Raw genomic sequence first — 106,566 nt, 5'->3', positions numbered from 1 at the left:
GTGTGGACGTCTCGGTGTCGATCCGCAGGTCCATGGTCGGGCCGAGACCGTTCGTCCCGGGCCCGAACACATACACGAGATACGTGCACTGCTCAACGCTGACCAGGGTGGCGCGGATGGAGTGCGCGGCGCCGACGGAGCTGTAGTAGCTGCCCGCCGGGCAGAACGCCGCCCAGCAGTACAGGAGGCGCAGGCCGTAGATGTCGGTGTGCTCGGGGACGACGATGGCGTAGGTGTAGCCGCCGCCGCAGGTCACGTTTTCGACGAGCGTGAGGTCGTTGTTGCCGTTGGCGGGCAGGAGGCAGCCGATCGACAGGCCGGTGGCGAAGACGCCCGGGGAGACGTAGGACCCGCCCGGGACGGTGCCGGTCGTGCTGTAGGCGACGTCCTGGAGGCGCGCGTTGGCGACGCCGGACAGGTCGATCGCGGTGTACGTGAGCCCGAATTTCGAGTGGGCGGTCAGGATCGACAGGTTGCCGATGTCGACGTACAGGTTGGAGAACACCCCGGGCGCGACGCCATAGCCGCCAGGCTGTGCCGGGCCGCCGAGCACGGCCGGGTTGCCGCCGGCGTTGATGCTGGCGGTCTGCGCTCCGGCTGACGCAAAGATCCCGAACGACAGCAGCGTCGCCCCGGTCGTATTGGGGACGGTCTGTTGCCAGTGCTGGACGCCAGCGCCGCTGGATGTGCCGCGGATCGACAGGGTGATCTTCCGGCCGGTCGTCGCGTACACGGGCAGGGTCAGCTGGGCGTTGCCGAGCGTCGAACCGCCCGTCTTGAGTGCGCCCGCGATGCCGTAGAACTGGCCTGCGGCGGGCGGTATCCGCACGGTCGCGGAGCCGGAGTGGGCGACGGCGTAGGCGGCTGCAGCGTCGATGGCAGCTTGGATGGCCACGGTGTCGTCTGACGCCCACATCGCGCAGGCGCCGGAGACGGTGCTGCCTGCGGTCGCGGACAGTGTGACCTGGGTGCTGCTCGTATACGCGCTGATGGTGCCGACTAGGGTCTCGCCGGAGGCTCCCGCCCCGAGGACCATGACCGCCTTGCCGGCGTCCCCGGCGGTGAAGCTGGCCGTGGCGCTGGTAAGGACCGCGCTGCTCGCTGTCATGGCGGCATCGGCAACCACCTTGCCGTTGCCGACCGCTCCGTAGGCGGCGACGTCGAAGACCCAGGCATCGGGCGCGGTGAAGCGGGAGTCGTCTCCGGCCGCAACCGTGCCAGCGGCAGTGCCGACGCTGCGGGTTGCCGAGTTGCCGAGCCCGAGGTTCGTGCGTGCCGTCGCCGGGTTGGGAAGGTCGGACAGGTTCTGGGCCTTCTGGGCGGCGCCACTTATGCGGCTGTCATCGCCCGCGGCCACCGCCGAAGCACTGGTGCCGACGTTGAGGACTGCGGCCCCGCCGAGCCCTAGGTTGCTGCGGGCGGCCGAAGCTGAGTTCAGGTCGGAGAGGTTGTTCGTCCGCAGCAGCGCGCCGCCCGCTCCGAGGGCCTGGCCAGTACCCCACGCCCCGGCCGCCTTCGGGCCGTAGATGACGAGTGCGGACGGGGTGGCGTTGTCGATGTACCAGTCGCCGTCGATCCCCGTGCCCGAGGAGGGGGCGCCGGATCCGTTGAGGACGCTGTTGCCGCGGGGCCCGGACGTTCCGGCGGAGGCCACGATGACGCTGGTCACGACGATGCACCCCCTACGCTGCGGAGACGAGACGGGAGTAGAACGGCCCCTCGACGAGGCATGTCGCGTCGGGCTGGCCGGGGTCCATCCACAGGGCGAACGGCCGGCAGCCGGTCCCGAGGAGGGCCGTTGCGGCCGGGGCGAGCACGACCTGGATCGTCGCGGTCTGCGTGTCGACGGTCAGGTAGCCCTGGGTGGTAGCCGTCGCAGTGACTGCGATAAGCGGCGGCACGGTCGCATCGGCCGCGTTGGGCCGGATCACGAACTCGAAGCTCTTGCCGCTGATGTCCATGTGGGTGCCGTCATCGTCCAGCAGCGTGAACGTGGCAGCCCACTGGGCGCCAGCGACGACGGCTGTCCGCCATCTCAGGGGCAGATCAGGCATCGTGCACCCCCGATCAGCTGTACGAGGTTAGGCGGCCTGCAGGGTGTAGACGCGGCGGGCCCGTTCCCGGGTGGCCTTCTCGGCTCGGATCACGTCGATGGCCCGGAAGAACGGACGGCCCCGACGCCGCTCTGCTGCCGTCAGGCGCCCGCGGTAGCACCAGTTACGGATCACGACCTCGGTCACGCCGGCGGCTTCGGCTGCTTCGGCGACGGACCAGAGGGTCGTATGCAGATCCACGTCCAGGTCGACCATCGGATCTCCTTCCGGCCGGAGCCCGGAACGCAAAAGGCCCTCGCCAGGTGAACTGTGAGGGCCTTGAGCACGTTTGGGCATGCTGCGTGTACCAGCATCGTCATGCATGACGCGGTAGAAATCAAGCCGCCGCGGAAATGCCAGTGGCAAGAGCCTTCACGTAGGCGTCGTACTCGGCGCCGGTAAGGATGCGCTGGCAGTCGGGGTCGCGGCATTCGATGTACGGCCGGTCGCCGACGAGACGGAGGTCGCGGGACTCGGCCAGATACGGACCCTGACAGCGCGGGCATGGGGCGAGCTTGCGGACATCGTGCTGCGGGTGCGCCTTGATGAAGCGCTGCGCGGCGGAATGCCAGCCGCGGATCTGGCCGCCGGGGTTGGCGTTGCCGCGGTCGTGCGGCTCACTGGCGGCGGGGTGGTGCTGCATCATCCAGTCGAGGTGCGCCTCGAGGATGCGGGCGACGTCGGTGATGCGGCGGCCTTCGGTGATGCCGTCGCGCGCTGGCTCATGGTCGGCAGCCCATATCCCGCGCCGGTACAGGACGTCGGACTGCAGCTCCTCCATTTCGCCGAGTATCGCCTCGAGGAAGAGGCGTGCGGCCTGTCCCGGCCAGGCCGGTGCGTCGCTGGAGCCGCGTGATCCGATGGTGGCAGTGCTCGGGGAGCGGGTTGCGTGCAGGGCTTCGAGCTGGACTGCGGTGAGGAGTTCGGGGAGTTCGGTGAGCTGCTGGCGGGCGCGTTCAGTGCATCCGTCGCATTGGACGGGGCGGCCCCAGGTGGGGGTGAGGGTGTGTTCGGTGCTGGCTTCTTCGCGGACGGTTTCCGCGCGGCGCCACGCAGAGTTGCAACTTCCCGGGCAGGGCGTCTGGTGCACGTGTAGCTCCTCGACAGCAGTGCGGAGGTGCAGCGATACACGAACAAGGTATCGGGCCGACCAGACAAGAACGCGGCACGCCAGACAGGCGGAAGGCCCGCCCCCGTTGGGGATGGCGGGCCATAGAGCTACTTACTGTCGTCGGCTGGTAGGTCCTTGGTGTGGACGGTCTCGTAGTGCCACCACCGCCCGTCCGACCACTGGAGGACCTGCGCGGTGACAGCCGGCCCGCCACTCCTCAGAGCGGCCCTGACGAAGGCGTAGGCAGCGGACTCGCTGGTGTGATCGGACTCGGCGTGGACGTCGGTGCCGGTGACGGCGACACGCCAGGGCTTGCGGGGGCGGGCGGTCATAGTCGGGCCTCCAAGGCTCGGATGGCCTGCGATGACCACCAGGTCTCGCGGTCCACGGGGTTGTCGGGTCCGGGGCGGCGGGAGAAGTCGCGAGCGGCGAGAACTCGGTACTCCCAGGTGCCGTCGTGGTACGGGCCGCGCGCTTCGAGGATCTCGGCGGTACCGTCAGGGGCGGTCCTGCTGCTTGCCCACTGCTGGTTGATGTGGGTCACGCGGGCGCCGACCGGCAACGGGTGAGGCCCGGCCGCCGCCACTAGCAGAACTCCAGGGCGCAGAAGTCGACGTCCTCAGAATCGATGTGGTAGCCGGGCCGCTCGTAACCGCGGCGGCTGCGCGCCTTGCGAGGCCACCCATTGCCGCACGTGCGCTCCCGCACGGTTGCTTCCATCTCCTCGACCGCCATCTGCACGCCATGCTCGGCGCGGATCACAACCTCCGGCCTACGCAGGAAGCCAATCCAGGCGGCAAGCGTCGTTAGCCCGACCTCAGGGTGGGCCCGCATGAGGAAACGCCACCCCTGGGCGTACTGGCCGATGTGCAGCCCTTCGCCGGTCGCGTCGCCACCAGGGAAAGGGGCGAAGGCGTAGTAGTTCACAGACATGAGGGCTCCCTATTCGCTCTATTAGTCGTCGGAATCAGTGTCGTACTCGTGGTTGTTCGTGGGCCGATCAGGCGGCGAGGACGGTGGCGCGGATGGCGACGAACCGGGCTGCGCGGGGGTTGTACGCGGTGATCAGGGTGAGGAACTGCCGGTCGGTGTAGCGGGTGCAGGGCTTCTTGGGGGCCCGCTTGGGGAGCTTTCCGGCGGAGGTCTTGCAGATGAGGGCGCGGCGGCCAGTGATGCCCAGGGCCTTCGCCTTGCCGCGGAGGGCGCCGGCGACGCAGGACGCGTCCGAGGGGTTGGCGCCGCGGGTGAGGAGGTGGCTGGCGAGGGTGTGGGGGCGGCGGGCGTCCCGGTTGGCGCGGGTCCGGTCGCGGAGGATGCGGCGGGCGGTGCGGGCCTTGGCGTTCATCGGGTCCCCCTTGTTCCTGGTGTAGCTACACCGTAGACTCTAGTGTAGCTACACCGCAAGCGATTGGCCCGAGAATCTGTAGCTACACCGAAGGAGTGGCAGATGACGCAGGTAGTTACACCCGCATACGCTGGGCGGATGCCGAACGCGCCCAAGACCCCCGCCCGCCAGATCCGCATCGGCGACCGCTGGTACGACTTCGACGCCGGCGCCAAGTCCATGGACACGGAGCGCGCGGCCGTGATCCGCGAGCTGATCGACTGGTACATCGGCGAGCCCGGCGCGAAGCTCCCGAAGCGCCCTGACCGGGACGTCATCCTCAAGGCCCGAGCCGACAGGGCCGAGGCCGATCAGTGACCCCTCACGAGAGCTGCTACCACTCGGGCTACTCACTGAGCTGCGCTGAGTACGACGATCTGCGCCGTCTCGCCCGTGGCTGCTGCAAGATCTGCAAGGAGCCGACGAGCACCCTGTCGATCGACCACGACCACGCCGTCGGATCATGGGCGGTTCGGGGGCTGCTCTGCCAGAAGTGCAACCAACACCTGAAGCTGGCCGAGGCGGGGCGCAGGCCGAAGACGGCCGCCATGTCCCGCTACCTCGCCAACGCTTGGCATAAGCGGCAGGCGAACAGCCAGGCCAAGGCGGCCCGCGTTAGGCCGCAGCAGGCTTGCCCCGGTTGCGGTCGACTCACGTCCGTTTATGCGAACGGCTCACTGCATCAACACTGGTCCTGGGCCACGCCTGCTCGCGACAAGATCTGCACCACACGGCCAGAGGTGAAGCAGCCGTGACCGCCCGGGATGAGCTGCTGCGGGAGATGACCCACAACCTCCTGTACATGACCGACGAGCGGGCCGAGGAACTTGTCGACGCCGCGATCACCGAGGCGCTGACTGACCCGCACCGTCATGAGCAGGTCGCCCGGATTCTGCGTCGTGAGGCCCGCGTCAATCCGGGCTGGCTGCAGGCCTTCGTCCGCAAGGAGGAGCGCGTCCAGGGACGCCCCCTCGACTGGGTGTAACCCGCCCGACCTTGCACGCAGAGACCCCCAGGCCCGGCATGATGCGGGCATGGGGGTCTCTTTTGGTGTCGCGGGCGACACGGCGCAGGAGTGCGCGGACGGCCTTGCCCTGCTCGGGCTGCTGCGACAGCTCGGCGTGGAGGTGACGGTGACGCTCGACCCGGCGCAGGTCGGCGGCCACCGTTGGATCGCCCGCGCGGTCCCCATGACGAAGGCCCCCGCGGTCGGCGAGGGCCTGTCGGTGGAGCGGTAGTTACTGCTTGTTGATCGTCTTGGCAATCAGGCCGCGGGTCTGGGTACTGACGGTGTGATGCTCCTGGTGGACGGGCCCGGCGTAGTGGTGATGGTGCTCCGCCCCGATGCTCTGCATGCCGCGACTGGCGGCCTTGATCAGGGATCCGAGGGCGAGGATCAGTGCGACGGGGGCTGCTCCTCCGATGGCGAGGGCTGTGGGGCTGACGTGGCCGAGCGTGTACAGGACCAGGGACAGGGACCCTCCGATCGGGACTGAGACGATGCCCGCAGCCAGCATGAGGCCGCTGGCGTCGGTCGCCTTCTGGCTCATGGGGGGCCGTCCGGGCTGGGGCACGGGTTCGGCGGCTCCGATGGTGGGGTTCGGGGTGGGGTCGCGGTAGGCGGTGGGGGTCATGGCTTCGTTGACGGCATCGATGAGGCTTTTGGCCCTGTCGCGGTCGGCGTCGGTGGTCATGGTCGGTCTCCTTACGCGGCGAGGGCGGTCGCGATGTGGTCGGTGTGGGTCCATGCGCCGTGGCCCAGGTTGACGATCGGCGCGGCAGGGTCGTCCTTCATGCGCTTGAGGGCGGTACGGACCTGGGGGCCAGTCAGGCCGAGGGACTTGGCGATGATCGCGGGGGCCACGGGCTTTCCGTGCTGGAGCAGGAACGCAACGATCTTGCGGGATGTCGCGGACGGTGCGGCCGCCTCCCGCTCGACCGCGGCGGGTACGTGCTCGACGGGCTGGGCGGGGGTGCGGGGCTTCCTGGCTGGGGCGCGGGTTTCGTCGCGGAAGCGGCCGGGGTCGTAGGTGTACTGCTGGCCGGCATTGCGCAGGCGGATCATGAGGGCGTGCTCTTCGAGGACATGCCGGACGATCGGCAGGGCGTCGATGCTGGCCTGCTCAATGCCGGTGGTGAAGCCTTCGTGGGCGAGTCCGTAGGGGTCTTCGACGTAGGGGGCGCGCCACATTGCGGCCCGGTTGTCGGGGCCGGCGAGGTAGCCGAGGCCGCCGGTGCTGGTGCCGTCGTTGAATTCCTTGGGGATGGCGCCGGGGTCGATGTCGCCGAGGGCGGTGCCGGCGGCGCGCTTGCCGGCGGCGGATGATCCGGAGCGGAGGACGGCGTTGTTGCCGCCTTGGAGGATGTCGCGGATGAGGGTTTCGCCGCCGAGTTCGGAGGCGTTGGGGCTCTGGTTGGCGAGGCGGAGTTTGCCGCCGACCTTGCGGACTTCCTTGGCGCAGTCACCGATGATCTTTACGGCCTCCTCGCCGTACTTCTCGTCGGTGAGGAGGTCGTGGGCTTCGTCGAGGGTGAGGGAGAGTAGCGGGTCGGGGTCGCCGGGGACGAAGAAGGCGCGGCCGACGCGGGTGCGGCCCTTCTCGTCGGTCCACTTCATGCGGTTGTACCGCTTGGCCCGCTCTTTCATGATCGCGTGAAAGGCGCGCAGTACGACGATCCCGAAGTCGTTGCCAGGGGCGAACACGGCGACGCCGTCGGGCCAGTCCGGCAGGGACAGACCGGCCTGCGGGTCAATGACAAGCGAGCAGACCAGCGGGCTGCGTCGCTCAATTCCGAGGAGGGCGTCCAGGAGACGGGACTTGCCGGAGCCGGATGTACCGGTGACGAAGGAATGCACGGCGCCGGATCCCGGCAGGAAGAACCGGTAGTTGGCCTGGTCTCCGTCGTAGTAGGTGCCGATCGGGGCAAGCCCGGTGTCCGGGTCCAGAACATGCTGAGCGCCGAACAAGCTGCCCTTCTTCAGCGGGTTCTCTGTGAACACCGTGATCTTGCCCTTGCGGGGGGCGATCTTCTCCAGGGCGACCAGGTCGGCGTCGTCGACGCCGATCGAGGACAGCACGTCATCCATCGCCTGGATGCGGAAGCTCTTGCCCCGAGGTACGTGAATCTCAGCGCTCCAGCCGCCCTTGGGGCTGGCGATCGGCGAGACCAGCGTGCTCTTCGGGTACGGCCCGTCCGCGGCGGCCGCGTAGGTCATCCAGTCGAGCATCTGCTGGGTCAGCGCTGGAGCCTTGTTCTCGGGCTGGCGGCCCCATCGGCACCAGGCCCACGTGCCGTAGGCCGCGGACCAGGCCAGGGAGAAACCCCACCAGGGATTGTCGCCCCATTCGGGTCCGCCGACGGCGGCCATGGTCGTAAGGAGGGCGGCGCCGGTGGCCGGCATGGACAGGGCAGCGCGGCGGTCGTTGAGGCTGGGGAGGGTGCGGGCAGGCTTCCATTCGCCCTTCCACTTGAACAGGCCGGGCATCCAGCCCCACGCCCCTGCGGCTGCGGCGCCCGCCGCGCCCAGGGTGAGGGCGGTCTTCCATCCGTCGCCGGTCGCCGACAGGACATCGCCGGCCGGGCCGAGGCTGGCGGCGCCCGCCGCGATGGCGAGCCTGCCGCGGTTGGCGAATGCCCAGCTCTTGAGGGTGCGGGGCTTCTTCCCTGTGGATGCGCGGGCGGTCGCCGTGTTGGCCTGTGCGGCTCCGAACGCGGCGTAGTCGGCGTACTGGGGGGTCGGGGTCTTCGGGGCGCGCACGACGGGGTCCCTTCGGTCAGGGTTTGCGGGTTGGGGGCCGGGGCCCGGTGCTCCCCACCGCCCCCGGACCGCGGGGGCCGGGGGCGTCTGGGCATCGGCTATTCGGCGCTGTAGAAGGTGTTCCTTGCCATCGGGACCGGGCTGTCGTCGACTGCGTCCTGGATGCGGCCGTGGTTGCGGTGCGCGGTACGCGCAGCTGTCCCGGCCTGGGTGACGGAGGTGTCGGTGGCGTTCTTGTAGCGGGCCGCCGAGGCGGCCTGGCCTGAGATGACGTCACTGAGGGCGGCGATGTTGCCAACGGTGTAGACGTCGACCTGCAGGCTTTGCAGCTCCTCGGCGACGCCCTGCATCCGGTCGGCCATTTCGCTGGACCAGGCTGCGAGGTTGTCGACGTCTTCCTGCCGGGATTCGACCTCGGCGCGGATGGCATTGAGTGCGGCGAGCAGGGCACGGTGGTTGATGACGTCCGCGATCTTCGTGATGGCCACGGGTTCTCCTTCTCAGCGGTTGTAGTAGCCGGCCTGCGCGGCGACTTCGATGGGCGAGGACTGGACGGCTTCGGCGATCCCGCCGTGGTCCTTGTGGGCCGCGTCCGCGGTGGCGAGGGCAAGGTCGGCGGCATCCTTGGCAGCACCGCCGTACTGGGCTGCGGCCTGCGACTGGGCGTGGATGGATTCGCGGAGGCCGTCGACCTCGGCTCGGGTGCTGTCGTCGACTTCAAGGTCGGCCATCTCGGCTTCGATCTGGTCGAGGCGGTTGGACAGGGCCAGGTCGTCGGCGGCGATGGCCAGGGCTTCCTCGGACCGCATCTCGCACATGGCGCGGACCAGGGTCAGGGCGTTGAGCAGGCCGTCGAGGGTGCGGATTTCGGGGATGGCCCTGGAGGGTGCGGACATGGGGTCTCCGTTCTGTGCCGGGTTGGGGACGGCCGTCAGGTGCCGGGGGGCAGTGGTGGCGGGCTGGGTGGGGATCTTGGCTGTTCCGTCGCCCGGCCAGCCCATGACCTCGCCCGGATTGGTGTGTCCATGGCTGGGGCGGTCGGGGACGGCGCCGGGGGCGTCGGCGGGGATGGTGGTGGCGGGCTCGGCCTGCGGGGCAGGGGCGGGCGGCTGGGTTGGCATCGGCGGGAAGAGCGGCGGAGGCCCGGCCTTGGCGGCGGCCGCGTCTGCTTTCCTCTGCGCCTCGGCCGCGGTCTTCTCGGCATCGCGCTTGGCTGCCCGCTCTGCCATCTGCTTGCGGCGCTCAGCGCGGATCTCGGGCCACCGCTCGCGGTAGCCCTCTCCAATCGCCTTCCACATCGTGGAGCTGGTCTCGGCGAGGACTGCGAGGGGGACGGCTGCCTTGCCGCCGAGCCTGGCGCTGCGGGGCGCCGCCGCGCTGAACGTCCCGCCAGGGTCGGTGGGGCCGGACGGCTTCGGTGTGGCGCTGTTCGCTGGGCTGCCGGCCGCGACCTTCTCGACGGTCTCGCGGGCGGCCGGGCTGTCGTGACGCTGGTCGTTGATGCCGGTCACCGACTCGACGCCGCGCGCTCCGGCGTAGGCGATGGCGATGAGAACTAGGAGCTCGATCACGGGTCAGCTCCTCACGCCAGGCCGAAGGCGCCAGCGATGAGCTTGCTGACGTTGGTGACGACCCAGCCCAGGACGGTCTGGACTCCTGCGCCGATCGGACCGGGGATCGTGGAAGCGAGGACGGGCAGGATCGCGGCGAGGATGCGGGTGCGGTGCTCGACCTTGCGGGTGACCAGGTCGTTGACGAAGACGGCAGCCACGAACAGGGCGGGGACTCCGGTGATGAGCAGGCCCGTCCAGGCACCGACGAGGCTGACGGCCCATTCGTCGATGGAGTTGACGGTCTCGTTCCACCAGGCACCTGCCGGGGTGGCCACGATGGCGGCCGACGCGGTGGCGATCAGGATGGCCTGGGCGCGGTCGGTGTGGAGCTTGTTGGTGATCTTCTGGAGGCCGGGGAGCTTCTCCGAGTAGTAGAGGAGGGCCGCGGAACCGGCGCAAGCGCCGCCCGCAGCGGAGCTGACAACAGCTTCGATCATGGAAGTTCAATCCTTCCGAGGTCTCTAGGGGCTTGACGGGTGATTACAGAGCGTCGTAACCTCGCGCGCGCACGGGCGCGCATGCGCGCCCGAGTACGGGCGGCGGTGAGATTCGGAGTCACAGGCCTTGTCACAGGCTCGGTCACAGTCGCCGTCACAGCTGGCGGTTACTGTGCGTGCGTCTCGCGGACGCGCTCGATGGCGTCTGCCAGGGCCTGGAACGCCCTCTCGCGCTGGCCTGCTGGCAGGTGATCGAATGCGCCTCGAGCCCTGTCGAAGATCACTGACGCGACCGCCTCAGGCCCGAACTCGCGGGCCTCCTGCAGCCGGCGGCCCCAGTGCTCGGCACGCCGGGCCAGACGCTCGGCCTTGCGCTGCGCGAGCTTCTTCGGACGCTCGGGCGGCTGCTTCCAGGGGCTGGGGCGGTCCGCCATCTCGAGTTCTCCCGGTTCGGGCAGGTGACACCGGGTCTGCTTGCCGGGTCTGCGATCGTTCCGCTCACCGGGTCACTCAACGGCTTGACCTGCGGGTTTGTGGTTCCGACTGCGTCCGGCAGTCTCGGCAAGGTCCAGCGGCTGGTGTCGCTGGGCCCTGCCGGCTGTGCCGGGTCGCGGGTTAGGCGGGTACGGCCTCGGCTTCGCGGGTCTCGATCTCGCCCCAGGTCCGGCGAACGCGGTTCTCGCGAGCCTGGAACTTGGCCTCCTTGAAAGCGGCATATGCCTGCCGGTAGGAGCGGGGCGGCTCCATTCCGTAGCGGAGCCACCGCACGACCACTTCGAGCTGCTCGTCGGTGAGGGTCACGCCCGGCTCGGGAACCTCTACGCCGGCGGCTGCAGCGAGTTCCTCAAGGGTCAGGGCGCCCTCGGCGGGGGTCTGCCCTACCCCAACTTCGCTATCCGTTTCGCCCACGGACACGGGCGGGGTGGCCACGGCTTCGATTTCCGGGATGGCCTGCGTGGCCACCGTGTGGCCACCCTGCTCAAGCCGGGTGTGGCCAGCGTCCGTGGCCACGGGGCGTGGCCCGACGGTCAGCAGCTCCCGGGACATGAACGCGGCGGCCTTCTTGCCGTGCTTCTTGTCGGCCGCGGCGAGGGTCTTCTCGGCCTTGGCGCGAGCCCTACTGATCTTCTTCTGTGCGACGGTCAGGACTTCAGCGCGGGCGGTTTGGCGGTGCAACTCGGCGAGGTGCCCAGCAGTCTCGTCGAGGACTTCGGTGCGGGCTTCCGATCGCAGGTGACGGGCGTCCGCCGCTGCGAGGGCGTGAGCGTTGCGGGCGGCAGCGGACTGGTCGGCGATCCGATCGGCCGTGGCGGAGTCCGCCAGCACGTTGCTGGAGAAGATCCGAAGGCCCATGAAGACCGCGGCGGCGGCCGGCACGCCGGCGAAGATCTGGGCGTGCCCGAGGACCAGCAGGGTCGCGGTGGATGCGCCGATGGCTGCGACGGTCAGGCCGAGCATGACGGCCATGCCGATCCTGGACCGCTGTCGGATCGCTACCTCGGACATGCGCAGTGCGCCGATCCACAGGGCGTCGTACACCAGCGCAATCGACCATGCGGCGACGGTGGCCAGGGTGCCGTGCAGGCCGAGCATGTGGCCCAGCTGCCCGCCGACCGTGATGGCGACGAGGATGAGGGCCGCGATTGTGAGGAGCTTCTCGACGATGGCGAATACGTCGAGCTTCTTGATCCATCCGGGGGGGCTCATGATCTTCCTTCCTAAGGGTCGCGGCGGATCTCAAGCAGCCCGGCTCACGTGGTCGTCGAGCTGGTCGGCGAGCTTGGTGACGCCGGGGTTGGCCATGTCGTAGGAGAGGACGTCCCAGCGGGCTGCGGCCCGAGCGGCCCTGGTGGTGGCCTGGTCGTAGGCGGCGATGAGCTGCTCGCGGAGGTCGCGCTCCGCCCAGGCCGCCTCGACGTCGGACGACTGCTCAATGGGGGCGGCGGTGATGGTGGCGTTCATGTCGGCGTTCCTCTCGGTCAGGCGTTGTGGACGATGGCGAATGCGAGGACTGCGAAGCCAGCGAAGATCGCGAAGGCGTAGAAGAGGCGCATGGCGGTTGGTCCTTCCGTTGGTCAGGCGGGCTGGTCGGTGTCGGGCTGCGGGTCGTCGAGGTCGCCGAAGACCCAAATGAACGAGCGGTCGTCGTCCTGCTCCGGGGTGGCGGGGGTTTCGGGCATGACGGTGCTCCTCGTTGGTCAGGCGGGTGGGGTCAGTCGCGGATGTTGAAGACGAGCCCGCCGCGGGTCTCGATGACGGTGCTGCAGCAGCCGCACGTCCAGGTGGCACCGGCGCTGTCCATGACGTCGCCGCAGCAGAGGACGGGGGTGCCGGCGGGGAGTTCGTCGCCGGGGCTGATGCTGTCGATGTCGGACACGGTCAGCCCTCCTTGCTGGCGAGGGGGACGGTGAGGTTGGCGTCGAGGAGCTCGGCGAGTTCGCTGCCGTCGGTGGTGCGGGTCTCGTACCGGGCGGTTACCTCGGCGACGATCCGGGACGCGGCGTCACCGTTCCCGGCATTCCTGGCGGCGATGTAGGCCTCAACGGACTCGTACTTGGGCATGACGGTGCCTCCGGTGGTCAGGCGGGGTGGGTTGGGGTTCAGCGGGCGGCGGGGTGCCAGGGGCTGACGAGCCAGGCTGCGGGTTGTCCGTCCGCACGGCGGCACAGGTCCCAGCCGCCGTCGGCCTCGCGGGTGAACACGGTGGGCACGATGGCCAGGGTCAGTTCGCTGGCTCGGATGCGGTCCCGGAGTTCGGCGGCGGGGTCGTAGCCAGGCCAGCTGCAGACGATGCGGGCGTAGGCGGTCATCGCGGCGAACGCCCGGCGCGGGGTGAGGTCGGGTCCGATGGCGATCAGTTCGCCGTCGCTGTCCTCGCCGTACAGGCTGGATACGAGGAGCCCGTACTGCTCGAACTGCATGTCGGCCCGGGTCGGGATGAACGTGGGGACGGTGCCGGGCAGGCTGCTCGCCCAGGGATCGCAGGCCATGACGGTGCTCCTCGTGGTCAGGCGGTCGGGCGGGGCATGGCCCGGCAGGTCTCGGCATGGGACTGGGCCCACTTCAGGGCGTCCGGCACCAGCAGGAACGGGGCCTTCCCGGTTTCGTCCGCGTCGGTCGCGAGGGGATGCTTGGCCGGGGACGTCACCGTGTGCTGGGGGTCGACGCATCCGAATCCGGCGCACTCGGCGACGACGGAGAACTGGACGACCTGCTCCTCACCGCCAGTGGGCAGGTAGCGCCAAGCGAACGTGGCGCGAATGTTCACTTCGATCTCGGCACCGGCGAGGGCGGTGAAGCCGCCGACAGGCTGGTCGACCTTGCCGTCGGACAGGAAATAGCGGCCACGCTGGTGCTGGCTGGCGATGTAGGACCGGCGGTCACGGATGGCCTCGGCGATGGAGTGGACGGAAGCGGGCGCGGTTTCGGGCATGGCTGTCCTCCGGTTGGTCGTGCCGGGGTGGGATGGTCTAGCGGTCGGTGACGACCCAGCCGCGGCCGGGCTGCTGGCGGATCATGCCGCCGGGGGTGTGAAGCTGACCGGACGCCTGGCCGAGGCCGAGGTCTTCGAGGTCGTCGAGGAGCATGGCGATCCGGCCGGCGATGCTGCGGGCCTGCGCTTCACGCTGCTTCAGCTCTTCAGGGGTTCCGGTGAACATCGGCTACTCGCCGTCCTGCGGGTCGATGGGGTCGTGGTCGCCCTGCCCGCACCAGTCGCATGCGGTGATCGCGGCGCTCATGACGTCATCGCCGGGCGGCGGACGTAGGAGGCCTTGGCGTGCGCGGCACGGTCGTTCAGCGTCATGGCCGTAATGGGGTCGAGCCAGTAGACCCCGGTGCCCAGCTCGAACCAGTCGCGGAAGCCGTCGTCGAACTGAACCTCGAGCGACATCAGACCGCCAGAGGACTCAGTGCCGTCGGACAGGAATCGGCCGCCCGAGATGACGGTGCCCGCTTCGGAGGGCCCGCCGGAGATGAGGCAGACACGGAGGCCGGGAAGCTCGTCGACCTCGGCAACATAGCTGACGGCCTGGTCCAGCATGGCCTGCGTGTCAGCGGCCATGAGGCCGGTGAGCATGTCGGTCTGGGTGCGCTCGCCGTTGACGGTGCGGAACGTTTCGACGCGGAACGGGAAGATCTGCGTGCGGTCCTCCGTCAGTTCGATCGTGGCGTCACCAGCCTGGCGCGTCTCAAGAACGAGACGCCGGGTCGGGGAGGGGTGGTTCTGAGTGGCCTTCTGCATCACGCCACCGCCTTGGAGTTTTCCAGGACCGGCCCACGGCGCAGCCGCTCGTCAATCACGTGCTCGGGGATGCGAATTTCTCCACCGCGCTTCTTGCTGCCCTCGGCGGGCTGCTTGCCGTAGCGGATCGATGCGAGCTCTCCCTCGTCGACCCAGCGGTAGATCGTCGAAGGGTGCACGTCAAGGGCGGTGGCCGCCTCCTTGACAGAGAGCGTCGGGAGCTTGAGGGGAAGCGCCATCGCGGGCGTCCTCCAATCCGTTTGTCGGGGGCTGGACGTTCTCGACTGTACTGCTTTTTCTAAAAAGCAACAAGCTTCTCGGGACGACTGGAAGCGCAACCTGGCCGCTTATCGTGATGAGCAGCTAGGTTGGATAGTCGGGAATGGCGGACGGAGAGGCATGTGACCAGCAGTAATGAGTGGGTGAGCACCTCGGCTCCCTACATCAAGCCGCGTCTGAAAATGGACGGTGATGCATGGGCCGCTGAAGCAGCGGCGCAGGGGTCCGTCGGCCGGCAGGTACTCAGAGCTGCTGGCCGGGAGGATGCGCCGTACCTGATCGCCGAGATCCTGGACATCACCCCAGGCGAAGCGGTGATCGCCCGGCATCGAACCATCTACGCCGACGACGTCCCGGTGGAACTCGCGACCACCTACTACCCCCTCGCCGTGGCGTCAGGAACGGCACTTGCCGAGCCTCGCAAGATCAAGGGCGGGGCCGTCACGCTCCTTGCGGAACTCGGATACGTGACCGCTCGGGTGCGGGAGGACATCACCGCCCGCATGCCAACCAGCGAAGAGCGGGCGGCCCTCAAGCTTCCCGCCGACGAGCCGGTGCTCATCCTCGCCAGGCTGTCCCTGGATGAGAGCGGTCGTCCACTGCAAGCGGACCTGATGATCTCCCCCGCCAAGTACCGGCGGTTCCAGTACGAGCTGAAGGTGGCCTGACCGTGCCCGCACCCAACAGAACCCCGAGAGACGCCGTCGACCCGCGGGCGCTCCACGAACGAATCGCGACCGACCTGCGGCGCGAAATCCTGACTGGAGAACGGGCGCCTGGCGACAAGCTCCCCAGCACCCAGGCGTTGAAGGAGCGTTTCGACGCGTCCAGCGCGACCATCCAGAAGGCCGTCTCGATGCTGAAGGCCGAGGGGTTGGCGTCCGGTAAGGCCGGCTCGGCAGTCACAGTGCTGGAGCATCGGCGCGAGGTGATGCATCCGGCGGCCTACTCAAAGCCAGCCGCGGCGGGGCGCCCCTATCGCTGGCTGGAGGAGGCTGAGAAGCGCGGCAAGGCCCCGACGATTGAGTTGCTGAACGTGGAAGAGGTGCGCCCTCCCGCCGACATTGCCGCAGCCCTCGATCTGGGGGCGGACGGCAAAGCGGTACTGCGTCAGCAACTGTTGAGCCTGGACGGCGAGCCCTGCGAGCTCGTGAAGTCCTACTATCCGCTGGAGATTGCCCGGGGAACCGGCCTGGCCGAGCGTCGCCGGATCAAGGGCGGGTCGCCCACACTGCTCGACAGGTTGGGCTATCCCCCTATGCGCACGATCGACCGCGTGACGGCGGAGGAGCCGACACAGGAGGAGTACGCGGCGCTGCAGCTGCCCAGCCCCATCTCGGTGCTTCGCACCTTCCGCGTTGTGCTGAGCAACGATGACCGGCCGATCGAGGCCACGACGATGGCAAAGGCTGGTCACCTGTACGGCTTGCAGTACGAGTTCTGACCAACACGACGGCGCTCCCTCCGGGTTGGAGGGGGCGCTTTCGCATCTGCTCCATGAACTCCACTTCCAACCATTCACAAAAAGCGATACGGTTCAGGCGTGGCGGTCGTCACACCCACCCAGGGGGATACCCATGCCTGAACAGCCCGCCGAGCGCACCGCGCTCTACCGCCTCTCCGACGCTGACGGCAACCTGCTCTATGTCGGCATCACCAACGACACGGACCGTCGCTTCGCCAATCATCGACGCACCAAGTCGTGGTGGGGTGAGGTCGCACACCGCGAGATCGCGTGGCTCTCCACCCTCGCTGAGGCAGAGAAGGCCGAGAAGGCGGCCATCGCGGCCGAGAAACCGCGCCACAACGTCAGCGCTAACGCCATGAAGGTCGCCAGGCTGGCTCCAACGGGCAAGCGGACCAGCTACAAGCAGATCGCCGATGACCTGCGCCGGGCCATTCTCGCAGGCCAGTACGCGCCGGGATCCCGATTGCCGGGGCTCAATCAGCTGATGCGGGAGTACGGCTCATCCGAAGCCACCGTTCGCCAAGCCTTCGCCGTCTTGCGGTCAGAGGAGCTCATCCGTTCCCGTCAAGGCTCCGGCATCTTCGTTCGGGATCTTGATGCCAACCGAACAGCGTCCATCGCCGTTGATCAACCCCATGAAGCGGCAGACCTTCTCGCGAAGTACATGTCCCCGAGCAACCTGGCTGCGCTCGTCGAGGCTCTCGCGACCAAGCTCTAAACGCAGAACGGCCGGGCGGTCATCACCCGCCCGGCCATGTTCAACCAGCGAGTTCGCACCTCGCTGATCAGGAGATCCACCTCGAAGAAGGAGTTCTCGATGTCCATCGTATCGCCTGAGCGCCCCATCGTCGCTGAGCCGGGCAAGGTTCGCACGTGGCTGCGTCGTATCTGGGGCGGCGGTCAGATCGTGGAGTCGTGCCCGTCGTGGTGTACGGATCACCATCGGAACGATGTGGAGGGGGCGTTGGTCGAGCTGTCGCACGGGCGACGCTTCGAGGGCGTTCCGGTGGAGGTGTTCGACGCGGAGCAGGGGGTGTTGGCGATGCCGCTGCTGGCGGTTCGTCTGAATGTGGATCCGTACTCGGACGACGCGAAGCGGCGTGTGCCGCATGTTGTGGTGGAGCCGTGGGAGGACGAGTACATGGAGTGCCTGGACCCGAACCAGTTCGCCGCGGTGATCGCGCAGGTTCGGGCGCACTGTGACCGGCTGGATCAGGTGCACGCTGTGCTGGTCGCGGCCCGTCGTGAGGCTCCGCAGCTGTAGCCTCGGACGCGCGTGAGCCCCCGACCTTGATGAGGTCGGGGGCTTCGCTGATCGCTCCGGCCGTCTTACGGGGCCGGCGTCTGCTGTTGTGCTGGCACCCTGCGGCGGCGGGATGCGGCAGGCGAGGAGGTGGGGGCGCTGGTGGCCGCCTCGTGCATCCGTTTCCCAGTGTCGAGTACGTCCTTGACGATCTGCGCGAGCAGTTCGTCCTTCCTTTCGCCGTCGATGCGTTCGACGATGCGTTCGGCTGAGAGGAAGTACTGGTTGAGAACGGGCTGGTTGAAGTACTGGTTGAGCTGCTGCAGCGAGCGGTCGTAGACGACCATGAACGTCTTACTGAGGTAGCCGACGAAGACGGTGGACAGAACTGCGAAGGACCCGATGAAGACCCTCTCGCCGAGTGCGTTGAGCTGCATCGAAGCGATGAAGGCTACGACCAGTACGACCAAGCCGACGATCATGGCGCTGACGCTGCTGTAGAAGGACTTGTTGGCCTGCTTCGTAGCGATGCCGTGGTACTGCTCCAGCAGGATCCGATTGAAGTTGACCAGGCTGGCGAGCTCCATCTTCTCGCGAAGATCGTTAGCTGCGTTGTCCAGGCGTCGGGTTTCGTCCTGTCGGATCGCTGCCTTGCGTCGGTCTCTTAGGACTGTCGTTGCGATGACCGCGCCCAGCAGGGTCAGGCCGCTGACGGTGATCACCTGCAGGGCCCAGTTGGGCAAGTCGCCCGGCCTGCTGCTTGAGGCCACGTAGGACGGGGCCATCGTCATCAGGACCGCGAGGATGATTGCACTGCTGAGGAGCTTGGTCTGTACGGCTCGCCGATGGTGCAGCTCGGCCAGTTCCCTGTCGATCTTTGCCTGATGCTCAGCCGCGAGGCGTGCTTGGAGGTCGTCTGTGTACCTGTGCGCCGACGGCTTGGCCTCTGCCATGTGCGTCCCCCTGTGGCTCGACGAAGGACGTCAGGCTAGCGAATCCGCGATCACAGCATGCTGCTTCTTGTGGGCCTGCAGGGCCGTGGGGCGCCTCCTCGGCCGCGACCGAGCTGGCGTGTAAATGGCGGCTTCCAGGTATTGAAGGCCCCGCCCACCAACGGTGGGCGGGGCCTTCGTCGCGTCATCCGAGGTAGTTGATCTGTAGGACGGTGATCGTTTTGAGGGCTTGCCCGATGAGGAGGACGGCAAAGGACTGCTCGGTGACGATCATCCGCATGACGCCGTCGTCTTCGCCGTATGGCTGGGTTGCGCCGATGGGGTCGTGGCAGGCGTCGGCTAATGCGAGCGTGAGGGTCTCGCTGGCTGCGGCTGGCATTGCTTCGTGTACGGCTTCTGCCGCCGGGTCGTACTTGAGTCGGTAGATCACTTCGCCTCGCAGCGGCTGGGCTCCAGGACAGGGGCACAAACCACTGGACGGCGGGCAGTGATTTTTGCACGACTTAGCGTAGCGATCCGCGTGCAGGGCGTGTGACCGCTTCGGGTTCTCAGGCGGCGCCGCGGGCTTTGAGGCGTTCGGCGTCGGCCTGGATGCGGCCAGTGGCGTCTGTCCACGATGCTGTCGGATCTTCGCCTCGAGCTTGGGCGGCAGCGATGTCCTGGCCTCGCTGAACGGCTGCTGTCGTGTCCTTGGCGACGCGTTCCCAGCGGGCAAAGACGGCGAGGAGTTCGTGCGCGGGCGCCCGGTTGATCTCGCTGAGGAAACGCTGGGTGAGCGTGGGGTGGCCGAGGGCATGGCAGATGCGCTCGATGGTCCACGGTTCCTGGTCCACGCCCGCCTCCACGGTGGAATCACGACTGCCGATTCCACCGTAGCGGGTTTTCGTTACTGGGCTAACGGTTCGGGCTACTGTCCGCCGCCATGCGCAAGGCTTTGTGCCGCCGCCTACTGTTCGCGGCTGCCCCAGCTAGTGGCGGGTGGTGCGGCCGGCTGCGGGGCGAGTAGGCCGATCAGGTGCGCGAGGAGCTGGTTCGTTCGCTGCTGTTCGGCGATCAGCGCCTCGAGGCGGTCGTTTGTCTCGCCTTGGGCCTTCTTGGCTTGCTGCAGTACGGCTTGGTCGAGCATTCCCATGGCGCGTACCTCCTGAGGGCGGCTTCCGAGGTGGGTGGGCACGCTACCGCGACTTACGGGAGCTTGGCGGCGGCCTTCCCGTAGTCGGCGGCCTGCGCAGGGGCGAGGAGTCGGCTGACGCGGATGAGGGTCGTGCCGTGGACGTAGTCGTATTCGGCGAGTGCGGGCATGGCCTTGGATGCTGCCTGGATGTAGTCGGCACGGGCCTGGGCTTCGGCGGCTGTCGGGAAGACTTCGATGCTGCCGCCGAGTTCGAGGTCGTCGACTTCCCGGCCTTCGGTTTGTTCGGCGGGGATCCGCGCGTCGGTGAACGTGATCTTTGACGTGTAGCCGTGAGGCCGGCCGAGCATGTGGTTCGGGTCGTTCTCGGCGGTGACGGTTGTGCCGAGCTTGGCGGAGGGTACGACGGCGGCGATGGCGGTGAAGGCGCCCGCCGCGTCGGCCGTGGCCTTGCTGGGCGCGGCCGCAGGTGCGGGTTGGCCGGCTTGCCCGCTCGAGGCGGCCTTGGGCGTGGTGCTGGTGACGCTGCTACAGCCGGCCAGCAGGACGGCGGTGGCGGCGGCTGCAGCGGCGGTGATGGCTCGGTTCATGGGATCCCCTGGGGTGCGTGAGGGCCCTATCTGACCGACTGCTGGGGGCGGCTGGGGTGGGTGTTGCTGTTTTGTGACGGGACGGCGCCACGCTCGGGCGTTCGACCGTCTGGCACAAGGGTGGGGGGTGCGCGCACGAGTGTCCGGGGTCGCCGAGCTGCGCGCCGCATCGTCTCCGCTGGCGTCGCCACCGTTCCGGTTCCAGCCTGGAGGTACGAGCCACCGATGAGGGTGGAGTGAACGATGCAAGCCGAAGAGATCCACTACGAGCTAGACGAAGTGCTCACTGATGAGCTGGCCGATCGTGACATTGTCGTCGGCTTGGACCGCACCGACGCCACGTCTGAGGAGCTGAGGCAGGCGGTCGTGAACCGAAGGGCTGACGTGGAAATGGCGGCATCGGCCGAGATCAACCGGTTCAAAGAAGCCGCTCGGCGATTCTCCGACGTGCGGATCCAAATGATCGATCAGGAACAAAGCGCTGGCAGAATGTTTCGGAACGTCGCGATCGCCATCGGTTCGACCGGCGTGATCGCCATTATCCTTTACTGGGTTCTCCTCGCCCGCGGCGGCCTGAGTGCCGTCCGAGTGGGCGCACTCATCGTTGGCTCCCTCCTCTTGGCCTTCCTAGTGTTGTACCTCAACAAGAGGCTGATGAGGCGGATTTCAACCCAGCTTCGCGCCAGCCCCGAATACACCCTCCTTGAGACCAGCGTGGACACGGCGAGGCAGGAGCAGAGCGGTGCGCTCCACAGGGCGGTGGCGGGGCTACTGAGGGAGGAGATCAACCGTCGGCAACCGTCGTATGCTCTGACACTTGACATCGCCGAGCCGAAGGGGCTGGCGGAACTGGCAGATCCCCAGTTTCTCATCGCTGTGCCCGTCGCCAGCCAGATCGATCGGCTCATAGCCGCGATGCCCGGTGGGAGCATAGGAATTGCTGGTCCACGAGGCATCGGCAAGACCACACTACTGCGCCGCTTCTGTTCGACGGAACATGCCCGGCCTGGCGACCATGAGCCTGGGACGCTTCCGCCCGTGCGTGTTCTCGTGGCCGCGCCGGTGAAGTACGAAGCGCGGGACTTCGTCCTGCTCCTGTTCTCCAGGATCTGCGCGGCCGTGGCCTCGCAGATATCGGGCCGTGCGGATGCGCGACAGGCATGGGAACGTCGCCAACGACACCGCACTCTCGACATGGTGGTTGTAGTGGTGGCAGCCTTCGTTCTGGGGTGGGGGATCTTCCTGCTCGTAAGTGCTCTCGGTGGCTGGAAACCCCCTGCAAGCCTGGCCCCCGCGATCACGCTAATCCTCTCCAGCCTGTTCGTAATCCCCGTCCGGTTTATCTACACAGGTGGCGGCTGGCGGGATCCGCAGGACGAGTTCGAAGACATCAAGCAGGAACACGGTGCGGTGGCTGCCGAGGCCTATGCGTTGCTTCGGGGGTTGGCGTATCAGCAGTCGGTCTCGCGTACCTGGTCGGCCGGCGTGAAGACAGCCGTCGGCCTGGAGGGGGGAGTCTCGTCAAACGTGACGATGACGGAGAAGCCGATGAGCTACCCGGAACTCGTCAGCCGATTGAACGAGTTTCTCCGGACCCTCGCTGAGAGTAGGAAGGTGTTCATCGGAATCGACGAGCTCGACAAGATCGATTCCGATGAACAGGTGTACCAATTCATCAACGACATCAAGGGCGTCTTCGGTCAGAGTAACTGCTTTTACCTGATCTCCATCTCGGACAACGCGCTGAGTTCCTTCGAGCGCCGGGGACTTCCGGTGCGCGACGCGTTCGATTCCGCCTTGGATACTGTGGTCTCCCTCCACCTGGCTGACCTGGACATGTCTAGAACATTGATGCGTCGACGGGTGATCGGAATGCCCGAGGCGTTCCTGTGCCTCTGTCATGTGATTGCCGGGGGCCTGCCGCGGGACCTCATCCGCGCGGCACGTGAACTGGTGTCCCTTTCACACCAACAGCAGGGCTCGGGCTGTGGACTAGAGAGCTTGTGCCGAGCGTTGGTGCGCGCGGACCTGGACCGGAAGCTTCAGGCAGCCGAAGTGGTGGCGCAGCGGATCGACCTCGGTCCGGACCCTGGGACGTTCATCTGCACCCTGCGCAGCGTGCGGACGGAAAACCGAGAACCGACCGCACAATCGTTGCTGGAGGGCGTGGAGCAGGTGACCAGGGGCATGAAGTCGACGATCACCGAGCCGGACTTCGCGCGCGCCGCATCCAGTTACCTGAACCGACTGCACATAGAGACCGCTGCCTACGTCTACTTCTGCACCACACTGCTCGAGATTTTCAACGACTCCCTGGTGAAGGCCGAAGTGCTACGACTCGAGGCTGAGTCCGGTGACGGTTCGCTTGCCCGGCTGGCCGAGGCCCGACTGAACTTCGCAGTCAATCCAAGGCTCGTGTGGGCGACCATCACGGCTTTCCGCAAGGCGCACGGACTCCAGCCAGCACCACCGTACCCGGCGTCGTCGACGGGTCAGCCTCCCCGGCGGAGGCCTAACTCGTCGCGGATGCGGGCCAACTCCTTGCGCTAGACCGTGTCCTACATGGTGAGGTTGCGGAAGTGTTAGTAGCAGCAGAGGGCGGTGGCGAGGCCGAAGACGTCGAAGTTCTCCATGAGCTGGCGGGCGCGGGGGCTGAGCTGGTCGAACGGGTCAGGCATTAGGGGTCTCCTTCGTCGGTTCGAGGGCGGCGAAGAGTTCCTTGCCGGCTTGGATGTGGACTGGGGTCGGGCCGCTGACGAACCACTGGTCGGCGAGGTTCCGGACTCGTCGGTCGGAGGCCTGCAGCCGGTCGATTTCCCGGGCTTGGTCGTCGATCTGCTGCTGGAGGATCCGTTCGGATTCGCGGCTGGCTGCGAAGTCCTTGCGGGCCCGGTCGCGTGTCTCGTCGAGGAGGGTCTGGATGCGGATGGCGCGCCGCTGGCTGGCCTCGAGTTCGGCTGCGACGAGGGCGAGGACGGCGTCGGCGGCGACGGGCCGGCCCTCGGTCGGGAGCCAGAACCTGCCGGCGTTGAGGTCGCGGGCGATGGCGTCGATGGCCCGGTCGCGGAGGGTGGGCTGGTCGGTCACAGGGTCTCCAGGACGTTGTGGATGGTCCGGGGCTCGAGCTCCCGCCGGCGTCCGGGTGGTTGGCCGTGGTCGCCGGGGATGATGCGGGGCCGGTCGCCGGGCTGGTCGAGGCCGTGCCCGTACCGGGTTTCGACCGGGGCGTCGCGGGCCGGCTTGGCCGGAAGAACGGGCCAGACGTCGCGGCGTCGCAGTTCACGCTCCAGGTGCCCGAGGGCGGCATCGTGGTCGGCGCGATCGCTGGGCCGCGGGTTTCCTTTGGCGAGGAATCGGTACAGGTCCGCGAGTTCACTGTTGTCGAGGCGGACGAAGTGAGGCCTGTCGTCGGGCTCGGGTGGGGCGGTGTCGCAGGGCTCGACGTCCCAGCCGGGCAGGAACAGAGGCGGCTGGACGGTCACCGCCAGTCCTTCCAGACGCGGTACAGGCGGACGGCGGTGGCGATGATCTGGATGGCCACCCAAACGACCAGCCCCCAGACGAGGACGAAGAGGACGTCGGTCACGGCTGGCTCCCGTCGGGCTGGGTCTCGGCCGTGATCCATGCGCCGAGGGCTTTCACATGGGCGCGTCGGGCCCGCTCGGCCTCCCGCTCCAGGCGCTCGGCGGTCTGGCGCAGTTCGGCCAGCTCGGGGGCCCGGGACTCGATGGGCCCGCGCAGCCAGTCAGGCATGACCGCGGCGAGCTTGGCGACGGTGCGGGTCTTCAGGCAGAGCCCGACGAACTCGCGGATCTGGGCTTCGGTTTCGAGGGGGACGACGCTCACTGTCCGGCCTCCTCGGTCTCGGTGCGGGCGGGCTGGCAGGGGTCGCACTGGGCGGCGTCCACGGTCGGGGTGGCGGGCAGGCACTGGCATCCGGGGTCACCGGCGGGCGGGTGCGTGCCGGCGATGGCGGCGAGCGACGGGCGGTCGGTCGGACGGGCGGTCATGGCGGGCTCCTTCGGGTCGAGTTGGGGTGGCGGGCTTCTGCGGGGCCTCTGGGCGCCTCATGGAGGCCCGGAGCTGAAACGGGGCCTTGGCTGGCTTCTGGAGCGCTACGCGGGCACTGAGGGCTTCTGGCGGGCCTTCATAGCCGCCTTGTGCTCCCGCTCCCCGGCCGAACACGCCTCGCAGAGCTTCGGGTCCTCGCCGCGCTTCCGATGCGCTTCGTAGCCGGCGTGGTCTCCGTGGCGTTGCGGGCGGCCGTCGAGGATCCCAGCCCGGCAGGCGAGGAAGACGGCGTTCGCAATGTTCCGAGCGCCGAGCTTGCGGAGTGCGCTGGTCTTAATTGCGGTGGCCCGGCGAGGGATCACGTAGATGCGCTTGGCGATCTCCTCGTAGCCGAGCCCCTCGGAGGCCAGGCGCAGGACTTCGATCTCCAGCTCGGTCAGCCGCGGCCTGGCGGGCGCGGTCACGACTCGGCCTTCTCGCCGGTAGCGGGCTGGCCCCAGTGGGCGCAGCCGTTCTTGTGCTTGCCGTCGTGGCCAGCATTCCGTTCGCAGCGGATGGCCAGGCGTCCCCATCCGCTGACGGCAGGGCAGATCGTGGCCACGTCCCGAAGGTGGCGGCGGGGGCGGATCGGGTATGCCATCGGGTTCTCCTCGGGATGGTGGATGATTCGGTCTGGCTGGCCCCCTCGGTTCCGACGAGGGGGCCAGCCGTCTGCGTCACGGGGTGGCGATCGGCGCGACTCGCAGGTCGGCCATCCCGCGTTCCCGCATCAGGTCTGCTGCGGTCTCGACCATGGCGCCGCTGAGTTCGACTTCCAGGACGTCCAGCAGCTCTCGGTGCTCGGCAGGGTCGTGACCCCACTCGGCAACGAGGACGGCGCCGAGGTCCCGCATGCCGGAGAGCGGGGACATGTAGCAGGAGTTCAGGAAGTCGAGGTCTCGCTGCCTGATGAGGACATAACCGCGGGGCAGGTCGATCATGGGGTTGCCTTTCGGGGTCGGCGTGATGCCTGACGGCGGGTGGGGATGGGCTGGTGCGGGGCTCATGCGGCTGCGGGTGGTGCTGCTGGCCCGGTGATGCGGGTGAAGACGAAGGCGGTGTCACCGGACTGGCAGCCGTGCGCTCCGGCGAGGGGTCCGCGGCAGGCCCGGCAGATGGGGCTGTCGAACCAGGTGACATGCCGGCAGTCGACGCATGCGGTCAGCCAGGCGCCTCGCCGACGGGCCGACTCCCATTCGAGGCAGAGGGTCCGGCGGCGGACGAACCCGCGCTCGTCGTGCTCTCGGATCGTGACCGGCGGCCGTCCGACGATGACGAGTTCGCCGCCGGGCCAGCGGCAGGTGCAGCGGAAGCGGGGGCAGTCGCAGGCGAGGCTGGCCGCGTACTCGTAGGCCTTCTCGACTCGCGGGACGCCGTGGCCTTTGACCTCGAGCCAGGTACCTATCTCGGGGAGGTGGAAGTCCGGCAGGTACCGGGTCCCGGACGGGAGGGTGACCATCTGGGGCTCGTACTCCCAGGCGATGCCGAGGTTGTCGAGCGAGGCCGACCACGACGCTTCCAGGGCGGACCTGAAGGTCGTACCGCGGTAGACGGTGGGCTGGGCTGCAATGGCCTGCTGACTGTCATCCGTGTAGTTGGCGCGGGCTTCGGCGGTGGCGATGGAGTCGAAGAACGCGTCCAGGGGGCTGCGGGGTTCGTTGGTGCCGTACTGCATGGGGTGCTCCTTCAGAGTCGGCCCATGGAGCGGAGGCGGGCGTAGTGCCCTTGGAAGGTGAGTGCGACGGTCCGGCCGGCGGCGCCGTTGCGGTTCTTGGCGACGATGAGGTCGATCTCGCCGGCGCGTTCGGTGGTGTCGGAGCCGTCTTCGGCGAGCGGCCGGTGGAGGAGGACGATCACGTTGGAGTCCTGCTCGATCGCCGAGGAGTCCTTGAAGTCGGTTACCTGCGGCTGGCGGCCGGCGGCATTGCGGTTGAACTGGGCGAGGGCGACGACGGGGATCTCGAACTCCATGGCGAGGAGCTTCAGGCCGCGGGAGAGTTCGGCGACTTCGTTGGCGCGGGTGGCGTTGGACTTGGTGCCCTCGGGGGTCATGAGCTGGAGGTAGTCGGCGACGACCATGGCGGGCGGGGTGCCGCGGGAGGTCATCCACCGCATGCGGGCCCGGATCTTGCCGAGGGTCAGGTTCGCGGAGTCGTCGAGGATGAAGTTCCCGGCGTTCTGCAGGCGGGGTGCCGCTTTGAAGATGCGGCCCCAGTCCGCCTCGTCGAGCTTGCGGCGGATCAGCCGGTCGAGGGGGATGCTCGCCTCTGCCGCGGTGAGGCGGGCCATGAGCTCGGATCCGCCCATTTCCATGCTGGCGACGAGGACGGGCTTGCCGCGGGTGAGGGCGACGTGCGCGGCAAGGTTCATGCCGAACAGGGACTTGCCGCCACCGGTGGCGGCGCCGACGGTCACGAGCTGGCCGGGCTTCAGCTCGACTACCTGGTTGAGGTCGGGCCAGGGGGTGTCGAGGGCGTTGGGGTCGGCTCCGACCTCCAGCTCGTCGATGAAGCCCTGCCAGCGTTCGGCGACGGACAGTCGGACGTCAGCGGCCGGGGTACCGGAGGCGGCTGCCTGAAGGTCGGCCATGGCGGCGTCGAGGATCTCGGCGGCCGTGGAGGCTGCGGTGAGGGCACGGCTGGTGGCACGGCGGGTGGCGGTGAGGACGGCGCGGAGCTTGGCGTTCTCGCGGATGATTTCGGCGTAGTAGTCACCGTGGGAGGCGGTGGGTACGGCCTGGACCAGTGTGTGGAGGTAGGTGGCGCCGCCGACCTTGCCGAGTTCGCCGCTGGACAGGAGTACCGCGGCGACGGTGATCGGGTCGATCTTCGGGTCGCGGCTGCTGGCGTAGAGGTCGCAGATCGTCATGTAGATCGTCTGGTGGGCGGGCTTGTAGAAGTCGCCGGCCCCGCCGGTGAGGATCGCGGAGATCGGCTCGATGACGGACTTCTGCAGGAGCATGGCGCCGAGGACGGCCATTTCGGCTTCCTCGTTGTGCGGCACTGCGGCGGTGATCTCGTCGGGGAAGTCGGCTTCCCAGGCGGGCTCGGTCATGCGGCTTGTCCTTTGCTGGCGGGGTGGCAGTCGGGGCAGCGCTGCAGGCTGCGGAGCCCGCGGTCGTCTTCGATCTCGCGGGTGCGGCTGATCTCGTCGCAGTCGGGGTCCTTGCACCAGTCGGGCAAGTCCGCGGGCCGGTTTGAACGCTGCTGACTGCCGGGGGTGGGGTCGGGGTACTCCAGCCAGATCGTCAGGAGGAGGCTGGCGAACTTGATCGGATCTCGCGGGTTCCAGCGGCTGACGGCGGTGTCGACCAGGCTGTCGACGCCCCGCTTCCTGATCAGTTCTTGGATGCCTAGGAGCTGGAAGTTGCTGAGCCGTGCCCAGCTGACCCGGATGCCCTTGCTGGCGAGTTTGTCGATCAGTGGCTGGGCCCAGTCCGGCGTCTGCACGCCCTGCTGCGGGACACCTTCGGGCCGTCCTGCCTGCAGGCTTTTAAAAGGCATGGCATGGCTAGGCGTGACACCCTCCATAGCGTCACGCTGTGACAGACCGTCCTGGCCTGCGGTGGAACCTGAAAAATGGGGTTCAGATTGCGCGCCGTTTGAGTCGCGGAGCGTTTCATTCCGCGCGCCGTTTGCGATGCGTTTCGCGTCGGCGCCCCTTGCTCGGGACTTCGCCTGGCGGTCTGCGGCACCCTTCCGGGCAGCCTCAACCTGGGCCTTGGTGGAGTTCCTGCCGCCCTCGAAGAAGTCGTGCATCAGGTAGTCGCCGGAGGCCGGTTGGGGGCAGCGGGGGCAGTCGTGGTCGGGTGCGTGCCAGAGGCCTGCCTCGATCAGCTTCTTGACCTGAGCGGGCGTCCCGAATGCCTTGACGATGGACTTCGGGACGCGGCCCTCAAGAAGGTGCTGTGCCGAGTACGCGCCGCACCTCAGCCAGAGACCGAGGGCAGCGTTCCCGGCCCGAATGAACTTCGGGTGGGAGTGCGCCGAGTCGTCGATCTTGAACCAGGGCATCGGATGCTTCTCTCTGGCTGGTGCGGGTGGGGAAGCGGCTAGGCCGCGGTGGCGGTGGCGACCTCTGGGTCGCTGTCCTGGCGCGTGTGGATGACGGCTCGGAGCCGGGACCCGATCCAGGCGCCGACCTGCGGTGATACGGCGTTGCCGAAGCCGTCGACCTGGTTCCGGGCAGAACCCCAGACGATGAAGGTGCCGCTGTAGTCGGCGAAGTCGACGTCGAATCCGCATCCGCGGCCGACCTCGTGGGCGGCCATCATCCGGAAGTAGCAGTCCTCGAGCGGGAGATCCGTGAGCGCGGCCCGCCACTGGGCCATGAGCAGTGCCGTGGTGTCGCGGGCGGTGAGGGTGCCGAGCGGGTCGGTGAGCGGGTGCGGCGCCGTCTCGTTGCCCGTGGGCCCGTTCTGCTTGAACCAGCCGGCAGCGGTGAGCAGGCCGGGAATCTGGTCCGAGGTGACCGTCGGCATAGCTTCGTAGTGCGTCGTGGGCAGTGTGTTCTTCCGGAACGGGATCACTCCGGAGGACACAACGGCGAGCGTCTCCGACCCGACCTGGGTGGGCAGCGGGCTGTTGGCGCCGCGCGGGCCGCCTTGGTAGTTGTCGACCGCGAGCGCGACCGGCGGCGTGAACAGGCCGGTCGACAGGATCGACGTCTCCTGCTGGCTGGTCTGCGTCGCCATCGGCTGCCACGGATGCCGTTCGGAACCGTGCACGGCCTTCGCCGGCATGAGCACTGCGGGGAATTCGGCGAACCTCTGGCGGCAACGCTCCGCACGGGCCATCGTTGCGGGCGCGAGCGGCTTCGCCCGGTCGCCGATGCGGGTCCCGAGGTCGCTCAAGTCGAGCGCGGCCAGCGACGGCGTCATCGGCGGGATGACCGGGCGGCGGCACGACGGGCAGCGGTACTCGTACTGCTTGCCGTATCGCACGGACCCGGTCGGCGGGACCCCAGTGCGCCAGGTCCACACCGCCTCGACGTCCTTGTCGCAGTGCTGGCAGCGCGTGGCCGGCCGGTGCTCAAGGTCGGGGGCGGGCAGGGCCTTGTCCCAGAACGCGATGTACAGGCGGTCGCGGGACTGGGGTACGCCGAAGAACTGCGAGTTCAGGTACAGGACTTTGTGCCGGTAGTTGAGCAGGTCGAACTGCTTGAGCCACCACCGGTAGGTGGTGCCGTCTCCGACCTTGGCGCGGCCCTGCACTGCGGGCCCCCACGAGGTGAGCTCGGTGGTGCACTCGACGAGGATCAGCCGGGGGTGATGCTGGGCGGCGTAGTGCAGGACGCAGTTCGCTGTCGCTCGGTCCCGCTCGGACTTGGTGACCCGCGCCTCGTAGTCGGGGTCGTCGTAGTCGAACAGCGTTGCGCCCTGCTGGTAGGCCTTTATGGTGTTGGCCTGGGAGTGGTTGACGCAGCTCACGCCTGCGACCAGAAGGTCGGCTGCGGGAAGGTCGCGGGCGGAGTGATAGTCCGCTGCCCCTGGGTCGACCAGGTCGGCGATCCAGTGTTCGGCGTTGGGGTGGTTTGCCTCGTGGACTTCGACTTTGTAGCTGTTGTGGTTCGCGGCCATGATCGTGGTGAACCCGGCCATCTCGATGCCGCGGGTCAGGCCCCCGAAGCCGGAGAACAGGTCGACGGCGATGAGGTCGTCGTGGCGGAAGTGGCGGCGCCTGGCGGCCGGCCGGTGCGTGGCGGTGCGGGCCTTGCTCTTGGATACGGCGGACATCAGGCGGCCTCTCGCGTGTCGCTGCTGTCGAGGACGGTTTTGCGGTACAGGGAGAGGGCTCGCTGGAGTCCGTCTCGGGTGACGCCAAGGCGTTCGGCGATCTGCTGCCGACTGTGGCCCTGGCGCTCGAGCTCGGCGCAGTTCTCGGCGAGCGCGATGTAGCGGGGTACGTCCTCGCCGAGGGACGGTTCGGCGCGAGGGTCGTCGATCTGGTCGTCATCCCAAGCTGCCGGCTGGCTCCACTGGTGGCCGCGAGCCCGGGACTGGGCGCGGGCCTTCGAGGCGGGAAGTACGCCGTGCTCGAGGGGTTCGACGTTCCACAGCTCGTCGTAGAGGGCGGCGGCGGCACGGGCGAGCCGGGCGGTGATGCGGGGCCGTTCCCCTCGAAGGATCTTGTTCATGTACGTCTCGAACATGTTGAGGCGGGCAGCGAGGATGGGGGCCGGCCAGCCGACGGCGACGAGGGCCTGCAGCCTGCGTGCAGTGCCGGTGCCGGGTACGAATGCCTCGTCGGCGACGTCTTTCCAGGTGGGTCGGACGGCGAGGATCGCGGCGGCGATTTCGCGGCGGGCGCGCTGGGGGATGTATCCGTGGGCCCCGTAGATCAGTCCCGTTACGGTGCCGAAGGGGACGCGGGACAGTTCCGCGATCCGCTTGAGGGTGACGCCCTGGGCGCGGAGGGCGGCCATGTGGTCGCGGACCGGGTTGGCGTCGACGAATGGCGGCTGCCAGCGGCCTTGCGCGATGGCGAGACGGCGGCGGTTCTGGCGGCGGTTGCGGGCGTTGCGTACAGCGAGGGTCTCGGTGGTCACTGGTTTTCCTCCGTCCGGCGGGTCTGGTGGGGGATGTCGGCCGGGAATTCGGCGGCGATGATCCGGTCGAAGACCTGGGCTTCGTCCGCGGTGAGTGCCCCGTCGGCGCGGGCGGCCCGGCGGGCGGTCCGCTGGAAGCGGCTGGTGGTGCGGGGCTTGTGCCAGCGGTCGAAGGCCCAGCTGGCGGCGAGGGCGGCGAGGGCGAGGAGTCCCGCGGCGCCGATGCAGGCGATGGCCGTCTCCCCGGCGGTCACGCGACTCGCCCCTCGATGACGGCGACGGTGCCGCGCCACTTGCGGACGGCGGACTTGTCGCGGGTCTGGCCGTAGCCAGCGGTACGGGTTATGCCGTCGCGGTGGCAGGCTGCCGCGAATCGGCCCCAGTCGTGGTCGGGGTCCGGGGGGATCGGGAGGCTGTACTCCTTCTCGATCTCCCAGAACATGAACGTCCTGCCGGTCTCGGCGACCTCAATGACGGTGGGGCGGACGATGTCGGCCCAGGTCTCGTAGTCATCGATGCGCTGGCGTGCGCGGCTGGTGGGGATGGTGCCGTCGAGGTGGGGCTGCACAGCGGTCATTGGCGGTGTCTCCTCGCGTGCGGATACTGCTGGGGTGGGGTCGGCCGCATGGCCCGCGGCCGACCCCCGGGTGCGGGCTAGAAGGGCGGCTCGTCGCCGGGCTTGCCGAGTGCCTTGCGGAGCAGGTGGGCGCCGATCTCCTGGCGGAGGTCGATCCGTTCGCGGACCAGCTCGTGGGTCAGCTCACGCGCCCAGCTGCGGACCTCTTCGGAGTGGCTGTTCAGCAGGGCCTCGGCGATGTGCAGAGAGACGACGCTGGTGACGGCCTCAAAGGCGCTGACGCCTCGGCCCCAGGGCTCCTCGGCCGCGATCTCGCGGATGTTCGTCACGCGGCACCACCGGGCTTGGCTACGTTCTGGCCGGCCCACGGGTCGTCGTCGGGCGGTCCGCTCGGCTTACGGCCGGCGTTCTTTTTGATCTCGGCGCCGGTAATGCGGGCCTGAGGGAACTCCTCCTCGACCGCGATCTCGCGCCGCTGGATCGACCGGTGGGTGATCAGCAACTGGGCGAGGTCTGCGCCGGTCCACTGGTCCTTCTTCCGGCCGAGCTTCTGCTCGAGTCGCTCCGCATTCACCCCGAGGCTCTGGAAGATCCCGATGGCGCCTTCGACCCTGTCGGCGAGCGGCTTGCCGTCGCCCTTGTCGAGGGTCTTCCGGCAGAGTTCTTCGGCTTCTTCGATGAACCAGTCCGGGATAACCGCGAAGATCGCTTCACGGAGGCGGCGGGCGCCGTTGTTGGCGTTGTTCTCGTAGATGTCGCGCAGGTCCTCGAGGGCCTTGACCTGGCCGCCGGCGAACTTGGCGTGCGGGACGATGAAGGTGAGGACGTGCCGGGTGTTCGCTTCGACGTCCCAGGCCCAGGCCTGCATTTCGGACTGGCGGTAGTCGTCGTCGCGGCGCATTTCGCTGACGCCGTACTGGATGTTGCCCCAGGTCTGGGCGAGTGTCTTTGCGAGGTGGATTGTGGATCCTTCGACGGCGCCGCCGGCTCGGGGGAACCGGTAGAACGCCTTGCTGGCCAGGGCCATCGATCCGCAGGCGGACTGCATGCCGGTACGAGCACGGTCGATTTCGCGGGGGAACTGGCGGGCCACGTAGATCGCGGCCTGGACTTCGGCGACGGCTCGACTCTGCTCGACCGCGGTGGACTGGCCGATACGGTCAGCGCCCGGGGCGGTCGGCATCTGGGCGGGGAAGTTCACAGGTAGATCTCCTTGTCACGGTTCTCGGCCCAGCCGGGGAGCGCGAGGTAGTTGGGTTCGTCGCCGTAGCCGGGCCATATGCCGGAGGCGGTGCATTCGGCGAATTTCTCGATCGCGACCCGGTTCTTGGCGCGGCCGATCTCGCGAGAGAAGAACTCGAAGCCGATGACGTTCACCAGGTAGGGCGGCTTCTTCTCCTGCGCGATGAGCAGGAGTTCGCTGTCCGGGCCGCCAAGGTCGAGCGCGAGGGCGGCTTCCTCGTACCAGGCGGCCTGGCAGTTGTAGCCGTACTTGGCGATGGACTTCTGCATCGCTTCGTCGCTGGCGTCGTCGGTCGTCTTGTAGTCGGGGATGATCAGCCGTCCTGAGCGGGCGGCCGGTAGCCAGTCGAAGCGGACGCGGCGCCGGATCCCGGTCGGTCCGTCGAGCCAGAACCCGGACTGCTCAGGGACTCCGTGATCCGGGTCGAGGAGCGCGGCGGCGAGCGGGTGCTGCCGGATCGCGGCAGCCATCGCCTTGACCATGTCGAGCTCGTGCTGCTTGAGCGGGATCCCGCCCCGGGCCCGGACTTCGGCGACCTCGGCCTTGGCCGCGTTCGTGTTCCACGTGTCGTGGTCGACGAGGATCAGCTCGGGGCCGTTGCCGAGGACGAGCTTGTGGGCGGCGTTGCCGTAGTCGAACGTCTTCGTTGCGGCCGGCGGGTTGTCCTGCTCGTACCGGAACTTGGCCGGGGTGGACGGGGGGAGGAGCTTGCGGGCGCCGGACGAGGAGAGCGACGTCTTATCGGCGTGATACTCGCTGTTCGGCAGATCAGGGTGGAGGCCCAGCGCGGGCGCCTCGATGGTCGTGCTCATCGGGTCAGGTCCCTGAGCATCTCGTTCGCCGCGTCGGTGGCGTTCTGGACCTTCTCTTCGAGGGCCTCGTTCTTCCGCTTCAGGTCGTCGATCGTGTCGTCGCGATCAACGAGCTTGTCGAGGGCTTCCTCCAGCTGGGCTTCGAGTTCGTCGATGCGGTCTTCGGGCGTGGTGGCCATTGCTCGCCTTTCAGGGATGGATCGGGCCGCCCCCTGGGGGGAGGTGGGGGCGGCCCGTGGCCGGAGCAGCGTGGGAGCGCTCGACGGCCGGTCTGGGATGGGTCAGAGGTTCTCGGCGATGGCCTTGGACAGTTCGACGACGAAGGCGTCGCGCTCGGGTCCGGCCATCTCGGGGGCGAACGCGAACTGGATGCGGACGCGCGGCTTGTCTCCGGCGCCCGGGTCGATGCCGAGCTGCAGGGAGTGCAAGTCGGGCTCCAGGCCGTCAGCGCCAAGGCTCACGGCCCAGACGCTGGTGTCGGCGGCCGAGTCGATGAGGCGTCGGATCTCGGCGTAGGCGTCGTTGAAGGTGTTGTCGTCGAGGTAGACCCACGGTTCGCGGTCGGCCATGGCGGTGATCACTTCGAGGCCGTCGATGTCCTCGCCGACCCAGCGGGCGGCTTCGGCCCTGAGTTCGTCCTGGGTGTACAGCTGGTCGGGCACGGTGTCTCCTGGGATGCTTGGGGTGCGCCCCCGCCGCATTCGCCGCGGCGGGGGCGTCCTGCGTGTGGTTGGAGCGCCGGGGCGGCTGGCCGTTGCACAGCCGGCCCGGCGGGCTTTCAGGCGTCCGGCACGTGGGCCGGGTCGGTGCTGGCGAAGGGCGCCAGGTGGAGCGGTACGACCGGGATCCACTGCGTCTCCGTGACCGCCGGGTGGGCGGGCAGGTCCCCGACCTTGCGGGCGTTGGCGAGCTGGGCCCGGAGCGCGGTCACCTTCGCCTCGAGGCCTGCCGCGTACTGCGTCGTCTCGGCGAGCTGGGCTTCGACCTCGCCCAGGTAGCTGACCTTCGCGTTCGCGCCGTCCCGGGCGGCGTTCGCCTGGTCGAGCTGGTGGCGCAACAGGCCGAGACCGGCACGCGCTTTGGCCAGCAGGTGGCGGAGGCGGACCACCTCGTCGACCGCCCGGTGGGCACGCGGCGGACGGGATATACCGAGGAGGCTCATGCCGCGTCCGCCTTCCGGTGCTCGCACTTGCCGAGGAAGCAGGGCTGGGCTTTCTCCCGCCACTGCGTGGGGGTGAGGAGACGGACCGTCCACCCCTGCCGGGTCTCGCGGTCACGGTCCCGCTTCAGCGGCACGAACTCGCGGTACGCCAGGTCGGCGGAGGCAGTACTGGGGCCGGCCCACATGGAGCTGTAGGCACATCCCGCAGCGTTGGCGCGGATCCAGAAGCAGTCGGAGAGCGGCACGGTCTCACCGTCGATCTCGACGAGGAGGCGGCTCATGCGGGCACTCCCGGCTGGTCGTCGTCGAGGGTGGGCTCGGCGGCGAGAAGGTGCGCGATCTGCTCGTCGCGTTCGGCGAGGAGGCGCCCGAGCTGCTCGACTGCCAGCTCGGCCCGTGCGGTGAGACCGGCCATGTGCTCGCGCTGCCAGGTCTTGTAGCTGTCGCAGGCGAAGGCGCTGTCGCACTCGTCGTTGGCCTTCTCGCAGGGGGCGCATTCGCCCCACCCGCCGAACACCTGGTGCATGTGGCCGCTCATCTCGTGCGCGGCGTTCAGGCCGGTCCGCAGCAGCTTGATCTGGGCCTGCGCTTCGCCCACCAAGTCGGCGGTCATCGGGTTCCTCCGGTCTGAAGATGGCGCCCGAGGGCGAGGAGCAGGAGCGAGGCGGCGGCAGCGAGGCCGGTGAACCAGCGGGCACGGCGGAGGGTCATCGCGGCCTCCGAAGGCTGTCGAACCAGACGTCGGGGTCCGTCTCGAAGAGTCCGTCGGCGACGGTGGCGGCGAAGTCCGGGTCAACCGTCACCAGCCCGAGCGCCCGAACCAGCGGGGCGCCCAGCCGCGAAATGGCCTCCGGGTCACACAGGGCAGCCGACAGGACCGTCGTCTCGATGCGGGTCATGCCGCCTCACCCCAGTTCGTGGCCCGCATCCGGGCGAGGTGGGCGTCGATTGCGTAGGAGTCGATGACAGCCACCGACCACGCGGCGGGCGGTCCGAACAGCTCCTGGTAGTTCCGGTCCAGCGCGACCAGCACCCCCTGCAGTACGTCCTCCGGGCGAGGCTTCAGCTCGGCGCTCACGACTGGCCTCCGGCGGTCAGGTACGGGTAGCGGCAGGCGCCCTCGAACGGGCAGGAGGAGTCGGCGTCCAGGTCGAGGACGTCGTGTCGCCGCTCGGCCTTGCCGCCGGTCTTGGCGTATTCCTCCGGGGTCAGCCCCTGCTCAGCGGCGACCTGGGCCAGGTGCTCGGCCGCGGCGGCCTGCCGGGCCAGTTCCTCCGGCGACGGCTGGTACGGCTTGCGGAGCGCGGCCACCAGCTGCGGCAGCGGCATGTCCAGGCGGGCGATACCAGCAGCCGGGGTCAGCTCGGCGCGGGCCGGAGAGCCGGTGTCGATCGGGAGGATGTCAGGCACGAGACTCACCCGCCTCGAGCAGCGTCGCGGTGAATACGTCGATCACGCTCAGGCCAGTCAGTTCCTCGCGGGGCACGTAGATGCCGCGGCGCAGCCTGACGACCCGGATGTAATCGATCGCCGCCATCTCGCGGAGGGCGATCTGTGCGTCCTGGGCGGTGTAACGGTGCCCCAGGCCAGACAGGTTCAGCAGAGTCCCGGCAGCCTCGGAAACGGTGAGGAGAGTGCTCATCGGACGACCTCCGTTGCCTGCGGGTACGTCGCTAGCACCTTCGCTGCGGCGTGCATGTCGGCGATCGCGTACTCATGGCCCTCCGCGGTGAACGAGGTCCGGCACAGCAGCCAGCGGCTACGAGCCACCCGCATGTCGCGGGCCGCGTTCTTGATGCGATCCGGGTAGTGGGACTCGATCAGGTCCACGACCGGATCGGGCATGATGTGGTTCACGGGTCCTCTTCTCCTTGCATGTAGGTGCAGGTGAGGGGTGGATCGGGAGGCCTCGGCCGGCGGTGTAGAGACCGGCGGTCGGGGCCGCATAGCCGCAGCTAGGCGGCGGACTTGAACGGGGCTACGGTGAACTGCAGCGTGATGGCACGGATGTTCAGGCCCGAGAACCAGATCCGGTTGCCGTTGTTCACGTGCTCGATTTCCCGTCGGTAGGCCATCTCCAGGAGCTTGCGTCCCGAGAACGGGAGCCACTGGGCCGCCTCGATGGGCTTGTAGTGGAACAGCTCGCCTTCGACGGAACTCGGAGCCGGCAGGTTGGGGCGGATCTGAGGCGTCCGCGGCAGCTTCTCGATGGCGCTGGGGGCGCTCACTCTTCCTCCAAGTGCGTTATGTCAGGGATGCGCACTCTCAGTGCGTCCGCGACCTTGCGGATGTTGGCGTTGCCGAGTCCGGCCAGCCCCCGTTCGGCCTTGGACAAGTGGCCCTTGTCGATGCCTGTCAGGGCGCCAAGTTCTGCAAGGCTCATGTGCAGAGCTTTCCGGCGGAATCGGATTGCGCTTCCGTGCGGTCTCACGCTCTTAAAGCTAGCTTTCCGAGCCCTCTCTGGCAAGCCTGCGGGCTACGTTGGCGCTACTTTCGCGGAGCCTTGGGGCTACGCGCCCTCCACCGGCGTAGCCGTGCCGCGAGCTTTCGCGCCCCCTGTGCGCCCGCTTCATGCAACTTTCAAGCTTCGATTTCGAGCCTCCGTGCAGGTCAAAAGCCCGGATTGCGGCTAGGGGGTTGCATGGATGTCGTGCATCATGTGGAACCATGGGAGACCAGTGGCAGAGGCTCGGGCGAGCCATGGCGGAAGCGCGGAAGCGGAAGAACCTCACGCAGGTGGAGGTAGCTGATCGCCTCGGAGTGACGCGCACCCCGATTCAGGCGATCGAACGTGGGGCTGGATTCAACAAGGTCACCGGGACGATCCGGGCCTACGCGCAGCTGGTGGGCTGGACTGCGGATTCCCCGGAACTTGTCCTGCGAGGCGAGGAGCCACGGCTGGCCGAAGAAGGGCAGGGCTCCACATCGGCGGCACTCCCCTCCGCGGCCGGCCTGCCAATGACGGTCCAGGAAGAGTTGGAGCGGGACGCCCCCCTCGTTGACACCGAGGTGATTCATCTGCCTGACGGGACCAGCGTCACGGTGATCGCCAAGGGCGCTTCGAAGAACCCGACCCCTGAGGAACGGCAGCGGAACCTTGAAGCCTGGCGCCGCGTACAGACCGCGCTCCGCGAAATCAGCTACCCGACCGGACGCGACACCCCGTAGCGGAAGAGGGTCGGTTCTGTCACGCGAACCTCTCCCGCGTCACTAGCAAGTGTGGTTGCATTGAACTCGCTGACGGTGGGGCCCCAACTCGACGGGCGGGGTGACCCAGATGTGTGTTCATGTTCTGTGCGGATGCGTGCTTCCTGATAGCACCGGGGTGTGGGTCGACCTGACCGGTGAGCACAACTTCGTCTACGTCGACCCGAGCCTTTGTGACGAGCAGGGCCGCCTGACCCCTGCTGGAATCACCCTCGTGAACGCCCACTTGCGCGGCGTCGCCGGTGCTCCGTCACTCGAAACGGCCGTGCCCTGCGCGTAGCGCACCCACGGACAACCACGTTGCATCAGCATGGCTACCCCCTAGGAAAGGAGCTGTGCCATGGCCTGGGCCGAAAAGGTCTACAAGGTCCGCAACGGCAAGCAGACCAAGCAGTACACCTGGCGGGTCAAGTACAAGAAGCCCGACGGCACCACCGGGACCGAATCGGGCTTCCCCACCAAGGTGACCGCGGTGGAGTGGGGAGAGAACCAGGAGGCCGCCGTCCGCGCCGGTACCTGGATCGACCCCAAACTCGGCAAGAAGCACTTCGGGCTGTGGGCCCGGGAGTGGATGAAGGCCAGGGCGACCCGGCGCGGCAAGACGATCGACGGCTGGTGGCTCCTCCTGGAGCACATCATCTTCCCGAAGTGGGAGCACACGCCGTTGATGCAGATCAACTGGTTCGACGTCGAGGCATGGGCCACCAACCTGACGGTGGCCGAGTCGCGCGTCGACCACTCCGTGACCCTGATGTCCTCCATCCTCACCGGAGCCGTCGACTCCCGTCACATCCCAGTGAATCCGCTCTTCGGGCGCCGGCGCGGCAAGTCATCGGGCGGCGCCAACTCGAAGGGCAAGAGGAAGACCGAGCAAGAGGAGATGTGGGCCCCGCCGGAGGTCGTGATCGAGCTGGCCCAGCGCATGGGGCCGGCGAAGGGGCTGCACGTCCTGGCGACTGCCTTTACCGGTCTGCGGTTTTCGGAGGGCATCGGTCTCCATCGAGACGATGTACTGCGTACCAGAAGTCAGTCCTTCAAGGGCGGGATCTTCAGCTGCCCTACGATTCGCGTGCACCAGGAATACGTCGAGTACACCAGGCGGGCGGAGGATGGTGCCAAGCTCGGAACGGTCAAGGTGCTTGAGCCCCCGAAGAACGAGACCTCCGTGCGGAGCATCGACCTGCCTCCCTTCTTGGCGCGGCTTCTGCAGCACCACCTCGAAGACTGGCCCCACGACTTCGTGTTCTGCCAGCCCAACGGGAGGCCCTGGTGGACCGGAAACTGGTCTCGCCAGATGCGCCCCGCGGCAGACGGTCGTCCGGAGCGGGAGAAGCGGCAGGGCGTGTCGCACAGGGTGGCCTGGGAGCCCATCATGCCGGGGCTGGACATGAGGGCCTTGCGGCACACCCACGACACGTACCAAGATGAGATCGGCGTGCGACCGGCGCTGGCCTATGAGCAGGCAGGGCACCGTCGGCCGGGTATCAAGAGCGTCTATCAGCATCCGACGCCGGCGATGCGCCAGGAGAGGCTCGACGGTCTGGAAGAGATTTTCTGGAGCGGCATGCGCAGCCTGGGACTTCGAACTCTGTGGGGGAGGGTCGACCTCCTAAAAACCCCCCAAGCGGTGATCGAGGACTCGGCCGAAGCGGCTTAGGGGCTGGTCATCGGTGGTGAATCCCGAGAACCGCGCTGGTCTCCAAAACCAGATGTCGCAGGTTCGAATCCTGCCGCCCCTGCTTCCGTGAGCGGGTAGCTCACCGCCAAAGGCCCAGGTCAGACGCAATCTGCCTGGGCCTTTTACGAACTGATCGAGCTCCGGCGGCGTGCCGGGAGCGGGCGGGCGAGGTTTCAGGCCGCAGTGACCGAGCACGCGAAAGCCACCGGCCAGAAGCGCAACGAGCAGGCCTTCGTCCCCACGCCGACGCCGACATGCACCGGAATGCTGATCTTTCGCCAAGGTGAGGACGTTGTGGTCGTGCGGGCCGACCGTATGGGGGCGGGCAACGTCATCACGGCATACGGCTCGTCGGGCATCAAGGGCCCGTCCGGATTCACGGCGCTCGGTGGCTCGCCCACCGATCCCGGTGCGCCGATCACACACGCAGACGTAGTAGAGGGCAGGAATCCCGGGCAGGAACGGCTACCAGCCTCCCGCAGTGCAGGTGAGATGAGGTGGCATTCACCATGAGACTCACGATCGACGGCGACTGGACCGCAGCGGCGACCGGCGACCCGCTGCGCATCACCCCGCGTTTCATTTTTCGCGACTTCTCAGTGCGTATCGCGCCGTACGTGAGCATGGAGGAACGGGAGCGGTTCCTCATGGGCACTTTCGGCAGTACGGCATGGCTGTGGGACACCCCCGACGAACTCCGGTTCGATCCCGTCAGCCGGCAACTGGTCGGTGCCGAGTTCCAGATAGCCGGTGAGGCTGCTGACACCGAGGACTGCGCCCGCGTTCCCGCCACGCCCACCGTCCAGCCAGCGGGTGTTCGCGCGGACGAGGCTCGGGACTTCCGCCTTGAGGTGACCACGGAGCTCTGCCGCGCTCCCAGGGACACCGTGCTGACCTGCCTGCGCGATCTCGACGTCCTCGACGAGCCGCTGGAGGCCCGTGTCGGGATCGCACCCGACGTTGCGCTCCTCGTCCAGCACGGCGCCGTCGTCGGCTGGTGCCTCACGGATCCCGTGCGCTACCTGACCAGCGGTTTCGCCGCACCGGACCCGGCTCCTCCAGCCCCGGCCACCCGGCTGCTGTTCACCCGATGCCTGGACCTGGTCACGACATCGCTGTTCGATGAGGTGAGGGATCGGAACCCGGTCGCCCTGACCACACTCAGGGCGCTCGACCAGGCTCTACGGGGCCAGCGCGAGGACCGTCACCGAGCCGACGCCCTGCTCGCGCTCATCGGGGAACTGGTCGAGGACTACGGATGAGCATGAATCCGGCATTCGACGGCGGCTGGCGCGCGACGGTGACGGACGAACCGCTGCACATCACCCCCCGTTTCACAGGGGACTCCGTGCGCCTTGTGCAGTATGCGGACGAGAAGGAGCGCGAGCGGTTCGTCCTGGACACCTTCGGCAGCCAGCACTTCCTGTGGGATTTCCCCGACGTCCTCCGGTTCGACCCGAACAGCCGGCGGCTGGTCGGGGCCGAATTCCAGATGCCGTGCACGTCCCCCAACTGCGAGAGCACCGACCGCGTTCCCGCCCTGCCGGCGCTACGTCCCGGCGGGCTCCGCGCGGACGAGGTCCAGGACTTCCGGCACGAGATGTGCCCGGTGCTGTGTCGCGTTCCCGGGGACACCGTGCTGACCTCTCTGCGCGACCTCGATGTCCTCGACGAGCCGCTGGAGGCCCGCATCGGCATCGCCCCCGACCTGGCGCTGCTGGTCCAGCACGGCGTCGTCGTCGGATGGAGCCTCACAGATCCGGCGCACTACCTGACCACTCCCTACGCCGACCCCGACCTCGACCCCCCGTCCCCTGCCACCCGTCGGCTGCTCACCGAGTGCCTGGATCTGGTCACCGATCCGCTGATCTACGACGTGGAGGACCAGGACCCGGCCGCGCTGACCCGGCTGCGGGCCGCCGACGAAGCCTTGCGCGAGCAGCGCGAGGACCGCCGGCGAGTCGACGCCCTGACAGCGCTGATCGCCAACCTGGTGGACACCTATGGGAACTGGTGACGGCCCGGCCATCAACCCAGAGCGGTGCGCGTCGGTGCAGGTGACGGCGAGCAGGGGTCCGCTGGTGGCGGCCATGCTGGAGATCTGCTACTGATCTCAGCGGCGGAGCAGCGCCGGAGCGATTGAGGTGCGGGGGCAGACCAGCCGAATGTATCGGCGTTCACGAGGACCCCGAGGGCGATCGACTCCACCGGTCCCCCGTTCCACTGGTCTTTTCCGCATACGGGGAGAGGGCTGCGTCCCGATCCCTACGATGGTGGCTCCTCTTCGGGATGCGGGTGAGAGATGACGATGAACAGTGGCGACCGGCGCCGGGTCTGGCTTGCGGCGCTGGCCACCCTGACCGCGATCGCCGGGGTGCTGGCGACGCTGTGGGCCACGGACACCATCGGCGGAGACAGGAACGAATGCAGGAATCATGCCGTGTGCGGCCGCGACAACCAGACCAATTTCGGCGACGGTTCGAACACATCGACGGGGGAAGCCGGCAAATGAAGCAGTACAGCACCGTTGCCGCGCTCGCCCTGTGCACCGGATTCCTGCTGTTGGGTTGTTCCACGAACGAGTGCTCCGCCGGGTCGGTGTGCGGAGACAGCAACGCGGTCGGCCCGACTGCAACCCGTGACTCCAAAGCTTCGGACGCCGCGCCGCTGGCGTTCACAGTGGAGGAGGTGAACCCCTGGGACAGCTGCGACGGTGGTGCCGGGATGGTCTTCCTGAAGCCGCCCACACTGAACGAAGCGGCAGCCGAACTCGGCCGTAACAAGGCGGTCACCACTGCGGATGAGGCAGCGGCTTTTCATAAGAGGCTGGAGGCGTTCGGTAACGCCCATGGGGCCGTCACCGCCGACTACACGATCATTAAACTCAATGTGCAGGGGAAGACCGCACGCGCTGTCACGGTGAAGAACATCGCCATCAAGCCGCAGGAGACTCAGCCCCTCCCGAAGTCCAGCCTGCGTCTGAGGTACAGCGGGGCCTGCGGCGACGCCAACATGAGCCGCTTCGCGGCAAATCTCGACAAGAAGACACCCGCCCTCGCCTTCAAGGAAGGCCAAAGTGCTTCGGGGCAGATGCGCGTTCGCGGTTTCCCCGTGCAGGTGTCCGAGAGCGATACCGAGAATTTCGTCATCGTTGCCTTCACCTCGGCCGACGTGCACCGGTTCACGCTCTCGATCGAGTGGTCGAGCGACGGGGTCTCCGGAACGACCGAGGTGAGGAGGAACGACAAGAAGGAGTTCACGGTGGCTTCGGGCAATGGCGGGCAGCAGTACCTGTACGAGCAAGACGGCAAGTTCCACCCCATCACCAGCAAGATGGATCCCGAGGACCCCTTCGCGAACTAGTACCCGCCACCGCCGCAGCCCTCACCATCTGGCTCCAGCATGATCGACCGGACGAGTCCTAGCCGGCCGTGGGTTCCACGTAGCCGTACGGGCGGGTGATGATCTCCATCCCGTGGCCCGACGGGTCGAGGAAGTAGACGCCGCGGCCGCCGTCGTTGTGGTTGATCTCGCCGGGCTGCTTCATGTGCGGGTCGGCGAAGTACGGGACCCCGCCTGCCCGGATCTTCCCGAACGACACGTCGAATTCCTCCTCGGAGACGAGGAACGCGTAGTGCTGGACGGTGATGGACTCGGCCGGGGCGGTCGCGAAGTCGAGGGTGACGCCGTTGGCGGTGTCGACGGGGATGAACGGGCCCCACTCGGTGCCGACCTCGAGGCCGAGGATGTCCGCCAGGAACTCGGCGGCCTCCCTGTTGTTCCGGGAGTGGACGATCGTGTGGTTGAGCTGCACTGACATGAGTGAATGCCTCCGCAAGGCACATCACGGGCACCTCCATGTCTCACCCGGTCGGTGACCGACACGCGATGCCGTGATCACGATCCTAAACGCCACTTCCTGGTCGAGTCCACCGCATTCCGGTCATGGCGAACCCCCGTACACGGCCTTGACGTTGTCCTGGGCGGGATGCGTCCGCCCGGCCGGGCCCGCCGCGAACGCCCGCAGCAGGTTCTCCGTCACCCGGGTGGACAGCGCCCCGGCCCTCGCATCGAGGCCGTGGTTGGTCCCGTTGCGGCCGTCGCCCGTGGCGTCCAGGGCCTCCACCCAGCGCATGGTCCCGGTCGCGAACACGCCCGCGCCGCTCGGCACCGTGTAGTACGCCGTGTCCTGGTGGCTGGGCCGGCCCTCGCACACCACGGGGGAGTGGGCCAGGATCTCGATCGGCCGGGGCGTCGGGAACCCGGTGTTGACCCTGTCGTACTCCACCCCCACCAGGTGCGCGAAGCCATCGCCCGCCCTGACGCCGGTGCCCTCGAACAGCCAGTGGCCGGGGTGGGTCACCACGTACGGGGCGTCCACCGGGTAGCCGTCGTAGATCACGCCGAGCAGCGAACTCTCCGGGTCGGCGCCGGGCGCCGAGCGGAAGTCGACGGTGGCCGGGTGGCCCCGCTTGAATCCGGGGTCCTGGTCGTAGGAGGACTTGTAACAGACCACCGTACGGTCCGGCCCGAGATCGGAGGGCTCCAGCCGGATCCGGCGGAAGCAGCAGTTCGCCCCCAGGATCGCGATGTTGGTCCCGGCGTCCCGGGCGGCGGTGAAGTGGGCCCGCTGCTCGGGCGACCAGTACTCGTCGTGGCCGAGGGAGACCACCGCCGCTGCCCCTTCCAGCAGCCGCTTCTCCCGCGCCACGTCGGTGGTCGTCGCGTAGGCCAGCGGTATGCCGAGCCGTTCGGCGAGGGCGAGCAGCGGGGCCTCGTACACGAGGAACAGGCCCGCGCCGTCGTCGTACTCGTACGGCCGGTCGAACGTGACGCAGAGGGAGCGCGACGCGTAGCCGCCGCTGGGTCCGTCGTAGCTGCCGTACCCGCCCCACCGGTTGTACGCCTGCCAGGTCGCCACCGCGTTCACCACGACCGTACGGCCGGCGCTCGCCGCCGAGCGCACGGTGACCGGGACGAAGCGCTGGCCCTCGCCGCCCTGTGCGTCGAGCCGCAGCAGGTAGCAGCCCTCCGGCCAGTCCTTCGTGTCGACGGTGGTCGTACGGGGCCACCGGGTGCGGACCATCCGGGTCGCGGAATCCACCGTGTGTTCGGGCTGGCGTACCCCGGGCAGGGCCTCGGACCGCCACACCAGCCGGGCCCGGGCGCCGCCGTACCAGCCCATCCGGTAGGCGGAGACGGTGAACCGGGGCGCGGTGGTGGACACGTGCAGGCCGAAGGACTCGCCGGGCAGGACGCTGACCTTGTCGGCGAAGCCCTCGATGGCCCGGGCCGGGCCGGCCTTGGTCACATGCCAGTCGCCGTTCCCGGGCTTGGCGTTCTCGGCCTTGACATCGAAACCGGCCGGCCCGCCCTTGCCGCCCCGTCCGCCGGGCGTGGCCCCCTTGTCCTTGCCTGCGGGCCCGCCGTCAGCCCCGTCGGCGGCTCCGTTCCCGCAGCCCGCCACGGCCCCGAGCCCGGCGGCGGTCGCCGCACCCGTCGCGATCGTGAGGAAGCGCCGCCTGCCCGCGCCGTCGCCGTTGCCGGCCCCGGCTATGTGCTCCTGATCCATGGAGGGCACGGTATGTCACGCTTGGGGCAGCTCTGCTACCGGCCCGGCCGTCCTCCCTGACGGCCCGGCCCGCGCCCGTCTCCCGGCTCACCCCAGCAGCACCACCACCTGCTGGACCGCCCCCGCAGCCGCGGTGAGATCGCCGAAGCCGAGCCGCAACTGCGCGCCGGTGGCCTCCGAGACAAGGCTCGGCGGCCGCGTCAGCACCGCGGTGACGGGGCGGTTCCAGACCAGGGTCAGTGAGGTCAGTGCCCGGGCCGGGTCCGAGACGCACACCGCGGCCGTTCCGTCCGGTCTCTCCCGCACCGTCACCGAACAGGGTGCTCCCGCCTCCAGCGGGCCGGCCGACCCTGCCTGCCAGAAGTTGACCCCGGTGAAGCCCAGCGAGGGCACCGAGACGCCCTGGGCCCTCTCCGAGTTGGCGAGTACCGACAGCCACCCTGCAGTGGCGGCCCGGGCGCCCGTCCGGGCCGCCGTCGCCCCCGGCATCACCTGGTGGACGTACCCGGAGCCGGCCGGAGCCGTGCCGTGGTCGTACCAGAGGGCGAGGTAGCGGCGCGTCAGGGCCGTGGTGGATCCGCCGCGGTTGACGTCACTCCACCGGCCGGTGCGCTCCTCCCGCAGGGCTTTGAACGACCCCGGGCCCGACATCACGTACCCGCCGAAGCCGGCGAGGTGTGCCCAGCCGGGGGAGGGGAAGGCCGCCGACCAGCCGAGCGCGGTCGGCTGGACCGTGCCGCCCACGGTCAGGGCATGCGTGCCCGAGGCGCCCAGATTGCGGTTGTCCACCACCGTCTCGACCGCGGCGCCGTCCGAGCAGCGGATCCCGGCCCCCAGACAGACGATCGTGTCGTCGAGGAAGAACCAGGACTTGAGGGCCGTGAGCGTACTGCCCAGGCCCCGCAGGTGCTGGCCCAGCGAGGCGAACTCCCCGTCGGTCGTACCGCCCACCCACGCCACGTCGGGCCGGGACGCCCCCCAGTCGCCGCCCGCCCCGTCGGCGAGCACCTTCCGCGACACGGTGGTCCCCGGCAGCCGGTACGGGTCCACCGTGGGCCAGAAGGCATCCGAGTACTGGCCGTTGCCGTAGGTGGCCCCCCACCAGGAGAGCATCCCGCTCCCGGTGTGCCAGCCGCGCAGGTTCTCCCCGTTGCCCGTCTCGTAATGGGCGATCCGCTTCGATGCCATGGACAAAGAGGCCGCCCAGCCGGGCCGCCGGTGGGTGGCCCGGTCCATGGACGCGAACAGCCGGTGCCCGACCGGCTCGGGCAGTGCCGTGACCGACGGGTCGGACCCGACCTCCGCCAGCCGGGAGAGGGAGGACAGCGCGAGCGCCGTGTCCGCGAGCGGGGGACTGTAGTAGTCCCGGGCCATCCACCCCTTCACCAGCCCCCGCCAGCGTGCCCGCTCGGCGGTGCTCGCGCCCTCCGCGAGGAGCAGGACCGCGGCGAGCACCGCATGCCCCCGGGCATGGTCGTCCTGCTGGACCTGCCGCGGGTCGGCGACCAGCAGACCCCGGCTCACCGCCCGCCCCGACACCGCGTCCATGACCAGCCCGTTGAACAGGAACGGCGCCCACGCCCGCTCCACCGCGTCGAAGGCGATCTGCGCCCCGGGGTCCGTGACCTGCCACGCACTGCCCTTCAGCAGAGCGAACAGCATCCCCAGCCCGCCGAGCAGCACCGCACCGTACGTCCCCGTGTACGGCACCCAGGTGTGCTGGACGAACGACCCGTCCCGGTAGAGCCCGTCGCCCGCGGTGACGTACGGGAACACCGGCGCGAGCGCGTCCCGGGCCAGGGCGATCTTCGCCGAGTCCGCGCCGACCACCCCGCGCAGCGCGAGCACCCGGCACAGGTCGACCCGGTTGGCCCCCGTGCTGGTCCCGGTGTACGAGCCGACCGCCGAGTCCGGGACGAAGTGGTCGACGGCCGCGCAGGAATCGGCGAGCCGGGCGGCCGGCAACTCCTCGTACAGCAGCACGCACAGGTCCAGCAGGGCCTGCGGGGCGCCGATCTGCCAGCAGTACCAGTTGCCGTACCGCACCCGGCCGGCGTGGTAGACGTCCGTGTGCAGATGGTCCAGCCCGGTCAGCAGGGCCGAGCGCAGCGCGCCGGCCCCGGTGACCCCGGTTCCGGGCCGGACGTAGGCTTCCGCCATAGTCCGTAGCCGGTAGTAGCTCTGCATCATCATCTCGGGGTCGCTGCCGTACCCCAGATCGGGCCAGAGGGAGCCGGCCGCCGGAGCCATGGCGGAGCGCCATCCGCCGGCCAGGGCGCCGAGATCGGCCAGTCTCGAACGGAACGGCTCGGCTGCGGCCGGGATGTCACCGCCCAGGACGAGACCGCGCCACACCGCCCTCATCGCGTCGTGGACCTCACCCGTCTGCGCAGCCCCCGCCCGCACGGCGGGCGCTCCCAGCAGGAGCGCACCCCCGCCCGCGGCGGAGAGGAAGGCGCGCCGACTCCACACGTCTGTCATCGCTTGCTCCTTGTCCGATCCCGTACCGATGTCCGTACCGGTCCCCGCCGGCCCGTCACTTGCCCCGCCCGGCCTGCCTCACGCCACGTGCTCGCGGTAGCGGTCGATCACCTCCCTCAGCACCTCGGAGCCGTCCCGTGCCCACAGCCCCGGATGGAAGATCTCCACCTCCACCGGGCCCCGGTAGCCGGCCTCGTCCGCCAGCTCCCGGAACGCCCGCAGATCGATGCAGCCGTCGCCCAGCTGCCCCCGGCCCAGCAGCACCCCCGCGGGGAGCGGGGTCACCCAGTCGGCGACCTGGAGGGACACGATCCGCCCGCCCGCACCCGCCCGGCGCAGATCGGCCGGCAGCCGCTCGTCCCACCACAGGTGGTACGCATCGGCGACCACCCCCACCTGCCGCGCCGGGAACTGCTCGGCGATGTCCAGCGCCTGGCCGAGGGTGGAGACCACACAGCGGTCCGAGGCGAACATCGGATGCAGGGGCTCGATGCCCAGCCGTATCCCGTGCGCGGCGGCCCACGGGGCCAGCTCGCCCAGGATGTCGGCGATCCGCCGCCGCGCCCCCGCCAGGTCCCGGTCGCCGTCGGGCAGGCCCCCCGAGACCAGGACCAGCGCGTCGGCGCCCAGTTCGGCCGCCTCCTCCACGGCTCGCCGGTTGTCCGCGAGGGCCACCGCCCTGCCCGCCGGATCGGCGGCGGTGAAGAACCCGCCGCGGCACAGTGAGCTGACCCGCAGCCCGGCCCCGGCGATCAGTTTCGCCGTCTCGCGCAGCCCGAACTCCCGGACCGGATCCCGCCACAGCCCGACCGCGCCCACCCCGGCCTCCGCGCACCCGGCGACCAGCTCGGGCATCGACCACTGCTTGACCGTCTCCTGGTTGAGGCTGAACCGGGCCGGTGCCGGCCCCCGGCTCATGACGCCACCCCGTACACCGCGAGGAGCTGCCGCATCCGTGCCTCGGCGAGCTCCGGATCGGGGAACAGGCCCAGCAGATCGGCCTGTTCGTACGCGGTGGCCAGATGGGGGAGCGGCCGGGCCGACTGCAGCCCGCCCACCATCGTGAAGTGCTCCTGGTACCCGGCGAGCCAGGCCAGCAGCACCACCCCCGTCTTGTAGTAGCGGGTCGGCGGGGCGAACAGGTGCCGGGACAGCGCCACCGTCGGATCCAGCAGCTCCCGGAACCCTGCAGGATCGTCCCGGTCGAGGGCGAGCGCAGCACGGGCGGCCAGCGGGGCGATCGGGTCGAAGATGCCCAGCAGCGCATCGCTGCCGGGCTTTCCCTCCCCGTCCCCGGCGATCAGTTCCGGATAGTGGTAGTCGTCGCCCGTGTAGCAGCGGACGCCCGGCGGGAGTCTGCGCCGGATGTCCCGCTCCCGCTCCGCGTCCAGCAGCGAGACCTTGACCCCGTCCACCTTCTCCGGGCGGTCGGCGATGATCTTCAGGAGCACCTCGGTGGCCGCATCGAGTTCGGCGTGGCCCCAGTACCGGGCCAGCTCCGGGTCGAACATCGGGCCCAGCCAATGCAGTACGACCGGCCGGGCGCTCTGCCGCAGCAGTCTCCCGTACACCTCCAGGTAGTCCTCCGGGCCGCGCGCCGAGGCCGCCAGGGCGCGGGAGGCCATCAGTACGGCCCCCGCCCCGCACGCCTCGATGTGCGCGAGCTGTTCCTCGTACGCGGCGGTGATCGCGGCCGGCGAGTGCCCGCCGCCCGGGGGGAGCTGGTCGGTGCCCGCGCCGCAGACGATCCGGCCGCCCACCGCCAGGGCCTCGGCGGCCGAACGGCGGATCAGCTCCGCGGCGGCCGGCCAGTCCAGGCCCATCCCGCGCTGCGCCGTGTCCATGGCCTCCGCGACCCCGAGGCCCTGCGCCCACAGCCGGTGGCGGAACGCCAGCGTCGCGTCCCAGTCCACCACCGGACCGGCCTGCGCCGAGCCGCCGGCCGAGGCGGTGAGGGGATCCGCGACCACGTGCGCGGCCGCATAGAACCTGCGGCTGCGTGCCGGGCCGCAGACCAGTGGCGCGAGCGGATCGGTGCCGGGCCGGTGCAGGCGGTACCCGCCGTCCGCCGAGGGGAGCCGGATGCTCACAGGACCACCTCCGGCACCGGCAGCCGCCGGCCCTCCGCCGAGGACCGCAGCCCCAGCTCGGCGAGCTGAACCCCGCGCGCACCGGCCAGCAGGTCCCACTGCCAGGGCTCGTCGAGCACGACATGGCGCAGGAACAGCTCCCACTGAGCCTTGAAGCCGTTGTCGAACGGGGTGTTGTCCGGGACCTCCTGCCACTGGGCGCGGAACGCTTCCGTCTGCGGCAGATCGGGATTCCACACCGGCTTGGGTGTCGCCCCGCGGTGCTGGATGCGGCAGCCGCGCAGCCCGGCGACCGCCGACCCCTGTGTCCCGTCCACCTGGAACTCCACCAGCTCGTCGCGGTGGACCCGCACCGCCCAGGAGGAGTTGATCTGCGCGACGGCACCGCCCTCGAGCTCGAACACTCCGTACGCGGCGTCGTCCGCCGTCGCCTCGTACGGTTTGCCCTCCTCGTCCCAGCGGCGGCCGATGTGTGTACGGGCCAGGGCCTGCACCGTGCGGACCCGGCCGAACAGCTCGTGCAGCAGGTACTCCCAGTGCGGGAACATGTCGGCGACGATGCCCCCGCCGTCCTGCGCCCGGTAGTTCCAGGACGGCCGTTGGGCCGGCTGCCAGTCACCCTCGAAGACCCAGTACCCGAACTCCCCGCGCACGGACAGGATCTCGCCGAAGAAGCCGCCCTCGATCAGCCGCTTCAGTTTCAGCAGGCCCGGCAGGAACAGCTTGTCCTGGACCACGCCGTGCTTGACCCCGGTCGCGGAGGCCAGGCGGGCCAGCTCCAGCGAGGACGCGAAGGTCAGTGCGGTCGGTTTCTCGCAGTACACGTGCTTGCCCGCCGCCACGGCCTGCCGGACCGCGGCCTCGCGGGCGCCGGTGACCTGCGCGTCGAAGTAGATCTCGACCTCGGGGTCGGCGAGCACGGCCGCCAGGTCCGTGCTGACGTGCTCCAGTCCGTGCTCCTCGGCGATGGCCCGCAGTGCCGACTCCCGGCGCCCGACCAGCACCGGTTCGGGCCACAGCACCCTGCCGTCGCCCAGATCCAGCCCGCCCTGCTCACGCAGGGCGAGCAGTGAGCGGACCAGATGCTGGCGGTATCCCATCCGCCCGGTCACTCCGTTCATGGCGATCTTGATCGTCCTGCGTTCCACGGTGTCCCCTCCTTCGTGCCGGCTCTCGGTCTTCTTCGTGCTCGCTCGTGCCCTCGTGATGGAAAGCCCGATGGAAAGCCTGATAGAAAGCGCTTTCACTTCCGTCAGGCTAGGGCCGGGAATCCTGCCCCCGCAACACTCATTCGGGTGATGGAAAGCGCTTTCTGAATCGGTGACTATGAGAGGGGACGCACCGGATGAGACGATGACCCGGGACGAGCAGGAGGGGGTGCAGGATGGCGGTGACTCTCGCCGAGGTCGCGGCGCACGCGGGCGTATCGCCCGCGACGGTCTCGCGGGTGCTCAACGGCGGATACCCGGTGGCCGGGGGCACCCGGACCCGTGTGGAACAAGCCGTCGAAGACCTCGGCTACGTGGCCAACGGCCCCGCCCGCGCCCTCGCGGCCGCCACCTCCGACCTGGTCGGCGTCCTCGTCCACGACGTCGCGGACAGTTTCTTCGGCATCCTCGCCGGATCCCTGCAGAGCGCCCTCGCGCCGGCCGGCCGGTCGGACGCCCGCCGGCTCGCCGTCGTCTGCAACACCGAGGGCGACCCCGCGGCCGAACTCGCCTACCTCACCCTGCTGGAGGGCCAGCGGGCCGGCGGGGTCGTGCTGACCGGCGGCGCCGTGGAGGAGCCCGGGCACACCGCCGCGCTCACCGCCCGCATCACCCGAATGGCGGGCACCGGCGCTCCCGTCGTCCTGTGCGGTCGGCCCCCGCTGCCCGTACCCGCCGCACTGCCCGTGGCCACCGTCATGTTCGACGACCGCGGCGGCGCCTTCCGCCTCGCCGAGCACCTGCTGACACTCGGCCACCGGCGCATCGCCTACGTCGCCGGCCCCCCGGGACTGAGCACCACCCGGGAGCGGCTCGGCGGACACCGCGAGGCACTGCGGCGCCACGATCCCGGTCTGCCCGCAGCCTGCGATCCGCTCACCGTGCACGCCGGCTTCGAGCGCTCCGCCGGCTACGACGCCACCCGCGAACTGCTGCGCCGCGGGGCACCCTTCACCGCCGTCGCCGCGGCCAACGACACCGTCGCCACCGGAGTGGCCGCGGCCCTGCGCGAAGCCGGTCTGCGCATCCCCGAGGACGTCTCCGTCGCCGGCTTCGACGACCTCCCCTTCTGCGTGGACACCGCCCCCGCGCTCACCACCGTCCGGGTACCGCTGCGCGAGGCGGGCATGCTCGCCGCCCAGCTGGTCACCGGCCGCAGACCGCTGCCCCCGGGCGGCATCACCACCCTGCCCACCGAGCTGATGGTGCGCGGCTCCACCGCGCCGCCCCCGGCCGACGGGAGCCGGCCGTGAGGTACGCCTTCTCCACGCTCGGCCTGCCCGGCACGCCGCTCGACCGGAGCGCCGCCCTCGCCGCCGCTCACGGCTACGACGGCCTGGAACTGCGCGCCCACCCCGAGGAGCCCCTGCACCCCGACAGCCCGCCGGCCGACCGCGCGGCGGGTCTGCGCACCCTCACCGCCGCCGGAGTCGGCGTCCTCGGGGTCGCGGGCTACGCCCGGGTGGCCGCCCCCGGCGCGGACGGCCCGGTCCTCGCCGAACTGCACGGCCTGGTCCGGCTCGCCGCCGACCTCGCAGCCCCGTACGTCCGGGTGTTCCCCGGCGGAGCCGGGCAGTCCGCGGCCGTCGCCGATGCGCACGCCGTTCGCCGCCTGGCCGCCGCCGCCCCGTTCGCCGAGCTGCACGGCGTGCGGATCCTGCTCGAGACGCACGACTCGCACCGGACCGGAGCAGCCGCCGGGCGGGTGCTGGACCGGGTCGCGCATCCCGGCGCGGGCGCGCTGTGGGACGTACTGCACACCTGGCTCGGCGGCGAGTCCCCGGCCGAGACGCGGCGGGCCCTGGCCCGGCACCTGGGCTACGTACAGGTGAAGGACGTGGCATCGGCGCAGCAGCTCACGCCCCTCGGGCTCGGCGCCGGAGTGCTGCCGCTCGCCGAGGCGGTGGCCGCCGTACCGCCGGACGGCTGGCTCTGCTGGGAGTACGAGAAGCGCTGGTATCCCGGCGCCGCCGAGCTGCCGGGACAGCTCGCGCGGGGCCGGGAGTACCTCGAGAGCTTGGCGGCGACGGTGACGGCGACGGGGATCGCGCCTCAGGCCGAATAGGCGAGCCGCCCGCGGTCGACGCCGTAGCGGAAGCCCAGGCCCATGGCGTACCGCTCCAGCTCCTCGACCGCCGTCGCCGCCAGCCGGTCCAGCTCCCCGCCCAGCGAGCCCGCCACATGCGGGGTGAGCAGCACGTTCGGGAGGTTGTACAGCGGGGAGCCGGTGGGCAGCACCTCGGGCTCGGTGTGGTCGAGCACGGCGTGCAGCCGTCCCGCGACCAGCTCCTCGGTCAGCGCCACGGTGTCGACGAGCGTGCCCCGCGCGGTGTTGACGAGCGTCGCGCCGTCCGGCATCAGTGCCAGCCGGGCGGCGTCCAGCAGATGGCGGGTCTGGGGGAGCGCGGGAGCGTGCAGGCTCACCACGTCGCTGCGGCGCAGCAGTTCGTCGAGCGCGCAGGACTCGCCGCCCAGCACGGCGAGCTCGGCCGGGTCGGCGTACGGATCGTGGACGAGCACCCGCAGGTCGAAGGGGCGCAACAGCTCCATGACGCGCCGGCCGATGAGCGAGGCGCCGACGATGCCGACGGTGCGGTGGTAGTTGCCGACGGCCGGGTAGCGGCGCAGCAGGTCGATCGGCCCGCGCGCCGCCCGGTAGGCGTGGGCGGATTCCAGGACCCGCTTGTTGGCGAACAGGATCGCGGCGAGCGTGTACTCGGCGACCGGTACGGCATTGGCCGCGGCCGCGCTGGAGACCACCAGCCCGCGCTCCCAGCAGGCTTCCGTGACATGGTGTTTGACGCTGCCGGCGGCGTGCACCACGGCGCGCAGCCGCGGCATCCGGTCCAGCGCCTCGGCGTCGAGCGGCGGGCAGCCCCAGCCGGTGAACAGCACCTCGGCCTCTGCGAGGCGGCGGTGGAGCTCGGGCTCGTCGTGGTCGAAGCCGGTCAGGAGCAGATCGGCGTCCACATCGGCGACCCGGACGAGCTCGGGCAGCATCCGGCCGCTGAGGACGGCGGCCCGGGTGCCGGGGCTCATGGCGAGCACCGTGGCGGGGCGACGCCGGGGGAGGAGGCGGTGGGTCACTTGACGGCTCCTGCGGTGAGACCCGAGCGCCAGAACCGCTGCAGGCCGAGGAAGGCCAGCACGAGCGGGACGACGGCGACGAGTGAACCGGTGATCACCAGGGGATAGAGCTCGGGCTGCTGGTAGACGCTGCGGTTCCACATGAACAGGCCCAGACTGACGGGGTAGAGCCGCTCGTCGTTCAGCATGGTCAGCGCGCCGTAGAAGTTGTTCCAGATGGCCGTGAAGGTGAACAGGAAGATGGTCACAAACCCCGGCCACAGCATCGGGAACGACACGTGCGCGAACAGCCGCAGTTCACCCGCGCCGTCGACGCGGGCGGCGGCCAGCACCTCGTCGGGGACGTAGCCCTCGGCGAACACCCGTGCCAGGTACACCCCGAAGGGGTTGACCAGGGCGGGCACCAGGTAGGCCCAGTACGTGTTCACGGCGCCGGCGGCCGAGGCCATCATGTACAGCGGCAGCTGGAGCACGGTGGCGGGGACCAGGATCCCGGCGAGGACGACGCCGAACAGCTTCTCCTTGTGCCGGAACTCGTAGGCGTGGAACGCGTAACCGCAGCCCACGCTGATGAGGGCCGAGAGGGTGGAGCCGACGACGGTGTAGAGCAGGCTGTTGGCGAGCCAGCGGCCGAAGATGCCGTCGTTGTACGTGAAGACCTCGCCGAGGTTGGCGAGGAGGCTGAAGTCCCCCGGGGCGTACGGGTCGGTGGCGAAGAGATCGCGGCGGTTCTTGGTGGCGGCCAGGACCAGCCAGGCCAGGGGCATCAGGGTGTAGGCCGCGACGAGGAGGAGCGCCGCGTTGACGGCGGTACGGGAGAGCAGGGCGCTCTTCGGTGTGAGGCGGGTCGGGGCCGGGCCGGGGGCAGGGCCGCGGGACGGGGGCGCGCCCTCGGCCGGGGCGAGCGGGGCGGTCATGCGGACCTCCAGCGGTTGCCGAGCTTCGTGACGACGTAGGAGGCGGCGCCGGCCACCAGGGCGAGGAGCAGCGCGCTCGCGGCCGCCAGCCCGTAGTCGTGGCCCTTGAAGGCGGCGCTGAAGATGTACATGGTCGGGGACCAGGACTCGCCCATCTCGGTGGCCCGGAGCTGGAGCAACTGCGGGGCGTCGAAGAGCTGGACGGCGCCGACGCAGGTGAACAGGACGGTCAGCACGAGGGTGGGCCGGATGCTCGGCACCTTGACCTGGAAGGCGGTGCGGATGGCTCCGGCGCCGTCCATGGTGGCGGCCTCGAGGGTCTCGCGGGGGACGGCCTGGAGCCCGGCGTAGAAGATGATCATGTTGTAGCCCATCCACTGCCAGGCCGAGATGTTGACCACGGACAGCAGGGCCTCGTCGCGGCCGAAGAAGTTCCAGGAGGTCCCGGCCGAGCCGAGGACGTCGAGGACGGGGCTGAGGCCCGGCGTGTACAGGTAGAGCCAGATCATCGCGGCGATCAGGCCGGGGACGGCGTGCGGCAGGTAGAAGGCGATCTGGAAGAACCGCCGGGCGCGGGCGAGGGCGGAATCCAGGAGCAGGGCGAGGACCAGGGCGCCGCCGACCATGACGGGGATGTAGAGCAGGCAGTAGACGGCGACGTGGCGGAACGAGGCCAGGAAGAGGGGATCGGACAGGGCCTTGGTGTAGTTCCCGATTCCGCTGAAGACCTGCCGGGCTCCGCCGAATCCGAGGCCGGACTGCTCCTCGCGGAAGAGGCTGAGCCAGGCGGCGTACCCGATGGGGGCGAGGGTCACGACCGCGAAGAGGAGGAAGAACGGCACCATGAACCCGGCGGCCGCAGCGCCATTGCCTCCGGCGGTTCGGCCGACGCAGGCCGGCTGCGCGGAGCGGTGTCCGACTGCCGAGCGGGTGGGCCCGGGGGCCGAAGCCGCCCCCGGGACTCCCGCCGGTCCGACGCGGGAGACGTGCGCTCCCGCGCCCGTGCTGCCGGCCGGGCCGACGGTACCCGCGGCCGGGCCGACGGTGCCCGTGGCCGGGCCGGAGCCCGCGGTCGGGCCGGAGCCCGTGGCCGGGCCGGTGCCCGTGGTCGGGCCGGTGCCCGTGGCCGGGCCGGAGCCCTCGATGAGGCCGGAGCAAGCGGTGGAGCCGGAGCAAGCGGTGGGGCCGGACTCTGCGCCCCGGCTGGTGCCTGCGCCCCGGCTGGTGCCTGCGCCCGAGGTGGTGCCTGCGGCTGGGGCGGTCGTAGCCGGAGGCACGGGCCGGGTCTCGGGGGTGTGCATCAGCCGGCCAGGCCCAGGCCGCGGTCCCTGATGGCCTTCTCGGCGGCCGACTGGCCCTCGCCGAGGGCCTTGACCAGGTCCGGGCCGGCCGCGTTCTGCGCCGAGTTGACCTGGAGGTGGACCGGTCCCCACGTCCAGCCCGGCACGATGGTGGCCGCGGCGGCGCCGGCCAGGCCGTACGGGTCCTGGCCCTCGAAGTACGCCGTGTCGAACAGCTTCGCGGCCTCGGCCCGCATCTCGGCATTGGCCGGCAGGGCGCTGCTCGGCGACTTCAGCGAGCTGAGCCGCGCCTTGATCGCCTCCGGCTCGGTGGTGACCCATTTGATGAACTCCGCCGCCGCCCCGGTCTGCTTGCTGCCCTTGGGCACGATGTACGAGGTGCCGCCGTACATGCCGGTCGCGGGCTTGCCGTCCCAGGTCGGGAGCGGGGCGATGCCCCACTTCCCCTTGAGGTCGGGGTAGTTCGCGAGGAACGTGCCCGCCGTCCAGGCGGCGCCGATGACGGTCGCGACCTGCCCGGACGAACGTTCCTTCGCCTCGCCCTCGCCCCACAGCGGGGTCTTCGACGCCACCCCCGAGGCCATCAGGCCGTTCCAGTACTCCGCCACCTTCTTCGAGGCGGGGTCGTCGATCGCGACCTTCCACTTGTCGCCCTCGGTGCCGTACCACCGGGCCCCCGCCTGCCAGGAGAGGCCCGCCAGCACCGCCGGGTCGCCGCCGCCGAAGTTCGTGATCCTCACCGACGGGTCGGCCTGGTTGATCTTCTCCGCGGCCGCCTTGTACTCGTCCCACGTCTTCGGCACGGCCACCCCGTGCCTCTCGAAGATGTCCTTCCGGTAGAAGAGCTCCAGCGGGGTGACGTCGAACGGCACGGCCCACGTCTTGCCGCCCAGCTTCACCAGGGACTGCACCGCCTCGGGGAACTTCTCGGAGACGAGCTTCCCGGACGTCGCGCTCAGGTCCTCCAGATTGCCGCCACTCGCGAACTCCGGGAGCGCCGAGTAGTCCATCGTCGCGATGTCCGGCGCGTTGCCGCCCTTGACCGCATTGGCCAGCTTGGCCGCCCCGTCGGGGCCGCCCGGCACCGCCGAGAACTGCACCCGGATGTTCGGGTGCGTCTTGTTGAAGGCGTCCGCCGTCTGCTGCGCACCCGCGGACGAGGACCAGTACGTGACCGTGACCGGCTGCTCCGGCGAGCCGCCGGCCGTCCCGGCCGCGCCCGGCTCCGTCTCCCCGCCGCACGCGGTGGCGAGTAGGGCGAGCGAGGCGACCGAGGCGGTCAGGACGAATCGGGGCGTGCGGGAGGAACGGAAGCTGCGCGACATGGAGTGACTCCTACGGACGACCGCAGACGGCGGCGGATGGGAGAACGCGGCCCATCTTTTGTGCGTACAAGCACACCGTCAAGAGCGAATGCGCAACTCGATCGAAATGATCGATCCGAGAGTCCCCTCCTGTTCCTTATGAGCGGATCGTCAGCCGGGGGAGCAGCTCCAGATGCTGCCGCGACCCCGCTTCCTGCCCCGCGTCCAGCCCTTCGCCCGCCACCGTCAGCCGGTCCAGCAGCAGCCCCGCCGCCCGCGCCCCCACCTCGTGCTTGGCCGGCGCCACCGCCGAGAGCGGTACGTCGGCCAGCCCCGCCACCTCGTCGTCGTAGGTGATCACCGCGAGGTCCTCCGGTACCCGGACCCCACGCGCCTGGAGCCTCGGGATCAGCATGATCGCGTCGGTGTCGCTGTGGATCAGCGCCGCGGTCACCCCACCCGCCGTCACCGCCTCGCACAGGTAGTCCAGCGTCCGCGCGAACAGCTCCGCGTCCGAGAACGGGCCCGGCCCGGCCGCCGCCCACGGCGGGGCCGGCTCCAGCCCGAGCGCGGCCACCGCCGCCTCGTACCCGGCCCGCAGCCGCGGCGTCGTCGGCGTCGCACGGCTGGCCAGCGCGATCCGCCGGTGGCCCCGCTCCACCAGGTGCTGCACCGCCGCCGCAGCGCCGTGCGCATGGTCGGAGGCCACCCGGTCCAATGCCGCGGCCGGATGCCCGGGCGGGGCCCACCGCTCCACCAGCACCGTCGGAACCGGCAGCTCCGCCGTCCATGCCCCCTCCCCGGGGCCGGGCGAACCGGCATCCCAGTTCGGGGTGAGCAGCAGCCCGTCCGCCCCGGTGGACAGCAGCCGGTCGGCCTGCGTCCGGTCCTCGCCGGGCAGGTACCGGGTCAGGCCCACGGTCAGCCGTGCGCCCCGCGCCTCGACCACCTCACGGGCTCCGCGTACGACCTCCGCGTAGTAGTACTCCGTGGTCGGCACCACCATCCCGATCACCAGCCCCTCGGCATCCGCCCGGACCGGCGACCGGCTCCCGCCCGGTCCGGGGGCCGGCGCCGAGGCCGCCGAAGCGCCCGGCCGCCCGGCCTCCACCCGGCTGATCACCCCGTGCATCCGGTGGATCTCGCCCCGGGCCGCCATCGCCTCGATGTCGCGCCGCAGGGTGACCGGCGAGACGCCCAGCTCCTGCGCCAGATCCGCCACGCGCACGCTGCCCCGCGCCCGGACGAGCGCGAGCACCTGCGCCTGGCGCTGGTCCACATGTGGTCTCAAGATTCCCCCTGCGGTCTTCCCGCGGTCCGCCCGCCGGGCCTTCGGGCTTCGGTCCGTCGGCATCCGTGGTGAGCTCCGGCGTGTCCGGTGCGTTCCGCCATCATAGAGAACCGAACCGATCGATTCGATCGTTTTCGATCAACCGGTCATTGACGGCGTGGACGGTGCGTTCATATATTCGGCGGCGTCCGGCACCTCACGGCATCACGACCTCTTCCGGGAGTCAGCGCATGCTCACGTACGACCAGGACGGATTCCGGCGCGCAGGCCGCCCCCACCGCATCGTCTCGGGGGCCCTGCACTACTTCCGGGTCCATCCCGACCTGTGGGAGGACCGGCTGCGGCGGCTGCGCGCCCTGGGTGCCAACACCGTGGACACGTACGTCCCCTGGAACTTCCACGAGACCGCCCCCGGCAAGGCCGACTTCACCGGACCGCGCGACCTCGGCCGCTTCCTGCGCACCGCCCAGGACCTCGGCCTCGACGCCGTCGTCCGCCCCGGCCCGTACATCTGCGCCGAATGGGACTTCGGCGGCCTGCCCGCCCGGCTCCTCGCCGCCGAAGGCCTCCGCCTACGCTGCTCCGACCCCCGCTTCGAGGCCGAGGCCGACGGCTGGTTCGACCTCGTCGCCCCCGAGCTGCTGCCGCTGCTCGCGAGCCGCGGCGGTCCGGTCGTCGCCGTACAGATCGAGAACGAGTACGGCTCGTACGGCAACGACACCCGCTACCGGGCCCACGTGGAGCAGGCCCTGGTCGAACGCGGCGTGGACTGCCTCCTGTTCACCGCCGACGGGCCCGAGGACGCCATGCTCCAGGGCGGCATGCTCCCGGGCCGGCTCGCCACCGCCACCTTCGGCGCCCGGCCCGCCGAACGCCTCGCCCACCTGCGCCGCTACCAGCGGACCGGCCCGCTCGCCGCCATGGAGTTCTGGATCGGCTGGTTCGACCACTGGGGCGAGGACCACCACGTCCGCGCCGTCGAGGACGCGGCGCAGTCCCTCGACGAACTCCTCGCCACCGGCGCCTCCGTCAACCTCTACATGGCCCACGGCGGCACCAACTTCGGCTTCTGGGCGGGTGCCAACCACACCGGGTCCAGGCCCGGCGACCCCGGCTACCAGCCCACCGTCACCAGCTACGACTACGACGCCCCCATCGGCGAGGCCGGTGAACTCACCCCCAAGTTCCACGCGTTCCGCGAGGTCATCGGCAAGTACGTGCCGCTGCCCGACGGGCCCCTGCCCGAACCGCCGCCCCGCATCACCCCCGCCCTCGCCGTCCCCGCCGGTGCCGCCCCGCTCCTGGACCACCTGGACCAGCTCGGCGGGGAGCCCGTGCTGCGCCCCGCGCCCGAGTCCATGGAGAAGCTCGGCCAGGCCCACGGCATGATCCACTACCGCACCACCGTCAGCGGCCCGCGCCCCGCCATGCCCGTCCGGATCGACGGCCTCGGCGACCGCGCGTACGTGTTCGCCGACGGGGAGCCCCTCGGCATCCTCGACCGCAACCGGCCCGACGAGGGCCTCGACCTGCCCGTCGGCGAGGCGGGGGTCGTCCTCGACGTCCTCGTCCGCGCCCAGGGCCGGGTCAACTACGGCCCGCTCCTCGATGACCGCAAGGGCATCTGGCGAGGTGTCCGCCACGGCCACCAGCAGCTGTTCGAGTGGGAGATCCGGTCGCTCCCGCTCACCGACCCGACCGGCCTGCGCTGGTCGCCCGACACACCCGAACCGGGCCGCCCGGCCTTCCACCGCTTCACCCACGCCCTCCCCGGCGCCCCCGCCGACGGATTCGTCGACGTGTCCGGCTGGGGCACCGGTCTCGTCTGGCTGAACGGCTTCCTCCTCGGCCACTACGACACCCCGCGCGGCCCGCAGCGCACCCTGTACGCCCCCGCGCCCCTGTGGCGGAGCGACCGGAACGAGATCGTCCTCCTCGAGCTGGAGCGACCCGGCGCCGACCTGCCGCTGCGCGACCGCCCGGACCTCGGCCGCCCCACCGTCGTCACCCTCGAGTGAACCCCGGCGCACCCCGGCGCACCCCGTGCATCCCGCATACCCCGGCGAACTCCAGCGACCATCCCTTGAGAGAAGCTCTTCCCGTGAAGCGAACGAGCACCCGCCTGGCCGACGGCCGCGAGATCCTGTACTACGACGCCGACGACGGCGCGGCCCGCGGCGTCCCCGACACCCGCCCCCTCGACGCATCCGCCACCTCCTCCGAGGTGCGCCGCGACCCTCTGCTCGGCGACGCCGTCGTCATCGCCTCCCACCGTCAGGGGCGCACCCACCTCCCGCCCGCCGACGCCTGCCCGCTGTGCCCCTCCGCCGAGGGGCACGCGAGCGAGATCCCGGCCTCCGACTACGACGTGGTCGTCTTCGAGAACCGCTTCCCCTCCCTCGCCGGCGACACCGGCCGCTGCGAGGTCATCTGCTTCACCCCCGACCACCTGACCTCCTTCGCCGAGCTCGACGAGGAGCGCGCGGCGCTGGTCCTGGCCGCCTGGACCGACCGGACCGCCGAGCTCTCCGCCCACCACGGGGTCCGCCAGGTCTACTGCTTCGAGAACCGCGGCACCGAGATCGGCGTCACCCTCGGGCACCCGCACGGCCAGATCTACGCCTTCCCCTTCATCACCCCGCGCACCACCCGCATGCTCGCCACCGTCGCCGCCCACCGTGCCCGCACCGGCGGCAACCTCTTCGAGGAGGTGCTCGCCGCCGAACGCGCCGAGGGCACCCGGGTCGTCCTCGAAGGGGAGCACTGGACCGCCTTCGTGCCCTACGCCGCGCGCTGGCCGTACGAGGTCCACCTCTATCCGCACCGCCGCACCGCCGACCTGACCACGCTGGACGACGCGGCCCGCGCCGAGTTCCCCCGCCTCTACCTGGAGCTGCTGCGCCGCTTCGACCGGCTGTTCGGGACGCCCGGGCCCACCCCGTACATCTCCGCCTGGCACCAGGCGCCGACCTCCGGCGAGGGCCGGGCCGACTTCGCGCTCCACCTGGAGCTCTTCACGGTGCGCCGCACCGCTGACAAGCTCAAGTACCTGGCGGGAACCGAATCCGGGATGGAGGCCTACATGAACGACGTCCGGCCCGAGGACGCGGCCGCGCGGCTGCGGGAGGTGGCGAGCCGATGAAGGACGGCGAGTCGGCGAACCAGGCCGCCGCGGACGGGTTCCACCGGCTGTACGGGGCTGTGCCCGAGGGAGTCTGGGCGGCTCCGGGCCGGGTCAACCTGATCGGCGAACACACCGACTACAACGACGGCTTCGCCCTGCCCTTCGCGCTCCCGCAGCGCACGGAGGTCGCCGCCGCCCGGCGCGCCGACGGGATCCTCCGGCTCCACTCCGCCGACGTCCCCTCCGGCGTGGTCACCGTCCGCCCCGCCGACCTCGACCCGGCCCACCCGCCCACCGGCGCCGCCGGCTGGGCCGCCTACCCGGCCGGCGTGCTGTGGGCCCTGCTGGACGCCGGCCTTCCGGTCGGCGGCGCCGATCTGCACGTACGGTCCGACGTGCCGGCCGGGGCCGGGCTGTCCTCCTCCGCCGCCCTGGAGGTGGCCACCGCCCTGGCACTCACCGGCCTGTACGGGATCCCGCTCACCGGGACCGAACTGGCCGCGCTCGCCCGCCGTGCCGAGAACGCCTACGTCGGCGTGCCCTGCGGGGTGATGGACCAGACGGCCTCGGCCTGCGCCACCGAGGGCCACGCCCTCCACCTGGACACCCGCACCCTCGAACAGCGGCACATCCCCTTCGACTGCGCGGCGGCGGGCCTGCGCCTCCTGGTCATCGACACCCGGGTCAAGCACGACCTGGCCGACGGGGCCTACGCCGAGCGCCTCGCCTCCTGCCACGGAGCGGCCGCCGAGCTCGGGCTGCCCGCCCTGCGCGACCTCCCGTACGAGGAGCTGGACCAGGCCCTGGCCCGCCTCGACGACCCGGTCCGGCGCAAACGGGTCCGGCACGTCGTCACCGAGAACGAACGGGTCGTACGGGTGGAGGAACTGCTGCGCGCCGGACGGCTGAAGGAGGCGGGCCCGCTGCTGACCGAGGGCCACGCCTCGCTGCGTGACGACTACGAGGTGTCCTGCGCCGAGCTCGACCTGGCGGTCGCCACCGCCAACGCGGCGGGCGCGTACGGGGCCCGGATGACCGGCGGCGGCTTCGGAGGTTCGGCCCTGGCCCTGATCGACGCGGACGCCGAGCCGGCCGTGACCCGGGCGGTCACGGAGGCCTTCGCCGCGGCGGGGTCCAAGCCGCCGCGCATCACTGCGGCGGAGCCGTCCGCCGGGGCGGAGCGCATCCGCTGACGGCGCGGGGTACACGCCCGCCGCGCCGCCCGCGGTTCGACGTTCGCGCGAGTTGTCCACCGGCGCATGCTCGGCCGAACCGGTCCTCATAGACTGATCACTTGGTCGATCATGTGCCGGACGAGTGCGGAGGAACGAAACGCATGCGCTACATCCCGCTGGGCAGTTCAGGTCTTCAGGTCTCCGCCGTCGGGCTCGGCTGCAACAACTTCGGCGGCCGCCTCGACGCCCGGGCGACCCGCGCCGTCGTCGACGCCGCGCTCGACGCGGGGATCACCCTCCTCGACACCGCCGACATCTACGGCGGCCGCGGCGGCTCCGAGCGCCACCTCGGACAGGCCATCAAGGGCCGCCGCGACCAGGTCGTCCTCGCCACCAAGTTCGGCTACGCGGGCATGGACATGGAGTACGGGCCCGCCGCCGGATCCCGCGGCGGACGCGCGTACATCCGGCGGGCCGTCGAGGAGTCCCTGCGCCGCCTGGACACCGACCACATCGACCTCTACCAGCTGCACAGCCCCGACCCGGCCACCCCCGTCGCCGAGACCCTGGCCGCGCTCACCGAACTGGTCGCCGAGGGCAAGATCCGCTACATCGGCCACTCCAACTTCAGCGGCTGGCAGCTCGCCGAAGCCGCCCACGTCGCCCGCGAAACGGGCGCGGCCCCCTTCGTGTCGGCGCAGAACGAATGGTCGCTGCTCCAGCGGAACGCGGAGGCGGAGCTGGTCCCGGCGGCCGTGCACTACGGCCTCGGAGTGCTCCCGTACTTCCCCCTCGCCAACGGCCTGCTGACCGGCAAGATCCGCCGGGGTGCCCCGGTTCCGGCCGGCACGCGCCTGGAGGGGCGCGACGCGTACCTCACCGAGGAGCGGCTCGACACGGTCGAGGCGCTGGCCGCCGTCGCCGACAAGCACGGCCGCAGCGTCCTCGAGCTCGCCATCGGCTGGCTCTCCGCCCAGCCGGGCTGCTCCTCCGTCATCGCGGGCGCCACCTCGCCCGAGCAGGTACGAGCCAACGCGGCCGTCGCCGACCGCCCGCTGGAGCCCGAACTGCTGGCGGAGATCGACGCGATCGCGGGGGCGTGATCCTCGGCGCAGCGTTCGGTGTGCGGCTCAGGCGGGCGCACCCGTCAGGACCTCCACCTTGCCGGTGTCCAGCGAGTAGTAGGCGCCGACGACGGCCAGGACGCCCTTCTTCACGAGGGGCCCCAGGTCGGCGTTGGCCCGCAGATCGTCCGCGGTCACCTTGATCTGGTTGTGGGTCATGGTGTCGACGGGGTCGGCGCCCGGGTTCTTGGCCGTCAGCTCGTACGCCGGCACCATGGCCCTGGCGATGGCCTGCAGATTGCCGGGCAGCGGTGTGCCGCCCTTCAGCGCCTTGTACGCGGCCTCGATCGCGCCGCAGCGCTGATGCCCGAGCACGACCACCAGCGGGGTGCCGCCCGTCATGGGCCCGTACTCGACGGAACCGGTCACGACCGGGCCGACCGCCTGCCCGCCCGTACGCAGGACGTACAGATCGCCGAGCCCGGTATCGAAGATCAGCTCGGGCGCCACCCGGGAGTCGATGCAGGAGAGGACCACCCCGAAGGGGTCCTGTGCCTCGGCGACCAGCTCGCGGCGCTCGGGATCCCGGTCGGGGTGTTCGAGGTTTCCGCTCACCCAGCGCTCGTTGCCTTCCATCAGGCGCGCGAACGCGGCCTGGGGGGTGGCCGGCCGCGGCGGTGGGGCCGCGGTCGTCACCCGCGGCGCCCTCGGGGACGAGCACCCCGAGAGCGCGACGGCGGCGGCCGCGAGGCCACCGGTCAGCACGGCCCTGCGGGCAGGAAGTCCTGTTGAGTGCATCGGTCGTACCCCTCGGTGCCGCGCAGTCGCGTCCGTACGTCGTGACGACCGCGATTGTTCAGCGCGCCGGGGGCGCCCGGACGGCAGGCGCACGCGGGCGCGCACCCCAATGCCACGGACGGCCCACACACGGGGCGACGGCTCAGGACACGATGTCCTTCCGGGCGAACCCGCGGAACGCGAGCGCGAACAGCACCAGCGCGTACGCCACCGACACCGCCGTTCCCTTGATCATCCCGCCCCACTCCAGCTGCGGCTGCAGCGCGTCCGCCCAAGCGAACTGCCAGTGCGCGGGCAGGAACTCCCGCCACGATCCGAGCGCGGTCACCGCGTCCAGCACGTTGCCGACGATCGTCAGGCCGACCGCCCCGCCCACGGCGCCCAGCGGCGCGTCCGTCCGCGTCGACAGCCAGAACGCCAGTCCGGCCGTGACCAGCTGCGACACGAAGACGAACGCCACCACCAGGGCCAGGCGCGGCACGGTGTCCGCGGCCGCCAACGAGCCGCCCGTGGGCAGCTTCAGCGGTCCCCACCCGTACGCGGCCGTGCCCGCCGCCAGCGCCACCACCGGCAGCAGCACCATCGCCGCCAGGCTGAAGCCCAGCGCCACCACCAGCTTGCTCCACAGCAGCCGGGCCCTCGGCACCGGCGAGGCCAGCAGGTAGCGCAGCGAGGACCAGCTGGCCTCCGAGGCCACCGTGTCCCCGCAGAACAGCGCCACCGGCACCACCAGCAGGAAGCCGGCCGACACGAACAGGCAGGTGGCCGCGAAGTTCGCCCCCGAGGCCGTCGCCGTGTCGATGAGCGTGATCCGGCCGTCCCCGCCGCCCCGGCCGCCGTCCTGTCCGCCGCCCACCGCGAACGCGATGATCATGACGAAGGGGAGCGCGGCCAGTACCCCGGCCATCACCAGCGTCCGCCGCCGTCGCCACTGGCGCAGCGCCTCCACGCGCAGCGGCAGCGTACGGCTCGCCCGGTAGCCGGGGGCCACCTCTGTCACGGTCTCCGTCACGGCGCTCACGCCGCACCTCCGATCAGGGTGAGGAACGCGTCCTCGAGCCGGCGGTGCGGCCCCACTGCGGACACCGGCACCTCCAGCCGTACCAGCTCGGCGATCAGCCCGGCGGCCGTCGCTCCCTCCAGCCGAACCAGCAGCCCGTCGTCGGCCGCCGCCACGGAACCCACTCCCTCCAGCGCGGCCACCTTCCCCACGACCACTTCGTCCACCGGCTCGGCCAGCGTCACGAGCAGCACGTCCCCGCCGCCGGTGATCTCCGCGACCTCGCCCGCCTGTACGAGCCGTCCGCGGTCCATGACCACCAGGTGGGTGCAGGACTGCTCGACCTCCGACAGCAGATGGCTGGAGACGATGACCGTCCGCCCGCCCGCCGCGTACCGGATCATCACGTCCCGCATCTCCCGGATCTGCGGCGGGTCCAGACCGTTCGTCGGCTCGTCGAGGATCAGCAGGTCCGGCATTCCGAGCATGGCCTGCGCGATCGCGAGCCGCTGCCGCATGCCCTGTGAGTACGTGCGCACCGCGCGCTCCAGTGCATCGCCCAGGCCGGCGATCTCCAGGGCCTCCGCCATGTGCGCGTCCTCCGCCGGGCGGCCGGTGGCCTGCCAGTACAGCTCCAGGTTGGCCCGCCCCGACAGGTGCGGCAGGAATCCGGCACCCTCGACGAACGCCCCGACCCGCGACAGCACCGGAGCCCCGGCCCGTACCGCGTGCCCGAACACCCGGATCTCCCCGGCGTCCGGCGAGATCAGACCCATCAGCATCCGCAGCGTGGTGGTCTTTCCGGCGCCGTTGGGCCCGAGCAGGCCCAGGACCTGCCCCTTCTCCACCCGGAACGACAGGTCCCGCACTGCGTACCGGTCCTGTGCCTTCGCGTACCGCTTCGTCAGACCGGTGATTTCAAGGGGTACGCCGGCCAGCGCGGGGTCGGGCTGCGGTCCCCCGGCCCGCGCCCCCGCACCCTCCCGGCCGGTCCTCCGGATCCCCAGCAGCGCCGCAGCCAGCAGCGCAGCACCCAGCGGCAGCCCCCAGGTCCACGCGGGCAGCCCCGCCGAGGCGGTCCGTACCCCGTCGGCCACCGGAACGGCCAGGGCGCGCTGCGCCGCGACCGTATAGGTGGCCGGCGCGGCCGGGGAAGCGTAGCCGAGGTCGGTGGCGGCGACGACGAGCCGCATCCGGTGCCCGGCCTCCACGGCGTGGTCGACGGCGGGGAGCCGCAGCTCCACCGTCGAGCCCTGCTGCGCGTTCTCCACCCGCACGGGGGCGACCAGCTGGCTCGGCAGCACCGCCTGGCGCCCGTCGGGCCCGACGTCGTACAGCTTGCCGAACAGGACGGCCGAACCGTCCTCAGCCGTCGACCTCACGTTCAGGGTGACGGTCGGCGTCCCGGTGATCCGTACCTCCTCGGCCAGCGGCTCCGACTCGAACCGGGCGTTCTGCCCGGGGAAGTCCAGCGAGAGCCCGGCCCCGAACGCGGCGAGCTGCCCGCCGATCCCCGGCAGGGAGGACAGCGCGGGCGGGGCGCCGCCCGCCGGATTGGCGAAGCTCTGCTCCCGGCCGCTCAGGGCGAACTCCCGTTGACCGGGCGTCAGCCCCGGGTAGCGCTCGCCGCTCGCGCCGCGCAACCGGACCGCCCCGTCGGTGGAGTCGATGCCGCCGGAGCGCGAGACGCGGAAGACCGGGCCGGTGTCCGCGCCGCGGTCGTCCTTCAGGTAGCGGTCGAACCAGGCGGCCACCCGGGCCTCGACCCGGCCGGACTCGCGCATGCCGCCGTCGTGCCCGCCGGCCGCCCAGTCCACGGAGACGGGCGCACCGTTCGCCGCGATCGCCTTCGCCATGGCGTCGGCCTGGTCCAGCGGGAAGAGGGAGTCCTCCTGGCCCTGCACGATCAGGGTCGGCACCTTGATCCGGTCGCCGACGGCCGACGGGCTGCGCCGGTCCAGCAGGGCGCGGGCCTCGGCGTCGGGCTTCCCGGCCACCGCGACCCGCTCGTACATGGCGCACAGCTCGGGCTGGAACCGCCCGCAGGCGGTGGCAGCCCCCGAGGAGCCGGGGGCGGGGGCACCCGCCGCGCCGGGGCCGGCCGTCGGCAGTGCCCCGGGCTGCATCCCGTCGGCCGAACCGGTGGTGAAGAACAGCCCCGCCCACAGCTTCTTGAACACGCCCTGCGGGAAGAGGGAGTCCGCGAGGTTCCAGTACGTGATCTGCGGGGCGATCGCGTCGATCCGCCGGTCGTATCCGGCGGCGAGCAGCGAGATCGCCCCGCCGTAGGAGGCCCCGGCGACGCCGACGCGCGGATCGCCGTCCCCGTCGAGCCGCACCTCGGGCTGCTGCGCGAGCCAGTCGACGAGCCGCGACACGTCCTTGACCTCGTGCTCGGGGTCGTTCAGTCCGATCTGCCCGCCGGAGCGGCCGAAGCCGCGGGCCGACCAGGTCAGGACGGCGTACCCGTCCCGGGCCAGCTTCTCGGCCTGCGCGCGGACATCGTCCTTGCTACCGCCGAAACCGTGCCCGAGGAGCACGGCGGGGCGCTTGCCCCCGCCGCCGGCCGTGAAGTACGAGGTGTCGATCCCGGCGCCGGGCATCTCCACCGTCCGGTCCTGGCGGTGCACGGGGGGCGCCCCGCCGGACGCGGCGGCGGTCCACGTACCGGCCCCCGCGACGACGGCGAGCGCGGCGGCGCCCGCGAGCAGGCGGCTTCGGCGGCGCCGGGGCAGCCGGAGCTTCGGCGATCGGAGCTTCATACGGAAACCCTAGACGCCGGGCCGTCGAGCGCTGAGCGCCCCCAGGCGGAACCGCCCACCTCCTCGAGGAGTACACGGGCAGCCCGGCATACCGCACCTGCGGTACCCGGACCCGACCTGCGCGGTACGCCGAGCGGCGGGAGGATGACGGCATGCTGCTCGCCGAGGTCGCGCGCGTGTCCCGGGAGGTCGCCGAGACCTCCGCCCGGTCCCGGAAGACCGCCCTGCTCGCGGAGCTCTTCGCCGCGGCGCCCCCGGAGGAGGCAGGCCTGGTCGTCTCGTACCTTGCCGGACGGCTCCCGCAGGGCCGGCCCGGGATCGGCTGGCGCGCGCTCGGCCGGGAGGTCGGACCCGCCGCCGAGCCCACCCTGACCGTCACCGCCGTCGACGCGGCGGTGACGGAGCTCGCCGGCGTGGCGGGCGCGGGCTCGCAGGCCGAGCGGCGCCGGATCCTCGAGGCCCTGCTCGGTGCGGCCACCGGGCCCGAGCAGCGTTTCCTGCGCAGTCTGCTCTCCGGCGAGGTCCGCCAGGGCGCCCTCGACGCGGTCGCGCTGGAAGGGGTGGCCGCGGCTGCCGCGGTGCCGCCCGCCGAGCTGCGCCGGGCCGTGATGCTCGACGGCTCGCTGCCCCGGGTCGCCGCGGCGGCGCTGGCCGACGGTGCGGCGGCCCTGCGCGAGGTCACCCTGCGCGTCGGGCAGCCCGTACAGCCGATGCTGGCGAACACCGCCAAGTCGGTGGCCGAGGCCCTGGCCGCGCTCGGACCCTGCGCGGTGGAGGAGAAGCTCGACGGGATCCGGGTGCAGGTACACCGCGACGGGGACGACGTACGGGTGTACACGCGCTCCCTGGACGAGATCACCGACCGGCTTCCAGAGGTGGCGCAGCGGGCGCGGGCGCTGCCGGGGGAGCGGTTCATCCTCGACGGCGAGGTGATCGGGCAGACGCCGGACGGCCGGCCGGTGCCCTTCCAGGAGGTCGCGAGCCGGGTCGGATCGCGGGTCGACGTCGAGACCGCGCGGCGGACGCTGCCCGTCGTCCCGTACTTCTTCGACGTCCTGGCGGCGGGGGACGAGGTACTCCTCGACCTCCCGGTGCGCGAGCGGTACGCGGCGCTCGCCGCCCTCGTGCCGGAGGACTCCCGGGTCCGCCGGCTCGTCGTCGAGGACCCGCAGGATCAGGATGCCGCCGAGGAGTTCTGGGCCGAGACCCTGCGCCGCGGCCACGAGGGGGTCATGGTCAAGGCCCTCGACTCGGCCTACGCGGCCGGCCGGCGCGGCAAACACTGGCTCAAGGTGAAACCGGTGCACACCCTCGACCTCGTGGTGCTCGCCGTCGAATGGGGGCACGGCCGGCGCACCGGACTGCTGTCGAACCTGCACCTCGGGGCCCGGGCCGCCGACGGCACGTACGCCATGCTCGGCAAGACCTTCAAGGGGCTCACCGACGAGATGCTGCGCTGGCAGACCGACCGGCTGCGGGAGCTGGCGGTGGACGACGACGGCTTCACCGTGCGGGTACGGCCCGAACTGGTCGTGGAGATCGCGTACGACGGCCTCCAGCGCTCCCCGCGCTACCCGGCCGGGGTCGCCCTGCGCTTCGCGCGGGTCCTGCGGCACCGCCCGGACAAGGACGCGGAGCAGGCGGACACGGTGGAGACGGTGCTCGGCGGCGGATGACGGGGACGACCTCGACGGGTTTTGCCTCAGAGGCAAGGGAAATTGCCAGGCAGGCAGGATTCTGGCTGAATCGGGGTATGACATCCGGTCCTGCCCCCGGCCCCGAAGGTCCCGACGAGCCGGTCGGCCCCGACGTCGGCGCCGGCGCCGACGAGCTGCCCTCCGTGGCTCCGCAGCTGCGTGAGCTGCGGCGCCGCGCCGGGCTCACCCTGGAGGCCGCCGCCGCGCGGGCCCGGCTCTCGCCCGCGCACCTGTCCCGGCTGGAGACCGGGCGGCGCCAGCCCTCGCTGCCGCTGCTGCTCGGACTCGCCCGCACCTACGGTACGACGGTCTCGGAACTGCTCGGCGAGACCCCCGCCGTCGCCGATCCCATCGTACGGGCGGGCGGTCCGGGCGCCCGCGAGGCCGACGGGTGGACGTACTGGCAGGCCGGGGGCTCCGGCCGCGGGATGCAGGCGCTGCGCGTGCACGTCCCCCACGGCCGCAGCCAGGGCGAGCTGGTCCGCGTCCACCCCGGCGAGGAATGGCTGTACGTCCTCAAGGGACGGCTGCGGCTGCACCTGGCCGAGGCCGAGTACCTGCTGGAGCCGGGGGACAGCGCGCACTTCGACTCGCTGACCCCGCACCGGATCGGCGCGGCCACCGCGGGCGGAGCCGACCTGCTGTTCGTCCACACCCTGCTGCAGAGCAGCCTCGCCGGGCTGTGTCTCGGCGGCGGCGGTGCCTCCGGCGCCCTCCACCACACCCCCTAGCCCAGGAGCCCCACCATGAACATCCAGTCCAAGTTCCCGCGCGGCCTGGTGATTCGGCTGATCGCCTACTTGTTCGTCGGCCACCTCTTCGCCTTCTTCGTCTACCTCCTCTTCGTCCTGGGCGGCCAGAACCAGTAACCGAAGGCCGGGGCCCGCGACTCTGGAAACGTGCAGGTCCTGTCGCTACCCTCCGCGCATGATTTCCACGGTTGTCTGGGGTACCGGCAACGTCGGCCGTTTGGCCATCCGTGCCGTAGAGGCCCATCCGGCGCTGAAACTGGCCGCCGTCATCGTCCACCATCCCGACAAAATCGGCCGCGACGCGGGCCGGCTCGGCGAACTCGGCCACGACACCGGGGTCCTGGCCACCGACGACATCGAGGCGGTCCTCGCCACCGGGCCGCAGGCCGTCGTCTACGCGGCCTCCGGCGACACCCGCCCCGACGACGCCCTCGCCGACATCACCCGGGCCGTCCGGGCCGGCGCGGTCGTCGTCAGCCCCGCCCTCTACCCGCTCTACGACCACCGCAACGCCCCGCCCGAGTTCCGCGATCCGGTGGCCGCCGCCGTCGCGGAGGGCGGCGGCTCGCTGTTCGCCTCCGGCGTGGACCCCGGCTGGGGCAACGACGTACTCCCGCTCCTGCTCAGCGGACTCGGCAGCACCATCGACGCCATCCGCTGCCAGGAGATATTCGACTACTCCACCTACGACCAGCCGGACTCCGTCCGCTACCTCGTCGGCATGGGACAGCCCATGGACTTCGAGCCGATGATGCTGATGCCGTCCGTCCCGACCATGGTGTGGGGCGGGCAGATCCGCATGATGGCCCGGGCCCTGGGCGTCGAACTCGACGAGATCCGCGAGACCGTGGACCGCCGAGCCCTCGACACCACCGTGACCACCCGCACCATGGGCGAGTTCGAAGCCGGCACCCAGGGCGCCATCCGCTTCGAAGTGCAGGGCATCGTCGAGGACGAACCCCGCATCGTCATCGAGCACGTCACCCGCATCCACGCCTCCTGCGCCCCCGACTGGCCCACGCCGCCCGACGGCGGCGACGGCGCCCACCGGGTGATCATCGAGGGCCGCCCGCACATCGAGGTCACCATCGAGGCCACCGACGAGGGCGAGAACCGCTCGGCAGGCGGCAACGCCACCGCCGTCGGCCGTCTGGTCGGCGCCATCGACTGGCTCGTGGAGGCCGAACCGGGCCTCTACGACGCCCTCGACATCCCCCTGCGCCCCGCCATCGGCAAGCTCGGAAGGAAGAAGCCATGAGGATCGACATACCCGAGGGCCAGCACCCGATCGAGTACGTGTGGGGCGACATGGTCCCCGGGATCGGGATGGCCGCCGCGAACTTCTCCCTGTCCGTGTACGCCCACACCACCCTGGGGCTGCGCGAGTTCGAGGCCGCGCGGCTGCGCGTCGCGCAGATCAACGGGTGCGTGTTCTGCCTGGACTGGCGGACCGAGCGGGACGGGGAGAAGGTCGAGGAGGAGTTCTCCGACGCCGTCACCGAGTGGCGCACCACGGACCGCTTCGACGAACGCACGCGGCTGGCCGCCGAGTACGCGGAGCGGTACACGCTCGACCACCACAACCTCGACGAGGAGTTCTGGGAGCGGATGACCGCGCACTACAGCCAGCTCGAGATCGTGGAGCTGACGATGAGCATCGGGTCCTGGCTGGCCTTCGGCCGGCTCAACCACGTGCTCGGCCTCGACAGCGTGTGCGTACTGCCGGGCCACTGACGCAGGCTGCGAGGGCCATGGGTCCGGGGCCGGTCGGTACCTCCGACGGCCCCGGGTCTGCGTACGGATCGCCTACAGGTCGGTGGCGATGATCTTCTCGATGTTGCGCTCGGCGAGCGCCGTGATGGTGACGAACGGGTTGACGCTGGTGTTGCCGGGGATCAGCGCGCCGTCGATCACGTACAGGCCGGTGTAGCCGTGCAGGCGGCCGTAGTTGTCGGTGGCCTTGTCCAGGACCGCGCCGCCGAGCGGGTGGTAGGTGAGGTGGTCGCCCCAGATCTTGTTGGTGCCGAACAGGTCCGTCCGGTAGATCGTCCCCTCCTTGGAGTTGATCTTGTCGAAGATGGTCTTGGCCATGTCGATGGACGGCTGCTTCCACGCCGTCTGCCAGTTCAGCTCGACCGCGCCCGAGGACGCGTTGTAGGTGAACTCGGCGCGGTGCGGGTTCTTGGTGATCGACAGGTAGAAGGAGGCGTACGTCTCGATCCCGGTCGGCAGCGGCGCCACCTCGGCGAACGCCCCGCCCGCGTCCCAGTTGTCGATGCCGCCGCAGGGGATGGACGCCTGGACCTTGCCGGTCGGGTCCCACAGGTGGTTGGCCCGCCCGCACATGACGTTGCCGTTGTCGCCCCAGCCCTTGCCGATCTCGCCGTTCAGCGCGGGCAGCGCGCCGGTGGCCTTGAGCTTCACGAGCAGTTTGCTGGTGCCGACGCTGCCGGCCGCGAAGAACACCTTGTCGGCGACCACCGTCTTGGTGGCGGTGGTGGCGCCGCTGGTGTTGATCTGGTCGATGGCGACGGTGTAGCCGCCGCCGGCCGCGGGGGAGACGGAAGTGACCTTGTGCAGCGGGGAGATGGTGACCTTGCCGGTGGCTCTGGCCTGTGCGAGATAGGTCTTCTGGAGCGATTTCTTGCCGTAGTTGTTGCCGTAGAGGATCTCCCCGGCGACCGCGGACTTGGGGGCGGTACCGGCGGCCTCCTGTTTCATGTAGTCCCAGTCGTAGACGTCCGGGACGAAGACGAACGGGAAGCCGGAGCGCTGGGCGTGTTTGCGGCCGACGCGGGCGAACTGGTAGCAGTCGACGGTGTCGAACCAGGCCGGGTCGACCAGGCCGACCCCGAGCCCGGCGTTGGCCCGCGGGTAGTAGGTGGTGTACATCTCGTCGGCGTTCACCGACGGGAGGACGGCGGCGAAGTTCGCTCGCTTCGGCGTGACCGCCATACCGCCGTTGACCAGCGAACCGCCGCCGACTCCGCGGCCCTGGTAGACGATGATGCCGCCCATCTCCTCGGCGTCCAGGATTCCGGTGTAGCGGGGGATGTCCTTGTCGATCGGGAAGCCGAGGAAGTTGCTCAGGGGCTGCTTGGTCTTGGTCCGAAGCCAGTAGGAGCGCTGGTCCGGGCTGGTCGTGTTGCAGAAGATCTTGCCGTCCGGGCCGGGGGTGTCCCAGGCCATGCCCATCTCGATCATGTGGACGTCGACGCCGGCCTGGGCGAGTCGCAGGGCGGCGACGGACCCTCCGTAGCCGGTGCCGATCACCAGGGCCGGTACGTGCGCGCCGTCGTCGACGGGGCCGCCGGCCGCTGCCACTGAGGCGACGGTCCGCGCGTGGGCCTGGGTGATCTGACCGGCCAGGGCCGCCGCCCCGAGAATGGAACTTGTTCTTGCTATGAATCCACGACGCGAGATCCCCTTGGAGCCGGATTTGTGCAGGGCTTTGTCACCCATGTGACGTTCCTCACTCTTGGTGGAATGGGAACGAGTTCTACTGCCGGTCGCATGGGAAGTCACTACATACGTCTAGGTAACTTTCGGCCTGTCATGTCACAGGGGCGCCGGGCCGGGGGCGCCGTACCCACCCCAGGACCAGCAGGGACGCGACCGCCGCGAAGGCGCACCAGGTGGAGGCGAATTCCAGCCGCCACAGCGCTGAGCAGGCCAGTGCCCCGGCGCCGAGCACCGCACCGAGGAGCCGCAGCCGCCGGTCGCCCGACAGCAGCAGGGCGCCCAGCGTGGCGAACAGGTAGCCCGCGAGGACGAGCGGCATCCACGGAACATTCACGCCGTAGCCGAGGGTGTGCCCCCGGATCTCGGCGGTCGCCGTCCGGGTCGCGAGGCAGTACGAGAGCACCGCGGCGGTGGCGAGACCGGCGACGGCCGGCCCCCACAGGCGGCGGCGGGCCGCCGGAGCGGCCGCGAGCAGCACCCCGAGCGGCACCCACACCGGCAGCACCGGGAGGGCGACCACCACCCAGGCCGTGGTGGCCGGACCGCAGCCACCGCCCGCGTGCCACACCGCGGCCTCCGCCAGCTGGTGGAGGCCCAGCAGCAACGGCAGAGCGGCGACGGGCAGATCGCGGGCCCGCCGTACGCGCGCCACGCACACGATCCCGACGGCGGTGACGACCGCACCCGCCGTCAGATCGGCCGTGGCGTTCCAGCACATGGCGCGCCGGTCAGGGCTTCGCCGTCCTCGGGGGTTCGAGCGGCGGGGAGGTCGTCGCGCAGAAGGTGTGGCACTCCGGGTGGCACCCCGCTCCCGGTACGGGCTTGCGTACGGTGGCCCAGGCCACGGCGGCGCCCGCCACCAGCAGCCCCGCGCACCACAGCATGGCCCGCCCGAACGCGGCGTCGAACTCGGACGCCGAGCGGTACGCGTCCGGCCCCATGCCGGCCAGCAGCGGCAGCGCCGCCACCGCCAGCAGTCCGGCCGCCCGGGCGGCCGCGTTGTTGATGCCGCTGGCCAGGCCCGCCCGGCCGGGGTCCACCGAGGACAGCACGGTCGCCGTCAGCGGAGCCACCAGGGCCACCATGCCCATGCCCATCACGATCAGGGCCGGCAGCACGTCCCGTACGTACGAGGCGTCCGGCCCCACCCGCAGCATCAGCAGCAGTGCGGCCGCGCACAGCAGCGGCCCCACCGTGAGCGGGATCCGCGGCCCGATCCTCTCTCCGAGCGCCCCCGACCGGGCCGAGAGCAGCAGCATCAGCGCGGTCGTCGGCAGCAGCGCCGCCCCCGCGCCGAGCGCCGAGTAGCCGGAGACCACCTGGAGCTGGAGCACGACGAGGAAGAAGAACCCGCTGAAGGCCGCGTACACGAACAGGGTGACCACGTTGACGGCGGTGAACTGCCGGGAGGCGAAGATGTCGGGCGGCAGCATCGGATCGGCCCGGTGCCGCTCGACGTGGACGAACACGGCGGACAGCAGCACGCCCCCGACGGCCGAGGCGATCACCAGCGGGGACCCGGAACGGGCCTCGATCAGCGCGTACGTCACCAGGGCGAGGGCCGCGGCCCCCAGGGCGGCGCCGAGCACGTCGAACCGCCCGTGCGCGTGCGGGTCACGCGATTCCGGTACGTGCCGCAGGGCGATCGGCACGCACACCGCTGCCACCGGCACGTTCAGCAGGAACACCCAGCGCCAGCCGGGCCCGTCCACCAGCCAGCCGCCGAGGAACGGCCCCACGGCCGCGCCCACCCCGCCGAACCCCGACCACAGCCCGACGGCCCGGGCCCGGTCCCCGGCGGCGATCGAGCCCTGGATCAGCGCGAGCGAACCGGGGGTCAGCAGTGCGCCGCCGACACCCTGAAGGGCCCGCGCGGCGATCAGGACCCCCGCGTTCGGCGCGATCCCGCACAGCAGCGAGGCACCTGCGAACCACACCACCCCGAGGACGAAGATCCGGCGCCGCCCGAAGCGGTCCCCGAGCGCTCCGCCGACCAGGATCAGTCCGGCCAGGGTGAGCATGTAGGCGTTGGCGGTCCACTGGAGCACGGCCATGTCGGCGTCGAGGTCCACCCCGATGGTGGGGAGGGCGACGTTGACGACGGTCGAGTCGAGCAGGGCCATGGTCGACCCGAGCACGGTGGTCAGCACGATCCACCGGCCCCGGGCGGACGCGAGCGGCACACCGGGCCCGGCCGGAACGCTCTCTGCCGCCCCCGGAGCTGGATCGGTCATGTCTTCAGGCTGGCCCGCCCGGCCCGGAAGGGCCACCCAGGCGCGCAGCATACGGCTCATTAGGCCCTCTTGTAATGAGCATGACCCCTCCTTCACCATGACCGCGCACGTCACGCACGCCCTTCCCGCACAACCTGCACACGGCGTCCGAGGAGGACCACACGTGGCCCAACGCAACAGGCGACGATCCTTACGCGCGGCGCTCGCCGCTCTCACCGCAGCCCTGCTGTTACCCATCGGCGCGGGCGTGGCAGCAGCCGCACCGGAACCCGGGCCCACCCCCGGAGCCGCCGAGCGCAAGATCGAGCCGAAGCTCCGTGCCCAGCTCGACGACTCCGCCAAAGCCGCTTTCTGGGTCTACCTGGACAGCGCCGCCGACCTCACGGCGGCAGGCAAACAGAAGACCCGGGCCGCCAAGGCGGAAACGGTTCTGCACGCCAAACAGCAGCACGCCGCGCGCAGCCAGGCCGAGGTGATCAAGGCCCTGGACGGCGCCAAGGCCGAGTACACCTCGTACTGGATCGTGAACGCCGTCCGCGTCGTCGGCAGCCAGAAACTCGCCGGGACCCTCGCGCAGCGCCCCGAGGTCTCCCGCATCGACGCCGACGACAAGGTCACCCTCCCCAAGCCCGCCGAGGGCAAGCGGGAGAAGGCCGCCGCCGACGCCGTCGAGTGGAACGTCGACCGCATCAAGGCCCCGCAGGTCTGGGACCAGCTCGGCGTGCGCGGCGAGGGCATCGTCGTCGCCAACATCGACAGCGGCGTCGACTACACGCACCCGGCCGTGAACGGCCAGTACCGCGGCAAGAACGCCGACGGGTCGTACGACCACAACTACAACTGGTTCGATCCGGCCGGCGTCTGCCCCACCGCGGCCCCCTGCGACAACAACGACCACGGCACCCACACCATGGGCACGATGGTCGGCGACGACGGCGGCGCCAACAAGACCGGCGTGGCCCCCGGCGCCAAATGGATCGCCGCGAAGGGCTGCGAGACCAACTCCTGCTCCGAGGCCTCCCTCCTCGCCGCCGGCCAGTGGATCGTCGCCCCGACCGACCTGAACGGCCAGAACCCGCGCCCCGACCTCGCCCCGCACATCGTCAACAACTCCTGGGGCAGCGCCACGCACGACGACTGGTACCAGCAGATCGTCGACGCCTGGCGCGCCGCCGGGATCTTCCCCGCCTTCTCCAACGGGAACTCCGGCCCCGGCTGCGCCACCAGCGGATCGCCCGGCGACTACGCGAGCTCCTACAGCTCCGGCGCCTTCGACATCAACGGCGCGATCGCGCCGTTCTCCTCGCGCGGTGCGGGCCCCGGCGGCATCGTCAAGCCGAACATCGCCGCTCCCGGCGTGAACGTCCGCTCCTCCGTCCCCGGCGGCGGGTACGAGGCCTTCTCCGGCACCTCCATGGCCTCACCGCACACCGCGGCCACCGTGGCCCTGCTCTGGTCCGCCGCACCCGCCCTCGAGGGCGACATCGCGCAGACCGAGCAGCTGCTGAACGGCACCGCCCAGGACACCGACAACGGCCAGTGCGGCGGCAACGCCGCGGACAACAACGTCTTCGGCGAGGGCAAGCTCGACGCCCTCGCCGCCGTCTCGGGAGCCCCGCGCGGCGCCATCGGCGCCGTCTCCGGCACCGTCCGCTCCGCCGGCCAGCCGGTCGCGGGCGTCAAGGTCACCGCCACCGGACCGATCGGCCGTACGACGACCACCGCGGCCGACGGCACCTACACCTTCCGCTCCCTGTCGGTCGGCGCCTACACGCTGACGGCCGCCAAATTCGGCTACGGCCAGGAGACCGCCACGGCGACGGTGACCGAGAACGCCACCGCCACCGGCGACTTCACCCTCACCCAGGCCCCCTCCGGCAAGCTCACCGGCACCGTCACCTCGGCCGCCGGACCCGCCGCCGGCGCCACCGTCAACGTCACGGACACCCCGGTGACCGCGACCGCCGACGAGCAGGGCCGCTTCGAGGTCACCCTGCCGCACGGCACGTACGAGGTACGGGCCGCGCACTCCTCCCGCTGCGTCACCGGCGGCAGCGCCCAGACCACCGTCGCCGGCGACACGACGGTCGCGCTCACGCTGCCCGAGCGCACCGACGGCTACGGCTACGGCTGCGCCACCCCGGGCGGCCGCCCGTACACGGCGGGTGACCGGCAGCTCGCGCTGACCGGCGACAACACCACCGAGCGCGTCGACCTGCCGTTCCCGGTCCCGATGTACGGCAAGACGTACGGCCAGGCCTGGATCGGGACCAACGGCACGGTCAGCTTCGGCGGCAACAACACCGGTGACATCAACGGGGACCTCCCGAGCACGGCCACGCCCAACGCGGCGCTGTACCCGTTCTGGGACGACCTGGTCGTCGGCGCGGCCGGCAGCGGCTCGGGCGTCTTCACCGGCGTCACGGGCACCGCCCCGCACCGGACGTACGTGATCGAGTGGCGCGAGGTGTCCCACTGGTCGGCCCAGACCGACAAGTTCTCCTTCTCGGCGGCGATCAGTGAGGACGGCACCGTCGTCTACACGTACAAGGGGACGGGCGGCACCGGCATCAAGGGCGGCTCCACGGCCACGGTCGGCGTGGAGAACGCCACGGGCACCGACGCCTTCAAGTACTCCTTCAACCAGGCCGTCATCACCGACGGGCTCGCCATCGCCTTCAAGACCACCAAGAGCGGCGTGGTCGCGGGCCGGGTGCTCGACGCGAACGACGGCAAGGGCGTCGCGGGAGCCACGGTGACCGTCGGCATCGGCGCCGAAGCCGTAACGGCCACCACCGCGGCGGACGGCGGCTACCTCCTGCAGGCCCGCTCCGGCAAGAACTCCGTCACGATCCTGGCCGACTGGTACACGGGGGTGACCAACGCCCTCACCGTGGAACAGGGCGGCGTCACCGCCCTGAACGAGTCGCTGCGCACGGCGCGGGTCACCGCGTCCCAGCCCTCCCTGGAGCTCGTCCTCCCGGCGGGCCAGAAGCGCACCCGCACCCTCGAACTCACCAACTCGGGCACCCTCGACTCGCAGTTCACCGTGGCCGAGGACGCGGCCTGGCTGACGGCCACCCCCGACGCCGGGAACCTGGCGATCGGCGGCAAGGCCACCGTGAACCTGGCCGTCGACACCACGGGTCTGGCCGCCGGCTCGGTCCTCACGGCGAACCTGCGGATCAGCTCGCTGAGCGGTCGCAGCCCGGTCCTCACCGTCCCGGTCAAGGTCGTGGTCCCGCGCTACCAGGTGGCCCTGGACGCAGGCTCCGATTCCGCAGCCACGGACACGCTCGGGGACAGCTGGTCCCCGGACCGCAAGTACACGGCCGGCTCGTACGGCTACCAGGGCAGCTCCTCGACGCACACCACCGGGCGCACGATCGCCGGTACGGCCGATCAGAGGCTGTTCCGCAACGCCCGTGAGGGCATGTACGAGTACCGCTTCGACAACGTCCCGAACGGCACGTACACCGTGGAGCTCGGCTTCGCGGAGCTGTCGTCGACGAAGCCGAACAAGCGGGTCTTCGACGTGATGGCCGAGGGCACGCAGGTGCTGCCCTCGCTGGACATCGCGCTGGAGGCGGGCACGTACACGGCCCTGACCCGCACGTACACGGTCACGGTCACGGACGGTGTGCTCAACGTCCGCTTCGTTGCGCACGGGGGATACGGCAAGCCGCTGCTGAACTCCCTGCGGGTGACGGACCGCCCGGACAAGACCCAGCCCTAGCGGGCCGGCGGGCAACAGGGGGGCGGGACGCCGTGGGCGCCCCGCCCCCTTCCGGTCCGTCCGCCAGGCCCTCTGGGGCACAGGCCGGTGGGTGGCCCGCGGCTGGCATTCGGGTGGCCCCGGGGCGAATCCGCGCCGACTTCGGGGCGACGCGCCTGCGAGGGCGGTCGGCCGGTGGCTAGCGTGGGGAACCATGACGCTCCAGAGCGACCATGGCGATGCGGCCGACGTGACCGAGGTGGCCGACCGGGCCCGTGCGGCCCATGCAGCCGACCGTGCCCGCGCGCCCGATGCCGTCGACCGGGCCGGGGTGGTCGAACCGACCGGGGTGGCCGGGGTGGCCGGTGTGGCCGGCACCGACCGGGCCGAGCGGACCGGCCCGGGCCGTGCGGCCGACGTGGCCGGGCGGGTCCGGGGCGTGCTGGAGTCCGCAGATCCCGACGCGGTGTGGGCAGTCGGAGGGCCGGACGGGCTGCACGCCGGATCGGCGGGTGACGGTGACGGTCCGCCCCTCGACGTCGGTGGGCTGATGCCCGTGCTCGCCCTGTGGCCCGTGATCGGGAGCCTCGTCGCGGAAGAGGCCCTGCGGCTGCACACCCCCCTCACGGCGTACGGCACCGAAGCCCCCGCCGGGACCACCGCACACCACCTGCTCAGCCACTCCACCGGCCCCGCGGCCCGCTCCGGCCTCACCCGTCTCGCCGAGCACCTCACCGGCAGCCCCCTCGCCGAGCTCGCCGCCAGCCGCATCTGGCACCCCCTCGGCATGACCGGCACCCGCTTCGCCGACGGCACCCTGCACGCCCCCCTGGCCGACGTCGTCCGTTTCCTGAGCCACCTCCTCTCTCCGGCGGACCACCCCGTCACCCGCGCCTGGATCACCGAGTCCCTCCGCATCCGGACGGGCGAGCTGACCCCCGCCCGGGGCCTCCTCTGGCACCCGGCACCGCACGGCACCTGGTCGTACGGCGAAACCCCGACGGTCTGGGTCTCCCCCCGCCTCCGCCGCTGGGCGATCCTCCTCCCCACCCAGCCCCCGGGCCCCCTCCGCACGACCTTCCGCGACGCGGCGTTCGCGCCAACTCCCCGTCCTTGAGCGGACATCGACATGACAGGGGGTGGGCCCGACCGTGACCGGCCCGGCGCGCAGTCCTACGGGACGAGGTGCTCGTCGAGCTGGGGTGGCCGGCCGCCGAGGCCGTGCCCTCGTGCGGCGCCGCCGGTCGGCCCGGGCGCTGAGCAGCGGCGCCTTCACCTCGCACCGCTCCGCCGGGCTCGACGTCGCCGCGCTGCTCGTGGGGCCGGCCCGGCTCGGGTCGTGCTCGGGGCGCGGTCGCCGCGCGGCCGACGTACGGTGAGCTCGATGTCACCGACCGTTGGTTTCCGGCTGCGCGCGGAGGTACACGGATGCGCACGCTTCACGAGGCCGCCCTCGACGTGCTGCGCGTACGGCGTCGGCGCCCGCCGGAGGACCCCGCCGCCCGGACCGGCCGCCCCGCGCGGCCTCCGGCGGCCCGATCCCAGGGAGGCGGTGCAGCCATGACCGGTCCCGGTACGACCCAGGCGGCCGTCTCCCGCGGACAGCAGGCGCGGGCCGGCCGCGCCGGGTCCGTCCGGTTCGTCGCCGGCCGCGCCCTCCCGCTCTTCGTCCGCGGCTCCGGCGGCGCCCGCCCGGTCTTCTCCGCCGACGCGCTGCGCGCCCTGCGGGCCCGCCACGGCGGGGCGCCCGTCCTCGTCCGCGGGCTGTCCGGGGCCGTACTCGTCCTGTTGGACCGGCAGGAACTGCGGCAGTTCTACGAAGCCGAAGCCGAAGCCGAAGCCGAAGCCGAAGCCGAAGCCCTCGTGGTGTCGTCCGGCGCCGGCGAAATCCGCCCGTGCGGGGCCGTCCGCAGCATCATCGCCGAGGAGGCCCGGCACCTGACCGCCGCCGCCACCCTCGACCTGGCCCGCGCCCGGCACACCGTGGCCCGCGCCGCCCGGCGGATCGTGCTCGGCGACGCCGCGGCCGCGGGGGACGAGCAACTCGCCGGCCTGCTCGGCCGGCTGCGCCGCCGCGGCCGGGAGCGCGCCGGGACGGCCGACGGGCACACCCGGCTCGGCCGGGCCGGCGCATACGCCGACCGGGAGGAGCGGGTGCTGCGGGCCATGGACTGCATCCCCGCGACCCTGCTCCGCACCCTGCTCCTGCTCGCCGCCCACCCTGCCGAACAGGACGCGGCGGCCGCCGAAGCCGCCGGATCAGCGGCCCCGGGGGAACTGCCCCGGCTGCGCGCCTGCGTACGGGAGTGCCTGCGCCTGTACCCGGCGGTGCCCGACCTGATCCGGGTCACCCGCACCGAAACCGAGTGGCGGGGGGTGCGCCATCCGGCCGGGACCTCCGTCCTGCTGCCCGCCCACTTCCACCAGCGCGACCCGGAACACGTGCCCGCCGCGCACGTCTTCGTACCGGGCCGCTGGAAGACCCCCGGCGCGGACGAGGACATCCGGATGGCCCCGTTCGGGCACGGCCCGGGCCGCTGCCCGGGCGACCGGCTGGGCCTGCTCATCACCACCGCGCTGTGCGCCGAGGTCCTGCGCAGGCGCCGCATCACGGGCACCCGGCCGGTGCTCGACCCGCCCGGACCGCTGCCCGTGGCACTGGACCCGCGCGGCATCAGGCTCACCCTCACCCGCCGCTGAAGCCACCCTCCCCACCGACATCCCGCGAGGATTCCATGTCCGACGCCGCGACCTCCGCGCCCACCGACCCGGACGTCGAACTGCTCGACGCCCTGTGCCGCGAGCTCGCCGAGGCCGCCGACGCCGTCGGCGAAGCCGCCCGGCACGCCTCCGAACTGGCCCTCGGCCCCCGTCTTCCGGCCGCCGCCCTGAGCCGCCGCCGGGCCCGTGCCCGCTCCCGGCTCGGCTGGCGCACCCTGCTGCGCACCCTCACCGATCCGGCGGGCCTGGGCTGGGCCCCGCGCGGCCGGGGTGTCGCGCGGGCCGGCTGGTTCGCCGGGATCCTCACCGGCCGCGAGAGCCTCGCCGTCAGCCTCGCCGTGTGCGGTCTCAAGGCCCGGATCCGGGTGGCGAGCGCGGGCCGCCCCGATCTGCTGGACGACCCGGACTGCGCGGCGATCCTCCGCGCCGTGGACGAGGACCGGCAGGCGGCGGCCGTCCGCGTGTTCCGCCGGCTCGTGCGGGACCGGGGCGCGGAGCGGGCGTTCGCGCTGCTGTCCCCGTCCTTCGCCGACCTGTTCGCGTGGAACGCCCTGACCGACGTGAATCCCTTCAACGACCACGCGGGCTGGCAGGTGGCCACCGGCCGGGCCGTGCCCGCCGAACCACTGCTCGGACTCGGCGCCGCCGTACGGGCGTTCTTCGACCGGGACCGGGAGTCGCGCCGACGCCCCGCACCCGCCCCGGCCGGTCCGCACAAAGGCTGCGCCCACACCATCGGCCTCATCGGCACCGGCGGCATCCTCCTCGTCCAGCCCTGGCGCAGCCGGTGAGCCCCGCCACCCGGCTGCGATCCGGCCCGCCGGACCCGGCCGACGGCCTGCGCAGCCACTCCGTCGTCCTGCGCGGCCACGCGCTCCGGCTGCGCGCCGCCGCCGAAGCGCTGGACTGGCAGGGCCCGCAGGCCGACGCGTTCCGCGCCGAGGTCGCCGCCCTGGCCGACCGCTGCGCCACCGCCGCGAACGGCCTCGCCGTGGCCGCGGCGCAGCTAGAGCCGTGACCGGCAAGGTTCACCGGGTCGCGCCCCCCGGCACGGCGCCTCGCCGCGTTGTCGGACCGCGCAAGTACGTCCGGTACGGGCTGCGGCCCTCCGCCTTGCGATGCACCGCACCGGACGCCGCGCCCCGGCAAGCCTTTCCGGCCACAGTACTTAGAGGACGAGTGACAGCAGCAGGACGAAGCCCAGGCCGACCACCGAGATGATGGTCTCCATCACCGACCAGGTCTTGATCGTCTGTCCGACCGTCATTCCGAAGTACTCCTTGACCAGCCAGAACCCGGCGTCGTTGACGTGGCTGAAGAACAGCGAGCCCGACCCGATCGCCAGCACCAGCAGTGCCGTCCCCGTGGTCGACATGCCCGCGGCGAGCGGGGCCACCAGACCGGCCGCCGAGATCGTGGCGACCGTCGCCGAGCCCGTGGCCAGGCGGATGGCCACCGCGATCAGCCAGGCCAGCAGCAGGGCCGGGATGGACCAGCCCTGCGACAGCTCCAGGATCATCCGGCCGACGCCCGCGTCGATCAGGGTCTGCTTGAACCCGCCGCCCGCGCCCACGATGAGCAGGATGCCCGCGATCGGGGCCAGCGACTTCTCCACGGTCGTGGAGATCCGTTCCTTGGTGAACCCGGCCGCCCGGCCGAGGGTGAACATGCCCACCAGCACTGCCGTGAGCAGGGCGATCAGCGGGGATCCCGCGACGTCCGTGACCCGCTGCAGGCCGTTCTCCGGGTCGTCGACAACGATGTCCACCAACGCCTTCACGAGCATCAGCGCCACCGGCAGCAGCACGGTGAACACCGTCGCCCCGAACCGGGGGCGGTGCTCGAGCTCCGCCGACGGCCGCTGCGGGATCATGTGCTCGGGCGCCGGGATGTCCACCCAGCGGGCCGCGAACTTGGAGAAGAGCGGCCCGGCGATGATGACCGTCGGGATCGCCACCAGCACGCCGAGGGCGAGGGTGACGCCGAGGTTCGCGTGCAGCGCGTCGATGGCTACGAGCGGGCCGGGGTGCGGCGGGACCAGCCCGTGCATCACGGACAGGCCTGCCAGCGCCGGGATGCCGATCCGCATCAGCGAGTAGTTGCCGCGCTTGGCCACGAGCAGCACCACCGGGATCAGCAGCACGATGCCGACCTCGAAGAAGAGCGGCAGCCCGATCACCGAGGCGATCAGCACCATGGCCCAGGGCATCGCCCGGCCCTTGGCCTTGGCGAGGATGGTGTCGACGATTTCGTCCGCGCCGCCCGAGTCCGCGAGCAGCCTGCCCAGGATCGCGCCGAGCGCGATCAGTACGCCGACCCCCGCGACCGTGGCGCCGAGCCCGGCGGTGAAGCTGGCGATGGTCTTGCCCAGCGGGGCGCCCGCGAACACCCCGAGGGCGAGCGAGCCGACCGTCAGCGCCAGGAAGGCGTGCAGCTTGAGGCGGGTGATGAGCAGGACGATGACGGCTATGCCCGCGAGGACGGCCACGCCCAGCTGGGCGTCCCCGGCCGAGGTGATCGGGGCGGGCGCGGCCGCCGCCAGTATCTCGACGCTGAGACCTGTCACGGTGGGTTCCTCAGCTTTCTCGGGAGGGAGCGGCGGGCGGGAACACGCCAGGCAGCGCGGACAGCGCGGCCAAGGCCCGTTCGGTGATCTCCTCGGGTGATCCGGACACGTCGACGACGACGCCGAGTTCGTCCTGCCGCAGCGGCTCCAGCGTGGCGAACTGCGAATCCAGCAGGGCGGCCGGCATGAAATGGCCCGTGCGGGCCGCCATCCGCCGCTCGATCAGCGGGCGTTCTCCGGTGAGGTGCACGAACACCGCGTCGGGCGCGGCGCTGCGCAGGCGGTCGCGGTAGGCGCGCTTGAGCGCCGACGAGGCCACCACCGCGCCCCGGCCCGCGGGCCGGGCGCGGATCCGCTCGCCGATGGCGTCCAGCCAGGGCCACCGGTCGGCGTCGTCCAGCGGAATCCCGGCGGACATCTTGGCGACGTTGGCCGCCGGGTGGAACGCATCGCCCTCCACGTACGGAACGCCGAGCGCGTCCGCGAGCAGCCTGCCCACGGTCGTCTTGCCCGTGCCGGCCACGCCCATCACCACCAGCACGCGCTGGGTGCCGCTCACTTCGTACCTCGCTGTCTTCGCCGACATCGGTTCGTGCGCCCTCACTGAAACCTATTAAGTAGTACTTATTCAAGGGTTCGGCAGTAAACATCACATCTTTGGTTCGCCGAGGGGTCGCCGTACGCTTACGCCATGACCACTGAAGGCCGGGGACTCCACTCCCACGTGCTGGACACCCTCGGCCTGGCGATCACCGCGGGGGAGCACCCGCCCGGCAGCGTCCTGCGCACCGACGAGATCGCCGAGCGCTTCGACGCCTCGCGCACCGTGGTCCGCGAGGTCGTCCGCGTGCTCGAATCCATGCAACTGGTCGAGTCCCGCCGCCGGGTCGGCGTCACCGTGCGCCCGACCGAGGAGTGGAACGTCTACGACCCGCGCGTCATCCGCTGGCGCCTCGCCGGCACCGACCGCCCCCGCCAGCTGCGCTCCCTGACCGTGCTGCGCTCCGCGATCGAGCCGGTCGCGGCCGGCCTCGCCGCCGCCCGGGCCACCCCCGACCAGTGCGCCGCCCTGACGGAGGCCGCCCTCGGCATGGTCCGCACCTCGCGCGGCCACCAGCTCGACGGCTACCTGCACCACGACATCGCATTCCACCGGATCGTGCTGAACGCCTCCGGCAACGAGATGTTCGCCCGGCTCGGCGATGTCGTCGCCGAGGTCCTGACCGGCCGTACGCAGCACGCGGTGATGTTCCACGACCCCGACCCGGCCGCCGTCACCCTGCACGTCCAGGTCGCCGAGGCCGTACGGGAAGGCGACGCGGCCCGCGCCGAGGCCCTGACCCGGCAGATCGCGATGGGCGCCCTGGAGGAACTCGACGTCCTCGCGCCGGCGCCCACCTCCCCGTGACGGGCCTCCCGGCCGACAGAGCGGAACAAGTCATTCAATAGAGTCGGCCCATGAAGTTCTTCAGGTCCAAGTCCGCCACCTCGTACGATCCCCACCTCCCCACCCTGACGACCCGCCAGGCCGAACACCTCCGGGAACTGGTGCACCGTCACCATGCCGGCCAGGGCGTACAGGTCACCGTGGCCGGCGACTCCGTCCACGCGCCCCAGGGCATCCGGGCCCTGCACAACCTCGCCGAGTTCGTGCGCCACGCCGACCCGCGGGACTGGCCCCGCATCGTGGAGCAGCACTTCACCGCCCTCGACAACGCCTCCCGCTCGACGGCGGACGCCCCTGACCGGACGCTGCGCAGCGCGTACCTGCGGCTCGTGCCCGAGGACTCCATCCCGCCGCAGGCCGCCCCCTCCTTCAGCTACACCCGCCGCATCGCCCCCGGACTGCTGGAGACGCTCGCAGTCGACCTCCCCGACGCCGTACGGATCCTCGACGACCAGGACGTCGCCCGCATCGGCCTCGAAGCGCTGCGCACCGCCGGCCGCGCCAACCTGGTCGCCGAGCCCGTCGAGTACGAGACCACCCGCACGCAGAGCGGTGGGCTGCTGCACATCGTCTCGGGCGAGTCCATGTTCGTCGCGAGCAAGGCGCTGGTCCTCGACGAGCTCGTCCGCTCCGTGACGGGAAGTCATCTTCCTGCCGACGGCGCCCTGTTCACCGTGCCCAGCCGGCACCACCTGGTCTTCCACCCGCTGGCGGACCACCACGTGGTCGACGCCGTCAACGACCTGGCCGCCTTCGGGCTCGGTGCCTACCAGGACGGCAATCCGGGCCCCCTCTCACCGCGGCTGTACTGGTGGCACCAGGGCGCCGTGACGAGCCTGACGCAGATCGACGAGGCGACCCGGTCCTTCTCCGTGGTCCCGCCCGACGAACTGATGGCGGTCATGCGCCGCCTGCACGCCGCGATGGCCTAGGGGCCGTCCCGATCCCCGGTGGATCAGCGCGCGGCGTCGGATGCGGTGCATCGCAAGGCGGAGGAGCGTCGTCATACCGGGCGTATATGGGCGTTCCGGCAACGCGGCGAGGTGCCGCAGCTGTCATCGTGCGCCCGCCGGGGATTACGGGACAGCCCTCAGGGAGTGCCGGCGAAGTAGGCGGCGGCCATGTCCTGTTCGGCGTGGCCGCGTGCCGCCGCGCGGTGGAGACGGGCCGCGGTGGCCCGGGCCAGGTCGACGGCCACGCCCGCCCGGTCCGCCGCCTCCGCGATCAGGCCGGTGTCCTTCTCGGCGCCGTGCACCGTGAAGCTCGGGGCGAAGTCCCGCTCCAGGACCGCCTTCATCTTCGCCTGGAGGTACGGGTTGTCCATCGGGCCGCCGGTCAACGCCTGGGCGAACAGGCCCGGGTCCACCCCCAGGCCCTCCGCCAGCGCGAGGGCCTCACCGACCGCCGCCGTCAAGGTGATCGCGTACCCCACCGTCGTCAGCTTCAGGCGGGTCGCCGCCCCCGCCTCCTCCCCGGCCCGGAGCGTCTTGCCGCCCACCGCGGCGAACACCGGCTCCAGCCGCGGATCCGCCGGTCCGGAGGCCAGTACCACCAGCGTCCCGGCCTCCGCGGGCTGCCGGGTCCCCTGCACCGGGGCGTCCACGAACACCAGGCCGTGCTCCCGGGCGAAGCCGGCGAGCTCCTCGAGCGCGACCACGCCGACCGTGCTCATCTGCGCCCACACCTGCCCGGCCCGCAGCCCCGGCACGGCCGCGGCCATCGCCTGCGCCACCGCCGAGCCGTCCGTCAGCATGGTCAGCACCACATCGGCCCCGTCGACCGCCTCGGCCGGGCCGGCCACGACGACCGCACCCTCGGCAGCCAGCGGCTCGGCCTTCTCCCGGGTCCGGTTCCACACCCGGAGCTCGAACCCGGCCCGCAGCAGGTTCCGGGCCATCCCCGAGCCCATGATCCCGGTGCCCAGCAGTGCGACAGTCTCCACGGCGTCACTTCCCTTCCCGATACGTCCAGTTGCCGCCCAGTCTGGATGCCGTGCGCCACCGGAGGGTCACCCCACGCCCGGCGCCGCCCGGACCCGGAGTCCGATCACCCGGGTCCGGCCGCCCGCCGCGCCGGTGGCCGGACGGCCTCCGGTTCCGGATTCAAGAGGCCTGACCTCCGCCGCCCGGTCGGGCGGGCAGGGCGACGGGCATGACCAGCGTCGTGAAGCTGCCCTGGTCGGCGGAGCGGACCAGGACCGGCCGGGCGGGCGCCAAGGAGATCTCCAGCAGGACGTCCGGCCCGACGGCCGCCTCCAGGGCCGGCGCCAGCACCGCGGGGTCGAAGCCGATCCGCACCGGCTCCGCCTCCTCGCGTACGGCGGCCAGCCGGGCGGCGCAGGCGCCGGTGTCCGGCCGGGACACGAGCAGCCGGTCGCGGCCCAGTTCCACCTCGACGGCCGGGACGGCGGCGCCGCACGAGTCGAGGGCGGCGATCAGCGCGGCCCGGTCCACGACCACCCGGTGGGCGGGGCCGTCGAGGGCCGCCAGCATGTCCCGGTACGCGGGGAACGCGCCGTCGGACGGCACCACTTCGCGGGAGCCGCCCGGATGCCGGACCGTGAGCGGGACCGGCGCCCCCTCGGGGCCGGCGGTCACCGTCACCTCGGCGACCCGGGCCGCCCACGTCCCCAGCGCGACCAGGGCGTCCGCCTCGATCAGGAACCGGCCCGGCGGCCCGGTCAGCGCCGAGGGCCGCAGCGTACGCAGGGCGAACCGGTAGCGGTCGGTGGCCACGAAGCGGACCTCGTCCTCCTCGAACTCCACCAGCACACAGCCCAGGACGGGATGCCCCGGGTCCCGCCCGGCGGCCGGCGCCACCTGCCGGGCCGCGCTGGCCAACTCGGCTCCGCCGAGTGTGAACTCGGTGACCGCAGGGCCGCCGGGCAGTCCGCCCAGCACCGCCCCGATCGCCGCGTCGGCGGCCCGCCCGCGCTCCCGGACCGCGGACCGGTGCCGCTCCAGCACCTCCCGGACCCCCTCGGGCGGCCCGTCGAGTACGGCGACCACATCGGCCAGCGCCAGCCCGGCGGCGCGCAGATCGCGGAGCAGCACGGCCCGCGGCTGCTGCGCGGCGGTGTAGTGGCGGTAGCCGGTCGCGGGGTCCACGTGGGCGGGCAGCAGCACGCGGCAGTCGTCGTAGAAGCGCAGGGCGCTGGGTGCGAGTCCGACCCTGCGGGCGAACGCGCTGATGGTCATCAGATCGGGCGAGGTGTCGTCGGTGTCGTCCATGACCGCGATTGTCGACTTTCATCCTGCTCGAAGGTCAACTCACCGCCGGATAGCTAGCTCTCCTGGCTCTCGGCCGCCGTGCGCGGCGTCGTCTGCTGCACCGCCCAGCCGTTGCCGTCGGGGTCGGAGAAGTAGACGAACGAGCCCCACGGCATGTCCTGGATCTCCGTCACCTCGACGCCCCGGCCGCGCAGGTCCTCGTACGCCTCCTCGATGTCGGTGACGACGACCTGCAGGTTGTCCAGCGACCCCGGGGCCATCCGGGTGAGGCCCTTGCCCAGGGCGATCGAGCAGGCCGACCCCGGCGGGGTCAGCTGCACGAAGCGGATGTCCTCGCTCACGGTGACGTCGTGATCGGCATGGAAGCCGATCCGCTCGTAGAAGGACTTGGCCCGGTCGACGTCGGTGACGGGGACGGCGACCAGCTCCAGCTTGATGTCCATCGGTGCTCCACGCTCCAAGGTCGGTGGTCGGCAGCGGCCCGCCGCATGAGGGCCTCCCGGCATCATGCTCCCGCAGCCGGTACGGCGCCGCCCGGGGCGGCATCCGCCGCGGCGAACTGGGTCCGGTACAGCTCCTCGTACCGCCCGCCCGCGGCCAGCAGCTCCGGGTGCGTCCCGCGCTCCACGACCCGGCCGTCCTCGACCACCAGGATCAGGTCGGCCGCCTGTACGGTCGACAGCCGGTGCGCGATGACCACTGCGGTCCGGCCCGCCAGGGCCTCGCCCAGGGCCTCCTGCACCGCCGCCTCCGAGGTGGAGTCCAGGTGCGCCGTGGCCTCGTCCAGGATCACCACCCGCTGCCGGGCCAGCAGCAGCCGCGCGATGGTCAGCCGCTGCCGCTCACCGCCCGAGAGACGGTAGCCGCGCTCGCCGACCACCGTGTCCAGGCCGTCCGGGAGGGAGGCGACCAGCCCGTCCAGCCGCGAGCGCCGCAGGGCCTCCCAGATCTCCTCCTCGCCCGCATCCGGCCGGGCCAGCAGCAGGTTGGACCGCACCGACTCGTGGAACAGGTGTCCGTCCTGGGTGACCATGCCGAGCGTCTCCCGGATGGAGTCGGCCGTGAGGTCCCGTACGTCGACCCCGCCCAGGCGGACGGCGCCCGCATCGGCGTCGTACAGCCGCGGCAGCAGCTGCGCGATGGTCGACTTGCCCGCGCCGGACGAGCCGACCAGGGCGATCATCTGACCGGGCTCGGCGCGGAACGACACCTCGTGCAGGACCTGCGTACCGCCGCGGGCGTCGAGTACCGCGACCTCCTCCAGCGAGGCGAGCGAGACCTTGTCGGGGGAGGGGTAGCCGAAGGAGACCCGGTCGAACTCCACGGCCACCGGCCCGTCCGGTACCCGGCGGGCGTCCGGCTTCTGGGCGATCAGCGGCTTCAGGTCGAGGATCTCGAAGACCCGCTCGAAGCTCACCAGGGCGCTCATCACCTCGACGCGGGCCCCGGCGAGCGAGGTCAGCGGGGCGTACAGCCGGGTCAGGAGCAGGGCGAGGGCGACGACGTTCCCGGCGTCCAGGGTCCCGCGCAGGGCGTAGTACCCGCCGAGCCCGTAGACGAGCGCGAGCGCGAGGGCAGAGACCAGGGTGAGCGCGGTGATGAACGCCGACTGGGCCATCGCCGTACGGATCCCGATGTCCCGTACGCGCGCCGCCCGCGCCGCGAACTCCGCGGACTCGTCGGCGGGCCGCCCGAAGAGTTTGACGAGGGTGGCGCCCGGCGCGGAGAAACGCTCCGTCATCTGCGTGCCCATCGCCGCGTTCAGCGTCGACGCCTCTCGCTGCATCGCGGCCATCCGCGTCCCCATCCGGCGCGCCGGCAGCACGAACACCGGCAGCAGGACGAGGGCCAGCAGGGTGATCTGCCAGGAGATGCCCAGCATCACGGCCAGCGTCAGCAGCAGGGTCACCGTGTTGGCGACCACCCCGGACAGGGTGTTGCTGAACGCCCGCTGGGCGCCGATCACATCGTTGTTGAGCCGGCTGACCAGAGCCCCGGTCCGGGTCCGGGTGAAGAAGGCCACCGGCATCCGCTGCACGTGGTCGAAGACGGCCGTCCGCAGGTCCAGGATCAGCCCCTCCCCGAGCGTGGCCGACAGCTTGCGGGTGAGCAGCCCGAGTCCCGCCTCCGCGACCGCGATCACCGCGATGAGCAGGGCGAGCCGGGTGACCGCACCGCTGTCCCGGCCGTCCACGATGGCGGTGACCACCCGGCTGGCGAGGACCGGGGTGGCCACCGCGAGCAGTGCGGTCACCACGCTGAGCAGCAGGAACAGGGTGAGCCCGCGGCGGTGCGGGCGGGCGAATGCGGCGACCCGGCGCAGGCTCGCCCGGGAGAGCGGGCGCCGGTCCTGCTGGGCGTTCATCGCGCTGTGCAGCGATGTCCAGGCGGTGACTTCCATGTCCATGGGGGGAACGCTAAGACCTAAACCAAACTTGAGGTCAATGCATTGGCCGGATCGGTGTCGAACCCCCGCCCGTACGAGGGATGTTCACGCATCCTGTGGACTGTCAGCGGGGGGTGCCATCATCGGGGGATGACGCAGGGATCGACGCAGGAACCAGGGTCCGGTCACTCCGGTCGGACGACCACCGACACCGTCCTGCACCTGTTCGAGCTACAGGCGCGGGAGACCCCGCAGGCATACGCCGTCATCGCCGGCGTGAACAGCCTCACGTACGGGCAACTGAACGCCCGCGCCAACCAGTTGGCGCATCACCTGATAGCCGACGGACTGGCGCCCGGCGCCGTCGTGGCCATCGGGACCGCCCGCCGGACCGAGATAGTCGTCGCCCTCCTCGCCGCCCTCAAGGCCGGCGGGGCCTACGCCGTCATAGACGTCGAGGTTCCGCTCACCGGGCAGCGGCAACTCGCGGCCCTCACACCGTACGTCCTGCTCACCGACGCCGCGCACCACGCCCGGCTGGACGACGGCAGCGGGCTGCGGGTGATCCGCCTCGGCGCGGAGGCTGCCGAGACGGCCGGCCGGCCCACCGCAGCGCCGGAGCGGACCGAGCCCGGCGCGACGGCCGCCGTCCTGTTCACCGGAGCGGCGTTCCCGCGCGCCGTCCCCGTCGGCCACGCCCGGCTGCTCGCCGCCCACGAGGCCTGGGCCGAGGTCATCCGGCCGGTCCCCGAGGACCGTCACCTGATCACCCACGGCCCCGACCTCACCCCGTTCGCGGCCGGCTGGACCCGGGCCCTGTGCTCGGGCGGCGCCCTCGTCGTGCCCGAGCGCACGCCCTGGACGCCCGAGGGGATCCGCCGGGCGGTCAAAACCGAGCAGGTCAGCGTGGTGCACACCGACCCGCCGGGTGCGACCCGGCTCCTCCTGCACGACGCCGCAACAGCCGCCGGACCCCGCGCGGGATCTGCGGGCCGCGCGCGCGGTCGCCGCGACTTCGACCCGGCCCTGGGGTCGTTGCGACTGGTCACGGTCACCGGGGACCGGCTGTTCCTCGACGAGCAGGACGCCCTGCAGGGCAGGCTCCGGGCCGGCGCCCGGCTGCTCAACGTGTACGGGCTCACCGAGACGGCGGGCACCGGCACCTGGTTCGAACTGCCCCAGCTGCCCCGGCCGTTGGACGACCCCGAGCAGCTCTGCCTGATCGGCTCACCCTTCCCCGGCTGCCGCGCGGACGTCCGTGACGGACAGCTGCGCCTCACCCCGCCCGACGGCGGCGACGCGATTCCCACCGGCGACCTCGCGGAGATCCGCCCCGACGGGCTGCTGGAGTTCCGGGGCCGGATGCGCGACCGGATCGCCACGGCCGACGGCGTGTTCGACCCGCACGCCGTCGAAGCCGTCATCCGGAGCCACCACGACATCGGTGCAGCGCTCGTGGCCGAGATCCCGGAGGGCGGAAGCGGTGCGCGCAGACTGGTCGCCCACGTGGCACCGCCCGCCGACGCTCAGTCCTGGCCCCCGGCCGCCGATCTGCCGGACGGCGGCCGGCTCCGCCAACACCTCGAGGGGAAGGTGCCGCGGGCGCAGATCCCGCAGGCCGTGATCCGGCTCCGCACCCTGCCCCGCAACCGCGCGGGCCAGGAGAACCGGGAGGCTCTGCCCCAGCCCGTGCTCACGGCGAAGCCGGGCCGGGGGAATGCCGCGGGGGGCTCCGGAAAGTACACGGCCGCCGGCAGTGGCACCCTCACACCGCTCGGGCTCGCCGGCTGCGGCATTCCGTTCCTGATCGCCACCGGCCTGATCTTCTTCGTCCTCTCGAAGATCTTCTGGCCGGGCTCGACCGACCTGAGCGGTGTGCCCCACCCGTGGGCGTCCCTGTTCTTCGTGCTCTACCTGTTCGAGGGAGCCGCATTCGCCACCGGGCTGATGTTCCTCTTCGGAGGCCGCGCCAGGATGCTGCGCCACGGACCCGGCCACCGCCCCGGCCTCACGACGGCCGCGCACCTGGCGGTGGCCTACCTGCTCCTCGCCTGGTGGCCGCAGGACAACTTCTACCGGCTGGCGGCCAAGCAGGACTGGCCGCTCCAGGCCGCCCTCGTCTACGTCTTCAACATCCCGCTGATGATCGCGGCCGCCATCGTCGCCCTCTACATCACCCGGAAACCGCCTTCGCCGTTCGACTATGACGAGGCCGACGCCCCCGGCGGCTCCGGCATCCGCTGATCTTCGGCGAATGCCGCCCCGACGGCGATCGCCTCCGCCCGTACCAGTGCCTCGGCCGAGTCCAGCACCTCCCTGCTGTGCGCGGCCACGAGCACGCCCAGCCAGGGCGCCGCGTCGAAGGCGCCGGTCGGGATCGCCGGGAGGAACACCGCCCCGAGCTCCGCGCAGCGGCGGGCCAGCGTCTCGCACAGCTCTTCGAGCGGCGCCTCGGGCAGCCTGGCCCCCAGGTCCACCCGGTCCACGATCCGTACGAGATGGCCCGCGCCCCGCAGCGCGTCGAGCCGGGCCGCCACCATGAAGGCCACGGACGGCCCGGTGAGCCGCAGGTTCGTCTCGGTCGGCGCCAGCCGCCCCGCGCCGTCGGCGACGAAGTCCACGTCGAACCAGCCGCGGTAGCCGGCGGCCGCCAGCTCCCGGCCCACCGCTTCCCCGAAGGCGAGCAGCGGTTTCTCCGCCCATGCGGGCACCACCCCGGGGCCCACCGTGGCACCGCGGTACCCGGTGCCCACCACGTCCATCACCGCGCCGCCGACCTCGTGCACCCGGCCCGGCCCGTCCACGAACCCGTCGTACGTCAGGTCGCGCGGTGCGCCGGGCTCCGTCGGGCCGGCCACGTACTCCTCCACCAGCAGCGGCCCGCGCGGCAGAGCGCGCAGCACCGCGCGGGCGCCGCCCGCCGCCCGGACCCGGTCCGGTGTCACCACCGTGGTGCCCGAACCGCCGACACCGTGCTCCGATTTGAGAACGGTGCTCTCGCCCGCCTCGGCCCGGGCGGCCAGCAGCCGGGCCGCCGCCCGCCGGTTGGCGGCCGGCCACTGGGCGGGGAGCACGATCCGGGGATGCCCGCCGCCCGCCAGGATCCGTGCGAACAGGCCGTGCGCCGCCGCCTTCGACTCGTACTGCAGCTCGCGCGGCCGCCACGGCCGTCCGGTCAGCCGCGCGAACGCCTCCGTCCGGCCCCACGGTACGAGGGGCAGCCCGGCCGCGGTCAGCCGCCCGGCCAGCGCCGGGCGGGCCCGTACGGCAGCCGACAGCCCGGGACCGCCGCCCACCAGGCCGTCGTACACCTCCACCCCCTCCCCTTCCGGCCCCTCCCATTCCAAGACGTGGCAGACCCGCTCGATCCAGCCCCGCGGCACCGCCGCGGGCAGCACCAGCGCCCGCGGCCACGGGCTGTAGAACGCGGCCAGGCAGGCGTAGTGGTGCGCGGCCCGCTGTTCGCGGTCCAAGGAGGCGTCGGCGAACTGGGCGTTGTACTCGGCGACATTGCCCACGTGCACGGCCGGTCCGCCGCCGGTCCAGGCCCGTGCCCAGTCGGCGAGCGGCGCGGGCGCCGCCTCGAACCGCACCAGGCCGGCGGGCACGTCGTCGTCGCCCGGCCGGCAGGACGCGGGTGAAGTCAGTGCGCCCATGGCCCGGTAGAACCCCGCCGCATGCGGATCGGCGTCGATCAGCAGTCTGCGGAACCCCAGTCCGGCGGCCCGGCCCAGTGCATCCCGGTACAGCCGTCGGCCCACGCCCCGCCCGATGGCCTCCGGCTCCACGAACAGCAGCCCCAGCCGCGCCACCGGCGCCGCGCCCTCCAGGGAGGCGAGCCCCAGCACCCGCCCGCCGGAGGCGTCCTCGGCCACCACGATCCGGCGGTCCGCCACCTCGCCGGCCCGGATCCGCAGTTCGTGCGCGCAGGAGGCCAGGAAATCCGCGTCGTACCCCCAGTACGCCTTGGAACGAACCACCAGCGCGGTGAGCGACTCCGCCTCACCGGCCCCCGCCGCTCTGAGCTTTACCATTCCCTGACCTCCCCATGGTCTGCCGCAAGACCGTGCGATAGATTCGGCCACCCTGACGGCAGGTACGCGTCAGGTACGGCAGGACCTTCCTACCCCCGCGGAGAACGGCTTCTCAATGAGCGACATCATCAACGGACTTGGCCGTACCAGCGCCTTCGGTGCCCTCGGCCTGGTGCTGCTGATCCTCGGCATCGTCCTGGTGGACGTGCTGACGCCCGGGAAGCTCCCCAAGCAGATCTGGGAGGAGCGCAACCGGAACGCGGCCGTCATGCTGAGCTCCGCGCTCATCGGCGTCGGCGGGATCGTCTTCACCTCGATCTGGACCACGTACGACGACTTCGGCAAGGGCCTGCTGTCCACCGCCGCCTTCGGCCTGCTCGGCCTGGTCCTGATGGGCGTGGCCTTCCTGGTGCTGGACTGGGTGACCCCCGGCAAGCTCGGCGCCATCGTCGTCGACCCGGAACCGCACCCGGCGGTCTGGGTCACGGCCTGCTGCAACCTGGCGGTGGCCGCCATCGTCGCGGCCTCGATCGCCTGACCCGTTTCCTGACCGTGCCGAGAGCGCCGCTCCCCGGGGGGAGCGGCGCTCTCGGCACGGGCCACCAGGTCGCCTAAGTGGCCACGCTCGAGCCGTGCGACGGGGGACCGCAGGGCGCGGTGACACAGATCCACACGCGCTCCCCTTCGGGAACCGTCACTCGCGTGTCGTCGTTGCGGTCGTTCTTGCCGGGGCGGACCTTGCCCGGGCCCTGCTTGACCACGTCACCCTTGCCCTGTCCGTCCTGGGTGGTGTCGGGCTTGACGATGATCCTGCCCTCGTCACTGTCCTTGGGAGTGATCAGGAGAAGGTTGGAGACATGGGGCTCGTCGTTGGGAAGGCGTGCGTCGGGCGAGCCGATGTCGCCGTCGCTCACGACGGTGTGCGCCGTCGCCGGAGTGGCGGCGAAGGCCCCGGTGGGCAACAGCACGGCGCCTGCAGCGGCGGCGGTCGAGGCAGCGAACACGAACATACGCCGCATCCGAAAGGGGTGCGTCATGGGAGTTCTCCTTGAGTGAGTGGGCCGATGCGGGTGGGCCACTACGTGTGCCCATGTCCAGTAACCCCCTGCCCGCGCCTCGCGTCATGCCCCTGCATTCCGTGGCTTGACGGACCGCAACGGTCCTGCTAATCGCCCCGGCTCACCCATCGCCGAGCCGAATCATCAGGCCAGACCCAGGGCGAACACCGCGAAAGCGGCCGCCAGCAGTCCCGCGAGCGTCCGCCGCACCGCCGTGGCCCGCTTCCACGGCTCCTCGAACCGGCGCGCGTACCGGGCGATGCCCACCAGCAGCGCCGCGAACACCGGCATCCACGCCAGCCGCGCCGCGATCCACCCCGGGCTGTCCGGCGCCGTCGTCAGACCCGCCAGCCCTCCCGCGAACGAACCGGGTACGGCCGCCGCGAGCATGGCCGTCTGGTGCCAGCACAGGATCGTCATCGCGCACAGGTTGATCACGACCACCGGGGCCCACAGCACCGGCCGGGCGAGCAGCTTCGCCAGCCGGTCCCGCAGCAGCAAGGCCGCCCCCGACTGCGCCGCGGCCAGGGCCAGCACCAGCAGCGACGGGGGGTGCGAGTTGGTCCGCGCCTCGCCCGGTACGCCGACCATCGACGCCGGGTAGTGGAACACCGTCAGCAGAGCCGCGAACAGCACGGTCCCGCCCGCCAGCAGTAGCCAGGCCCCGCGCCGCCCGATCCGCCGCTCGCCCCAGGACACGCCCAGCTGGTACGCGAACAGCCAGCCCGGCAGGATGTTCACCAGCGCCAGCCACGAGGGCACGGAGTCGGCGAGCGGCCCGTAACGCAGGAAGTCCACCACCGCGACCGCGGTGAGCAGCGGGGCCGCAGCCCAGCCGCCGAGCCGGTGCGCCGCCCGTACGCAGTACGGGGTCAGCGCGGTGACCACCACGTACACCCCGACGAACCACAGCGGCTGGATCACCAGGGTGGCCCCCGTCCGCAGCGTGGCTTCCGGCACCCCCGCCGCGTACAGCACCGGCGCGGCCAGCGCCCACACCGCCGCGACCCCGAGCACCGGCCGCCCCAGCCGGGCGATCCGGCCCTTCAGCCAGGCCCCGGCGGACCCCGTGCGGCGGTGGTACGAGAGCACCGAGGCATAGCCGCCGACCAGGAAGAAGACGCCCAGCATCTGGAGCACCCAGCTGGCCGGCGCGAGCCCGCCGAACGCGGACAGCGGGCTGGCATTGTGCAGAGCGCCCTCCCCGTCGAGGGTGAAGCCGCCCAGGAGCCAGTGCCCGGTCGGCACGGCCAGCAGGGCGAGGGCGCGCAGCCCGTCGACGGCCCGGTCCCGGTGGGCGGGGGTCTGCCGCTCGATCCGGTCCGCCGTCCCCCTGAGCAGGGTCAGAGCGCTCACCGGGCCTCTCCCCTCGCGATGGCGGCGAAGGCCGCCAGGGACTGGCTACCGGGTGCGAGATAGCCGGTGTGGCCCTGTACGTCGGCGGCGGGCACCTTGCGGGCGCCGAAGGCGGCGGAGGCCGGATCGGTGCCGTGGCCGATCCCGGCGAGCTGCACGTTCGGCACGTCGGCGATCCAGTCGGAGGGCCCCCGGGCCGCCCAGACGCGGGCCGCGGTGTGCAGGCCGGCCGCGTTGCCGGCGCGCATGCCGGGGGAGCCGAACACGACGATGTCGGTGGCGTCCGTGTGCCGGGCGGCAAGGCCCCCCACCACCGAGCCGTAGCTGTGGCAGAACAGCACCGGGTCGGGCGCGCCGACCGCGTCGAGCCCCGCCGTGAACCGGGCCAGCCGGTCCGCGCCCGCCTTCGCGAGCCGCCCGGACGCCGCGTCCAGACCGACTCCGACGGGGGTGGTGTAGCCGGTCCAGGCCACCACCGCGGTGTTCTCGCCGGCCGCGGCGTGCAGCGACCGGGCCATCCCGGCCGGACCGGTGTTCGGCGCGCGCTTCGCGTCGTACGTGGTGGCGTCGCTGTCGGAACCCGGCACGATCACCGACACGTGCGCGGCCCGTTCCAGATCCCCGAAGACCTCGACGACCTGGCCGCGCCCGCGCGGGTCGAACGCGAGGATCTGCCGCCCCGGCGAGGCGAGCGAGGCGTAGCGAGCCTCGCCGGTCGCGAGGACGGCCAGCCGGTTGGCCTCGTACCTGAGGGTGACCGGGGCCCCGTCGAGGTTGCCGGCCACCAGCGGGTGGTGCCGTACGAGCTCCCGGCGCCCGGCCTCGTCCAGCCCGGCGAAGAACCGGGCCACGTCGTGCGGTGAGGCGCTCGCGGGGTCGGGGAGCGAGCGGCCGGACGCGGTGTCGGCCCGCCAGGCGGCGGTGCCGGGCGGCGGTCCGGTGACGGCTTGCTGGCTGTCGCCGGAGGCCCATCCCGCGGTCCCCCCGACCACGGCCACGGCCAGTGCGGCCGTGACCAGGGTCCTTCCGAAGCGGCGCATGCCCCTTCTCCTCTCCTCGTGACGGGGAGGAAGGTAGGAAGGAGGTGCCGGGCCGGGCGTCGGACCGTGGAGCCAAGTCGGATGTCATACCCCGGTAGGGGGTGGAGGAGATGCGCTGCGCCGGGCCGGGGCAGGCCTCAGCCGGAGTCGCCCGGCCGCACCAGCCCCGCCTCGTACGCGAAGATCACGGCCTGCGCCCGGTCCCGCAGGTCGAGCTTGGCCAGCACCCGTCCGATGTGCGTCTTCACCGTCTGCTCCGCCAGCACCAGGTGCCCGGCGATCTCCTGGTTCGACAGCCCGCGCGCGATGAGCTCCAGTACCTCGGTCTCCCGAGGGGTCAGCCCGTTCAGCCGCAGCGCCGGGTCCTTGCGCGGGGCCGGCCGCTGCTGGACGAAGTCCGCGATCAGCCGCCGGGTCACCGAGGGCGCCAGCAGCGCCTCGCCCGACGCGACCACCCGGACCGCCGCGATCAGGTCGGCCGGCGGCGCGTCCTTCAGCAGGAACCCGGAGGCGCCCGCGCGCAGCGCCTCGTACACGTAGTCGTCGATGTCGAAGGTGGTCAGCATGAGCACCTTCGGCCGGTGGACGACCCCCGGCGGCGGGCTGAGCAGCTCCCGGGCGGCCGTCAGCCCGTCCATCTCCGGCATGCGAACGTCCATCAGCACCACGTCGGGATGCACGGTGCGCGAGACCTGCACCCCCTGCCGTCCGTCGGGGGCCTCGCCCACCACGTCGATGTCGGCCTGCGCCGACAGCAGGGCGGCGAACCCCGCCCGCACCATGGCCTGGTCGTCGACGATGATCACGCGGATGGTCAACTGGCGTCCTCGGTCGGGTCGTTCGTCGGTTCGTTCGTCGGTTCGTTCAGGGGCAGGCGGGCCGCGACCCGGAAGCCGCCGTCCGGCAGCGGACCGGTGTCCAGCGTCCCGCCCGTCAACCGTACGCGTTCCTGCATTCCGACCAGCCCGTGCCCGGTGCCCGAACTCTCCAGCGCCACCGCGTCATCCCGCGCCGCCGGGCCGTTCACCACGAGCACGAGGACCTCCTCGGCATCGTGCGTCACCGAGATGCGGGTCTCGGCCCCCGGCGCGTGCCGCACCACGTTCGCGAGGGCCTCCTGCACGATCCGGTACGCCGACAGGTCCACGGCCGGCGGAGCCGCCTGCGCCGCCCCGGCGGCGAGCGACAACTCAACCGGCTGTCCGGCCCGTACGGTCGCCTCCACCAGCTGCTGGATCCTGCCGATCCCCGGCTGCGGGGCCAGTGCGCCCCCGCTGCCGGACGTCCCGTTGCCGCCGTTCCCGCCGTTCGCCCCATCGCTGCGCAGCACCGTCAGCAGCCGCCGCATCTCGCCCAGCGACTCGCGCGCACTCGCCGCGATCGCCGCGAACTCCTCCTGCACCGGCTCCGGCATGCCGGGCAGCCGGTACGGCGCGGAATCCGCCTGCACGGTGATCACCGACATGTGGTGGGCCACCACGTCGTGCAACTCCCGGGCGATCCGCGCGCGCTCCTCGAGCAGGGTCCGCCGGGCCCGCTCGGCCTCGCTGATGCTCTCCTGCTCGGCGATCCGCTGCTGGGCGTCGCCGATCCCGCGCAACGCGCCGGTCACGGCGAGGAAGCTGCCGCTGAGCACGAAGAGGAGGGCGGTCGTGGTGGTCACTCCGTCGGGCTGGTAGAAGCCCAGCACCACGCTGACGGCGCCCGTCACCAGCCACACCGCGACCAGCGTCCGGATGGACTCGCGCAGTCCCAGGCAGATCATCAGCAGCAGGTAGCCGACGATCGCCATCGGGGTCCACGGCCAGGCGTGCCCGGCCACCTTGTCGGCGTGCGTCAGCACCACCGCCCCGACCGTGTCCGCGAGCAGGACCAGGGCCCACGCGAGCAGCGGCCGCGTCACCGCGAGCAGCAGCGGCAGGGTCTGGGCCACGCCCAGCGCCCCCGCCCAGCCGCCACCCGCCTTGTAGTCGTCGGTCAGCACGGCGATGGTCGTCGGCAGCAGCGACACCACGAAGATGCCTACGACGATGTACGGCAGCATCCGCTGCCAGGCCTTCGGCGCCTGCGCGAACAGGGGTTCCGCCGCCCGGGCGGGTGTGCGCAGCACCACCGCGAACCGCATCGGCGCCCGGGCCGCCCTCGCGGGGGCCGGCGTACGGGGGCGGGCTTCATCGCGATCGCTCATGATCGGACCAGCCTAAGCGGCCTCGGGGCCTCCGGGCAGGCAAGGGTAGGCTGCTCGCGGTCGATCACAGGGGAGCCGGTACACATGGGCACGGCAGCCGCACTCGAGAAGCTCGTGCCGGTGCTGCTGGCCTTCGGCGGCGGCGTACTGCTCGCCCGCCGCAAGATCGTCCCGGCCGAAGCCTCCAAGGCCTTCGCCGACTACGCCTTCCTCTTCGCCGTCCCCTGCTACCTCTTCGGCAACATCTACGCCAGCGACCTGGGCGCCCTCTTCAACTGGCGGGCCATCGGCGCCTACGCCGCGGCCGCCGCCCTCGCGGCGCTCGCCATCGCGTTCGCCTCGGGCGCCCGCGGTATCCGGGAGCCCCGCGACGTGGCGCTGCGCGTGATGGCCGGAGTCCAGGTGAACACGGCCTACTTCGCCGTCCCGGTGTTCATCACCCTCTTCGGGACCGCCGCGCCGATCTTCCCCGTCCTGCTGTTCCAGGTCTGTGTGCTGTCCCTCGTCGTCATCTCCATCATGGAGCTGGGCCGCGCAGGCCCGGCCTCGGGCGGTCCCGGGCAGCGGCTCCTGCGGGCCGTCGGCGCCTCGCTCTCGACCCCGCTGGTACTCGCCTGCAATGCCGGGATCCTGCTCAACCTGCTCTCGGTGCACGTCCCGAAGGTGGTCCTGGACGGGGCCGCCTTCGTCGGCGACAGCGCCTCGCCGATCGCCCTGTTCGCCCTCGGGCTCCACCTCGGCGGCCTGGGGCTGGACATCCGGGGCACCGGCCGCGAGGAGCTGGCCCTCATCGCCTTCAAGTGCCTCGGCTTCCCGCTGCTGGCCTGGGCGGTGTGCGGGCTGTTGTTCGGCGTACGGGGGGAGTGGCTGACGTACCTCGTCCTGATCGCCGCGATGCCGACCCCGCAGAACCTGTTCGTCTTCGCCCAGCGCTACGACGTCGGCGTGGACCTCTCCGCCTCGCTGGTGATCAAGAGTTCGGTGGTCTCCCTGCTGCTGCTCCCCGTCTGGCTGCAGACCGTGGCCGCCTGAGGGGGCCGATCCGGCGCTCGGCCGATCGTTCCCCGCGGGGGCTTCGGTCGTTGACCCGGCATGGAGCTGCTGCCGACCATCGCGGCGCCGGGCGTCGGTGAACGGGCCGACGCCGCGGCCGATGCCGCCTGCCACCTCTACGACGCCGTCGCCCCCTGGAGCTCCGCCGAGCCCGGCGGGTGGAGCCGTACGGCGGCGGAGGACGCCGCCGAGACCATCGAGACCACCGCGCACGCACTCGCGTACGCCCATCCGCGCGCCGAGGTCATCCTGGCGCCGGTGCACGCCGCCCTCGCCGACCTGCGGCGCCAGCTCGGACTCCCGCCCGCCGACCGGCTGACCGCCGACGGGCTCCCGGCGGCCCCGCGCACGGTGGGGAACCCGCGGCGCACCCGCTGGGCGCGGGTGCTCACGCCGCCTTTGCCCCGGCAACCGCCTGTTCGTACAACTTCTTGATCTCCGGGCCGAAGTACGAGCTGTACGAGGTGTCTGGGGTGTCCCCGCCCGTCTTCCAGCCGCCGATGACCCCGACCACGTCCCCGGTCTCGGTCACCTTGTCGTAGTTCTTCAGGAAGGGGCCGCCGCTGGTCCCGCCGGGGTACCCGGTGCAGTCGATGCGCAGGAACGATCCGGGGATGCCCGCATCCTTGCTCGTGAACTTGGTCGTACGGTTCACGCACAGCCGAGGGCGTGCGGCCGATGCCGGATAGCCGATCAGCGACACGTTCGCGTGCTCGTAACCGCCGCCGGTGACCAGGCGGTTCCCGCCGACCACGTCCTCGACGGGGAACCCGTCGGCATCCGGCCCGACCTGCGCGAAGGCCACGTCGAGGGTGGCCCCCTTGTCGGCGCCCAGGCTCTTGTAGCGCGGGTCGATCCACACCTTCGAACGCCCGTCGGCGGCGCGCAGCACCGGGAACATCCCGTACGGCTGCGGGTTGTCCGCCGTGTACAGCGGTACGAAGGCCACCTGGCGGGCGTCGGTGCCGAGCAGGCAGTGGGCCGCGCTCAGCACCAGGTTGCGGCCGGGGGAGGCGACCACGCTCGCGGTGCAGAAGTACGCGCCGCCCCCCTTCATCACGAACATCCGGCCGACGACCGGGATCCCGTCGAAGTCCTGCCCGGTGCCGGGGTCCGTGGCCGCGACCGCCGACGCGGGGGTCATCGGCGCCGCGGACGCCATCCGGTCGGCCGTCCAGAAGGTCTCCGCCTCGCGGGCGGACCACCTGCCGGGCGGCGGCAGGGCGCTCCCGGCCTCGGCCACCGGCAGCGGCCCGGCGGGCAGCAGCAGGGCGGCCGTCGCCGCCGCCACGGTCAACGTACGTCGCATGTCGAGCTCCTCTAGATGGCCTGCGGGAAGCGGAACAGCCGGTCCGGGTCGTAGGTGCGCCGGACCTCTTCGAGCCGGGCGAGGTTCGGCCCGTAGTAGGCCTCGCGCCAGGAGGGCAGTTTCGGGTCGGTGTAGTTCTGGTACGCGCGCCCGCTCGCCCACGGGCGCAGGTCCTGCCACAGCCCGTCGAGCCAGCCCTGGTGACCGGCCACCTGCGCGGGCGTCGCGGACGCCGGCCAGTAGGCGAGGTACTGGGTGAGGAAGGAGCTGTCGCGGTGCACGAACGCGGTGCCGGCCGCCGCCGGCCGGTTCACCGCCCCGCCGCATTCGCCGCTGAACTGCACGACTCCGAGCCCGCCGGCCGGCACGCTCTGCCCGTACCGCCGCACGGCGGCCAGCACCGCGGCGACCCCCGCGTCGGGCAGTCCGGCGGCGCCCCAGAAGTCGGACCGCCCGCCGTAGGAGTCCCGGCCGATCCGCCCCTCGGGGGTCCGGCCGGGCAGGGTGCCCGGCAGATGGCACTGGGCGGCGCTCTGGTCCTGGCAGCCCGACATGGCACGCAGCGTCTCCTCGTAGGTGCGTACGAGGATCCAGCTGTCCCGGAGCGGCCTGCCGACCAGGCCGGACAGCCGGGTCAGCTCCCGGTCGAGCTCGGCGCGCCCGTCGAAGCACAGGACGCGTACGGCGGGGGCCGCGGCCGGAGCCGCTTCGACGAGGAACTCGACCTGGCTCCAGAAGGGGTCGGGCAGGGCGGCCAGCCAGCGCTGCCAGCCGCGCAGCACGGCGGCGGAGTCGGCTTCGGCCCAGTGGAGTTCGGCGTAGGCGCAGTCGGTGGCCGGGTGGGTGCGGAAGCGGAACTCGGTGACCACGCCGAAGTTGCCGCCCCCGCCGCCGCGCAGGGCCCAGAACAGCCCCGGGTCACGGGTGGCGTCGACCTCGCGCACCATGCCGTCGGGGGTGACCACGGTGGCGCCGGTGAGGGCGTCGGAGGTGGTCCCGTACGCCCGGGAGGCCAGGCCCAGCCCGCCGCCCAGGGTGAGCCCCGCGATGCCGACGGTGGGGCACAGCCCGGTCGGGATGCCGAGGCGCTGCGCGGCGAGGGTCCGGTTGACGTCGCCGAGCCGGGCTCCGGCGCCGATCCGCACACCCTCCGCCCCGTCGACGACGAGCCCGGCCATGGCGCCGACGTCGACGACGAGCCCGCCGGCGCAGGTGGACCAGCCGGCGTAGCTGTGGCCGCCGCCGCGCGGCACGACGGGGACGGCGGAGCGGCGGGCGAAGTCCAGACAGACGGCCACGTCGGCGGCGTGCACGGGATAGGCCACCGCGCCCGGCGCGACCGTGTCGTACCGGGGCTGGAACAGCTGCCGGGCCTCGGGGTAGTCGCGGTCGGCCGGCAGCACCACCCGGCCGTCGATCCCGCGGGCGAGCGCCGCCCAGTCGGGGCCGCGGGCCGCCGCCCCGGCCGCCCCCGACGCCCCGAAGGCGGCGAGGACGGCTGCGGAGGCGCTGCCCAGGAGCTGGCGGCGAGGGAGGCTCATCCCTCCTTCCTGCCATCGCCCG

128 protein-coding genes and 1 tRNA gene (1 of these 129 cut by a window edge) are annotated in these 106,566 nt (G+C 71.3%); 41 read left to right on the top strand and 88 right to left on the bottom strand.

What is annotated here, in order from left to right; translation table 11 throughout:
* The 8 genes from ACZ5WG_RS15820 to ACZ5WG_RS15785 form a co-directional block, all read right to left on the bottom strand.
* Positions 1 to 1,669 carry the 5' portion of a beta strand repeat-containing protein gene (locus ACZ5WG_RS15820; protein ID WP_468723526.1) on the bottom strand. 1,523 nt of this gene lie to the left of the window's left edge, so the window shows 1,669 of its 3,192 coding nt (coding positions 1-1,669); it begins with the start codon at positions 1,667 to 1,669; the stop codon falls past the left edge of the window.
* Between the two features lie 13 nt (positions 1,670 to 1,682).
* Positions 1,683 to 2,054 (bottom strand): hypothetical protein, encoded by a 372-nt coding sequence (locus tag ACZ5WG_RS15815; protein WP_468723525.1) that lies wholly within the window; start codon positions 2,052 to 2,054, stop codon positions 1,683 to 1,685.
* 27 nt (positions 2,055 to 2,081) lie between these two features.
* Positions 2,082 to 2,309 carry a hypothetical protein gene (locus ACZ5WG_RS15810; protein ID WP_468723523.1) on the bottom strand — a complete coding sequence of 76 codons (228 nt, stop codon included), beginning with the start codon at positions 2,307 to 2,309 and terminating at the stop codon, positions 2,082 to 2,084.
* Positions 2,310 to 2,430: 121 nt separating this feature from the next.
* On the bottom strand, positions 2,431 to 3,183 hold the full coding sequence (locus ACZ5WG_RS15805) for a hypothetical protein (RefSeq protein ID WP_468723522.1): 753 nt from the start codon (positions 3,181 to 3,183) through the stop codon (positions 2,431 to 2,433).
* Between the two features lie 128 nt (positions 3,184 to 3,311).
* Positions 3,312 to 3,536, bottom strand: coding sequence for a hypothetical protein (locus ACZ5WG_RS15800; protein WP_468723521.1), 225 nt, complete (start codon positions 3,534 to 3,536; stop codon positions 3,312 to 3,314).
* Entirely contained in the window at positions 3,533 to 3,748 is a 216-nt protein-coding gene (locus ACZ5WG_RS15795; protein ID WP_468723520.1) for a hypothetical protein, read from the bottom strand. Before ACZ5WG_RS15795 ends, ACZ5WG_RS15800 begins: the two co-directional genes overlap by 4 nt.
* Positions 3,749 to 3,789: 41 nt before the next feature.
* On the bottom strand, positions 3,790 to 4,137 hold the full coding sequence (locus ACZ5WG_RS15790; RefSeq protein WP_468723518.1) for a hypothetical protein: 348 nt from the start codon (positions 4,135 to 4,137) through the stop codon (positions 3,790 to 3,792).
* A 67-nt stretch (positions 4,138 to 4,204) separates the two neighbouring features.
* Positions 4,205 to 4,549, bottom strand: a complete 345-nt coding sequence (locus tag ACZ5WG_RS15785) for a hypothetical protein (RefSeq protein WP_468723517.1) — start codon at positions 4,547 to 4,549, stop codon at positions 4,205 to 4,207.
* A 138-nt stretch (positions 4,550 to 4,687) separates the two neighbouring features.
* Here ACZ5WG_RS15785 and ACZ5WG_RS15780 point away from each other — a divergent pair, with 138 nt between their 5' ends.
* From ACZ5WG_RS15780 to ACZ5WG_RS15765, 4 genes are read left to right on the top strand one after another with little or no spacing between them, the layout of a single operon-like run.
* Positions 4,688 to 4,906, top strand: coding sequence for a hypothetical protein (locus ACZ5WG_RS15780; RefSeq protein WP_468723515.1), 219 nt, complete (start codon positions 4,688 to 4,690; stop codon positions 4,904 to 4,906).
* On the top strand, positions 4,903 to 5,343 hold the full coding sequence (locus ACZ5WG_RS15775) for an endonuclease domain-containing protein (RefSeq protein WP_468723514.1): 441 nt from the start codon (positions 4,903 to 4,905) through the stop codon (positions 5,341 to 5,343). The genes ACZ5WG_RS15780 and ACZ5WG_RS15775 overlap by 4 nt, the downstream gene beginning before the upstream one ends.
* Positions 5,340 to 5,573 carry a hypothetical protein gene (locus tag ACZ5WG_RS15770; RefSeq protein ID WP_468723512.1) on the top strand — a complete coding sequence of 78 codons (234 nt, stop codon included), beginning with the start codon at positions 5,340 to 5,342 and terminating at the stop codon, positions 5,571 to 5,573. The genes ACZ5WG_RS15775 and ACZ5WG_RS15770 overlap by 4 nt, the downstream gene beginning before the upstream one ends.
* Before the next feature lie 49 nt (positions 5,574 to 5,622).
* Complete coding sequence (locus ACZ5WG_RS15765) at positions 5,623 to 5,826, top strand: hypothetical protein (RefSeq protein ID WP_468723511.1); 204 nt, start codon at positions 5,623 to 5,625, stop codon at positions 5,824 to 5,826.
* Here the strand turns inward: ACZ5WG_RS15765 and ACZ5WG_RS15760 are convergent, their stop codons facing one another.
* The 15 genes from ACZ5WG_RS15760 to ACZ5WG_RS15690 form a co-directional block, all read right to left on the bottom strand.
* A complete protein-coding gene (locus tag ACZ5WG_RS15760) occupies positions 5,827 to 6,282 on the bottom strand; it encodes a hypothetical protein (protein ID WP_468723510.1) in 456 nt (151 codons plus the stop codon). It abuts the gene before it with no gap.
* An 11-nt stretch (positions 6,283 to 6,293) separates the two neighbouring features.
* Positions 6,294 to 8,348 (bottom strand): hypothetical protein, encoded by a 2,055-nt coding sequence (locus tag ACZ5WG_RS15755; RefSeq protein ID WP_468723509.1) that lies wholly within the window; start codon positions 8,346 to 8,348, stop codon positions 6,294 to 6,296.
* Between the two features lie 98 nt (positions 8,349 to 8,446).
* Positions 8,447 to 8,836, bottom strand: coding sequence for a hypothetical protein (locus ACZ5WG_RS15750; protein ID WP_468723508.1), 390 nt, complete (start codon positions 8,834 to 8,836; stop codon positions 8,447 to 8,449).
* A 12-nt stretch (positions 8,837 to 8,848) separates the two neighbouring features.
* Positions 8,849 to 9,919: a hypothetical protein gene (locus ACZ5WG_RS15745; RefSeq protein WP_468723507.1), complete on the bottom strand. Its 1,071-nt coding sequence runs from the start codon at positions 9,917 to 9,919 to the stop codon at positions 8,849 to 8,851.
* An 11-nt stretch (positions 9,920 to 9,930) separates the two neighbouring features.
* Positions 9,931 to 10,398, bottom strand: a complete 468-nt coding sequence (locus ACZ5WG_RS15740; RefSeq protein ID WP_468723506.1) for a hypothetical protein — start codon at positions 10,396 to 10,398, stop codon at positions 9,931 to 9,933.
* 167 nt (positions 10,399 to 10,565) lie between these two features.
* Entirely contained in the window at positions 10,566 to 10,832 is a 267-nt protein-coding gene (locus tag ACZ5WG_RS15735; protein ID WP_468723504.1) for a hypothetical protein, read from the bottom strand.
* A 181-nt stretch (positions 10,833 to 11,013) separates the two neighbouring features.
* On the bottom strand, positions 11,014 to 12,105 hold the full coding sequence (locus ACZ5WG_RS15730; RefSeq protein ID WP_468723503.1) for a hypothetical protein: 1,092 nt from the start codon (positions 12,103 to 12,105) through the stop codon (positions 11,014 to 11,016).
* Positions 12,106 to 12,135: 30 nt separating this feature from the next.
* The gene (locus ACZ5WG_RS15725) at positions 12,136 to 12,360 is read right to left on the bottom strand and encodes a hypothetical protein (RefSeq protein WP_468723502.1); all 225 of its coding nucleotides are present in this window, start codon (positions 12,358 to 12,360) and stop codon (positions 12,136 to 12,138) included.
* 250 nt (positions 12,361 to 12,610) lie between these two features.
* A complete protein-coding gene (locus ACZ5WG_RS15720) occupies positions 12,611 to 12,775 on the bottom strand; it encodes a hypothetical protein (RefSeq protein WP_468723500.1) in 165 nt (54 codons plus the stop codon).
* A gap of 2 nt (positions 12,776 to 12,777) precedes the next feature.
* Entirely contained in the window at positions 12,778 to 12,960 is a 183-nt protein-coding gene (locus tag ACZ5WG_RS15715; protein ID WP_468723499.1) for a hypothetical protein, read from the bottom strand.
* 38 nt (positions 12,961 to 12,998) lie between these two features.
* The gene (locus ACZ5WG_RS15710; RefSeq protein WP_468723498.1) at positions 12,999 to 13,388 is read right to left on the bottom strand and encodes a hypothetical protein; all 390 of its coding nucleotides are present in this window, start codon (positions 13,386 to 13,388) and stop codon (positions 12,999 to 13,001) included.
* A 17-nt stretch (positions 13,389 to 13,405) separates the two neighbouring features.
* Positions 13,406 to 13,831, bottom strand: coding sequence for a hypothetical protein (locus ACZ5WG_RS15705; protein WP_468723496.1), 426 nt, complete (start codon positions 13,829 to 13,831; stop codon positions 13,406 to 13,408).
* A gap of 37 nt (positions 13,832 to 13,868) precedes the next feature.
* The gene (locus ACZ5WG_RS15700) at positions 13,869 to 14,057 is read right to left on the bottom strand and encodes a hypothetical protein (protein ID WP_468723494.1); all 189 of its coding nucleotides are present in this window, start codon (positions 14,055 to 14,057) and stop codon (positions 13,869 to 13,871) included.
* Positions 14,058 to 14,134: 77 nt separating this feature from the next.
* Complete coding sequence (locus ACZ5WG_RS15695) at positions 14,135 to 14,644, bottom strand: hypothetical protein (protein ID WP_468723493.1); 510 nt, start codon at positions 14,642 to 14,644, stop codon at positions 14,135 to 14,137.
* Entirely contained in the window at positions 14,641 to 14,880 is a 240-nt protein-coding gene (locus tag ACZ5WG_RS15690; RefSeq protein ID WP_468723491.1) for a helix-turn-helix domain-containing protein, read from the bottom strand. Before ACZ5WG_RS15690 ends, ACZ5WG_RS15695 begins: the two co-directional genes overlap by 4 nt.
* A gap of 162 nt (positions 14,881 to 15,042) precedes the next feature.
* On the opposite strand from ACZ5WG_RS15690, the gene ACZ5WG_RS15685 reads away from it, so the two are divergent.
* The 4 genes from ACZ5WG_RS15685 to ACZ5WG_RS15670 all read left to right on the top strand — a co-directional run bounded on the left by ACZ5WG_RS15685 (position 15,043) and on the right by ACZ5WG_RS15670 (position 17,652).
* Positions 15,043 to 15,588 carry a GntR family transcriptional regulator gene (locus ACZ5WG_RS15685; protein WP_468723490.1) on the top strand — a complete coding sequence of 182 codons (546 nt, stop codon included), beginning with the start codon at positions 15,043 to 15,045 and terminating at the stop codon, positions 15,586 to 15,588.
* On the top strand, positions 15,585 to 16,364 hold the full coding sequence (locus tag ACZ5WG_RS15680) for a GntR family transcriptional regulator (protein ID WP_468723923.1): 780 nt from the start codon (positions 15,585 to 15,587) through the stop codon (positions 16,362 to 16,364). The genes ACZ5WG_RS15685 and ACZ5WG_RS15680 overlap by 4 nt, the downstream gene beginning before the upstream one ends.
* 133 nt (positions 16,365 to 16,497) lie before the next feature.
* Positions 16,498 to 17,106, top strand: a complete 609-nt coding sequence (locus ACZ5WG_RS15675) for a GntR family transcriptional regulator (RefSeq protein WP_468723488.1) — start codon at positions 16,498 to 16,500, stop codon at positions 17,104 to 17,106.
* Positions 17,107 to 17,205: 99 nt separating this feature from the next.
* Complete coding sequence (locus tag ACZ5WG_RS15670) at positions 17,206 to 17,652, top strand: DUF6907 domain-containing protein (protein ID WP_468723486.1); 447 nt, start codon at positions 17,206 to 17,208, stop codon at positions 17,650 to 17,652.
* Positions 17,653 to 17,717: 65 nt separating this feature from the next.
* Here ACZ5WG_RS15670 and ACZ5WG_RS15665 read toward each other — a convergent pair whose 3' ends face one another.
* From ACZ5WG_RS15665 to ACZ5WG_RS15645, 5 genes are all read right to left on the bottom strand, one after another.
* Positions 17,718 to 18,584, bottom strand: a complete 867-nt coding sequence (locus ACZ5WG_RS15665; protein ID WP_468723484.1) for a TRADD-N-associated membrane domain-containing protein — start codon at positions 18,582 to 18,584, stop codon at positions 17,718 to 17,720.
* Positions 18,585 to 18,768: 184 nt separating this feature from the next.
* Positions 18,769 to 19,014: a hypothetical protein gene (locus ACZ5WG_RS15660; protein ID WP_468723483.1), complete on the bottom strand. Its 246-nt coding sequence runs from the start codon at positions 19,012 to 19,014 to the stop codon at positions 18,769 to 18,771.
* A 118-nt stretch (positions 19,015 to 19,132) separates the two neighbouring features.
* Complete coding sequence (locus ACZ5WG_RS15655) at positions 19,133 to 19,417, bottom strand: hypothetical protein (protein WP_468723481.1); 285 nt, start codon at positions 19,415 to 19,417, stop codon at positions 19,133 to 19,135.
* A 113-nt stretch (positions 19,418 to 19,530) separates the two neighbouring features.
* Positions 19,531 to 19,716: a hypothetical protein gene (locus ACZ5WG_RS15650; protein ID WP_468723480.1), complete on the bottom strand. Its 186-nt coding sequence runs from the start codon at positions 19,714 to 19,716 to the stop codon at positions 19,531 to 19,533.
* A 53-nt stretch (positions 19,717 to 19,769) separates the two neighbouring features.
* Positions 19,770 to 20,306: a hypothetical protein gene (locus ACZ5WG_RS15645; RefSeq protein WP_468723478.1), complete on the bottom strand. Its 537-nt coding sequence runs from the start codon at positions 20,304 to 20,306 to the stop codon at positions 19,770 to 19,772.
* 243 nt (positions 20,307 to 20,549) lie between these two features.
* Here ACZ5WG_RS15645 and ACZ5WG_RS15640 point away from each other — a divergent pair, with 243 nt between their 5' ends.
* On the top strand, positions 20,550 to 22,856 hold the full coding sequence (locus tag ACZ5WG_RS15640) for a P-loop NTPase fold protein (protein WP_468723476.1): 2,307 nt from the start codon (positions 20,550 to 20,552) through the stop codon (positions 22,854 to 22,856).
* A 120-nt stretch (positions 22,857 to 22,976) separates the two neighbouring features.
* On the opposite strand, the gene ACZ5WG_RS15635 is transcribed toward ACZ5WG_RS15640, so the two are convergent.
* The 29 genes from ACZ5WG_RS15635 to ACZ5WG_RS15495 all read right to left on the bottom strand — a co-directional run bounded on the left by ACZ5WG_RS15635 (position 22,977) and on the right by ACZ5WG_RS15495 (position 37,127).
* The gene (locus ACZ5WG_RS15635; protein WP_468723475.1) at positions 22,977 to 23,393 is read right to left on the bottom strand and encodes a hypothetical protein; all 417 of its coding nucleotides are present in this window, start codon (positions 23,391 to 23,393) and stop codon (positions 22,977 to 22,979) included.
* Positions 23,390 to 23,788 (bottom strand): hypothetical protein, encoded by a 399-nt coding sequence (locus tag ACZ5WG_RS15630; RefSeq protein ID WP_468723474.1) that lies wholly within the window; start codon positions 23,786 to 23,788, stop codon positions 23,390 to 23,392. The genes ACZ5WG_RS15635 and ACZ5WG_RS15630 overlap by 4 nt, the downstream gene beginning before the upstream one ends.
* 100 nt (positions 23,789 to 23,888) lie before the next feature.
* The gene (locus ACZ5WG_RS15625; protein ID WP_468723473.1) at positions 23,889 to 24,152 is read right to left on the bottom strand and encodes a hypothetical protein; all 264 of its coding nucleotides are present in this window, start codon (positions 24,150 to 24,152) and stop codon (positions 23,889 to 23,891) included.
* Positions 24,149 to 24,316 (bottom strand): hypothetical protein, encoded by a 168-nt coding sequence (locus ACZ5WG_RS15620; RefSeq protein ID WP_468723471.1) that lies wholly within the window; start codon positions 24,314 to 24,316, stop codon positions 24,149 to 24,151. Before ACZ5WG_RS15620 ends, ACZ5WG_RS15625 begins: the two co-directional genes overlap by 4 nt.
* A gap of 105 nt (positions 24,317 to 24,421) precedes the next feature.
* Complete coding sequence (locus ACZ5WG_RS15615) at positions 24,422 to 24,781, bottom strand: helix-turn-helix domain-containing protein (RefSeq protein ID WP_468723470.1); 360 nt, start codon at positions 24,779 to 24,781, stop codon at positions 24,422 to 24,424.
* Positions 24,778 to 24,957, bottom strand: a complete 180-nt coding sequence (locus ACZ5WG_RS15610; RefSeq protein WP_468723468.1) for a hypothetical protein — start codon at positions 24,955 to 24,957, stop codon at positions 24,778 to 24,780. The genes ACZ5WG_RS15615 and ACZ5WG_RS15610 overlap by 4 nt, the downstream gene beginning before the upstream one ends.
* A 76-nt stretch (positions 24,958 to 25,033) precedes the next feature.
* The gene (locus ACZ5WG_RS15605) at positions 25,034 to 25,297 is read right to left on the bottom strand and encodes a hypothetical protein (protein WP_468723466.1); all 264 of its coding nucleotides are present in this window, start codon (positions 25,295 to 25,297) and stop codon (positions 25,034 to 25,036) included.
* Positions 25,298 to 25,359: 62 nt separating this feature from the next.
* Positions 25,360 to 26,031: a PDDEXK family nuclease gene (locus ACZ5WG_RS15600; RefSeq protein WP_468723464.1), complete on the bottom strand. Its 672-nt coding sequence runs from the start codon at positions 26,029 to 26,031 to the stop codon at positions 25,360 to 25,362.
* An 11-nt stretch (positions 26,032 to 26,042) separates the two neighbouring features.
* A complete protein-coding gene (locus tag ACZ5WG_RS15595) occupies positions 26,043 to 27,410 on the bottom strand; it encodes a replicative DNA helicase (RefSeq protein WP_468723462.1) in 1,368 nt (455 codons plus the stop codon).
* Positions 27,407 to 28,369 (bottom strand): hypothetical protein, encoded by a 963-nt coding sequence (locus tag ACZ5WG_RS15590; protein ID WP_468723461.1) that lies wholly within the window; start codon positions 28,367 to 28,369, stop codon positions 27,407 to 27,409. The genes ACZ5WG_RS15595 and ACZ5WG_RS15590 overlap by 4 nt, the downstream gene beginning before the upstream one ends.
* A gap of 38 nt (positions 28,370 to 28,407) precedes the next feature.
* The gene (locus ACZ5WG_RS15585; RefSeq protein ID WP_468723460.1) at positions 28,408 to 30,090 is read right to left on the bottom strand and encodes a DNA cytosine methyltransferase; all 1,683 of its coding nucleotides are present in this window, start codon (positions 30,088 to 30,090) and stop codon (positions 28,408 to 28,410) included.
* Complete coding sequence (locus ACZ5WG_RS15580; protein WP_468723459.1) at positions 30,090 to 30,902, bottom strand: hypothetical protein; 813 nt, start codon at positions 30,900 to 30,902, stop codon at positions 30,090 to 30,092. The genes ACZ5WG_RS15585 and ACZ5WG_RS15580 overlap by 1 nt, the downstream gene beginning before the upstream one ends.
* The gene (locus tag ACZ5WG_RS15575) at positions 30,899 to 31,156 is read right to left on the bottom strand and encodes a hypothetical protein (RefSeq protein WP_468723457.1); all 258 of its coding nucleotides are present in this window, start codon (positions 31,154 to 31,156) and stop codon (positions 30,899 to 30,901) included. The genes ACZ5WG_RS15580 and ACZ5WG_RS15575 overlap by 4 nt, the downstream gene beginning before the upstream one ends.
* The gene (locus ACZ5WG_RS15570) at positions 31,153 to 31,479 is read right to left on the bottom strand and encodes a hypothetical protein (protein ID WP_468723456.1); all 327 of its coding nucleotides are present in this window, start codon (positions 31,477 to 31,479) and stop codon (positions 31,153 to 31,155) included. Before ACZ5WG_RS15570 ends, ACZ5WG_RS15575 begins: the two co-directional genes overlap by 4 nt.
* Before the next feature lie 77 nt (positions 31,480 to 31,556).
* The gene (locus tag ACZ5WG_RS15565) at positions 31,557 to 31,808 is read right to left on the bottom strand and encodes a hypothetical protein (protein ID WP_468723454.1); all 252 of its coding nucleotides are present in this window, start codon (positions 31,806 to 31,808) and stop codon (positions 31,557 to 31,559) included.
* Positions 31,805 to 32,680 (bottom strand): hypothetical protein, encoded by an 876-nt coding sequence (locus ACZ5WG_RS15560; protein ID WP_468723453.1) that lies wholly within the window; start codon positions 32,678 to 32,680, stop codon positions 31,805 to 31,807. The genes ACZ5WG_RS15565 and ACZ5WG_RS15560 overlap by 4 nt, the downstream gene beginning before the upstream one ends.
* Positions 32,677 to 33,534 carry a PD-(D/E)XK nuclease-like domain-containing protein gene (locus ACZ5WG_RS15555; RefSeq protein WP_468723452.1) on the bottom strand — a complete coding sequence of 286 codons (858 nt, stop codon included), beginning with the start codon at positions 33,532 to 33,534 and terminating at the stop codon, positions 32,677 to 32,679. The genes ACZ5WG_RS15560 and ACZ5WG_RS15555 overlap by 4 nt, the downstream gene beginning before the upstream one ends.
* A complete protein-coding gene (locus ACZ5WG_RS15550; protein ID WP_468723451.1) occupies positions 33,531 to 33,713 on the bottom strand; it encodes a hypothetical protein in 183 nt (60 codons plus the stop codon). The genes ACZ5WG_RS15555 and ACZ5WG_RS15550 overlap by 4 nt, the downstream gene beginning before the upstream one ends.
* Before the next feature lie 102 nt (positions 33,714 to 33,815).
* Entirely contained in the window at positions 33,816 to 34,196 is a 381-nt protein-coding gene (locus tag ACZ5WG_RS15545; RefSeq protein WP_468723449.1) for a hypothetical protein, read from the bottom strand.
* A 116-nt stretch (positions 34,197 to 34,312) separates the two neighbouring features.
* On the bottom strand, positions 34,313 to 34,696 hold the full coding sequence (locus ACZ5WG_RS15540; protein ID WP_468723448.1) for a hypothetical protein: 384 nt from the start codon (positions 34,694 to 34,696) through the stop codon (positions 34,313 to 34,315).
* Positions 34,693 to 34,977: a hypothetical protein gene (locus ACZ5WG_RS15535; protein ID WP_468723447.1), complete on the bottom strand. Its 285-nt coding sequence runs from the start codon at positions 34,975 to 34,977 to the stop codon at positions 34,693 to 34,695. Before ACZ5WG_RS15535 ends, ACZ5WG_RS15540 begins: the two co-directional genes overlap by 4 nt.
* On the bottom strand, positions 34,974 to 35,309 hold the full coding sequence (locus ACZ5WG_RS15530) for a hypothetical protein (protein WP_468723446.1): 336 nt from the start codon (positions 35,307 to 35,309) through the stop codon (positions 34,974 to 34,976). Before ACZ5WG_RS15530 ends, ACZ5WG_RS15535 begins: the two co-directional genes overlap by 4 nt.
* Before the next feature lie 94 nt (positions 35,310 to 35,403).
* Complete coding sequence (locus tag ACZ5WG_RS15525) at positions 35,404 to 35,595, bottom strand: hypothetical protein (RefSeq protein ID WP_468723445.1); 192 nt, start codon at positions 35,593 to 35,595, stop codon at positions 35,404 to 35,406.
* Positions 35,592 to 35,774: a hypothetical protein gene (locus ACZ5WG_RS15520; RefSeq protein ID WP_468723443.1), complete on the bottom strand. Its 183-nt coding sequence runs from the start codon at positions 35,772 to 35,774 to the stop codon at positions 35,592 to 35,594. The genes ACZ5WG_RS15525 and ACZ5WG_RS15520 overlap by 4 nt, the downstream gene beginning before the upstream one ends.
* The gene (locus tag ACZ5WG_RS15515; protein WP_468723441.1) at positions 35,771 to 36,106 is read right to left on the bottom strand and encodes a hypothetical protein; all 336 of its coding nucleotides are present in this window, start codon (positions 36,104 to 36,106) and stop codon (positions 35,771 to 35,773) included. Before ACZ5WG_RS15515 ends, ACZ5WG_RS15520 begins: the two co-directional genes overlap by 4 nt.
* Positions 36,099 to 36,338 carry a hypothetical protein gene (locus tag ACZ5WG_RS15510; RefSeq protein ID WP_468723440.1) on the bottom strand — a complete coding sequence of 80 codons (240 nt, stop codon included), beginning with the start codon at positions 36,336 to 36,338 and terminating at the stop codon, positions 36,099 to 36,101. Before ACZ5WG_RS15510 ends, ACZ5WG_RS15515 begins: the two co-directional genes overlap by 8 nt.
* Positions 36,335 to 36,553, bottom strand: coding sequence for a hypothetical protein (locus ACZ5WG_RS15505; RefSeq protein WP_468723438.1), 219 nt, complete (start codon positions 36,551 to 36,553; stop codon positions 36,335 to 36,337). The genes ACZ5WG_RS15510 and ACZ5WG_RS15505 overlap by 4 nt, the downstream gene beginning before the upstream one ends.
* A 98-nt stretch (positions 36,554 to 36,651) precedes the next feature.
* Positions 36,652 to 36,924 carry a hypothetical protein gene (locus tag ACZ5WG_RS15500; RefSeq protein ID WP_468723436.1) on the bottom strand — a complete coding sequence of 91 codons (273 nt, stop codon included), beginning with the start codon at positions 36,922 to 36,924 and terminating at the stop codon, positions 36,652 to 36,654.
* On the bottom strand, positions 36,921 to 37,127 hold the full coding sequence (locus ACZ5WG_RS15495) for a helix-turn-helix domain-containing protein (RefSeq protein ID WP_468723435.1): 207 nt from the start codon (positions 37,125 to 37,127) through the stop codon (positions 36,921 to 36,923). Before ACZ5WG_RS15495 ends, ACZ5WG_RS15500 begins: the two co-directional genes overlap by 4 nt.
* Positions 37,128 to 37,363: 236 nt before the next feature.
* Between ACZ5WG_RS15495 and ACZ5WG_RS15490 the strand changes: the two genes are divergently transcribed.
* The 9 genes from ACZ5WG_RS15490 (at position 37,364) to ACZ5WG_RS15450 (ending at position 42,944) form a co-directional block, all read left to right on the top strand.
* Complete coding sequence (locus tag ACZ5WG_RS15490; RefSeq protein ID WP_468723433.1) at positions 37,364 to 37,864, top strand: helix-turn-helix domain-containing protein; 501 nt, start codon at positions 37,364 to 37,366, stop codon at positions 37,862 to 37,864.
* Positions 37,865 to 38,000: 136 nt separating this feature from the next.
* Complete coding sequence (locus ACZ5WG_RS15485) at positions 38,001 to 38,183, top strand: hypothetical protein (protein ID WP_468723431.1); 183 nt, start codon at positions 38,001 to 38,003, stop codon at positions 38,181 to 38,183.
* Positions 38,184 to 38,243: 60 nt separating this feature from the next.
* Positions 38,244 to 39,560, top strand: a complete 1,317-nt coding sequence (locus ACZ5WG_RS15480; protein ID WP_468723429.1) for a hypothetical protein — start codon at positions 38,244 to 38,246, stop codon at positions 39,558 to 39,560.
* Positions 39,559 to 39,642: transfer RNA gene (locus tag ACZ5WG_RS15475), tRNA-OTHER, on the top strand. The genes ACZ5WG_RS15480 and ACZ5WG_RS15475 overlap by 2 nt, the downstream gene beginning before the upstream one ends.
* Before the next feature lie 122 nt (positions 39,643 to 39,764).
* Positions 39,765 to 40,094 (top strand): hypothetical protein, encoded by a 330-nt coding sequence (locus tag ACZ5WG_RS15470; protein ID WP_468723427.1) that lies wholly within the window; start codon positions 39,765 to 39,767, stop codon positions 40,092 to 40,094.
* Complete coding sequence (locus ACZ5WG_RS15465; RefSeq protein ID WP_468723426.1) at positions 40,091 to 40,843, top strand: hypothetical protein; 753 nt, start codon at positions 40,091 to 40,093, stop codon at positions 40,841 to 40,843. The genes ACZ5WG_RS15470 and ACZ5WG_RS15465 overlap by 4 nt, the downstream gene beginning before the upstream one ends.
* A complete protein-coding gene (locus ACZ5WG_RS15460) occupies positions 40,840 to 41,598 on the top strand; it encodes a hypothetical protein (protein WP_468723424.1) in 759 nt (252 codons plus the stop codon). The genes ACZ5WG_RS15465 and ACZ5WG_RS15460 overlap by 4 nt, the downstream gene beginning before the upstream one ends.
* 285 nt (positions 41,599 to 41,883) lie before the next feature.
* Positions 41,884 to 42,093, top strand: a complete 210-nt coding sequence (locus tag ACZ5WG_RS15455) for a hypothetical protein (RefSeq protein WP_468723423.1) — start codon at positions 41,884 to 41,886, stop codon at positions 42,091 to 42,093.
* Complete coding sequence (locus ACZ5WG_RS15450; RefSeq protein ID WP_468723421.1) at positions 42,090 to 42,944, top strand: hypothetical protein; 855 nt, start codon at positions 42,090 to 42,092, stop codon at positions 42,942 to 42,944. The genes ACZ5WG_RS15455 and ACZ5WG_RS15450 overlap by 4 nt, the downstream gene beginning before the upstream one ends.
* A 58-nt stretch (positions 42,945 to 43,002) precedes the next feature.
* Here ACZ5WG_RS15450 and ACZ5WG_RS15445 read toward each other — a convergent pair whose 3' ends face one another.
* From ACZ5WG_RS15445 to ACZ5WG_RS15420, 6 genes are all read right to left on the bottom strand, one after another.
* Entirely contained in the window at positions 43,003 to 43,401 is a 399-nt protein-coding gene (locus ACZ5WG_RS15445) for a VOC family protein (RefSeq protein ID WP_468723420.1), read from the bottom strand.
* Between the two features lie 123 nt (positions 43,402 to 43,524).
* Entirely contained in the window at positions 43,525 to 45,153 is a 1,629-nt protein-coding gene (locus tag ACZ5WG_RS15440) for a N,N-dimethylformamidase beta subunit family domain-containing protein (protein ID WP_468723419.1), read from the bottom strand.
* An 87-nt stretch (positions 45,154 to 45,240) separates the two neighbouring features.
* Positions 45,241 to 47,634, bottom strand: coding sequence for a polysaccharide lyase 8 family protein (locus ACZ5WG_RS15435; protein WP_468723417.1), 2,394 nt, complete (start codon positions 47,632 to 47,634; stop codon positions 45,241 to 45,243).
* Between the two features lie 78 nt (positions 47,635 to 47,712).
* Positions 47,713 to 48,552, bottom strand: coding sequence for a sugar phosphate isomerase/epimerase family protein (locus ACZ5WG_RS15430; RefSeq protein WP_468723416.1), 840 nt, complete (start codon positions 48,550 to 48,552; stop codon positions 47,713 to 47,715).
* Positions 48,549 to 49,724 (bottom strand): dihydrodipicolinate synthase family protein, encoded by a 1,176-nt coding sequence (locus tag ACZ5WG_RS15425; protein WP_468723414.1) that lies wholly within the window; start codon positions 49,722 to 49,724, stop codon positions 48,549 to 48,551. The genes ACZ5WG_RS15430 and ACZ5WG_RS15425 overlap by 4 nt, the downstream gene beginning before the upstream one ends.
* Positions 49,721 to 50,845: a Gfo/Idh/MocA family protein gene (locus tag ACZ5WG_RS15420; protein ID WP_468723921.1), complete on the bottom strand. Its 1,125-nt coding sequence runs from the start codon at positions 50,843 to 50,845 to the stop codon at positions 49,721 to 49,723. The genes ACZ5WG_RS15425 and ACZ5WG_RS15420 overlap by 4 nt, the downstream gene beginning before the upstream one ends.
* A 263-nt stretch (positions 50,846 to 51,108) precedes the next feature.
* Here ACZ5WG_RS15420 and ACZ5WG_RS15415 point away from each other — a divergent pair, with 263 nt between their 5' ends.
* Both ACZ5WG_RS15415 and ACZ5WG_RS15410 read left to right on the top strand, forming a co-directional pair.
* Complete coding sequence (locus ACZ5WG_RS15415) at positions 51,109 to 52,185, top strand: LacI family DNA-binding transcriptional regulator (protein WP_468723412.1); 1,077 nt, start codon at positions 51,109 to 51,111, stop codon at positions 52,183 to 52,185.
* Positions 52,182 to 52,997, top strand: coding sequence for a sugar phosphate isomerase/epimerase family protein (locus ACZ5WG_RS15410; protein WP_468723411.1), 816 nt, complete (start codon positions 52,182 to 52,184; stop codon positions 52,995 to 52,997). Before ACZ5WG_RS15415 ends, ACZ5WG_RS15410 begins: the two co-directional genes overlap by 4 nt.
* Here ACZ5WG_RS15410 and ACZ5WG_RS15405 read toward each other — a convergent pair.
* From ACZ5WG_RS15405 to ACZ5WG_RS15385, 5 genes are all read right to left on the bottom strand, one after another.
* Positions 52,985 to 53,971: a hydroxyacid dehydrogenase gene (locus tag ACZ5WG_RS15405; RefSeq protein ID WP_468723919.1), complete on the bottom strand. Its 987-nt coding sequence runs from the start codon at positions 53,969 to 53,971 to the stop codon at positions 52,985 to 52,987. The two genes, ACZ5WG_RS15410 and ACZ5WG_RS15405, sit on opposite strands and share 13 nt — an antisense overlap.
* A gap of 44 nt (positions 53,972 to 54,015) precedes the next feature.
* Positions 54,016 to 54,936 (bottom strand): carbohydrate ABC transporter permease, encoded by a 921-nt coding sequence (locus ACZ5WG_RS15400; RefSeq protein WP_468723409.1) that lies wholly within the window; start codon positions 54,934 to 54,936, stop codon positions 54,016 to 54,018.
* Positions 54,933 to 55,781, bottom strand: a complete 849-nt coding sequence (locus ACZ5WG_RS15395) for a carbohydrate ABC transporter permease (protein ID WP_468723917.1) — start codon at positions 55,779 to 55,781, stop codon at positions 54,933 to 54,935. Before ACZ5WG_RS15395 ends, ACZ5WG_RS15400 begins: the two co-directional genes overlap by 4 nt.
* 455 nt (positions 55,782 to 56,236) lie before the next feature.
* Entirely contained in the window at positions 56,237 to 57,562 is a 1,326-nt protein-coding gene (locus ACZ5WG_RS15390) for an ABC transporter substrate-binding protein (RefSeq protein ID WP_468723408.1), read from the bottom strand.
* 136 nt (positions 57,563 to 57,698) lie between these two features.
* Positions 57,699 to 58,832, bottom strand: a complete 1,134-nt coding sequence (locus tag ACZ5WG_RS15385; RefSeq protein WP_468723406.1) for a substrate-binding domain-containing protein — start codon at positions 58,830 to 58,832, stop codon at positions 57,699 to 57,701.
* A 230-nt stretch (positions 58,833 to 59,062) separates the two neighbouring features.
* On the opposite strand from ACZ5WG_RS15385, the gene ACZ5WG_RS15380 reads away from it, so the two are divergent.
* The 4 genes from ACZ5WG_RS15380 to ACZ5WG_RS15365 all read left to right on the top strand — a co-directional run bounded on the left by ACZ5WG_RS15380 (position 59,063) and on the right by ACZ5WG_RS15365 (position 64,234).
* Entirely contained in the window at positions 59,063 to 60,850 is a 1,788-nt protein-coding gene (locus ACZ5WG_RS15380) for a glycoside hydrolase family 35 protein (protein WP_468723404.1), read from the top strand.
* An 83-nt stretch (positions 60,851 to 60,933) separates the two neighbouring features.
* Positions 60,934 to 61,974 carry a galactose-1-phosphate uridylyltransferase gene (galT, locus tag ACZ5WG_RS15375; RefSeq protein WP_468723402.1) on the top strand — a complete coding sequence of 347 codons (1,041 nt, stop codon included), beginning with the start codon at positions 60,934 to 60,936 and terminating at the stop codon, positions 61,972 to 61,974.
* On the top strand, positions 61,971 to 63,149 hold the full coding sequence (gene galK / locus ACZ5WG_RS15370) for a galactokinase (RefSeq protein ID WP_468723401.1): 1,179 nt from the start codon (positions 61,971 to 61,973) through the stop codon (positions 63,147 to 63,149). The genes galT and galK overlap by 4 nt, the downstream gene beginning before the upstream one ends.
* A gap of 143 nt (positions 63,150 to 63,292) precedes the next feature.
* On the top strand, positions 63,293 to 64,234 hold the full coding sequence (locus ACZ5WG_RS15365; protein ID WP_468723399.1) for an aldo/keto reductase: 942 nt from the start codon (positions 63,293 to 63,295) through the stop codon (positions 64,232 to 64,234).
* Positions 64,235 to 64,261: 27 nt separating this feature from the next.
* Here ACZ5WG_RS15365 and ACZ5WG_RS15360 read toward each other — a convergent pair whose 3' ends face one another.
* From ACZ5WG_RS15360 to ACZ5WG_RS15350, 3 genes are all read right to left on the bottom strand, one after another.
* Positions 64,262 to 64,993 carry a carbonic anhydrase gene (locus ACZ5WG_RS15360; RefSeq protein ID WP_468723398.1) on the bottom strand — a complete coding sequence of 244 codons (732 nt, stop codon included), beginning with the start codon at positions 64,991 to 64,993 and terminating at the stop codon, positions 64,262 to 64,264.
* Between the two features lie 142 nt (positions 64,994 to 65,135).
* Positions 65,136 to 66,014 (bottom strand): ABC transporter permease, encoded by an 879-nt coding sequence (locus ACZ5WG_RS15355; RefSeq protein ID WP_362626414.1) that lies wholly within the window; start codon positions 66,012 to 66,014, stop codon positions 65,136 to 65,138.
* The gene (locus ACZ5WG_RS15350) at positions 66,011 to 68,755 is read right to left on the bottom strand and encodes an alpha/beta fold hydrolase (RefSeq protein WP_468723396.1); all 2,745 of its coding nucleotides are present in this window, start codon (positions 68,753 to 68,755) and stop codon (positions 66,011 to 66,013) included. The genes ACZ5WG_RS15355 and ACZ5WG_RS15350 overlap by 4 nt, the downstream gene beginning before the upstream one ends.
* 152 nt (positions 68,756 to 68,907) lie before the next feature.
* On the opposite strand from ACZ5WG_RS15350, the gene ACZ5WG_RS15345 reads away from it, so the two are divergent.
* The 5 genes from ACZ5WG_RS15345 to ACZ5WG_RS15325 all read left to right on the top strand — a co-directional run bounded on the left by ACZ5WG_RS15345 (position 68,908) and on the right by ACZ5WG_RS15325 (position 72,938).
* On the top strand, positions 68,908 to 70,431 hold the full coding sequence (locus tag ACZ5WG_RS15345) for an ATP-dependent DNA ligase (RefSeq protein WP_468723394.1): 1,524 nt from the start codon (positions 68,908 to 68,910) through the stop codon (positions 70,429 to 70,431).
* A gap of 77 nt (positions 70,432 to 70,508) precedes the next feature.
* Positions 70,509 to 71,183, top strand: coding sequence for a helix-turn-helix domain-containing protein (locus ACZ5WG_RS15340; protein WP_468723393.1), 675 nt, complete (start codon positions 70,509 to 70,511; stop codon positions 71,181 to 71,183).
* 15 nt (positions 71,184 to 71,198) lie between these two features.
* Positions 71,199 to 71,321, top strand: coding sequence for a DUF6126 family protein (locus ACZ5WG_RS15335; protein WP_037635127.1), 123 nt, complete (start codon positions 71,199 to 71,201; stop codon positions 71,319 to 71,321).
* 58 nt (positions 71,322 to 71,379) lie between these two features.
* Positions 71,380 to 72,462, top strand: a complete 1,083-nt coding sequence (locus ACZ5WG_RS15330) for an NAD(P)H-dependent amine dehydrogenase family protein (RefSeq protein ID WP_468723391.1) — start codon at positions 71,380 to 71,382, stop codon at positions 72,460 to 72,462.
* Positions 72,459 to 72,938, top strand: a complete 480-nt coding sequence (locus ACZ5WG_RS15325) for a carboxymuconolactone decarboxylase family protein (RefSeq protein WP_030296442.1) — start codon at positions 72,459 to 72,461, stop codon at positions 72,936 to 72,938. Before ACZ5WG_RS15330 ends, ACZ5WG_RS15325 begins: the two co-directional genes overlap by 4 nt.
* Before the next feature lie 72 nt (positions 72,939 to 73,010).
* Here ACZ5WG_RS15325 and ACZ5WG_RS15320 read toward each other — a convergent pair whose 3' ends face one another.
* The 3 genes from ACZ5WG_RS15320 to ACZ5WG_RS15310 form a co-directional block, all read right to left on the bottom strand.
* Entirely contained in the window at positions 73,011 to 74,666 is a 1,656-nt protein-coding gene (locus tag ACZ5WG_RS15320; RefSeq protein WP_468723388.1) for a GMC oxidoreductase, read from the bottom strand.
* Between the two features lie 91 nt (positions 74,667 to 74,757).
* Positions 74,758 to 75,384, bottom strand: coding sequence for a DUF6629 family protein (locus ACZ5WG_RS15315; RefSeq protein WP_468723386.1), 627 nt, complete (start codon positions 75,382 to 75,384; stop codon positions 74,758 to 74,760).
* A 10-nt stretch (positions 75,385 to 75,394) separates the two neighbouring features.
* Complete coding sequence (locus ACZ5WG_RS15310) at positions 75,395 to 76,900, bottom strand: MFS transporter (RefSeq protein WP_468723384.1); 1,506 nt, start codon at positions 76,898 to 76,900, stop codon at positions 75,395 to 75,397.
* Positions 76,901 to 76,997: 97 nt separating this feature from the next.
* Between ACZ5WG_RS15310 and ACZ5WG_RS15305 the strand changes: the two genes are divergently transcribed.
* From ACZ5WG_RS15305 to ACZ5WG_RS15280, 6 genes are all read left to right on the top strand, one after another.
* Positions 76,998 to 80,636: a S8 family serine peptidase gene (locus tag ACZ5WG_RS15305; protein WP_468723382.1), complete on the top strand. Its 3,639-nt coding sequence runs from the start codon at positions 76,998 to 77,000 to the stop codon at positions 80,634 to 80,636.
* A 193-nt stretch (positions 80,637 to 80,829) separates the two neighbouring features.
* On the top strand, positions 80,830 to 81,732 hold the full coding sequence (locus ACZ5WG_RS15300) for a serine hydrolase domain-containing protein (protein WP_468723380.1): 903 nt from the start codon (positions 80,830 to 80,832) through the stop codon (positions 81,730 to 81,732).
* Positions 81,733 to 81,817: 85 nt separating this feature from the next.
* Complete coding sequence (locus ACZ5WG_RS15295) at positions 81,818 to 81,994, top strand: hypothetical protein (RefSeq protein WP_468723378.1); 177 nt, start codon at positions 81,818 to 81,820, stop codon at positions 81,992 to 81,994.
* A 49-nt stretch (positions 81,995 to 82,043) separates the two neighbouring features.
* Positions 82,044 to 83,315: a cytochrome P450 gene (locus ACZ5WG_RS15290; protein ID WP_468723376.1), complete on the top strand. Its 1,272-nt coding sequence runs from the start codon at positions 82,044 to 82,046 to the stop codon at positions 83,313 to 83,315.
* 35 nt (positions 83,316 to 83,350) lie between these two features.
* The gene (locus tag ACZ5WG_RS15285; protein ID WP_468723374.1) at positions 83,351 to 84,127 is read left to right on the top strand and encodes a hypothetical protein; all 777 of its coding nucleotides are present in this window, start codon (positions 83,351 to 83,353) and stop codon (positions 84,125 to 84,127) included.
* Positions 84,124 to 84,354 carry a hypothetical protein gene (locus ACZ5WG_RS15280; protein WP_468723372.1) on the top strand — a complete coding sequence of 77 codons (231 nt, stop codon included), beginning with the start codon at positions 84,124 to 84,126 and terminating at the stop codon, positions 84,352 to 84,354. Before ACZ5WG_RS15285 ends, ACZ5WG_RS15280 begins: the two co-directional genes overlap by 4 nt.
* Positions 84,355 to 84,504: 150 nt before the next feature.
* Here ACZ5WG_RS15280 and ACZ5WG_RS15275 read toward each other — a convergent pair whose 3' ends face one another.
* Entirely contained in the window at positions 84,505 to 85,902 is a 1,398-nt protein-coding gene (locus tag ACZ5WG_RS15275; protein WP_468723370.1) for a GntT/GntP/DsdX family permease, read from the bottom strand.
* A 10-nt stretch (positions 85,903 to 85,912) separates the two neighbouring features.
* Positions 85,913 to 86,488 carry a gluconokinase gene (locus ACZ5WG_RS15270; protein WP_468723368.1) on the bottom strand — a complete coding sequence of 192 codons (576 nt, stop codon included), beginning with the start codon at positions 86,486 to 86,488 and terminating at the stop codon, positions 85,913 to 85,915.
* Between the two features lie 105 nt (positions 86,489 to 86,593).
* Between ACZ5WG_RS15270 and ACZ5WG_RS15265 the strand changes: the two genes are divergently transcribed.
* Both ACZ5WG_RS15265 and ACZ5WG_RS15260 read left to right on the top strand, forming a co-directional pair.
* Entirely contained in the window at positions 86,594 to 87,310 is a 717-nt protein-coding gene (locus tag ACZ5WG_RS15265; RefSeq protein WP_468723366.1) for a FadR/GntR family transcriptional regulator, read from the top strand.
* Positions 87,311 to 87,360: 50 nt separating this feature from the next.
* Positions 87,361 to 88,281 (top strand): hypothetical protein, encoded by a 921-nt coding sequence (locus ACZ5WG_RS15260; protein WP_468723364.1) that lies wholly within the window; start codon positions 87,361 to 87,363, stop codon positions 88,279 to 88,281.
* Between the two features lie 158 nt (positions 88,282 to 88,439).
* Here ACZ5WG_RS15260 and ACZ5WG_RS15255 read toward each other — a convergent pair whose 3' ends face one another.
* The 4 genes from ACZ5WG_RS15255 to ACZ5WG_RS15240 form a co-directional block, all read right to left on the bottom strand.
* On the bottom strand, positions 88,440 to 89,291 hold the full coding sequence (locus tag ACZ5WG_RS15255; protein WP_468723362.1) for an NAD(P)-dependent oxidoreductase: 852 nt from the start codon (positions 89,289 to 89,291) through the stop codon (positions 88,440 to 88,442).
* Between the two features lie 160 nt (positions 89,292 to 89,451).
* Positions 89,452 to 90,579, bottom strand: a complete 1,128-nt coding sequence (locus ACZ5WG_RS15250; RefSeq protein WP_468723360.1) for a DNA polymerase III subunit beta family protein — start codon at positions 90,577 to 90,579, stop codon at positions 89,452 to 89,454.
* Between the two features lie 53 nt (positions 90,580 to 90,632).
* Complete coding sequence (locus tag ACZ5WG_RS15245; RefSeq protein WP_468723358.1) at positions 90,633 to 91,022, bottom strand: VOC family protein; 390 nt, start codon at positions 91,020 to 91,022, stop codon at positions 90,633 to 90,635.
* 62 nt (positions 91,023 to 91,084) lie between these two features.
* Positions 91,085 to 92,986: an ABC transporter ATP-binding protein gene (locus ACZ5WG_RS15240; RefSeq protein ID WP_468723356.1), complete on the bottom strand. Its 1,902-nt coding sequence runs from the start codon at positions 92,984 to 92,986 to the stop codon at positions 91,085 to 91,087.
* A gap of 129 nt (positions 92,987 to 93,115) precedes the next feature.
* Here ACZ5WG_RS15240 and ACZ5WG_RS15235 point away from each other — a divergent pair, with 129 nt between their 5' ends.
* Positions 93,116 to 95,209 (top strand): AMP-binding protein, encoded by a 2,094-nt coding sequence (locus ACZ5WG_RS15235; RefSeq protein ID WP_468723355.1) that lies wholly within the window; start codon positions 93,116 to 93,118, stop codon positions 95,207 to 95,209.
* Here ACZ5WG_RS15235 and ACZ5WG_RS15230 read toward each other — a convergent pair.
* Positions 95,167 to 96,999, bottom strand: coding sequence for a GNAT family N-acetyltransferase (locus ACZ5WG_RS15230; protein ID WP_468723353.1), 1,833 nt, complete (start codon positions 96,997 to 96,999; stop codon positions 95,167 to 95,169). The two genes, ACZ5WG_RS15235 and ACZ5WG_RS15230, sit on opposite strands and share 43 nt — an antisense overlap.
* Positions 97,000 to 97,114: 115 nt before the next feature.
* Between ACZ5WG_RS15230 and ACZ5WG_RS15225 the strand changes: the two genes are divergently transcribed.
* The gene (locus ACZ5WG_RS15225; RefSeq protein WP_266637178.1) at positions 97,115 to 97,537 is read left to right on the top strand and encodes a DUF350 domain-containing protein; all 423 of its coding nucleotides are present in this window, start codon (positions 97,115 to 97,117) and stop codon (positions 97,535 to 97,537) included.
* Between the two features lie 73 nt (positions 97,538 to 97,610).
* Here ACZ5WG_RS15225 and ACZ5WG_RS15220 read toward each other — a convergent pair whose 3' ends face one another.
* From ACZ5WG_RS15220 to ACZ5WG_RS15200, 5 genes are all read right to left on the bottom strand, one after another.
* The gene (locus tag ACZ5WG_RS15220) at positions 97,611 to 98,036 is read right to left on the bottom strand and encodes a hypothetical protein (protein WP_468723352.1); all 426 of its coding nucleotides are present in this window, start codon (positions 98,034 to 98,036) and stop codon (positions 97,611 to 97,613) included.
* Between the two features lie 165 nt (positions 98,037 to 98,201).
* Positions 98,202 to 99,413, bottom strand: coding sequence for an acyltransferase family protein (locus ACZ5WG_RS15215; RefSeq protein ID WP_468723350.1), 1,212 nt, complete (start codon positions 99,411 to 99,413; stop codon positions 98,202 to 98,204).
* Positions 99,410 to 100,453: an alpha/beta hydrolase gene (locus tag ACZ5WG_RS15210; protein WP_468723348.1), complete on the bottom strand. Its 1,044-nt coding sequence runs from the start codon at positions 100,451 to 100,453 to the stop codon at positions 99,410 to 99,412. Before ACZ5WG_RS15210 ends, ACZ5WG_RS15215 begins: the two co-directional genes overlap by 4 nt.
* A gap of 137 nt (positions 100,454 to 100,590) precedes the next feature.
* Positions 100,591 to 101,271 (bottom strand): response regulator, encoded by a 681-nt coding sequence (locus ACZ5WG_RS15205; RefSeq protein WP_468723346.1) that lies wholly within the window; start codon positions 101,269 to 101,271, stop codon positions 100,591 to 100,593.
* Positions 101,268 to 102,641 carry a sensor histidine kinase gene (locus ACZ5WG_RS15200; protein ID WP_468723345.1) on the bottom strand — a complete coding sequence of 458 codons (1,374 nt, stop codon included), beginning with the start codon at positions 102,639 to 102,641 and terminating at the stop codon, positions 101,268 to 101,270. Before ACZ5WG_RS15200 ends, ACZ5WG_RS15205 begins: the two co-directional genes overlap by 4 nt.
* An 84-nt stretch (positions 102,642 to 102,725) precedes the next feature.
* Between ACZ5WG_RS15200 and ACZ5WG_RS15195 the strand changes: the two genes are divergently transcribed.
* Together ACZ5WG_RS15195 and ACZ5WG_RS15190 are read left to right on the top strand one after the other, a co-directional pair.
* Positions 102,726 to 103,673: an AEC family transporter gene (locus ACZ5WG_RS15195; protein ID WP_468723344.1), complete on the top strand. Its 948-nt coding sequence runs from the start codon at positions 102,726 to 102,728 to the stop codon at positions 103,671 to 103,673.
* 60 nt (positions 103,674 to 103,733) lie between these two features.
* Positions 103,734 to 104,129: a hypothetical protein gene (locus ACZ5WG_RS15190; RefSeq protein WP_468723343.1), complete on the top strand. Its 396-nt coding sequence runs from the start codon at positions 103,734 to 103,736 to the stop codon at positions 104,127 to 104,129.
* Here ACZ5WG_RS15190 and ACZ5WG_RS15185 read toward each other — a convergent pair.
* Positions 104,083 to 105,003: a S1 family peptidase gene (locus tag ACZ5WG_RS15185; RefSeq protein ID WP_468723341.1), complete on the bottom strand. Its 921-nt coding sequence runs from the start codon at positions 105,001 to 105,003 to the stop codon at positions 104,083 to 104,085. The two genes, ACZ5WG_RS15190 and ACZ5WG_RS15185, sit on opposite strands and share 47 nt — an antisense overlap.
* Before the next feature lie 11 nt (positions 105,004 to 105,014).
* The gene (locus ACZ5WG_RS15180) at positions 105,015 to 106,544 is read right to left on the bottom strand and encodes an FAD-binding oxidoreductase (protein ID WP_468723339.1); all 1,530 of its coding nucleotides are present in this window, start codon (positions 106,542 to 106,544) and stop codon (positions 105,015 to 105,017) included.
* Positions 106,545 to 106,566: the final 22 nt, after the last annotated feature.

Source organism: Streptomyces sp. NPDC032745, assembly GCF_055579465.1.
This window is presented reverse-complemented; position numbering and strand designations above follow the sequence as displayed.

Bases quoted from the DNA above. Each gene is read 5' to 3' on its own strand.
- ACZ5WG_RS15790 (WP_468723518.1), bottom strand. From the start codon at position 4,137: ATGTCTGTGAACTACTACGCCTTCGCCCCTTTCCCTGGTGGCGACGCG.
- ACZ5WG_RS15670 (WP_468723486.1), top strand. From the start codon at position 17,206: ATGTCCATCGTATCGCCTGAGCGCCCCATCGTCGCTGAGCCGGGCAAG.
- ACZ5WG_RS15270 (WP_468723368.1), bottom strand. From the start codon at position 86,488: ATGTCGGCGAAGACAGCGAGGTACGAAGTGAGCGGCACCCAGCGCGTG.
- ACZ5WG_RS15260 (WP_468723364.1), top strand. From the start codon at position 87,361: ATGAAGTTCTTCAGGTCCAAGTCCGCCACCTCGTACGATCCCCACCTC.
- ACZ5WG_RS15710 (WP_468723498.1), bottom strand. From the start codon at position 13,388: ATGGCCTGCGATCCCTGGGCGAGCAGCCTGCCCGGCACCGTCCCCACG.
- ACZ5WG_RS15225 (WP_266637178.1), top strand. From the start codon at position 97,115: ATGAGCGACATCATCAACGGACTTGGCCGTACCAGCGCCTTCGGTGCC.
- ACZ5WG_RS15450 (WP_468723421.1), top strand. From the start codon at position 42,090: ATGAAGCAGTACAGCACCGTTGCCGCGCTCGCCCTGTGCACCGGATTC.
- ACZ5WG_RS15415 (WP_468723412.1), top strand. From the start codon at position 51,109: ATGGCGGTGACTCTCGCCGAGGTCGCGGCGCACGCGGGCGTATCGCCC.
- ACZ5WG_RS15705 (WP_468723496.1), bottom strand. From the start codon at position 13,831: ATGCCCGAAACCGCGCCCGCTTCCGTCCACTCCATCGCCGAGGCCATC.
- ACZ5WG_RS15310 (WP_468723384.1), bottom strand. From the start codon at position 76,900: ATGACCGATCCAGCTCCGGGGGCGGCAGAGAGCGTTCCGGCCGGGCCC.
- ACZ5WG_RS15665 (WP_468723484.1), bottom strand. From the start codon at position 18,584: ATGGCAGAGGCCAAGCCGTCGGCGCACAGGTACACAGACGACCTCCAA.
- ACZ5WG_RS15730 (WP_468723503.1), bottom strand. From the start codon at position 12,105: ATGAGCCCCCCCGGATGGATCAAGAAGCTCGACGTATTCGCCATCGTC.
- ACZ5WG_RS15600 (WP_468723464.1), bottom strand. From the start codon at position 26,031: ATGCAGTACGGCACCAACGAACCCCGCAGCCCCCTGGACGCGTTCTTC.
- ACZ5WG_RS15365 (WP_468723399.1), top strand. From the start codon at position 63,293: ATGCGCTACATCCCGCTGGGCAGTTCAGGTCTTCAGGTCTCCGCCGTC.
- ACZ5WG_RS15195 (WP_468723344.1), top strand. From the start codon at position 102,726: ATGGGCACGGCAGCCGCACTCGAGAAGCTCGTGCCGGTGCTGCTGGCC.
- ACZ5WG_RS15540 (WP_468723448.1), bottom strand. From the start codon at position 34,696: ATGAGCCTCCTCGGTATATCCCGTCCGCCGCGTGCCCACCGGGCGGTC.
- ACZ5WG_RS15300 (WP_468723380.1), top strand. From the start codon at position 80,830: ATGACGCTCCAGAGCGACCATGGCGATGCGGCCGACGTGACCGAGGTG.
- ACZ5WG_RS15810 (WP_468723523.1), bottom strand. From the start codon at position 2,309: ATGGTCGACCTGGACGTGGATCTGCATACGACCCTCTGGTCCGTCGCC.
- ACZ5WG_RS15785 (WP_468723517.1), bottom strand. From the start codon at position 4,549: ATGAACGCCAAGGCCCGCACCGCCCGCCGCATCCTCCGCGACCGGACC.
- ACZ5WG_RS15735 (WP_468723504.1), bottom strand. From the start codon at position 10,832: ATGGCGGACCGCCCCAGCCCCTGGAAGCAGCCGCCCGAGCGTCCGAAG.
- ACZ5WG_RS15440 (WP_468723419.1), bottom strand. From the start codon at position 45,153: ATGGATCAGGAGCACATAGCCGGGGCCGGCAACGGCGACGGCGCGGGC.
- ACZ5WG_RS15265 (WP_468723366.1), top strand. From the start codon at position 86,594: ATGACCACTGAAGGCCGGGGACTCCACTCCCACGTGCTGGACACCCTC.
- ACZ5WG_RS15350 (WP_468723396.1), bottom strand. From the start codon at position 68,755: ATGAAGCTCCGATCGCCGAAGCTCCGGCTGCCCCGGCGCCGCCGAAGC.
- ACZ5WG_RS15445 (WP_468723420.1), bottom strand. From the start codon at position 43,401: ATGTCAGTGCAGCTCAACCACACGATCGTCCACTCCCGGAACAACAGG.
- ACZ5WG_RS15550 (WP_468723451.1), bottom strand. From the start codon at position 33,713: ATGGCCACCACGCCCGAAGACCGCATCGACGAACTCGAAGCCCAGCTG.
- ACZ5WG_RS15815 (WP_468723525.1), bottom strand. From the start codon at position 2,054: ATGCCTGATCTGCCCCTGAGATGGCGGACAGCCGTCGTCGCTGGCGCC.
- galK (WP_468723401.1), top strand. From the start codon at position 61,971: ATGAAGGACGGCGAGTCGGCGAACCAGGCCGCCGCGGACGGGTTCCAC.
- ACZ5WG_RS15725 (WP_468723502.1), bottom strand. From the start codon at position 12,360: ATGAACGCCACCATCACCGCCGCCCCCATTGAGCAGTCGTCCGACGTC.
- ACZ5WG_RS15200 (WP_468723345.1), bottom strand. From the start codon at position 102,641: ATGAGCGATCGCGATGAAGCCCGCCCCCGTACGCCGGCCCCCGCGAGG.
- ACZ5WG_RS15780 (WP_468723515.1), top strand. From the start codon at position 4,688: ATGCCGAACGCGCCCAAGACCCCCGCCCGCCAGATCCGCATCGGCGAC.
- ACZ5WG_RS15715 (WP_468723499.1), bottom strand. From the start codon at position 12,960: ATGCCCAAGTACGAGTCCGTTGAGGCCTACATCGCCGCCAGGAATGCC.
- ACZ5WG_RS15525 (WP_468723445.1), bottom strand. From the start codon at position 35,595: ATGACCCGCATCGAGACGACGGTCCTGTCGGCTGCCCTGTGTGACCCG.
- ACZ5WG_RS15465 (WP_468723426.1), top strand. From the start codon at position 40,091: ATGAGACTCACGATCGACGGCGACTGGACCGCAGCGGCGACCGGCGAC.
- ACZ5WG_RS15590 (WP_468723461.1), bottom strand. From the start codon at position 28,369: ATGCCCTGGTTCAAGATCGACGACTCGGCGCACTCCCACCCGAAGTTC.
- ACZ5WG_RS15585 (WP_468723460.1), bottom strand. From the start codon at position 30,090: ATGTCCGCCGTATCCAAGAGCAAGGCCCGCACCGCCACGCACCGGCCG.
- ACZ5WG_RS15675 (WP_468723488.1), top strand. From the start codon at position 16,498: ATGCCTGAACAGCCCGCCGAGCGCACCGCGCTCTACCGCCTCTCCGAC.
- ACZ5WG_RS15400 (WP_468723409.1), bottom strand. From the start codon at position 54,936: ATGACCGCCCCGCTCGCCCCGGCCGAGGGCGCGCCCCCGTCCCGCGGC.
- ACZ5WG_RS15235 (WP_468723355.1), top strand. From the start codon at position 93,116: ATGACGCAGGGATCGACGCAGGAACCAGGGTCCGGTCACTCCGGTCGG.
- ACZ5WG_RS15640 (WP_468723476.1), top strand. From the start codon at position 20,550: ATGCAAGCCGAAGAGATCCACTACGAGCTAGACGAAGTGCTCACTGAT.
- ACZ5WG_RS15405 (WP_468723919.1), bottom strand. From the start codon at position 53,971: ATGAGCCCCGGCACCCGGGCCGCCGTCCTCAGCGGCCGGATGCTGCCC.
- ACZ5WG_RS15610 (WP_468723468.1), bottom strand. From the start codon at position 24,957: ATGGCATACCCGATCCGCCCCCGCCGCCACCTTCGGGACGTGGCCACG.
- ACZ5WG_RS15220 (WP_468723352.1), bottom strand. From the start codon at position 98,036: ATGACGCACCCCTTTCGGATGCGGCGTATGTTCGTGTTCGCTGCCTCG.
- ACZ5WG_RS15380 (WP_468723404.1), top strand. From the start codon at position 59,063: ATGCTCACGTACGACCAGGACGGATTCCGGCGCGCAGGCCGCCCCCAC.
- ACZ5WG_RS15480 (WP_468723429.1), top strand. From the start codon at position 38,244: ATGGCCTGGGCCGAAAAGGTCTACAAGGTCCGCAACGGCAAGCAGACC.
- ACZ5WG_RS15185 (WP_468723341.1), bottom strand. From the start codon at position 105,003: ATGCGACGTACGTTGACCGTGGCGGCGGCGACGGCCGCCCTGCTGCTG.
- ACZ5WG_RS15595 (WP_468723462.1), bottom strand. From the start codon at position 27,410: ATGACCGAGCCCGCCTGGGAAGCCGACTTCCCCGACGAGATCACCGCC.
- ACZ5WG_RS15210 (WP_468723348.1), bottom strand. From the start codon at position 100,453: ATGCGCCGCTTCGGAAGGACCCTGGTCACGGCCGCACTGGCCGTGGCC.
- ACZ5WG_RS15340 (WP_468723393.1), top strand. From the start codon at position 70,509: ATGACATCCGGTCCTGCCCCCGGCCCCGAAGGTCCCGACGAGCCGGTC.
- ACZ5WG_RS15390 (WP_468723408.1), bottom strand. From the start codon at position 57,562: ATGTCGCGCAGCTTCCGTTCCTCCCGCACGCCCCGATTCGTCCTGACC.
- ACZ5WG_RS15760 (WP_468723510.1), bottom strand. From the start codon at position 6,282: ATGACCACCGACGCCGACCGCGACAGGGCCAAAAGCCTCATCGATGCC.
- ACZ5WG_RS15335 (WP_037635127.1), top strand. From the start codon at position 71,199: ATGAACATCCAGTCCAAGTTCCCGCGCGGCCTGGTGATTCGGCTGATC.
- ACZ5WG_RS15460 (WP_468723424.1), top strand. From the start codon at position 40,840: ATGAGCATGAATCCGGCATTCGACGGCGGCTGGCGCGCGACGGTGACG.
- ACZ5WG_RS15570 (WP_468723456.1), bottom strand. From the start codon at position 31,479: ATGACCGCTGTGCAGCCCCACCTCGACGGCACCATCCCCACCAGCCGC.
- ACZ5WG_RS15530 (WP_468723446.1), bottom strand. From the start codon at position 35,309: ATGACCGCCGACTTGGTGGGCGAAGCGCAGGCCCAGATCAAGCTGCTG.
- ACZ5WG_RS15360 (WP_468723398.1), bottom strand. From the start codon at position 64,993: ATGCACTCAACAGGACTTCCTGCCCGCAGGGCCGTGCTGACCGGTGGC.
- ACZ5WG_RS15605 (WP_468723466.1), bottom strand. From the start codon at position 25,297: ATGATCGACCTGCCCCGCGGTTATGTCCTCATCAGGCAGCGAGACCTC.
- ACZ5WG_RS15510 (WP_468723440.1), bottom strand. From the start codon at position 36,338: ATGAGCACTCTCCTCACCGTTTCCGAGGCTGCCGGGACTCTGCTGAAC.
- ACZ5WG_RS15330 (WP_468723391.1), top strand. From the start codon at position 71,380: ATGATTTCCACGGTTGTCTGGGGTACCGGCAACGTCGGCCGTTTGGCC.
- ACZ5WG_RS15180 (WP_468723339.1), bottom strand. From the start codon at position 106,544: ATGAGCCTCCCTCGCCGCCAGCTCCTGGGCAGCGCCTCCGCAGCCGTC.
- ACZ5WG_RS15240 (WP_468723356.1), bottom strand. From the start codon at position 92,986: ATGGACATGGAAGTCACCGCCTGGACATCGCTGCACAGCGCGATGAAC.
- ACZ5WG_RS15690 (WP_468723491.1), bottom strand. From the start codon at position 14,880: ATGGCGCTTCCCCTCAAGCTCCCGACGCTCTCTGTCAAGGAGGCGGCC.
- ACZ5WG_RS15190 (WP_468723343.1), top strand. From the start codon at position 103,734: ATGGAGCTGCTGCCGACCATCGCGGCGCCGGGCGTCGGTGAACGGGCC.
- ACZ5WG_RS15650 (WP_468723480.1), bottom strand. From the start codon at position 19,716: ATGGGAATGCTCGACCAAGCCGTACTGCAGCAAGCCAAGAAGGCCCAA.
- ACZ5WG_RS15230 (WP_468723353.1), bottom strand. From the start codon at position 96,999: ATGGTAAAGCTCAGAGCGGCGGGGGCCGGTGAGGCGGAGTCGCTCACC.
- ACZ5WG_RS15320 (WP_468723388.1), bottom strand. From the start codon at position 74,666: ATGGGTGACAAAGCCCTGCACAAATCCGGCTCCAAGGGGATCTCGCGT.
- ACZ5WG_RS15765 (WP_468723511.1), top strand. From the start codon at position 5,623: ATGGGGGTCTCTTTTGGTGTCGCGGGCGACACGGCGCAGGAGTGCGCG.
- ACZ5WG_RS15325 (WP_030296442.1), top strand. From the start codon at position 72,459: ATGAGGATCGACATACCCGAGGGCCAGCACCCGATCGAGTACGTGTGG.
- ACZ5WG_RS15535 (WP_468723447.1), bottom strand. From the start codon at position 34,977: ATGAGCCGCCTCCTCGTCGAGATCGACGGTGAGACCGTGCCGCTCTCC.
- ACZ5WG_RS15305 (WP_468723382.1), top strand. From the start codon at position 76,998: ATGACCGCGCACGTCACGCACGCCCTTCCCGCACAACCTGCACACGGC.
- ACZ5WG_RS15620 (WP_468723471.1), bottom strand. From the start codon at position 24,316: ATGACCGCCCGTCCGACCGACCGCCCGTCGCTCGCCGCCATCGCCGGC.
- ACZ5WG_RS15245 (WP_468723358.1), bottom strand. From the start codon at position 91,022: ATGGACATCAAGCTGGAGCTGGTCGCCGTCCCCGTCACCGACGTCGAC.
- ACZ5WG_RS15315 (WP_468723386.1), bottom strand. From the start codon at position 75,384: ATGTGCTGGAACGCCACGGCCGATCTGACGGCGGGTGCGGTCGTCACC.
- ACZ5WG_RS15700 (WP_468723494.1), bottom strand. From the start codon at position 14,057: ATGTTCACCGGAACCCCTGAAGAGCTGAAGCAGCGTGAAGCGCAGGCC.
- ACZ5WG_RS15420 (WP_468723921.1), bottom strand. From the start codon at position 50,845: ATGAACGGAGTGACCGGGCGGATGGGATACCGCCAGCATCTGGTCCGC.
- ACZ5WG_RS15435 (WP_468723417.1), bottom strand. From the start codon at position 47,634: ATGACAGACGTGTGGAGTCGGCGCGCCTTCCTCTCCGCCGCGGGCGGG.
- ACZ5WG_RS15285 (WP_468723374.1), top strand. From the start codon at position 83,351: ATGTCCGACGCCGCGACCTCCGCGCCCACCGACCCGGACGTCGAACTG.
- ACZ5WG_RS15455 (WP_468723423.1), top strand. From the start codon at position 41,884: ATGACGATGAACAGTGGCGACCGGCGCCGGGTCTGGCTTGCGGCGCTG.
- ACZ5WG_RS15490 (WP_468723433.1), top strand. From the start codon at position 37,364: ATGGGAGACCAGTGGCAGAGGCTCGGGCGAGCCATGGCGGAAGCGCGG.
- ACZ5WG_RS15800 (WP_468723521.1), bottom strand. From the start codon at position 3,536: ATGACCGCCCGCCCCCGCAAGCCCTGGCGTGTCGCCGTCACCGGCACC.
- ACZ5WG_RS15250 (WP_468723360.1), bottom strand. From the start codon at position 90,579: ATGGACGACACCGACGACACCTCGCCCGATCTGATGACCATCAGCGCG.
- ACZ5WG_RS15555 (WP_468723452.1), bottom strand. From the start codon at position 33,534: ATGAGCACGACCATCGAGGCGCCCGCGCTGGGCCTCCACCCTGATCTG.
- ACZ5WG_RS15345 (WP_468723394.1), top strand. From the start codon at position 68,908: ATGCTGCTCGCCGAGGTCGCGCGCGTGTCCCGGGAGGTCGCCGAGACC.
- ACZ5WG_RS15290 (WP_468723376.1), top strand. From the start codon at position 82,044: ATGCGCACGCTTCACGAGGCCGCCCTCGACGTGCTGCGCGTACGGCGT.
- ACZ5WG_RS15430 (WP_468723416.1), bottom strand. From the start codon at position 48,552: ATGAGCCGGGGGCCGGCACCGGCCCGGTTCAGCCTCAACCAGGAGACG.
- ACZ5WG_RS15740 (WP_468723506.1), bottom strand. From the start codon at position 10,398: ATGATCGAAGCTGTTGTCAGCTCCGCTGCGGGCGGCGCTTGCGCCGGT.
- ACZ5WG_RS15395 (WP_468723917.1), bottom strand. From the start codon at position 55,781: ATGGTGCCGTTCTTCCTCCTCTTCGCGGTCGTGACCCTCGCCCCCATC.
- ACZ5WG_RS15645 (WP_468723478.1), bottom strand. From the start codon at position 20,306: ATGAACCGAGCCATCACCGCCGCTGCAGCCGCCGCCACCGCCGTCCTG.